Raw genomic sequence first — 113,384 nt, 5'->3', positions numbered from 1 at the left:
ACTCCAGCTGGTCCTGCAGATACACCCCGACCTGATTCAGCGTCTTCAAATCGCTGGAAGCCAGCGCCAGCGTGCTGCCATCGATGCTGGGGCGAACCGGGTTGGCCCAGTCGATCGGGTAGTCGTTGCCGCGATCGCGGTACATTTTATAATCGCTATGGCTGTAGCGGTAATCCAGCCCGCCCAGCACCGTGTGCTTCACCTCGCCGGTGTCGAACAACCCCTTAAGCTGGTTATCCACGCCAAACTCGTTGGTCATCTGCGTTTCATGCTGCGCCATGCGGGTGACGGTATGGTCGTTGACCTTCGAGTTTACGTTATAAACCAGATATTTATAGTCTTCATCGCGGTGGGTGAAGCGCAGGTTCTGGGTGAACGACAGCGCATCGCTGAAGTTATGCTCGAGGCTGTAGCCGATCGACGCCTGCTCGCGCCGCGACTTGTTGAAGCTGGGTTCGCTGATGTTGAAGTCGTAAGGCACATAGCCCGCGCTGGTCGGGAACAGCGTGCCGGCGCGCGGCAGGAAGTTGCGCGATCCGGCTTTCGGATCGTTCTGGTAGCTGGTCAGCAGCGTAAAACTGGTGTCTTCGTTCGGCAGCCAGGTGAAGGCCGGCGCGATGGCCACCCGTTGCTGCTTGCTGTCTTTGACAAACTCATGTTCGGTTCTGGCGATGCCGTTCAGGCGGTAGAACAGGGTATTGTCGTCGTTGAGCTTGCCGCCGAAATCGAACGCCGTTTCCGCCAGATGGCGGTTGCCGGTGCTGAATTTGACTTCGTGAATGCTCTGGGCGGTAGGGCGTTTACTGGTCATCACCACCACGCCGCCGGGGCTGACCTGGCCGTACAGCACGCCGGCCGGGCCGTGCACCATCTCCACGCGCTCCAGCAACCAGGGATCGATCTGCCCGGCGCCGCCGTTTTGGCTCGAAAGGCCAAAGTGCAGACCGTCGAGCAGCTTGGGCGCATAGCGGAAGCCGCGGCTGATCACTTCGTCATTGCGGTTGGAGTTGCCGCGGTAGGTGGTGATCACCCCGCTGGTGTAGTTCAGCGCGTCGGCAACCGACGCCGGCTCCTGATCGTTCATCTGCTCGCGCGTGACCACCGAGATGGACTGCGGCGTCTTGCGCAGAGGGGTGGCGGTTTTGGTGCCGGCAGCGCTCTCTTTGGCGACGATCCCTTTAACCGGTGCGGTCACGCTGTTTTGCGCGTCGGCGGTCACCAAAATCGTTTCGTCCGCTGCCGCAGACGCGTGTTGCGCCAAGGGCAATAAGGCCAGCGCCGATCCCAGCAACAGACGCTTGGCGGACATCGCCTCCGCACTTCCGTTTGCTATCCCTTTGTTTTTAATCTTCATTATCTCTCCTGAATACCTGCTTTTGTGTGTCATGCCACCCTGATAAACCCCGAAATGCCGGCAAGCGGTCTTCACCCGTCGGCGCGGAGACGTCGTGTTTGCACGACGGTAAAAATCCGACAAATAGTATTGAAAATGATAATGAGTATCAATACGATTGTCAGGTTTTGTAAAAGACATTCTTGTTATGTAAGGGGCGCTATGGAGTTTTTGCCGGAAAAGAGGCCAGACAACGACCGTGAGGGATTGGCGGCGCAATGGCTGCGTGAAGAGACGGCGGGGCAATCCGCGTGGTGGCAGAAGGTTGCCGCTCACGGCACACCCGTGGTCGAACCGCACGATGACAGCCACGTCAAAATGACCTGGCTGTGGCGCGATCCCGCCGGCGATGAACGGCACTCGCCGATATGCCGCGTTTACGCCGATATCAACGGCATTACCGATCACCACAGCACGTCCCCCAGCAGCCTGACCCGGCTCCCCGGCACCGACGTTTGGTACGGCGCGGCCGTTATCGATCGCCGCTGGCGCGGCAGCTACAGCCTGATCCCCATTACCGACCGGGATCTTCCCCCCGTCTTCAGCGGCGACGAAACGTTGCGCGATCGCCAACAGCGTACCTGGTGGGTATCGCTGTTCCCGTTGGCCATCGCCGATCCGCTGAATCGTATATCGCTGGGGCCGTCTCATCGCCCGCGGCCCATCTCTCTGGCGCAAGGGCCGGATGCTGACGATCAAAGCGCCTGGCAGGCCGCCGATCGGCCGCTGGAGGAGGCGCGGCTGCAGCTTTTCCAGTGGCAGAGCGAACGGCTCGGCACGCAGCGGCGCGTCTGGCTGTATGCCAGCGGCGACGCGGGGGTGAAAGCGAATCGCCCGCTGGTGCTGCTGCTCGATGGCCAAAACTGGGTCGAAAGGCACGCGCTGTTGCCGGTGATCGAGCACGAAACCGCAAAAGGGCGGCTGCCGCCTGCGTGCTGGCTGCTGATCGATGCGATCGACGGTGAACACCGGGAAAACGAGCTGCCCTGCAACGCCGCCTTCTGGCAGGCAATCATCGAAGAGCTGCTGCCGCAGGCGCAGAAGCGCGAAGCGTTCAGTGAGGAAGGGGCGCGCACCGTCGTCGCCGGCCAAAGCTACGGCGGGCTGGCGGCGTTATATGCCGGTGTGCACTGGCCGGAACGCTTCGGCCGCGTGCTGAGCCAGTCCGGCTCCTTCTGGTGGCCCACGGTGCAATTCGTTACCCAGTTCGAAAAACGCCACGAACTGGAGGAAGGCTGGCTGATACGCCAGGTTCGGCAACGCGACGCGGCGGCGCCCACGCTCACCGTGATTCAGCAAGCCGGCGATCGGGAGGCGGACATCGAATTCGTCAATCGCCAGATGCATCAGGCGCTGACGGCGGCCGGGCACCGCGTCGATTACCGCGTGTTTTCCGGCGGGCACGATGCGCTCTGCTGGCGCGGCGGTCTGGTGGACGGCGTGCGCCAACTGCTTTCCGGGATGGAATAACCCACACATTTTGACAGACAGGTAAGGCAAATGACTCAGGAACAACAAAACCCGTTCGATGACGAAAATCTCCGTTTCTCCGTATTGGTCAACGAGCAGCAACAGTATTCGCTGTGGCCGCAGTTTGCCGATACGCCGCCGGGATGGCGCGTGTTGATGGGGCCGGCGTCGCGCGGTGAATGCATCGACTACATCGAAACGCACTGGCAGGACATGCGGCCGGCGGCGCTGAAAGCGGCGGATGCGGCGCGTTAATCGCCAGGCAGCCACATCGATACATTCCGTTTGAGGAAAAGGACAGACACCATGTCAGAAACGCTTTCTTTGCCGGATACTCAGGTCGAGTATCGGGAATATCCGCTGGTTGCGGCGCAACCGGGGATCTGGATTGCCGACCAAATCGCGCTGCGCCGCAACAGCTTCGCCGTGGCGCACTACACCGAATTGCACGGCGCTATCGATCGTTCGGCGCTGGAGCGCGCGATTCGCCAGGGGCTGGCGGAAGCGGATACGGTTCAGGCGCGGTTTTTTGAGGCGCAGGACGGCCAGCCAATGCAACGTTTACCGCTTAATGCGGACCCCGCACGCGTACAGGCGCCGGAATGGTTTGATTTCAGCGCGCGCCCAGATGCCGAACAGGCGGCGCTGGCGCTGATGAATGACGATCTGGCGCAGGATCTGCCCGCGGACGGCGAGCGGCCGCTCTATCGGCATGTGATGATCCGTGTCGGTGCCGATCGCTGGTTCTGGTACCAGCGCTTTCATCATCTGATCCTGGACGGCTTCAGTTTCGAGGCCATCACCCGCCGGATCGCCGATATCTATCGCGCGCTGCGCCACGGGCTGTCGCCCGCGGCTTCGCCGTTTACCCCGTTCGGCAAGGTGGTGGAAGAGTTTCAGCAATGGCAAACGTCCGCCGCACGCCAGCGGGCGGCCGAATTCTGGCGCCAGCATCTGCACGAACTGCCGTCGCCGCTGTCATTATCGACGGAAAGCCGGGAGGTTGAACCGGGCGCCCGGCCGCTCAAACAGGTGCTGGTGCTGCCGGAGTCACTGTTTGACGAAGCGCTGCGCGACGACGTGCTGCAGGCGCTGCAACCGGCCGACATCGTCACGGCGGCGCTGGCGATGTATCTGGCGCGCATGAGCGGTGAAACCCGTTTTTCAGTCGGTTTTCCTTTCATGCGCCGGATGGGGTCGCAGGCGCTGGCGGCGGTCGGCCCGGTGGTCAACGTGCTGCCGCTGCTGCTGAACGTGACGCCGGAACTGTCGCTGGCGGACGTCTGCCAGGCCGTCGTGGCGGAGATCAAGCAGGCGCGCCGCCATCAACGCTATGAGGCGGAGCAGATCAAACGCGATCTCGGCCTGGTCGGCGGTCATCAGGAACTCTATGGCCCAGTGGTCAACGTCAAGGTCTACCACAGCGCCTTGTCGTTCGACGGCCAGGCGGCCGTTACCCATACGCTGGCGATGGGGCCGGTTGATGACCTGGAGTTTGAGATCGGTTTTCGAAGCGGCGTGCTGACGCTGTCTTTGGTGGCCAACCCGGCCAAATACTCGCCGCGCAGCTTGCATCATCACGCGGAGCGCATCGGCCATTGGCTGCAGCAGTTGGCGCGACAGCCACACCAGCCGAACGGTCAACTGGCGCTGATCGGCGAAGGGGAGCTAAAGCAACTCGCGGCCTGGGGACGCGGCGCCGATCTGACGCCGCCAACGGGCATGGTGTCAATCATGGACGCGTTCCAGCGCCAGGTTGAGCACCAGCCCGAGGCGTTAGCGGTGGCCTGCGGCGATGTGCGTCTCAGCTACCGGCAGCTCTCCGAACGGGTGATGCAGCTGGGGCGAGTGCTGATCGACAGCGGCATCGGCGCCGAAGACGTGGTGGCCATCGGCATTCCGCGCTCGGTGGACACGCTGGTCGCGCTGTTCGGCGTTCTGGCCAGCGGCGCGGCCTATATGCCGCTCGATCTGGACTATCCGCGTGAACGTTTGGCGCTGATGTGCGACGACGCGCGGCCGGTAATGTTGCTGACCCACCGCGCCACGCTGACCAACATGCCGGACCTGCCACAGGTATTGTGCCTGGACGACGCAGCGTGCCTGGCGCGCTGCGCGGCTGCCGAGGCCACGCCGATAACGGACGACGAGCGGCGCATGCCGCTGAGCGAGGCGCATCTCGCCTACATGATTTACACCTCCGGCTCGACCGGCAAACCCAAGGGCGTCATGTCCACGCATCGCGGGCTGCTGAACCTGTTCCTGTCGCACCAGGCCTCTCTGTTCGGCCCGGCGATCGAAAAATTCCAGGCTCGCCACGCGCGCCGCTTGCGCGCCGGCCATACCGCCTCGTTTTCTTTCGACTCCTCCTGGGAACCGCTGTTCTGCATGATGATGGGCAGCGAACTGGTTATCTTCGACGAGGAGCTGCGCCGCGACCCCTGGGCGCTGCTGGAACAAACCCAACAGACGCCGATCGATCTGCTGGACATCACGCCGTCATTCTTCTCGCAACTAGTGGACTGCGGCCTGCTGAAGGGGCAGTTCCCGCTGCCGGCGTTTGTGATGATCGGCGGTGAGGCGGCGACGCCGACGCTGTGGAACCTGATGCAGCAGCATCCGGAGGTGGAGATCCACAACTATTACGGCCCGTCCGAATATACCGTCGATACCCTGGGCGCGCCGGTCACGGCCGCCGATCAGCCGGTGATCGGTCGCCCCCTCGCCAATACCGCCGTCTGGCTGCTCGACAGCCGCCTGCAGCCGGTGCCGATCGGCGCGGCGGGCGAGCTGTACATTTCCGGCAAAGGCATCGCGCGCGGTTACCTGCGGCGCCCGGATCTGACGGCGGCGCGCTTTGTCGCCAACCCGTTCGCCGAAGGCGAGGTGATGTACCGCAGCGGCGATCTGATGCGCTGGAGCGCTGAGGGTCAGCTGGTATTCATTGGCCGTACCGATCACCAAATCAAGGTGCGCGGCTTCCGCGTCGAGCTGGGTGAGGTGGAAAGCGCCTTGGCCGCCTTGCCGGACGTGGGGCGGGCGGTGGTGATCGCCGAGCCGATCGGCGCCACCTATCGTTTGATCGGTTACTGCTCGGTGCAGGATGACGCGCGTCGCGCTTCGCCAACGTTGCAAAGCGAGCTGCTGGGGCAATTGGCGCAGCGTCTGCCGGATTATATGGTGCCGGCGATCCTGGTGGTGATGCCGGAGCTGCCGCTTAACGTCAACGGCAAGATTGACCGTCAGGCGCTGCCCAAACCGCAGGAAACGCTGGCGCAAAGCATTCGCGAGCCGGCCACCGAACAGGAAAGGCTGATTTGCGGCGCCATGGCGCAGCTGCTGGGGATGGAGCGCGTCGGCGCCGACGACGATTTCTTCGCGCTCGGCGGCGACAGCATCTCGGCGATGGGGTTGGGCACCGCCCTGCGGCGCAAAGGCTATCTGCTGCGGCCGCGCGAGATCTTCGCGCTGCACACCCCCGCACGCATGGCGCAGGCGATGCAGCCGCTGGTCGTAGACTCTCAGGCTGCACGCAGCGTGCAGCAAGGCCCGATCGACGGGCTGCCGATCCTGCACTGGTTTGCCGATACGGGCGATATGCATCGCCGCTTCGCGCACGGCGTTTTCCTGCGCGTACCTGCCGAGCTGCAGCCGCAACAGCTGCGTGATGCGTTGGAACAACTGCGCACGGCACACCCGGCGTTGGGCGCGCGGATCCGCGACGGTCAGTTGGTGGTTGAAACTGCCGCCGCCGGTGAACTGATGCAGGTTAATACCGTGTCCGGTGAGCTGGAATTAGCGGCGGAACAGGCATTTGATGCCGCACTTGACCTTCTCGATCCGGCGGCCGGCACCATGATGCAGGCCATCCTGTTGCAGCGTGACGGGCAGAGCCTGGGGCTGGTGCTGGCGATCCACCACCTGGTGGTCGACGGCGTTTCCTGGCGCATCCTGCTCGACGAACTGCGTCAAGTGGCCGACGGCGCCATGCAGGGGCAGCCGATCACGCTGCCGCCGGAAGAAACCTCGCTCTATGAGTGGTCCGCGCGTTTACGGGCCGACGTCGAACGCCGCGAAGCCGAGCTGCCGTTCTGGCGGCAGATGCTGGCGGACGAGGTGCCGCGTTTGGGGCGGCGCGCGCTGGATCCGCAGACCGATCGCATCGCCTCGGTGAGCGAACGGCGCACGCTGATCGACAGCCGGCTGACCGCCGCGCTGCTCGGCACCTTGCCGCAGGGATACCGCGCGCAGGTTGAAGAGATCATGCTGTGCGCGCTGGCTCAGGCCTGCCGCCGCCGTTTCCAGGCCGCCTCGCTGCGTTTCTCTCTGGAGTCGCACGGCCGCGCCGAACTGGACGACGGCCTCGATCTGGCCCGCACCGTCGGCTGGCTGACGGCGGAGTATCCGCTGTGCATCGAACTGCATGACGCCGAACACAATGAGGCCGTGCGTGCGGTGAAACGGGCGACGCGTGCGGTGGCCGATCGCGGCGTCGGTTACGGCCAGCTGCGTTATCTGCACCCGCAGCGTGACGAACTGGCGGCGCTGGCGCAGCGCAATGCGCCGGAGATCTTGTTCAACTACCTCGGGCGCTTCAGCCAGGACGAGGGGAACTGGGTGCCGCAACGCAGCCAAACCCGCTTCCGCGACGCCTTCGCCGTGGCGCAGGATGCACAGCAGGCGCTGTCGTATGGCCTGGAGGTGAATATCTTTGTCGAAGAGCGGCGCGACGGCGCGTGCCTGGCGATCAACTGGAGCTGGCTGGAGGGGATTTTCAGCGAGAGCGACATTGCGCAGCTGCACAGCGGCATCGAGCAAGCGGTGCGTGCACTGTGCGAATTTGCCGAACGGCATCCCGATCGCGCGGCGGCGACGTTGGTAGCGGCCGAGATCGCCCAGCCGAACGTTGACGATGAGACGGTGCGCGCCTGGGAACGGGCGTATGGGCCGTTAACCGCAGCCCTGCCGCTGTTGCCGTTGCAACACGGCCTGCTGTTCCATGCACAGACGGCGCAGCAGGGCGGCAGCTATAACTCGCTGACGCGCCTGAGTCTCTGCGGAGAATTGGACGCGCATCACCTTCAGCAGGCGCTGGATGCGGTGATCCGCCGCCATCCGCAGCTGGCCGCCCGATTCAACCGCGAAGGCGAACCGCTGCAGCTGATACCGCAGGAAAGCCATTGGCCGCTGGACAGCCACAGGCTGCCGCCGCTGTCCGCCGAACAAGAAGCGCAGGCGCTGAATCAATTGGAGCAGCAGGAACTGCAGCGCGATCTGTTCAACCAGCCGGGCGCAATGTTGCATGCGCTGCGGGTCAAACACGGCGATAGCGAACGCTACACGTTGTTCCTTAACGCGCACCACCTGATCGTCGACGGCTGGTCGACGCCGGTGGTGCTCAACGATCTGATGCTGGCCTTGCGTGAAGGCGAGCAGGCGCTGCCGCCGCTGCGTTCGAACTACGCCGATATCGTGTGCCGCCTGGCCGCGCGCGATGCCGAAGCCTCACGCCGCCTCTGGCGCGAGACGCTGCAGGATGTGCGCCCGACGTTGCTGTTCGGTGAAACGCAGGACGATCGCGTGCATGAGCTGGAAATGACGCTGCCGCCGGCCGAGGAGAAGCGTTTGCTGACCCTGTGCCGCGAACGCGGGTTGACGCTCAATACCGTGATGCAGGGCATTTGGGCGCTGCAGCTGGCCAGCTGTTGCGGCCATCAGGACGTGGTGTTCGGCTCGCCGGTTTCCGGCCGCTTTGGCCAGATAGAAGGGGTTGAGGAGCATGTTGGCCTGTTCAGCAACACGCTGCCGGTGCGGGTTCGTCTGCAGCATGACCGTTCGTTGACGGATCAGTTGACCGAACTGCAGCACCGGCAGATTGAACTGCTGGAGCACGACGATTTGGGGTTGGGGGAGATCCAGCACCTGGCCGGGGCGGGCACGCTGTTCGATACGTTGTTGGTGGTAGAAAACTACCCGGACAACGACGCCCTGCTGGGCGGCGCAGGGGCGCTGCGCTGCGACGCCATCCGCAACAAAGGCTATACCCACTATCCGCTGACGCTGCTGGTGCTGCCGGGCGAACGTCTGCGTCTGCTGATGGAGTACCGCGCCTCGGTGCCGCAGCCTGAGCGCTTCGCCGCGCGGCTGATGGCGCTGCTGCAACAGTGGATCGCCCAGCCGGATCTGCCGCTGCCGCGCTGGCAGTTGCAAACCCCGCAGGAGCAGGCGCTGATCGCGGCGGTCAACCGCACCGGGCAGGCGGTGGCGGACACCACCTTGCATCAGGCGATCGCCGATCAAGCGCGGCGCACGCCGGAACGCATCGCGCTGCAGGATGCCGGGCACAGCCTCAGCTACCGTGACATGCAGCGCCAGGCCGCGCTGTTGGCCGAGCGGCTGACGGCGGCCGGCATTCAGCCAGGCGATATCGTCGCGGTGGCGTTGCCACGCTCCGTGCGCCTCAGCCTGGCGCTGACGGCGATTGTGCAGACCGGCGCCGCCTGGTTGCCGCTGGACACCGGCTACCCGGACGAGCGGCTGGGCTACATGGTGGAGGACGCCAAGCCGCGGCTGATTATCACCGAAAGCGCGTTGGACGCCCGCTTCGCCGCGCTGGCGCCGACGCTGCTGTTCGATGCGCTGGATGACAGCGGGCGCGAACCGGCGCCGCGCCCACCGGCGGGGAACGGCGATTATCCCGCCTATGTGCTGTATACCTCAGGCTCTACCGGGCGGCCGAAAGGCGTGGTGGTGAACCACCGGGCGATCGTCAACCGCCTGTTCTGGATGCAGCACGAGTATGCGCTCGATGCGCAGGACGTGGTATTGCAGAAAACGCCGTGCAGCTTCGACGTTTCCGTCTGGGAATTCTTCTGGCCGCTGATGGTCGGCGCGCGCCTGGTGATGGCGCCGCCGGAGGCGCACCGCGATCCGCAGGCGCTGACGACGTTGATCGACGACTATGGCGTGACCACGCTGCATTTCGTTCCGTCCATGTTGGCTATCTGGGTAGAGGCCTTGAACGAACGGGCGCCACAGCGCGCCGCCGCCAGCCTGAAACGCGTGTTCTGCAGCGGCGAAGCGCTGTCGTGCGAACTGGCTTCCCGCTATCAGGCGTTGGTCACGGCGCCGCTGCATAACCTGTATGGCCCGACGGAGGCGGCGGTCGATGTCACCTATCAACCGGCGTCCGGCGCGGCATTGGCGGCGGTGAACGGCGCCGGCGTGCCGATCGGCAAACCGGTCTGGAACACCCAACTGAGCATTCTCGACGCCATGCTGCGGCCGGTACCCGTCGGCTGCGCCGGCGATCTCTACCTGCGCGGCATTCAGCTGGCCGATGGCTATCTGCATCGGCCGGGGTTGACGGCGCAGCGGTTTGTCGCCGATCCCGCCGGCAACGGGGCGCGCATGTATCGCACCGGCGATATCGCCCGCTGGCTGGAAGACGGCAGCGTCGAGTATTTGGGACGCAGCGACGATCAGCTGAAGATCCGTGGCCAGCGTATCGAGCTGGGCGAAATCGAACAGGCGCTGCTGGCACAGCCGGGAGTAGCGCAAGCGGCGGTGCACGCCATCGAACTGGGCGAGGGCGCGACGGGGCTGGGCGGCGCCGATATGCGGCAGCTGGTCGCCTGGCTGATCGCCCAACCGGGCGTGACGCTGGATACCGCCGTGCTGCATCAGGCGCTGGAGGCACGTTTGCCGGCGCACATGATGCCGGTCAGCTATGTCATGACCGACAGCTTCCCGCTCAGCGCCAGCGGCAAACTGGATCGCAAAGCGTTGCCACGGCCGCAGCTGGCCCTGCAAGCCGGGCGTGCGCCGCAGAGCGACAGCGAGCGCCTACTGGCGGCGCTGTTCGGGGAACTGCTGGGGCGCGAGACGGTGTATGCCGACGACGACTTCTTCGCGCTGGGCGGCCATTCGCTGCTGGCGATGCGTCTGGCGGCAGAGCTGCGCCGGCGCGTCCCGCGGCCGTTGAGCGTCGGGCAGATCATGTTCGCCCGCAGCCTGGAGAAGATGGCGCACCTGCTCGATGACGCGCAGGCCGCCAACTCGGCCGAGAGCCGTGGCGTCGGCGAATGCCTGCAGCTGCGGGCCGGTCAAGGCCCGGCGCTGTTCTGCCTGCATCCGGCTTCCGGTTTCGCCTGGCAGTACTCGGGGCTGAGCCGTTATCTGCCGGGGAACTACCCGATCATCGGCCTGCAGTCGCCAAGACCGGATGGCGCTATCGCCACCTGCGAGGATATCGAGCAGATGGTCGATCGTCATCTCGCCCATCTGCGCCGCCTGCAGCCGCAGGGGCCTTACTACCTGCTCGGCTACTCGCTCGGCGGCACGCTGGCGCACTCGATGGCCGCGCGCCTGCAGCAGCAGGGCGAAGAGGTGGCATTCCTCGGCATGCTGGATACCTATCCGCCGGAAGGTCAGGATTGGACCGGCCCCAGCGAGGAAGACGCGCAGAAAGAGGTGGCGCAGGAACAGGCCGAGTTTATGGCGGAAGATCATGGCGATCCGGCGCTGATGGCGGAGAAGGCGGCGATGTTCGACAGCATCGTCGCCAACTACCGCGATGCGGTGCGCATTCTGTCCCAGGCGCGCAGCCGGCGTTTCCACGGCACGGCGACGCTGTTTGTCGCCGACCAGACGCTGCCGCCGGAGATGGACATCAACGCCGTGTGGGCGCCGTATCTGGATGGGTTGATCTGCCATCATCAGCGCTGCGAACACGCGGACATTCTGTCGCCGGCCTCGCTGGAGACGCTTGGGCCGCTGTTGCATTCGCTGCTGACGCGGCAATACGGCTTGGTATAACGCAACCGGGCCGGGGGGCGTGCGTCCCGGCCCGCACTAAAACATGACATGCAGGACACTATGGCCAGACCTTCTTTTTTTCTTGATTTCAGTTTGCTGAGAAGCAATGCACATTTCCGCGCGATTTTCTGCGCCCGCATGCTGTCGGTGTTTTCCCTCGGCATGTTGGCGGTAGGGGTGCCAATTCAGATCCAGGCGATGACTGGCTCCACCTTGCAGGTGGGCGTGGCGGTGGCGCTGGACGGGGTGGGCATGTTTATCGGCCTGATGCTGGGCGGGGTGCTTGCCGATCGCTACGATCGCCGCAAGCTGATCCTGTTTGCGCGCGGCACCTGCGGGCTGGGCTTTGTCGCCCTGAGTCTGAACGCCTTCGCCCCGGCACCATCGTTGTGGGCGCTCTACCTGCTGGCGGCCTGGGACGGCTTTTTCGGCGCGCTGGGCATGACGGCGCTGATGGCGGTGATCCCGCTGCTGGTCGGGCGTGAAAACCTGGCGGCGGCGGGGGCCTTGAGCATGGTGACGGTGCGCATCGGCGCGATCCTCGCGCCGGCGCTGGGCGGGATTATCATCGTGTTCGGCGGCGTGGGGCTGGCGTTTGCCGTCGCGGCGGCAGGGACGCTGGGCACCCTGGTCCCGCTGGTGCGCTTGCCGACGCTGTTGCCGCAGCAGCAGGAGCCGGAACATCCGCTGCGCGCGCTCGCCAGCGGCTTCCAGTTTGTCTGGCGCAATAAAGTGGTGGGTTCGGTGGTGCTGCTGGGGATGCTGATGAGCATCGTCGGCGCCGTCAGGGTGTTGTTTCCGGCGCTGGCGCAGGACGCTTACCACGTCGGCGCGTCCTCAATTGGCCTGATGTACTCCGCGGTGCCGCTCGGTGCGATGCTGGGCGCGTTGACCAGCGGCTGGGTGGGGCGTTTCTCTCGACCCGGCGTGCTGATCCTGGTCGCCGCTATCGTCGCGTTCACCGCCATCGCGTCACTGGGGCTGTTCAGCCACCTGGCGCCGGCGCTGCTGGCGCTGGTGTGCTACGGCTACGCCAACGCTATCGCCTCACTTCTGCAGTTCATGCTGATCCAGAGCAACACGCCGGATCATCTGCTGGGGCGGGTGAACAGCCTGGGTACCGCGCAGGACGTGACCGGTGATTCGATCGGCGCGCTGGGGCTCGGGGTGCTGGGCAGGGTATTTACACCGTTGATGAGCGTGCTGTCGTTTGGCGCGTTCGCCGCCTTGTTGGGCGTGCTGGTGGCCTTCAGCGTACGGACGCTGCGCCAGTGCCGGCCGGCGGACACGTTGGTCGAGCACGATGATCCCGCTCCGGCAACCTCAGCGGCGGCGGACAACTAACCCCTCAGGGCACCGGCTGCTCCGGCCGGTGCTGTTCTCCCCAGTTACACATCATGTCGATCACCGGGATCAGCGAACGTCCGCGCTCGGACAGGCTGTACTCCACCTTGGGTGGGATCTGCGGATACTCCTTTCTCACCACCAGGCGGTCTTTTTCCAGCTCTTTCAGCGTCGAACTCAGCGTTTTGTACGAAATGATGCCGATGCAACGCTGCAGTTCGTTGAACCGCAATACCGGCTTATACAGCGCCAGCCAGTAGAGAATAATCATTTTATATTTGCCGTTGATCACCGACAGGGTGTAGCCATATCCGGTGTCTTCGAGGCTGATGCCCGTTGGGCTGCAGCGGGATTCGGCGGTCATTTTATACTTTCTCCGGGGTAAGTATGTGTCGTGAGTGTGCGTATTTTACATTCTTCCAGCATACCCTAAGATGCGTCGAAACACCTGACTGGAGAAATCAGTATGAAAACCTTGGTGGTCGTGGCCCATCCCGATATGGCGAACTCGGTGGTCAACAAACGTTGGCTGGAGGAACTGCGGCGCTATCCGGAGCGGTATACGGTGCATGAATTGCATCAGGCCTATCCGGACTGGCGGATCGACGTCGCGAGGGAACAACAGCTGATTGAAGCGCATGACAACATCGTGCTGCAATTCCCGATTTTCTGGTTCAGCAGCCCGCCGCTGCTGAAAAAATGGCTGGATGACGTGCTCACCTACGGCTGGGCCTACGGTTCCCGCAGCGGCTACAAGATGCAAAACAAGAAGCTGGCGCTGGCGGTGACGGCGGGGGTGCGTGCAGAAGACTATGCGCGCGACGGGCGCTATCGCTACTCGCTGGAGGAAATCTTCCGGCCGTTTGAAGTCACCGCCGGCTACGTGCGGGCCGACTATGCCTCGTTCTTCGCCTTTTACGGCAAGGAGGCCGCGTCGGACGGGACGGTGGAACCGCTGCAATCCCACGAGTTGGATCGCAGCGCGCAAGGCTACCAGGCATTTCTCGCCGCCCTGAATTAAGGGCACGCCCCGGATGCGCCAGAGCGTGCGCATCCGGCTACTCGATGTGAACGCCGAAACCGTCTTGCCCCGGCGCGAGATGCGCTTTCAGCGTCAGCTGCGGGATCAGATAGTCACCGGCGTTCTGCCGCCGAAAGCGGATTGGCTCGGCGTTCCACAGATTATCCAGCCGCTGCCCGAGCTGTTCGCACAGGGCGGCAAAGCGTGCTTCATCGGTTTTGCCGGCGCGGTAGGTGACGAACGGCGGCAGCACCTCGAAGCCTGGGTAGTGCAGCATGCCGTGCTGGATCGGGAACAGGATATCGTCGATCGGCCCGTTGATGCCGCGCGGGGCGTAATGAGACTCCCAGCCGCCGGCGGTGACGATCAGCATCGCCCGTTTGCCCGCCAGCGTCCCCTCGCCGTAACGGTCACCCCAATGGGTGTCGGAATGCTCACCCACGCCGTAGGCAAAACCATAGGCATAGACACGCTCTACCCAGCCTTTGAGGATCGCCGGCATCGAGAACCACCACAGCGGAAACTGCAGCAGCACCGCGTCCGCCCAGCGCAATTTTTGCTGCTCCCGTTCGATATCGGCGCTCTGTCTGCCGTTGGCGAACGCGCGCTGCGAATCCAGCGAAGGATCGAAACGAGCCGTTGCCGGGCCTTCCAGACTGTCGTCAGCGTCGAGCGCCGCTTTCCACTTCATGGCGTACAGGTCGGACACCTGTACCTGATGGCCGGCCTGCGTCAGGCGTTCAACGGCGAAGTTTTTCAGTGAGCCGGTCAGCGACAGCGGCTCCGGGTGGGCGTAAACAATCAGCACATTCATAACAGCTCTCCTTGGTGTGAGAGCTGCAGGTTAGGGTGTTAGTCGGTATATTAGAAATGAATTACCGTTATCCCAGGTATAACTATGAATAATTTAAGGCGGCTGGATCTCAACCTGCTGGTGACGCTCGACGCGCTGCTGGCAGAGCACAACGTCACGCGCGCGGCACAGCGGCTCAATTTCTCCCAGCCGGCGGTCAGCGTGCATCTCGCCAAACTGCGGGCGATCTTTGACGATCCGCTGCTGTTGCCCGGCCCGCGCGGCATGCGTCCGACCGCCAGAGCGGAACAGCTGCGGGAACCGTTACGTCAGGCATTGGCAGCGCTCGAGTTGGCGGTGACGCCGGCGACGCCGTTCGATCCCGCCGTGGCGACCGATACCTGGCGCGTGGCCGCCTTTGACTACGGCGAATCCACCATCGTGCTGCCGGCGCTGAACGGTTTACGCACGGCGGCGCCCGGCACCCGGCTGGCGGTGTTGGAGATCGCCCCGGCGCGCCTCGCCAAACGGGCGGAGCAAGGGGAAATCGACCTGGCGTTTCATACCCGAGAAGGTGCGCCATCCGGCCTGCGGCAGCGCACGCTGTTTAGCGAACGCTATGTGCTGGTGGGCCGGGTCGGCCACCCCAAGCTGCATGCCAGGCTGACGCCGGCGCAATTTTGCCAATTGGAGCAGGTGATGGTCTCGCCGGACGGCGGCGGGTTCTATGGCATGACCGACAGGGCGTTGGCGGACGTGGGGCTGACGCGGCGGGTGGTGCTTTCCGTGCCACATTTTCTGTTCGTTATCTCGGTGCTGACGCAGTCCGATTTGGTGGCGATGCTGCCGGAGCGGCTGGTGCGCAACCAGCCTTTATTACAACGGCTCGAGCCGCCGCTGGCGGTGCCGGGCTTTGAAATGACCATGCTGTGGCACGAACGATCGCACCGGGATCCCGCTCACCGGTGGCTGCGCGAACATATCGTGCGTTCAGTGTGAGCGGGTTGGCGGGTTAAAGGGAGAAGCGTTTTTTGATTCTGTCGATCGGCGTGCCATCGCTGAGCGGCACCTGCGGCAAACGCTCGTAATCGCGAAAGCCCATTTTGTGGTAGTAGGCGAGGCCGCCGACGTTATCCGCCCGAATGGTGGCGTTGATGTGCTTGAAACCGTGCGACTTCGCCGCCGCTAATGTGGCAGGGAACAGCGCACTGCCGACGCCACGCACCTTCGGCGACAGGCGGGAAAAGGTGGCAATATCTGCGGTATCGGGCGGCAGGGCATCATCTGCGCTCAGCGCCTGGAAGCCCACCAACAGCCCATCCACCTCCGCGACCTGGCAGCTCAGCGCATTGCTGCCGCTGATGAACCATTCGCTGAATTCGGCGGGGGTGAGGGGCGTTTCTATCGCCGTCGTGCCGCCGGCGCCGATCACGTCATTCAATAACTGCGTCAGGGCTTCAGCGTCTTGCGAGGTTACCGTTCTGATCTTCATTGCGTTGCTATCTCCTATGATGAATCGGCTGGAACCATCGAAAGAAGATAGACGCAGGCGTCCGATAATGAAATACCGGAACGTGCCGGACAAAAAGACAGTGGGGGGAATTACATGAACAGGAAGCGGTCGGCCAGCGGAACTCCGCGTTCGAGGCGTGGTGGCAACGCGTCGTCGCGATCGTCAGGCTGAGCAGCCTGCGGCGCGGCGTCTTCGGCTTTTTCAATCATCAGCTCGCCGAGCAGGGCCAGAAAACGAGTGAGCTTTTGCATATTCCCTCCGGATCCTTGATTACATTGAGAGTGATACTAATCGCCGCTCAACCGAATGGGAAAAACTTAAAACTCATATCCTAAGAACCGGATCGCATATCGCCTGACCGGGCGACGGTTGCCCATCGCCCGGTGGACGGTTTAGAAGGTGACGTTAACCTTGGCCCACAGTGTGCGGCCCGGTTCATTCACCGCGCTGTTGGCCGAATACCCGAAGGCGCTGTTGCCCGCCAGGTTGAGGTGCTCGCTGTAGGTCTTGTTCAGGATGTTATCCAGACCGGCGCTCAGCTTGACGTTTTTATTCACCTTGTAGGCAGCGTTGGCGGAGAGCACGCCGAAGCCGGCGCTTTCGGCAAAGTCTTTGCCTACCACGTTGCCTTCGTTGATCGCCACGCGGTGTTGGCTGCTGACCAAACGCCACAGCCCGGTGCCGCTCCAGTCGCCGTACTCATAGGTGAGCCCCAGACGCGCCTCCAGCGGTGGGATCTGCGGCAGCGGCCGGCCGTCGCTGGTGTTTTTGCCCCAGGAGTAGGCCAGGCTGGCGTCGGTTTTCCAGTGCTCGCTCAGCTGGTAACCCATGCCCATTTCACCGCCCATGATGTTGGCGTTGACGTTATCGGCCTGGCTGAGGCGCGCATTGTGCGGATCGTATTTGAACAGGATGAAATCATCGACGCGGCCCACATAAGCGGAGACCCAGCCGTTGAAGCGCTTGCCGTTGTACTGCGCGCCGATGTCGAGCTGCGTGGTTTTCTCGCTCTTGACGCTGGAGAACGGATCCTTGCTGCCGTTCGGGCCTAGCTTCGGCGAGAACAACTCCCAATAATCCGGGAAGCGCTCGGTATAACCGACGCCGGCATACAGCATCAGCGGCAGGTCGGCCAGCGTATGCTCAAGACGCATAAAGCCGCTCGGCAGGGTGTCTGAACGCTCCCCATCGCTGCCGCTGCGGAAATTCTCCACCAGGGTGCGATCGAGACGCGCGCCGCCGATCAGTTTATCCTGCTCGCTGGTGGACCAGGTTAGCTCACTGAAGGCACCGTAGCTGTTGAACTGGGCGTCTTTTTCCCAGCTGCCGCGGCTCATGCTGCGGTGAGTGTTGGTTTGGGTGTCTAGGCCGCTTTCAAGCTTCACGTCCTGCCACTGCCAGGTGCCCATCACGCGGCCGCCGACGGTGCGGCGATCGAGCTGCATCGTCATGCCGGAGGACATCATATGCCCGCCGTGGCCGCCCATGCTCATACCGCCATGGCCACCGTGGCCACCCATGCCACCGCTGCCCGGCGAGCGCAGGGTGACGTTGTCCATCACGTGGTTGGCGTAGTTGTAGTAGACCTGCGCTTCCAGCTTATCCAGCACCTCGCCGATATTGGATTTTTCCACCCGCATGCCCAGGCTTTCGCGCTTGAACTGCGAACCGTCCATGCTGCGGCCGGCATAGCGCGCTTCGCCGTTGCCGCGGCCCATGGTCACTTCCAGCAGCGTGTCGTTGTCCGGCGTCCAGCCGAGCGCCAGGTCGCCATTCCACTTGTCCCAGCGTGACGGCACGCGCGTATTCGTTCCGTCCTGATAGTCGTTGGAGCGGGATTTGTTGGCCATCACCCGCAAGTAGCCTTGTTCGGCACCGAGGCTGGCGTCGATATTCTCGTCCCAGCGGCCGTTGGAGCCGGTCAGTACGCTGGCGCTGCCCTTGATGCCCGGCTTGTCGAAGCGCGGGCGTTCACGCTCGAAACGCACCGTGCCCGCCGACGATCCCGGCCCCCACAGCACCGTCTGCGGCCCCTTGGTGATGGTCAACAGATCGAAGCTTTCCGGCGAGATGTAAGAGGTCGGCGCATCCATCCGCGCTGGGCAGGCGCCCAGCATTTCCGAACCGTCGGTGAGGATCTTCAACCGCGAACCGAACATGCCGCGGAACACCGGATCGCCGTTGGTGCCGCCGTTGCGGATCTGTGAAAAGCCGGGGATGGTTTTCAGGTAGTCCGAACCGTCGCTGGCCGGCACCGGCTGGCGTGGGGTTTTCGGCGAGGTGACGATGGTCAACGGAGAGTAGAGCGGCGCGGTGACGGTGATCACGTCGCCATCATTAACCTGTGCGTCGGTAGGGTGCTGATGCGCCTGTGCCGCGTGGCCGGCCAGCAGGAACAGCGGCATGGCGGCGGTGATGGCGCGGGTAACGGCGTTCTTTTTATAAGTCGGTTTAAACATCATCTTTCCTTAAGCTAACTCTTTTCCGTTCTTGGCCGAGGGATTATTCAGGCGTGGGGCGGCCTGGCGAAAATCACCATCGGAAAATACGGGGGTTAATTCCATCAGCGTGGAAATAACCGGATTAATAATGTCGTCTCGGTGATTAATCGTTGGGCGAATTAATTCCGCCGGGTTGAAGCAATCAACGGCAATACAGAGAACGGCAATGGGCTTATTGTTAAATCAGAGGAAAGAGACGGGGGGCGCGCGCGGCTGTAATTCTGTGTGAACGACGTGGGCAAACAGGGGAACGAGATAGTGAATCGGCGGCGGGCGTGAAGCCAGCGACTGAGACCAGAACAGCGGGGCGTGGCTCACGTCCAGCAGCGGCGCGTGCAGCAACAGCACGCAGTAGCCGCAGGCGCTGTCGTCCATCATCATCGCCATGTTGTGGTGGCCGCCGCCGTGCTGCATCAGCGGCTGTGAGGCTTTTTCAGGCTCAGGCGGCGGCGAGTGCATCCCGTGATGCATCGGCATCGGCATGCCGCAATCCGCCATGGCGGTCGTTCCAGCACTTCCGGCGCGTACATGCTCCAGGGATCGCGAGACCACCGGCGCAATGAACAACATCAGAATGGCAAACATCCCTAACCAGGCGGCAGCCCGATGTCGCGATGCAGAGCGCTGAATTAACGACACAATCAACCTAAAAAAAGGGTTAACACAGGGTAGGGAATTGTACTGGTTTATGTCGAAATGTTAAAACCTTTTATTTCTGGTCAACGGTCTGTTGATGAATATATTATCGGATAAGCGCTTTAATTCTGACCAAGGGCTATTTTTTTTTGCGCCAATAACGTGACGGGGACAATATTAATGACGGAAAAACTGGCGAGCACCATTATCCCGCTTTATGACGAACATGCCGCCACCTGGGAGCGTCTCAGACCCACCACGCTGTTTGAACGGCCGTGGCTCGACCGCTTTTTGCGGCTCACCCCGGCCAATGCGCGGCTGCTGGATCTTGGCTGCGGCAATGGCGTGCCGATTGCCGCCTATTTTATCGAACAGGGGCATAGGGTGACCGGCATCGACGGTGCGCAGGCGATGATCGCGCGCTGCCGGCAGCGTTTTCCGCAGCAGGAATGGCGGCAAATGGATATGCGCCAGCTGGATTTAGCGGCGAAGTTCGACGGCCTGCTGGCCTGGGACAGCTTCTTCCATCTTGCGCGCGACGATCAATGCCGCATGTTTCCGCTGTTCAGACGTCATGCCGGGCAGCATGCCGCACTGATGTTCACCAGCGGCCCTGCAGACGGCGTGGCGATTGGCAGCTTTGAAGGCCAGCCGCTGTTTCACGCCAGCCTGGCGCCGGAGGAGTACACGCGCTTGCTGCAGGAGAATGGCTTCCGCGTGGTGGATCATGTGGTGGAAGATCCCGCCTGCGGGGGAAGAACGGTCTGGCTGGCGCAAGCCGTTGAGTGACAATGTCACGAGCAGGTTCATCGGAACCTGCCCGTTAACGTTATTTAGCGCTGACGCGCCAAACGGTGTTACCCACGTCATCCGCAATCAGCAGGGCGCCGGACGTGTCAATCGCTAACCCTACCGGTGCGCCATAGAGTTCTTTCTCGTCGTCGGAGACAAATCCGGTCACCACCGCTTTCAGTTTGCCGACCGGCTTGCCTTGCTCGAACGCCACGTAGCTGACCCGGTAGCCGTTCAGCGGCGAGCGATCCCAGCTGCCGTGTTCGCTGACAAAGGCGCCGCCGCGATACTCGGCCGGCAGTGCGCTTGCGGTATAGAACAGCAGCCCCAGCGGCGCGACGTGGGAGCTCAGGGCGTAGTCCGGCTTGATGGCTTTCGCCACCCGATCCGGCCGCGCTGGCTGCACCCGACGATCGACGTGCTGGCCGAAATAGCTGTAAGGCCAGCCGTAGAAGCCGCCGTCCTGCACCGAGGTCAGATAGTCAGGCACCAGATCGGCGCCGATCTCGTCACGCTCGTTGACGATGGCCCACAGCTTGCCGCTGTGCGGTTCCCACTGCAGCCCGGTCGGATTACGCAGGCCGCTGGCGAAGATGCGGCTGGCACCAGAGGCGGTGTCCACTTCCAGTACCGCGGCGCGCCGGTACTCTACGGCCAGGCCATTCTCGGTGATGTTGCTGTTGGAGCCGACGCCGACATACAGCTTTTTGCCGTCCGGGCTAGCCAGCAGGGCCTTGGTCCAGTGGTGGTTGATGGTGTCCGGCAGATCGGCCAGCTCTTTACCCGGATCGCTGATGCGCGTTTCGCCCGGCTGATAGGCGTACTGCATGATATTGCCGGTGTTGGCCACGTACAGGGTGTTGCCAATCAACTGGACGCCGAACGGGGAATCGAGCCCCTCGAGGAAGATATGCTTTTCCCAGCCGCCGTCGGCAGTTGGGCGCAGCAGGGTGATGCGGTTGCCGCCTTTGCCGCCTTTACCGGATTGGCCTTTCACCAGCCCGGCGATCAGCTGCTTGGTCGTGCTGACCGCTTCGGTGCCCGGGCCGTTGGCTTCCACCACCAACACATCGCCGTTGGGCAGGGTAAGCAGCTGGCGCGGATGCAGCAAACCGTCCGCCACCTTGTCGATTTTCAATCCTTCGGCCACTTTCGGCATCTGGTTCTGTTGCCAACCCACGCCCTTAGGCACCTGCATCGGCGGGATCAGAAAGTTTTGCGCCGGCGGTAATGTCGGATCCGGGCCCATTTGTTGTTCCGGCGAAATGACGGCGCTGTTATCGCAGCCGGCCACCGCCAAAACGGCAGCAAGAGTGAGCGCCAGGGATGATAGCTTCATGAAAACCTCCTTATTTTGCACGGGTGGCAAGGGCCAGCAGAACATTAGCCACGCTCAGCAGCGCGACCACGATGGCAGATAGCACCAGGCCTTCCGGCACCACGGCGTACGCATCCCGGCTATGCACGAAAGCGTTGATGATGGCGAAAACGATGGCGATCAGATTCAACCAGAAATGGAGTTTGACCGATGAACCCTGCCGCCGGCCGCTGCCGAACCACACCTGCACCAGGTTAATCAGCCGGGGAATAATGGCAAAAACCAGGCCAATGGCGATCAGCCAGCCGGCACCATTGACCCACTGAATGTTCGCCGTGCAGGCATAGATGATGTCGAAGATCAGCGCCGCGGTGAAAAATCCATAGGGTATCGGGTTGAGCCATTCATAGACGGCCACTGCGGCCGCCGAGGGCCTTGCTGTCGTTTGCGTGGTCATGCAGGTATCTCCATGAAAAATGATAGGTAAAAAGGGCATTGGCCCCTTAAAGCTTTGTTCAGATTTACCGATTTGAACAATTTTGATTCTCATTTTTAGCATGCGATGTTAAAACCTGAACCCTCACTGCGGCATTATCAATGGCTTAGCAACATCGGGAGAAAGGGCATGAGTATAGAGCGCGTTCAGCGATTTCTGGCCGAGCACGCCCCGGAAACGGCGGTGACGGTGCTGACAAAGAATACCGCCACGGTGGCGCTGGCGGCGGAAGCCTTTGGCGTGGAGAGCGGGCAGATCGCCAAGACGCTGTCGTTTCGCGTGAACGATGGCGTGGTGCTGTTGGTGATGGCGGGAACCGCCAGAATCGACAACAAGAAGTACAAACAATTCTTCGGCGTAAAGGCGCGCATGCTGCCGACGGAGGAGGTGGAGGCGCTGACCGGCTATCCGCCCGGCGGCGTTTGCCCCTTTGCCGCACCGGCAGCGGTGAGAATTTACTGCGATCGCAGCCTGTGCAGCTACGGTGAAGTGCTTCCGGCAGGTGGCAGCGATAACTCAGGCGTGAGAATTGCGCCACAGCGGCTGGCCAGCATCACCGGAGCAGAGTGGATTGACGTGACGGGGTAACGTTAAGTGACGTCGTCACAACTGCGTTATGTTAAATCAAATGCATTGCCTCGTGATTAATCTACTGTTTTAACAGGAAAAATCATTAGCTCATCGGGTTATGGCAAACCGCTTCGATATTATGGCCATCCGGGGCGATCACAAATGCCGCATAGTAGTGGGCATGGTAATTGGGCCGTAAACCGGGCGCGCCATTGTCTATGCCGCCGGCATTTAGCGCAGCGTGGTAGAACGCATCGACCTGTTCACGGCTGCCTGCAGCAAATGCCAGGTGCAGGTGTGCCGGCTTTTCATCGGTTTGAAACAGGCACAATGACACGTTACCCCGATCGGGACAAAGTTCGACGCCATAGCCGGGCTCGCCTTCGGCAACGATCTTTACGCCCAGCGGCGCCAGCGCATTGAGGAAAAACGCTTTGCTAAGGGCGAAGTCGCTGACGCCAAATTTCACATGGTCAAACATGGGGAGGCTCCTGGAGCGTGGAAGAATGTTCCCATTCAGTATAGCCAACGCCGTGGTGGGCGCCGAAAGCGATGCAAACGCACGCCAATGCGCATTTAGCATACAAAAAGTGCCCGTTAAGTGACGCGTTTGGGTGAAATCTGCAGTACCGTAGCCGCCACGTTTTATCAGATTTCACGTAGCGCGATCAAAAAAGCAGGGGATTTCTGGCCAATATCGGCAGGTATGCGCCTTAGAAAATCATATCCGGTCATCATTACTGAAGCGGGAAATGGCAGCACGCAGCATCACGTTCGAGGGTTATGAGACGCAGTGGCTGGAACGTTATCAAGATGAAGCGCTGAAACTACGCGAGATATTGGCTGGTGTGTTAACGGCAATTCATCATATCGGTAGTACAGCTGTGCCAAACCAACGATTGATATCTTGCTGGAGATTGAAAGCCTGGCGGCGTTGGATGGTGTGAATGACAAGATGCATGATATGAGATCTACGCCGCGTGGCGAGAATGGCATTACCGGCAGGCGTTGCTGCAGCAAGTGAACAGAGTTGGCGTTCAGAGATTTACTGCGCAAGCATCATGGTATTGCTGAGCAACACAAACACCAGGCTGCAGAAGACCGCCGGCAAAATCCAGCGGCTTATGGCCGGTTGAAAAACGAATTAGTTCAGCGGCATGAGCAGCCGGCGCCGGCATGGTTGGCCGCAGGAGAAAGCCCATGAATCAGGCCTGGACGGCAGAATCCACATATCACTACCAAGGTGCGCATAATGTATATTATGTTAAATTGAACGTGATGAATGCTAACCGCCATGGCGTGGAGCTTTCCTGAGTACGTAACTCTCTGCTGCTTATCGGGGCTCTTCCATAGAACCCCTAACCTCTTACTACTATCCTCTTAGTGGCTAAGGTAATAGTAAATATAGCGTGAGTTAAATGACTCCATTCGATCAGCTTTTTAAACTCAGCTCAATCCTCTGCCGGCGTACCTTGATGAAAGCGCATCTGCCAACCCGCCTTTTCCGTCAGCAGCCAAATCGATGAGCGTTCAGTGCAACGAACGGCGCGGCCCTGCGCATCACGCTGAAAACTTTTGTACGTCAGCAACACGGCGCCTTCACTGATTTTCGCCAGCTTAAAACCTTCGGCGAAAATTGGCGGATAATCCGTTTCCATCTCCAGCGCCGCAACGGTTTGGCATTTGTCATAACGTAGGCCTGAACGACCAATCTCTTCAAAGTCTTCATGCAACAATGCCGCGACATGTTTCGGATCGCAGCGCGTTGTTGGCTGGTGCAGTTCAACCTCAAGCGCCTGAATTTGGCTAAGCCACTGTGCAAAATGGGTCAAAATGCCCTCCTTTTTGATCGCGCTACGTGAAATCTGGCAAACTTCGGCAGTCAATCTACATCTGAATGACACTCGTGAAACCTGACTATTCCCAGGATTCCTTCTCATAGGGTTTTTGCCAGTTTTTTTCCGTGACGGGCACCAGTTCCCCGTTGAACGTATAGGTACAACAGCGGCATCTCACCGGCACATCTTCTGCGGTGAATGCCGGGTTCACTTTCTGCAGTATCCCGTGCTCATCTATGCATAGCCCGCTGTAATAGCTCGACTCACCACAGCAGACATAGCTCTGCCAGTTTTTACGGTGCAGCGCCACCAGGTAAAAAATAGGTGCTTCTTTATCCAACCGACTAACCGCTTCGCTGTGCACTTCACTCCAGGGTTGGCCCACTTTACTGAGCAAAAATTGAAATAGCGGCGTGTAATCCATGCCATGTTGTATCCGCCCATGCATGCTTTCACGCAGCGGCAACTGCTCATCATCCAGCTGTTTGCTATGCCGTTCCCAGCGGTACTCACCACCGCTGGCTATGGGCCCTCTGGATGTCACGCTTTCTCTTCTATAGAGTTTTTTCTTTCTATCTCGATGTGCTCTCATCAAGCCTCAATAGTGACATTGTCACACAAAAAGAAATCCTTACGCCGGTTTCCCAGCCAAATGCGACCGCCGAACCCGCAACTCTCCGTGTCGCCAGGCGCCGTCTGCCGTGGCGCGATTGTCGATCAGGCGATTCAAAGCCTCCTCGACCAGCCGGTCGATGCGTTGGCTGTAGCTGGTCAGCGCCCAATTGGCTGAGCCGGCTTCATCGATATCGTCGAAACCGACCACGGCCATCGCGGACGACGGCGCCGTTTGCCTGAGCGCTTCGAGCGCCCCCAGCGCCAACACGTCGTTCTCGCAGAACAGCGCCTCAACCCGCTCGCTTTCCGTCGTTGCCTGCAGGTATTCGCTCATCAGCTGGAAACCGCGTTGGCGATCGTAGTGGCCGGCGGTGAGCACCCGATCCAACTGAAAGCCGACGGCCATCAGTTTGTCGCGGTAGCCTTCCATGCGCAGCAAATGGCTGCTTTGCGTGTCCGGCCCCTTCATGTAGCCAAAGCGCCGATGCCCTTGTTCTATCAGCAACTCAGCGATCTCTTCGCCGGCGCGGTAACCGTCGATATTGACCACATCAATGTGTTCACTTTCCGTATTGCGGCACACCTGCACCAGCGGGATCTGATGCAGGTCTTGCGCGATCGCCGCCCACTCTTGGGTTAACACCGTCGCCAGGAACAAAATGCCATCGACCTGCAGCTGATCGGCCATCGCCATCACCGCCCGGTAGTTTTCCCCGGCGGTGATGTTCAGCAGCAGCGCCATATAGCCGCGGGTTTGCAGCTGTTTGGTGACCATATCGAGCATCATCATCGAATGCGGGTTCTTCATCTCGTCGATGGCCACGCCGATGATGTGCGTGCGTTTTTGCGACAGGCTGCGCGCCAGCAGGTTTGGCCGATAGCCCAGCTCGGCTGCCGCCGCCAGTACGCTTTCACGCGCGCTGTCCGAGATCGACGCGCCGGGCGTAAAGGCGCGCGATACCGTCCATTTAGAGACGCCGGCCTTTTCGGCGACGTCGCTGGCGGTGGCTTTGTGGTGTTTTATCATGGTTGCGTCGATCCCGGCTTCGATGAAGTCAAACTATACCCTGCTCGCTCAGATCCCCTAAGCGCCCGTCGGCATTCCTGCTGCAATTATGTCCCGTTTTTGCACCCGATTGCAATTTGTTGTGCAACCGGGTGCAAAAGGTAAAGAGTTTGTGATCGTCCACGCTGTTTTCACCTTTCCCCAGTTGACCGAATTTTATCCATAGCCGACATTCACGGTGGCATTCAGAGACTCATCGCCGTCTTGTCTCTTGTTTTGCACCCGGTTGCAAATACACTGCTTTAACACAACACCTCTCATCTCGACAGGATACCGTAATGAAAAAAACCAGACTGCTGTTGATGTTAGCCTGCTCGCTGTTTGTCGTGACCGCCCAGGCCAAGACCTACCAGGTCGGCGTGGCGCTGGCCAACTTCGATCTCAACTTCGTCTCCATCCTGCGCAACCAAATGGCACGAGAACTGGCTGCGCAGCAGCTGCAAGGCCAGTTCGTCGATGCCAAGGGCGATGTCGCCCTGCAGGTGCAGCAGGTAGACGATCTGATTAATCAGGGCGTGGACGCCATTATCCTCAACCCGGTCGATACGCAAGGCGTCCAGCCGATGATAACGGCTGCCCAACGCGCCGCGATCCCCCTCATCTTCGTCAACCGCAAGCCCGAAGTGCCGCTTAGCGGCGCGACGGCCTACGTCGGCTCCGATTCGGCGCTCAGCGGCCGCCTGCAGATGGAGGCCCTGGCGAAAAAAATGAATTACCGCGGCAACGTGGCGATCCTGATGGGTGCCCTCTCCAACGAAGAAACCCGCGAACGCACCCGTGCGGTAGAAGCGGTAATCGCCACACACAAAGACATGAAAGTGGTAGAGAAACAGACTGCAAAATGGCAGCGCAATGAAGCGGTCGACGTGGTTTCCGGCTGGTTGCTGAACGGCACGCCGATCGATGCGATCGCCGCCAACAACGATGAGATGGCCATCGGCGCGATCATGGCGCTGAAGCAGGCCAAAAAGAATGGCGTGCTGGTCGCCGGTATCGACGGCACGCCAGACGGCCTGCAATTTATCAAAAGCGGCGACCTGGCGGTGACCATTTTCCAGGATGCCAAAGCCCAGGCGATCGGCGCGGTGCAGGTGACCCGAGCGATGTTGGATCACACTAAAACCGAGCCTTACAACTGGGTGCCTTATGCCACCGTGACGCGAGAAAACTACCCGCAATTTGCACAGATGAACCAGAAACAAACCGTTGCCACTCTCTTTTTCAACCCATCTTGCACCCGAGTGCAAAACCACAGTATCAGGAGTCAGCATGTTAAATGGTGAAAGAAGCATCCCTCGTCCGCTGCGTTGGGCGATGATCGGCGGCGGCCGCCTCAGCCAGGTGGGCTACAAGCACCGTTCCGGCGCACTGCGCGACAACACCGCTTATCGGCTGGTTGCCGGCGCTTTTGATATCGACGCGGCGCGCGGACGTGAGTTTGGCGTCAACCTCGGCGTGCCCGCCGAACGCTGCTATGACAACTATCAACAGCTGCTGGATCAAGAAGCCGACCGCGAAGATGGCGTTGAGGTGGTGACCATCGCCACCCCCAACGGCACCCATTATGCAATCACGCGCGCCGCGCTGAATGCCGGCCTGCATGTCATCTGCGAAAAGCCGCTGTTCTTCACCACGGCGGAGGCGAGAGAAATCAAGGCGCTGGCGGCGGAGAAAGGCCTGATCGTCGGCGTAACCTACGGCTTCTCCGGCCATCCGCTGCTGATGCAGATGCGCGCCATGATCGCGAACGGCGACATCGGCGAAATACGCATGGTCGAATTGCAATACACCCACGGTTTCAATGCCAACGAAAGCGCGGACACGTTCGAGGCGCAAAAGTGGCGCGTCGATCCGAAAATCGCCGGCCCCTCTTTTGTGCTGGGCGACATCTCCACCCATACCTTCTACATCTCGCAGCTGGTGATGCCCGATATGAAGATTGCCTCCCTGCTGTGCGATCGCCAGAGCTTTATTCCTTCTCGCGCCCCGCTGGAAGACAACGCCATGGTGCTGATGCACTACGAAAACGGCGCCGTCGGCCGCATGTGGGCCTCCGCCGTCAATGCAGGCGCAATGGACAGCCAAAGCATCCGCGTGGTGGGCTCGCTCGCCAGCCTGCAGTGGAGCGACGCTGCCCCCGGCGAATTGCGCCATGAGATCCAGGGGCGGCCCAACCAAACGCTGCACCACGGCATGCCCTATCTGGACGACAGCGCCCTGGCCGAAGAGCGGCTCGGTGCGCTGCATACCGAAGGGCTGGCCGAATCCTGGGCCAATATCTACCTCAAGTTCGCCATCGCCATCAGCGCCAGCCAGCGCGGCGATCGGCAGACGCTGGCCGCGCTGATCTATCCGGATATCGACGCCGGATTGGAAGGCGTGCGCTGGATTGAAAACTGCGTTCGTTCCGCCGACAACGGCGCCACCTGGGTTAATTACCAATAAGGAAAGCACCATGAAACTTTCATTCTGTACCGACAGCCTGGGTCATTTACCCTTCGAGCAAATGCTGGATCGGCTGCTGGAGCTGGGGGTGCGCGGCGTGGAAATGACCACCGGCGGCTGGTCTCCGGCGCCCCATCTGGATACCGACGATCTGCTGGCTAACCCCGCCAAACGCCGGCAGCTGCAGCAGGCGCTGGCCAGCCGCGGCATGGAGATCGCCGCGCTCAACGTCTCCGGCAATCCGCTCGATCCCGGCGAACTGGGGCAACGCCATCAGCGCCAAACCGACAATACGCTGGAGCTGGCCGGGCTGCTGGGGGTGAAAAAGATCGTTATGATGAGCGGCCTGCCCCCGGCCAGCCCGCATGACACCATTCCCAACTGGATCACCTATACCGTCAGCTGGCCGCCGACGGTGAAAAACTGTCTGGACTATCAATGGAATGAAGTGGCAATCCCCTATTGGCAGACGCTGGTCGCCCGGGCCAAAGCGTGCGGCGTCGAGCGCTTTGCGCTGGAAAACTTCAGCGCCATGCTGGTGTGGAACCCGGAAACGCTGTTCCGGCTGCGCGAGGCCGTTGGCCCGATGGTGGGTCTGAACCTCGATCCCAGCCACCTGATCTGGATGGGTGCGGATCCCATCGCGGTGGCCCGCGCCCTCGGCCCCGCCATTCACCATGTACACGGCAAAGACGTGCGCCTTGAGCGCGGCGTCGTTGAGGTTAACGGACTGCTGGAGACCAAACCGATCGACGACGTGGCCCGCCGCGCCTGGAACTATGTCGCCGTCGGCTGCGGCCGGGATCTGCAGTGGTGGAAGGCGTTCTTCTCGGTGGTGCGCATGATGGGCTACAACGACTGGGTGTCGCTGGAAATGGAAGACCTGACCATGTCGGTCGATGCCGGCATCGTTTCCTCCGTTCAGGCGCTGCAGCAGACGATCAGCCAATAACCCCCTGCGCGGCGGCCACGGCCGCTGCGCAGGCCCGTGCATCGCCAACAGCTTACAAACACCATACTGGCCGGGCGCCGACCGTAGCACTAGCGTGCCCCGCACCATGGCTCAGGCACAGCGTCCTCAGTCCGGCGGCGGCGCCGGAATACCAGGCGCCGCCGCGCATCAGAATGCGTTCACCGTAATTACGCAGATAAACCTGATCGCCGTCCGCACACCGGTGATGAGGGACAATGCCAAGAATTTTCAACACATCCGGTAACGGTGCCCCGCTTGCCATGCGAATACGATCGAACGCATCGTCCATCAATCCAGGCGGATATCCGTTATCCTGCGGATCGCCGTTAAAATGCTGAATAGAGTCGGTAATAAGCGGCGCGCCGGCATTGCCTGTACGAATGGGTGAGACTGCATCGAATTTAGCCGTCCCTCCACTGCCGGGCAGCACCCATGCCCCTGTCGCCAGGTCGACCGCGCGCCAGCGTTCGTCTTCATCGTCGGTCATTGGCATTGCGGCGTCATTATCCGGCAAGAGCAGAATTTCCCCCGCGACCAATTTCAGCCCGTGCTGCCATTCCCACAAATTACCGCACAGATCGCCGATGCCGTACGGCGTACCGTCGTGATACCAGGCTCCCGGGCCGGATGCGGTAAAGGTTGTCGGATCGCCCTGTTCATCGCCCACGGCACCGCCGTCGCATCGTTTACCATACTGACGGCGATCGTGATGCGACCGGCCACTCTCGGTATTGCCCAACTCCGGCCATCCTTGATGGCGGCACCAGAACATCAGCGCGGCCCATTCCGCATTGGTGCCAATATGCCATCCGGCGCCGTTGCGCGCCACCGCCCGACGAAATGTGGCCAGATCGTGCCAGCTCGCCGGAGCCGTATCGGGTTGGCTGACCAGTTCTCCATCGACCAGAGTTCCTGGATAACAGCCATAAAAAAAGGCGTCTTTAAGCTGGCCGTTGACGATAAAGGCAGGATGAACCGCCTCTCCTAACCCTGATGTGACCTCTTGCAGCGTAAAGCGAGAGATCACATGCATATAACTGGGTTGACCACTTGCTGTATACAGCACGGTGCGGTGCCCCTGTGACTCGGTTTCCACTTTGCTCCGCAAAGCGTCTTTTACGATGATCATGAATTTATGCCCGTTAAACAGCTAAGGCCGGGAAAGCGCAGGCTTCCCGGCCCATTGTTACGCCACCATGGCGGCGGATTTGATCGGTTGCAACAATTGCCCGACATCGCAATTGAGCAGTTGAGCACGCTGCAGCAACTCCTCGGTCTTGGCGCCAATCACGGAATGCACATAGGCATTGACCTGTTCCTGATTCATTTGGTTATACCGGTCGGTGAACGCCATTTCGATGCTGTCGCAGATCACCGCGCCGGCATTACTGACATAGTCCGGCAGATAGTGGATGCCGCGCGCCAGCAGCCGCTGTTCTGCCTGCGGCGTACTGAACGGCGAATTGGCGCTGCTAATCACCCAACGCGTATTCAGTTGTTCAACGTTCTGCGCATTTAATATGTTGGACAAGGACGCGATGCAAAGCACCTCGCTGGGTTGCGCCCAGAGTTCGTCTTCACTGACGCGGCGGACCCCAGGCGGGAACTGCGCCGCAGGATTGATGTCATACGCCGTCACTTCGCAACCGAACAGCAGGCTTTGTTTCGCCACTTCCGCCCCGACTTTACCCATGCCGTGAATAGCAATGCGGGCCCGCGGCAAATGATTGAGCCGCAGCGTCAACACCTTTTTCATCGAGCTCCAGACGCCGTAGCCCGTCGCCACCGACGTGTCGACTTGCGGGCTGTCCATGGCATTCAGGATCCATGGCGTAAACTGCCGCAAATAGTCCATCTCTCGATTGCCAGTATTGATATCGCATCCCGTAAACATGGTGCCGCCATAGCGATTGAGCAGGTCGCCGATCGCTTCAAGCACCGCCGGTTGTTCTTGGGGAGAACGCTTGCTGTTCACCACGATTTTGCCACCGCTGAAACCGGTATTGTACAATCCATGCTTCAGCGACATGCGCTGCGCCAGCATGATCGCCTCTTCTTCCTGCTGCTGGCGGGACGCATAGTTGCGCCAGCGGATCCCGCCATTGGCCGGCAGCAGCTTGATCTGCGACGAGTAAGCCAGAGTGAATGACGTGTCGTCATCGATTACGATCGTTTCTACCTGATATTGGTTGTGCGTATTCAGCAATTCATTGTTAACTGACATAATTTGCCATCCTGTTTTAATGGGATTCTTGCTCGAATGCTCCAGCCTGGTCTAACTGTTGTTTTATGCCCCACGGCGTTGGCCGCTTAAGGAAATCGGCCATGCCTACCGACCGGCCAAACTCTTGTTCCAACAAGGCCATCAGCCGCAATGCCATCAGCGATTGCCCGCCGGCGTCAAAAAAGTCGCAGTGGTTGGAATCAGGGTTCACGCCGGTCACGTCGCCCCAAATGCGCCAGATGCGCGCCATCTGCGGATCGGGTTTATCCGCCGTCGTCGATGTTCGCCCGGCTTCCGGCCCCTGCATATCTCGCTCGCCCAACCACCATTGCGCCGGATCGAAGGGATACATTGGCAATGCAATGCGGGAAGGAGGCTGTTGCCACAGGCGGCGCCAGTTAACGTTGACGCTGGCACGCCAGATTTTTTGCAACGCCTGGATCCACACGGCGGTTTCGCTCTGGGCTTCGTCGCGGCGCGGCAAGGTGCGCACCGCCGTTACGGTGCCGGCGGATTTTAGCTGCGCGACCAGCGCCGTGAGTGTCGATCCCGGCCCTACTTCGATGAAAAGCGTTTTTCCGCGCCGCGGTAGGTGTTGCAAGGCGCGGTGATAATCCACCGGTTCACGGGCATGGCGTGACCAATAGCGGGCATCGAGCGCCGCGGGAGCGACTTCGGTCGCCAGCAATGCGGAGACGTAGCGGACGCTCGACGTCGATTCACGCGGCGGCGGCGCAATGCTGGCCAGTTCATCAAGAATGGGATCCATCAACGCCGAGTGGAACGCGTGCGAAACGCTCAGCACCTTGCAACGTACTCCCCTGTCCCGCATCTGTCCTTCGCAGGCGCGAATCGCCGCCACCGGGCCAGAAAGCACGCAGCCGTTCTCACTGTTTTCCGCCGCCAGAGACAGCCGATCGCCAAGCCAGGGTTGGGCTTGCTGAGCGCTCAGTTCTACCGCCAGCATCGCACCAGGCTGCAGCCCGGCCATCAGATGCCCGCGCCGGGCGGCGAACACCAACGCGTCTTGCGCCGAGAACACACCGGCGGCCCAGGCGGCGGCAATCTCACCCAAACTGTGCCCCACGACCCAATCCGGCTCGACGCCGTAATGTTTCAACAGTTCGGCCACGGCGATCTCGACGGCGATCAGGGCCGGCTGCGTCAAGGCCGTGTTGTTAATTGTTTCGGGGGCCGCCTGGCCGGTAAACAACGGGGAGAGATCCAGTGCAGCCTGTGTTTGCAATATCTGCAGCTTGTCATTCATCAGCGTTTTGAATGTCGCATCCTGCGCCATCAGTTCGCTGGCCATACCGATAAACTGGCTTCCCTGCCCGGGAAATTGGAAAACCACCGACAAACGCCCTTTTCCCGTATCCACCATGCTTTCTTTCATGCTCAACACGCCCTGCTCGCCGATATGCAGAGTGCCGCGATAACGCAGCGACTTTCTTCCACTTTGTGCGCTCCAGGCCAGGCGTTCGTCATTCTCGCCGCATGGCCGCTTTTGGTAACGTTTGACCAAGCGATGCCAGGCCTGCTCCGATTGCGCGCTGATCGGCACGACAGTCGCCAACGGCGCTATCGCCGCCCGCATTTGAGGCGTTTTCGGCGGCCTTGCCAGCACGACATGCGCATTGGTACCGCCGATGCCGAAGGCGCTAACGCCGATGGCGTTGCGTGGATCGTCGCGATCCCAACGTTGAGCGGAACAGAGAAACTCAAACGGGCTATCCGCCAACGCCATTTCCGGGTTCGGCGAGTCAAAGTTGATCTGTGGCGTGAGCCAACCGTGTTTGATTTGCAGCGCGGCCTTGATCAGTCCCGCCATGCCGGCGCAGGTTTCCAGGTGCCCGACGTTAGCCTTGACGGCACCGATGGCGCAGAAAGCCCGGTGCGTCGTCCGCTCGCGGAAAACGCCGTTCAGCGCCTCAAATTCGATGGGATCCCCGGCCAACGTTCCCGTGCCGTGCGCTTCGACGGCGCGAAAATCTTCCGGTGCCAGGCGGGCATCGTCCATAGCTTGGCGCAGCAGGCGTTGCTGGCCGTGCAAACTGGTGGTGGTAAAACTGACTTTGCGCGCGCCGTCATTGTTCATCGCTACGCCTTTGATCACCGCAATGATGTCGTCACCGGCCGCCTGTGCGTCAGACAGCCGTTTCAGCACGACAATGCCGACGCCGCTGCCGAACACCGTGCCGCTGGCATCTGCAGAAAACGGTCGACAGTGCCCATCGGTGGAAAACACCATGCCTTGCTGCGCGAAATATCCTTCATGTTGCGGGAGCCTGAGGGTACAAGCGCCGGCCATAGCCATATTGCAACGGCCACTGCGCAACGCGTGAACCGCTTCGTAAACCGCCACCAGCGAAGTGGCACAAGCGGCCTGTACATTACACACCGGCCCCCCGATGCCCAGGTGCCAGGCCACTCGGCTGGTGAGGTAATCTTTGTCGCTCGCGATTTGCCGCTCGAACGGCGAAGGGTTGAGTTTGTCGAGCAACGCAGAGCCCTGTGCCTGATGCAAATAATCGGAACTGCTACAGCCGGCAAACAAGCCCGTATCGTCAAGCTCACCCGGCGTTACCCCGGCGTTTTCCAGAGCGTGCCAGGCGCACTCTAAAAAGAGCCGATGCTGGGGATCCATCAGCAGCGCTTCGCGCGCACTCAGGCCGAAGAATCCCGCGTCGAAGCGGGATATGTCGCCGGCTACCGGTGCGGCGACGGGAATATAGCCCCCGTCGGCCGAGTCAACTTGTTCGTTGTCGACGCGAACCAGCGATTCGACGCCGTTGATCAAGTTATGCCACCAGCTTTCCACGTCCTCGGCGCCCGGGAAGCGGCAGGCCATGCCCACCAAGGCGATATCCCGGTCATTGCTGTTCACCTGCTGCATAGAGGTTCTCCGATTAGAAGCGCAATGCGCTGATGTCCCAACGCGGTTCTCGTTCCGCCAGCAGATCGGCGCAAATTTGCCCCATCAGAGGGGTAAACTTGAATGCCCATCCGCCTGCCGACACCACCAGATGCTCGCCGCCGTGGCAGCGGCCCTTGGCGCTGTCGAGATAGAATTGACGCGCCGGATCGGTAGGCAACACCGCCAGACAGCTCGCGGCGGAATGTTGTTTGTCCGGCTTGAGGAACGGCATATGCCGCCGGGCAAACTCCAGCGCTCGCTCAACGTGTTGCGGGTTGGCCCGATAGCTCGGCACATTGGCTTCGGTGATCGGATCCACTTCAAAATCGGTCCCCAGTCGGTCAAATCCATTGACTGACCACGGATTGGGCGGGAAACCGTAAAACAGGTTACTGTCGCTCTCCACCGGCGGTTGGAAAGCAAACCAGAAGGGATCGTTGGCCCCCAGACGCTGACTGCGCAGCATGCTGATGCAAGCCATCTCATAGGTGGAAAGCGCAAGATCGATATCCAGCTGGCGCAGCAGCTTCTTGCTGCCCGGCCCGCCAGCGACCAGCACCTTACGGGCGCGATAGCGATGCTGCGCCGTCAGCACCGTTGCCCCCCGCGCATCCGGCTCCACGGCCTTCACGCATTGTTGGAACTGGAATTCCACGCCGGCCTCGCTAGCCAGAGAATAAAGCGACGTCAGGGTACCTTTAACATCGATTACCCCGCCGTCTTGCTGCAAGAACCCTTCATAGTTGCTGTCCAGCCCGGTAAAACCGTAGCGCCGTTCGATTTCGCGCATCGTCAGACGTTCATAGGGCAATCTCATCTCATCCATCGACAGCATGGTTTGACGGATCTGCCCCTCATTGGTCCAGACATCCGCATCGCCGAACCACAGGCTGCCAATACGGTGGATCAGTTTTCTGTCCGCCTGTTGTTCCAACTGCCGCCATAATTTGTCGGCTTCCAGGGTAAGGCGGAATATTTCCAATTCCGAGTATTGCAAACGCCAATGGCGTTCCTCCCCGCTGGTACCCGCTAATTGCGTAAATAGCGCATATTGCTCCAGCACCAAAATTTTATGATCCTGATGTTCACGCGCATAATTCCACGCGGCGGCCAGCCCTATGGGGCCGGCACCGATAATAATGACATCCCAGTGTACTGACGTGTGCATACCTATCCCTCGCAATGGATATTGTGTGTGTTTGGTAGAATTATTTTTTAATTAAGCTTTTAATCTGATCCAACGGCAACAGAACGATCAGCGTCAGATATTTTTCTCTCGGAATATCCTGATAAAGCTGACGAACGCCGATTTTCCCCATGACATCCCCGCTAACGCCGGCAGCGAACAGCGATTGCCATTGTCCTGCCCAAATGGCGCTGGAGTTCCAAATGCCGGCGGTTTCGATCCGTCCCAGCGGCGTTTCAGCGGCTTCGTGATACCAGGAAATCACGCTGTCGTCAGACAGTGACGCGATTTTCCACCCCTGGCCCTTCATCGTGCCGATATCACGCCCTTGCTGATCCACCAGCAGGTCAGTGTGTGAATTGGCATCACCCACGTTAGGCGCATTGTTCGTTTTCGCGTTGAAGGTAATATTGGCCATTTCTATAACGGAAAGGATCGTGACATTTTTATAGCCGTCTTTCGATGCCAGAACACGTTCAATTTCCGCAGTGCTTTTGCCGGAACCGATTAATTCCCGAACATAATCGCCAAGCGTAATTAACTCAGACAATACATTATTATTGCCCTGTATAATTTCCATAAAATATTCCTTTGAGGTGTTGTTAAACCGATAAGGCTTCAGATTGTTTGAACCACTCACGCCCTTTTTCTCGGTCGATATCGGAACCCGCGTCGGCAAAAAGCGTGACAATGCGTTGATCTGCACTCAACGTTTCAGCCAGCTTACAGGCCGTTTTCCAGTTGGCGGCGGAGGAGGCACCGATTTTGACGCCGGTCAGTTGATGGAACTCATGCATCGCACTGAGTGCTTCCCGATAAGAAACCGGATTGAAAGGCGGTTCTTGCTGCATCAGCTTACTGATGAAAGGCTGGCGAAAACCAAATCCCAACCCGCCGGCACCGGCGAACTTCGGTTCTCCGTTCGGGGCGGACAACGTACCGTAAGGCAGTTCGCGCGGCGTGCTGCCCCACACGATCAGCTGTGGGTTATCCTGACGTAGCGCCGCCGCAACGCCAGACAGTGTGCCTCCAGTCCCTACCGCGGACACCCAACCATCGACACGCTCGCCGTTCAACTGCCGACGGATCTCCGCGCCCGTCGCATGCTGATGTACGGCGGTATTAACCAGGTTGAGATGCTGGGATAACAGCGTCCAACTCCCATCTTCATGCGCAATCTGCTGGCTGCGTGCAATGACGCCGAGCAGGAACTGATTGCGATCGACCAGGGTAACGACGGCGTTGTCCCCCTTCAGCGTGTCGATCAACGGTTGCGGGGATGAATCCGGGATCACCACCTGCACCGCTATCCCGCACATGTTGCCGAGCTTAGCCAGCGCTTTCGCCATATTGCCCCCCGAGGAATCGAGCAATTTCAATTCGCCGGCGGCGAAATCGTGTTGATTGATGGCATCGCAAAACAGGCCGAATGCGGTGCGATCCTTCACCGAGCCAAACGGATTTTCAAACTCGAACTTGGCGTAAATCGACGCCTTCCCCTTTGGCGAGGGCACTTCAACCAGCGGGGTGTTACCTAACGCAGCATAGAATTTTTTCAACTGGGGGAACAGAGTAAAGGCTTTCTCCGTATCCGGTGCGCAATCCTGTGGGTTAAACAGCTCAAAATTCATCAGAGGTTCCTTTAAAGCCATAGGTTGACAAATAAGCCAGCGTTACTGAAGCAGCCGGCGGAGAAATGCAGCGGTATCCTGCATGAAATAAAAGTGATCGCCCGTAAGGAGTTGAACCTGGCTGCCAGGGAGTTCTTTTTTCCACTGCGACAGCGCGGAGCGGCTAACCAACGGGTCGTCGTCGCCGCCCCAAATGCGCGGCTGCAGGCCGGGCAACGGTTCTGCGCTGAGTTCGCCCAGCAGCCGTAGGTCTTGCTGTATCAATCGGGTGACAAGCGGGCGAGTGAGCGCATCCAGCGTCAACGCGCCGCTGCTTTCACTGAATGCCAGGATGTGGTCCAACACTTCTTGTCGCTGGCTTTCCTGCTGGAGTAATTTCAGTTCTGACGGCGCGCGCTGGGCCGACAAAACGGTGTCGATGCGAAAGCGCGACGTTTGCAGCGCCGCGGCAACCTGCAGGGCAAGCAGCGTGCCCATGCTGTGACCGAAAATCACCGCCGGTGCGATGCCCAGCGAGGCATGCAGCGCATCGACGCAGCGCGCAATGGCGTACTGAGCCGTTTCCCAGGCCGGCGCGTCTTGCGCTTCTTCCCGGCCGGGATATTGCATGATGAACAGATCCACCTCGTCCGGCAGCAGCTCTCGCCAGTGCTGGTAGAACGCAACGCCGCCGCCGGCATGCGGAAAGACCACCAATTGTTTGGTGACCGGCGAACTGCGCGGGCGGCTGAGTCTCACCGCGCAGCCGAGAGAAGTGCGCAATTGCGTCATGAGTTCAACCCCGCCGTGTTTCTGACGGACTGCTCCTGGCGCAGCATATCGCGCAGCGTCAGGCGATCTATCTTGCCGATGCCTTTCATGGGGATGGCGTCGATGACGATCAATTTTTCCGGTGCCTTGAACGCCGCCAGCCCTTCTTTCTCAAAGAAACGGCGCAATGCGCTGAGGGTCAGCGTGTCATCCGTACTGGTGACAAACAGACACGGTACCTCACCGTACAGATCGTCCGCCATGCCCACGCAAGCGGCTCGCACCACGGCAGGATGTTGTTCTGCCAGTTCTTCTATCTCGTTCGGACTGAATTTTTCTCCCCCGCGGTTAATCGAATCGTTGACGCGCCCATCGATGAAAATATTGCCTGCGGCATCGACATGCGCCAGATCGCCGGTGCGGTAAAAACCGTCAGCGGTAAATGCGGCAAGATTCGCCTGGGGATTTTGGTAGTATTCGGTGAGCGTATAAGGGCCGCGGGTGATCAGTTCACCTGATTTACCCACGGGCAAAGAACAGCCATTTTCATCGACGATCAGCACTTCATCATAGGGACTCAAAGGCCGACCCTGAGAGCTGAACCGCACCGCATCGTCATCGTCAACCGCGTTAAAACACAGTAGCCCTTCGCTCATGCCATAACATTGCTGCAGGGTAATGCCGAGACTGCGGGACGAGGAGGCCGCCAGCTCTGGCGTCACTCTGGCCCCTCCCACCTGGACATGCCACAACGTTGCCAGGTTGCGCGGCGTTTTTTGCTGCAGTTCGCTCCATTGCGACAGCAGCGCAGGCACCAGCGTGGTATGCGTCACGCCGCATCGCTCGATCGCGTCCAACGCCGTTTCCGCCGAGGGCGCATCGGCGAGCGCCACAGCGCCGCCGCGAGAAAGCGTACCCAGTATGCCGGGGCAATTGATGACGAATCCATGTGAAACCGGCATCGCAGCGAAATAGACCGACTGGCTGTCCAGAGCAAACACGTCACAGCCGCATTCGATCATATAACTGTAACCGCCATTCTTGCGGGCGATCGCCTTGGGCAAACCGGTGGTGCCGCTCGAAAGCAACATGACGGCGGTATCCGACGGCGTCATGGTGACGGCGTGAAGTGGCGGCGAAGGCACCAGGGGTGAACAGAACTGTTGTAAGTTCAGGTAGCGAGTATCGTGCCCGGCGTCGTCGTAATCTTCGACCAGTATCACATCGATATTGAGACCTTCCGTCAACAGCGTCTGCAGAGCGGCAAGTGGGTTATAGCGACGGGAACCGCGCTGCAAGGCAAATACTTTCGGCGCGGTCAGATGCAGAATGTGCCTTAGCTCTTTTTCACGATAAGAAGGTAATATCGGCACCGGGATCGCACCGAGCATCAACGAAGAGAGCATGACGACAACCGCTTCACGGGTATTGCGCAATTGATACGCGATCCGATCGCCTTTTTGCACGCCTAATTGGCGCAACTTCAAGGCGGCTGAAGCGACCGCACCGTTCAGCCAGTCGTAACTGTAAATCTCCCCGCGTTCAAAAAGCGCCGGGCGCTGTCCATGTTGTTGAAGGGCCTTTAATAAACGTTGATTGATTGAATCCCCAACACTAACCATAGCGACTCCATAATGAGTTAACTCACTGTTTGACTGTTATCTTTCTCAATCACAATTCGTTAAACAAACAGCTTTCGGCACCTCGGTCAGGCGGCGCCGTTACTTCTGTATTGGCTCACAATGAAAAGCAAAATGGACTCAAAAACACTTCATTTTCTGGTCGCCATCAAACACTACGACCGACCGTCAGTCAATTACTTTGGGGTTAATTATTTGTATATCTTATGTTTCATGCGGGCCATTTTGTCGTAAATTTGTTTTTAAACATAAGGTTATAAACAATGTTTTTTTCATAGTTGCTTATAACATTTCAGAAATAAGCTGATCTAATGAATAGTCTTGTCCTCCCCACAGCGAGGGCGCATCGACGCGGCGGGCCTTCAACAGAGCCTGCAACGCCACGGTTTCCGCCGAACTGAGCGCTAAATCCTGGCGCAGTTGCCAGCTGCCATCCGCCGCTTGCAGTACGTCTTCAGGTACACCCACCTCCGCTAACAGCGCCAATAAATCATCCAGAGTCTTCATAATGTTATCCAATCGTTAAATGGTATTGATAATTATTCATATTGACCGTCAGTCGGTCAATGGGTATTTTAACGCTTGCCTGAGATGGCCAGGCTCCCGCCCCACAGCGAGACTCTTACTTGAAGAGGGATTATTTTTGAATAAATTCAACGAATTTCATTTGCGGCACGCTTATCTTTGCCCGTTTTTTTTGGGCATGGTGCCTTGCCTGACTCTGGCGGCAGGCGAAGAGTCGATATGGGTGGTAGCTGACGGTTCGTCCTCGGGCAACGTTCCACAGGGCTACGCGGCCCAACAAGCGGAGGTGGCAACCAAAACCCGTTCGCCGCTTGTCGACGTGCCGCAATTCGTCTCGGTGGTTAATCGACAGCAAATGGACGTGCAATCAGCCGATACGGTCAGTCAGGCGCTGCGCTACAGCGCCGGCGTTGCCGTAGAACGCTTCGGTGCATTTTCCAGCGGCGTGGACTTCGCCAGAATGCGCGGCTTTGAGGCGGACTACTATCTGGATGGTTTACGCGTCATCGGCAATACCGGCATTTGGGGGCCACAGATTGAAACCTGGGGGTTGCAAAGCGTCGAAGTCTTGCATGGCCCCTCCTCCTCGTTATACGGCCAGGGCGGTGCCGGAGGCGTAATCAATATGATTTCCCGGCGGCCTTCCGCTACCGAGTCGAATCAGCTTAAATTGGATGTCGGCAACGACCGTACGCGTTCCCTCAGTCTCGATGCCACCGGCGCACTGACCGATGACGAACAGTGGTTGTATCGTTTCGATGGCCTGGCAGCCACGCGCGGCTCGCAGATAGAAGATACCCGGCAGAAGCGTCTCTATCTGGCCCCCGCCATCACCTGGCAGCCCAACGAACGCACGCGCTGGACCGTGCTGACTCACTATTTGCGTGAACCCGAGTCGGGCTATTACAACACCTTGCCCGCCCAGGTTCTGGGGCTGTTGCCCAACGCGCGCGGCAAGATAGATACCGATAAAAATTACAGCGATCCGGCGCACGAGAACTCAAGCCGCACGCAATATGATGTGACCTCACTGTTTGAAGTGCAGTTGAACGATCGCTGGCGATTAAAGCAAAACCTACGCTATTCCCATGTAGACTCTGCGGTGCGACGCGATTTTACCCGCGCCATCACGCCGGACAACCGCCTTTTGACGGCGGTCTACCAAGATTCCCCGAGTCAGGCGGACAGCATCGTGATGGATAACCAGGCCGAGGTGAAATTCGCTACCGGCGCCATCGCCCACCAAGGGTTGGTCGGCATCGACTACCAGACCGGTAAACTGGATAAAGACTGGTGGGGATCGCAAACCGTGACGTTCGATCCTTGGTCCGGTCAATACCGCCCTTCATTCGATCCTGTTACGGTTTCACGCACGTCGACAACGCAACGTTTTCACCGCACCGGTTTATACGGGCAGGACGAAGCCAGCTGGCGCGGATGGCATTTGCTGTTGGGCGGCCGTCATGACTGGTCGCGTATGCGTACCAGTGACAATCTGGTCCATACCCAAACGCAAACCAATGACGCCGCCTGGAGCTATCGTGCCGGATTGAGCCACCCGTTCGACAGCGGCCTGGCGCCGTGGGCCAGCGTCTCTACCGCCTTCGATCCGCTGACCGGCACCGACGCTCAGGGCTCACCGTTCAAACCCACCCATTCCACTCAGTATGAGATGGGATTGAAACTGCAGCCGCCCGGCAGCGCAATGATGACCAGCCTGGCGGTCTACCAACTAACGCAGCGCGATGTGAACACCATCGATCCCCTCAATCCCAGCTATTACACCCAGACTGGTGAAGTACGTTCTCGCGGCGTGGAGCTGGAATCGCGTGCGGCGCTGACCGATAGCCTTAACCTGATGCTGTCCTATGCCTGGGTCAACAACGTCGTGACTCAAGCCAACGATAACACCCTGGGGCGACATCCGGTTGGTGTTCCGGCGCAAACCGGCTCAATGTGGCTGGACTATCGCTTTACTAAAGGGCTGCTGATCGGCGGCGGCGCTCGCTACCTGGGGGCCAGCTGGGGAGATGGCGCCAACACCTTTAAAGTGCCTGCCGTTTGGCTCGGCGATATGACCGTTCGCTATACGCCGGGTGCCTGGGATCCGCGTCTGTATAACCTCGAATTGGGGTTGACCATCAACAACCTGACCAACAAATCTTATGTCGCCAGTTGCACCAGTGCGCCTTACTGCAGCATCGGCATCGAACGCAGCGTCACCGGTTCGATAAGTTGGTATTTCTGATGCGCAGACGGCGTTTTCTGCAGGTCGCCACTTTGCTGACGCTTTCCTCGCCGTTGCGATCTCTGCGCGCGCAGGCCGATACGCAGACCGTGACCGATATCGTCGGGCGAACGGTGACCTTACGTTATCCCCTGCGGCGTATTTTCCTGGCGGAAGGCAATCTGTTTTATACCGTTGCGGCGCTTAATCCCCGCGCGCCGATGGAAAGACTTGTGGGCTGGAGAGACAATTTTCGCACCGCCGACCTGGATAGCTATCGGCTGTATCTGCGTCATTTTCCAGAGTTGGCGCAGTTGCCGACCTTCGCCGGGGTGCAGCAGATGCAATTCGATCTGGAAAGGTTGATCGCCTTGCGGCCCGAAGTCATGTTGCTCAATGCGAATACTCGCTCGGCGCTGGAAGCGAGCGGTTTGATGGCTAAGCTCACGGCGGCCAATATCCCCGTGGTATTTGTCGATATGAGCATCGGCCTGATGAACAACAGCGCCAGAAGCATCGCCATCATGGGACAGCTGTTTGATAATCCGCAAAGCGCAGACAGCTTGATTCGCTTCCGTCAGCGACATCTCGATACGATCCTCGATACGCTGGCAAAACGGTCTCCGCCGCGCCCACGCGTAATGATGGAGCGCGCCGCCGGGTTGTACGACGATTGTTGTCTGTCTTGGGGAAATGGCAACTACGGTGAAATGGTGAATATCGCAGGCGGATTCAACTTGGCCCAGAGGCATATCCACGGCGTTTACGGTTCACTGAGCCAGGAAACGGTGATCGCTTCCCGGCCCGATAAAATCGTCGTGACCGGCAGCAACTGGAGTCATTATTCACCTGGCGGTGACTGGGTCAACCTTGGCCCCGGCGCAGATTTGGCGCTGGCAAAAACGCGCCTGGAAAAATTGATGCGACGCCCGGCTTATCGCACCCTGGCCGCGGCAAAGAGCGGAAAAGCGTATGCCATCTGGCACCCGTTTTACGATCATCCCTTTAATTTCGTCGCTATCGAGCGGCTGGCCACCTGGTTTCATCCGTCGCTGTTCGCCGGCGTCGATCCCGAAGCGACATTTGCGGAGCTTTTCGCGCGTTTTCTTCCCATTCCGTATCAGCCCGGTTACTGGGTATCGCTCGATGCGGAGCCGTGAACGATCAGCGGCACCCCAGCAAACGCATGAACTCCTGCGCCAGCGCCGCCCCCAGTCCTTGACGATCGGCGTTGGGATTGACCATGACGTCATCCACGGCGCCGTGCATGCCGTGATACATCAGGATCGCGGTCAAGTGCGGATTATCCAGACTCCAGGCGCCCGCCGCGGCGCCATCGTTTAAAATCGTCAGAATCTGTTCCAGCACGGCATCACGATCCTGATTGCCCCGGGTATGATAATGATGATCGTGATACAGCGCATCGTGCAATTCCATCCCTTCAAAATAGGTCGCCACGCCGGCATCACACCAGGCTCTTAGGCGCGCCAACCAGTCATCTTGCTCACACTCATCGATAGCCAGCTGAATTTTCTCGATAAAGTGATTAGTGAACCGTATACGTAAAGCGGACAACATTTCGTTTTTGGACGGAAAATAGTGGTAGAACGTCCCTTTAGCGACGTTGGCGTCACGGACAATATCGCTGATGGTGGTCGCTTCAAATCCTTTTTCGATAAACAGCTTCTGTGCCGCATCCATCAATTCATCCAGGCGCACTTCTGCCGGTTTGGTTCGAGGCTGTGTTTCTTTCATCTTTTCTTTTGTCTTCATATCAACGTCCAGTGTGGATCCAGCGGCCATCGTAACCAATGTTGTTGCCATTGACCAGCCGACCTAGCGCAGTGAAATCAATATTCACACTCCATTGACCGACGGTCAGTCATAATATAAGGTGAGAATAGTTTTCACTATCACCCTCTCTCAATAAGGAGCCCCTTTATGTCCGGTATGCGCAGGATTTCGCTCGTTGCCGCCATCTGTCTGGGTACATTTATGGCGTCGCTCGATATCAGCATCGTCAATGTGGCACTGCCCACGATGCTGGAATCACTGCAAACCGACATGTCGGGCTTGCAGTGGGTCGTTGACGCTTATGCCCTATGTCTCTCCGCGTTAATCCTTTCGTCCGGCCCGCTGGGCGACAGGTTTGGCCGTAAACGCATTTGGCTCTTCGGCGTCGCCCTGTTTACCGTTGGTTCGATCGTTTGCGCATTCGCGACCAGCCTCGGCATGCTGCTGACCGGTCGCGTGATCCAGGGTATCGCCGGTGCAGCCGTCATCCCGGGTGCGCTATCCCTGCTGACCCACGCGTTTCCGGAAGAACAGCTGCGGACCCGCGCGATCGGCATTTGGTCCTCGGTTAATGCGCTTTCGTTGGTGATCGGCCCGGTTTTGGGCGGCCTGCTGGTACACACCACTGGTTGGCCTGGCATTTTCTGGATCAACATTCCGGTCGGGATCGTCGCGCTGGTATTGGGCGGTTGGGGATTGAGAGAGAGCTCGCATCCGGAACACGCTGCGCTCGATCCGCTAGGGCAAGGGCTGAGCATCTTGTGGCTCGGCGCGCTGACCTATGGGCTGATTGCCGCCGGTGAGTTCGGCTGGCACAGCGTGCAGTCGCGCCTTCCGCTGTACGCCGCCCTGGTGCTGTTTGCGCTGTTTCTCTGGGTGGAAACCCGGGTCAAACGCCCCTTGCTGCAACTGAGTCTATTTCGTCACGCCGACTTTACCGGCTACAACTTCGCCTCTTTCGTGCTTGGATTCTCCGCTTACAGCAGCGTCTTCTTCGTCTCGTTATTTCTGCAACAGGCTCAGGGTTGGAGCCCCGCGGACACCGGTTGGCGCATGGCACCGGAGTTTCTCGCCATGGCGCTGGCCGCTTCGGGTTTTGGCCGCCTGTCCGCCAAACTGAGTGTGAACTCGCTGATGATCGCCGGCTATGGTCTGATGGGCATTGCCCTGCTGTTGCTGACGCAGCTGCACGCCGACTCGTCTTACCCCCTGGTGGCGCTGTATTTGGCGCTACTCGGCTTCGGCATGGGGTTGTCGATGCCGGCGACCAGCGCGCTGGTGATGCGCACCGTCGCGCCGCAACGATCTGGGATGGCATCGGCAACGATGAACGCGCTGCGACAAACCGGCATGACGCTGGGCATCGCGCTGCTGGGCACATTGATGAGCATGCAAGCGGTCACGACTTTAACAGCGGCGTTGCACACTCAGGGGGTGGAACAGGCTGCCGAAATCGCCCGGGTAGCGGTGATAGAGCAACAGCAGACGGCCGTGGACGCGATGGGCGCGAATCGCCTGCAAGATCTGACGCACAGCGCCTTCGCCGACGGTTTCGGGATCGCTATGTTTTGGGCCGGATTGCTCAGCATCGCGATGACCGTATGGCTGCTGATCATGCTGCATCCGCGTTTCCGTCTGCATTCACAGGCTGAAAACGCCCTGCTGAGCAAGTCCGCTGAACGACTGAACGAGGAATAAACATGACAAAATTATCGGTCGACCCGATCGAGGAATTGATCGCTTTCGCCTCACAGATAGATGCGTGCATGGTTCCCCCCGCTGTCCTGGCATTCCAATGCAAACGACTGATGGATAATCTTGGCTGTCTCGCCGCAGGTTATGACCAAAGCGGCGTCGACGCGGCGCTCTCGCTGGCCAGACGCTGGAGCGGCAACGCCGAGGCCAGCATTATCGGCAGTGAAGAACGCCTCGCCGCGCCGCAGGCGGCGTTCGTCAACGCCGTGCGAGCCCGCGCGCTCGACTATTGCGACGTTCTCTCCCCCGGCTGGCATCCCAGCTCTTCGGATATTCCAGTCGCGCTGGCTGCGGCGGAACTGTCGGGCGCTTCCGGATTGGATATGTTGGCGGCATTGGCCGTCGGCCAGGACTTCGCACAACGCATCAACCTTGCTGCGCAGGCGAACGGCTTTTTCTACCGCGGATTCGACTCAAATATCCTTGGCCTGTTTTCAGGCGCAGCGATCGCCGCCCGCTTGCTGCGCCTGGATCAACAAGCTTTCGCCGACGCCATAGGTCTGGCGTTCGATTTCGGCATCGGCACCTTCCAACACTATCAGGACAAGACGCTGGCGGTGCGCATCAGCCAGGGATTGGTGGCGCGCCATGCGCTGGAAGCCGTTTTGATGGCTCAGGCGGGGATAAGCGGCCCCAAACGCGTCCTGAGCGGCGAGAACGGTTTTTTCAATCTCTATGCGCCGGGCGAACCCGATCTGGGGATGCTGACCCACCAATTGGGCATTGCCTTTCTGGGGGAAGAAGCGACCTGCTTCAAGCTATACCCACATTGCAGCATTCTGCTGGCGTTGACAGAAACGCTCTTGAACGACGGGCCACACCGGCAATTGCCCGATCCCGAACGAGCGAAGATCACGCTGCATGCATCACCGACCATGCGCATGGTGTGCGGTGCGCCATACGAGCCGCAGAAAACGGCCGAAATCGATGCGCAATTCAGCGCGCGTTACATCATCGCTAACGCGCTGCTGCGCGGCCAAGCCAGCGCTCTCGAATTCAGTGCGGCCTTCGCGACAGAACCTACGGTCGTTGCGCTAGCGCAGCGTATCGAGGTTCATGAACAACACGCCTTTGAACGGTTTGACCGCTTCGAACTTCATATCACGCCGGAACAAGGTGATACGCTGCGGCTCGAAGCCGAATTCGGCCGCGGCTGGCCGGAGAACCCGGCGGATATGCAGGATATTCGGGATAAATTTCTTCGCTGTTGTGAGCAGTCGCCGAATCATGGATTGAGGAATAACGCGCGACGGCTGATGGCCTGTATCGAGAATCTGATCGAAGCGCCCTCGTTACAAGCCTTGTTAGCCGCAACTCGGGAGGGGCGCTAGTCAGGCTTAGCCACCGCATATCGCCGGAGTTAACGTGGCGGGGTCCGTCCTGTCACTTCGGCGTGTAAATCTCTCCGAGCGTGGCGATCACTTTCGCCACGTTTGGGTTATCGAGTGGCGGCGGCATTCGCCGGCGTTACAGCATCCATTCGATAGGCAGCCAGCCGGCCACGGTGAGAACGATGCGTTTTACCCAGCCGGCGCCGGGTTCCTGCTGGTGCACCTCGGTGTGACCGTCTTCGAAGGCTTCGTTCCATACCATGTTGCCTTCGGGTGTCAGTACCGGCCGATAGGCGGCGTATTCGAGCGGGCCATCAAACAGTTGACGGGTGTCGGCCGCCAGCGTCGGGCTGTCGATCAAGAAGCCCATTTCGCAGTTCAGGTGCGCCGAGCGCGGATCGAAATTGAACGACCCGATAAATACCCGCTTATCGTCGATAGCGAAGGTTTTCGCGTGCAGCGCCGCGCCGGACAGTCCCAGCGGCTTGAGTTCCTTGCGCCCGGTCGGTTGACCGGCGCGCAGCTTCAACTCGAACAGCTCGACGCCCGCCTGCAGCAGCTCACGCCGGTATTTGGCGTAGCCCGCATGCACCACCAGCACGTCGGTGGTGTTCATCGCATTGGTCAGCACGCGAATGGACTTCCCCTGTTTGGCAAGCGATTCAAAGAAAGTCGCCCCTTCTCGCCCCGGCACGAAATAAGCGGAGACCAGATCCAATTGCCGGCTAACGCCGCCGATGATCTTGCCCAGCTGCGTCACCATCAAACGATCGCGCGAAGCCTTGCCCAGTCCTTTCGCCGGATCGTCGGCCACCAGCTCTACCTGGGTGAATTCCGGTTGCACGGCGCCATCGCGAAAGCGCACCGCGCTGGTTTCCAGCTGTACCGCCAGTTTGCGAGCCCGATCGCTGCTTTCGGTGGCGGTGGCCTGCGTCAGGAAGGCGGAAAGATGGCCTTTGCCCCGGATAATCTGCTCAACGCCGAACACCGAGGCGCTGTTCCAGTAGCGATCGAAGACCTCGGCGGTCTCCGCCACCACGTTGCCGACGCTCAGCACGTCGAGATCGAGGAAATAGTTTTCATCGCCGACCTGGAAATATTCGTCGCCAATGTTGCGGCCGCCGATGATCGCCACGGCGCCGTCGACGATGTAAGACTTGTTATGCATGCGCCGGTTCATGCGCATAAAGTCAAAGGCGTAGCCGGCCAGCTTCGGCGTACGCACGGTTGACGGGTTGAACAGACGGATCTCGACGTTTTCCTGGGCGTTCAGCGCCGCCAGCGTCTCATCCATGGCGACGCCGTTATCGTCCAGCAGCAGCCGCACGCGCACCCCACGTTGCGCCGCATCATACAGGGTTTTCAGCAGGATCTGCCCGGAGGTGTCGTTATGCCAGATATAGTACTGGGCATCGATCGACCTTTCCGCCATCCGCGCCAGCGCCAGACGGCTGGCGAACGCATCGTGGCCGCTGACCAGCGGCACCACGCCGCTCAGGCCGGGATGTGCCGCCATCTGTTCGGCGGCCCGCGCCGGTAATAGCGCGGTAGGATCCGCCGGCAATGCCGCCTGCGGCAGACGCTGCGAAATATCCGGCAAACGAAAGATGACTCTTGCCGCAATAATGGCGATCGTCACGGCGATAATCAGATACACGACAATTTTTATCACGGGAAGCGGCCTCGGAGGTTGACTGCTTTGCTTTATACGTCATTAGGTTGCTTCAATCTATAGGAGAAGCGCGCTATGCAATAAGGCTATAGCGTAAAGCGCGAAGGCGAAACACCAAACAGTTTTTTGAACGCCACCGAATAGGCGCTGTGGCTCTCATAACCGCTTTCGAAGGCGGCGTGAATGATCGAGTTGCCCGCCAGCAGCAGCGGGATGGACGACAACAGCCGTAGACGCTGTTTCCACTGACCGAAGGTGATGCCGGTTTGTTGAGTGAAATGACGCTGGAAGGTTTTCGCGCTGATCGACAGTGAATCGGCCCAGGCCTCAATGCCGCGATCGTCGGCCGGCGTGATGACCAACAGCCGGCAAATCTCGGCCATTCTCGCCTCTGCCGGCCAAGGCAAATGCAGCGCCAGCTGCGGCTGCAGGCTCAGCTCCTCAAGGAACAACGCTCTGAGCAGCGTATTGCGTTTGGTCTCCACCCCTTCGGGCGCCAGCGTCGCCAGCTGAGCGATCAGTTCTCGCAGCAGCGGTGAGACCTGCAATACGCCGTCGCGCAGCGGCAAACGCGCGGCGGTGACTTCATCAACCAAAATCCCGTAAACGCAAATGTTGCTCTGCATGACCAGCTGATGTTCTACCCCCGGCCGCAGCCAGACCGCGGTGGTGGGCGGCACGATCCAGCGCCCGCTGCTCGCCTCGACCGCCATAATGCCCTGCTGCGAATAGAGCAAATGGCAGCGTTTATGCGAGTGGTAAGGAATGACAAAGCCCGCCGGATAGTGTTTCACCAGCCCCGTCACCTCGAACGAGGAGTTTTCGTGGCTGCTGAGGTCGATGCGTTTCGTTTCGGCGTTGTCGACTTCGAATCCCATGGTCGTTTGTCCCTTTTGATAACGCGAATGTCTTTTATTTGATAGAGGCGCCGCATGATCCTCCATATAGTGACGTTCTCGCAAGCCACACCAGGGGCCTTATGCGAAGAAACTCACTATTTACACCAAAATTTCATCGTTCTGCATAAAACCAAGGCGATGACGTTGCGCATGCGCTGCGCGATGGCGGCTCGTTGCGGGGGCGACGTGGCCGAAAGTGATGGAAAGGGAAAGCGCGGTGGCTTAAATCAGGAGGTATACGCATCAATCAGCAGGTAGCTCAGCCTGGGGGGCGGCTTAATGCTGCAGGGATAGGGAGAGCGCCTAGGCTCTCCTCTATCCATTCGTATTATCACCTCAACGGGCCAACTCGGCGCCGTCCAGTTCGGAAATCGCCAGACAAATCACTTCAGTAATGGCCTGTACCGTATAGGCGGTATTGGCAGGGATGATTAACATCTCATGGGGTTGCAACGTCTGATCGTCAACCTTCAGTTCACCGCTCAGCACCATCAGTTTCACCCACCCCGGATGAAAACGCGCCGGTTGTCGGCTGCCCGCATCCAACTTCAGCAACGCCGTATGGCCAGGCGTCTCCCGTTTCAAAATATGAAAACGCACCCCATCGTAAGGCATGTTTTCGTAATGCAGTGACGCCAGTGTTCTCTTATGCATGGTAAGTGTCCTCGTGACCTGTGAGTAGCTGCTCCGCCTTCGGTCGCCATAAAAACGATTGGCGGCTGTCCCTACCGAAAGCACAGGCTCGCAGCCTCTTGGCGAACGGATTTAACTGTCGTACTTGCAGCGGCCCGACCGACCGCCGTTTCATGCCCAACCTGCCTCAGGCATGCTACTAAATATATAAGAGCCTCGCCGACGGCGCAAAAAACCGCTGCCAGGTTGAGCGTATATTCATTTCCCGTCGTCAAATCGCTCGGGGCGATAAGCGCGCGGAATGGCAGGATTGACGCCATACAGCAGCTCGTCGCTGACCAGCCGGCCAAGCGTTGGCGCGCACATCACTGCCGGGTGCATCACCGCCACATAGAGCCGGGTAGCGCCCAGTGGCCCGATGATGGGATAACCGTCGCGCGGCCGGGGCCGCATCCCCACCGAACACGCCTGCAGTTGCAAGGGTGCCGTATCCGGCAGGCGGTTTTTAATCGCCGATTGCGCGTCGTTTTCCACCCGTTTAACGTCCCCCTCCGGCGGGTAATCCTCCGCCGCCAGCAGATCGCCGTTTTGCGTATGGCGCACTTCAACGTCATCGCCCGCAATCAGCGTGTTCACTGCCAGCGCCGCCGCACGATAGCGTAACAGAATCGCCGGCGACGCCTCGATCGGCAGCGAGAACCCGCTGCCATCCAGCAGCGCGGAGATTCCCGTGCCGCAGGCGAGCACCACCCGATCAGCGGCAATCGCACCTTCCTCGGTAACGATGCCGATTATCTGCCCCTCTTCACGCAAAAATCCGGTGACGGTTCGCCCCAGGAGCAACTCCCCGCCCCACGCGCTAACGCACTCGAGCAACCGCTGTGTCACTTCTTGCGGATCGACGGCGCCGTCACGCGCCGCAAAATAGGCTTGGCTATCGGGCTGCCTGAGCCCCGGTTCCAGCGCGTTCACCTCGGCGGAGGGCAAAAGCCGATTGTCGGGGTTTTGCGTCGCCGGCGCCTGGCCATAGCTGAGCGCGCCGGACCAATTCACCCAGAGATCCGGGATCTCCTGCGCCAGGCGCATCCAGTCAGCGACGATCTCGCGCCGCAGAAACGCGTCGGGAGCGCCCTCAGGCACGCCTTCGCTGATCCAGCCAAACGAGCTGCCTGTGGCCCCCGCCGCGGGATGCGCCTGCTCAACGACGACAACGTGCTGCCCCTGGCGCGCGAGATGATAGGCGACCGATGCCCCGACAATCCCGGCGCCCACGATAACCATGCGTGATGATGTTCCATTCATTTAATGATGTCCGTACCTCATTTCAAGTGCTGCCGCCAAAGCAGGCAGGCCGCCAGACAGGCTACTCCACCGCCGCAGGCCAATACGGCATAAGATGTGCCCCAGCTCTGGGTGGTATCCATCACGACGCCAAAGGATAAAGGGGCGAACGAACCGATGCCGAACCCCAGCAGCGATCGCCAGCCCATCACGCCGCCGAGCTGTTGCGGCGGCACGTTGTCCGCCATCGCGGCCGACAGCACGCCGGAGTCGCCGAGGATGAAGAAACTGCCGATGCTGACGGCCAGCAGCGTCCAGCCCGGCCCCCAGTTCGCCGACCACCCCATCAGCAGCGATCCCAACGCGCCGGCGGCGCCCATAAACATCAGCACCGATGCACGGTTAAAATAGTCGGAAACGGTGCCGACAATCAGCGTGGCAACCATGCCGGCCAGGTGGATCACCGCCGCGACGATCAATCCGGCGCTGAGCGGATCCAGAGAGAAACCGCTCAACGCCTCGCTGACCAGGCTGGGCGCCCAGGCCCAGTTACCGAGCAGTTCCCAGCTGTGGGCGATATACCCGACCAGCAACAGCAGCGTCGCATAGGTGATAGCATAACTTTCACGTTTCGTCTGCCTCCCCAGCGTACGCGGCTGCGGTTCCCGATAACCGACCAGGGCCAACGAACCGGCCAGCGCCCCCAGCAACGCACCGGCGGCACACAGGGAGAACGCCACGCCGGCCCCCCAGCGCATGGCACTCCAACCGGCGATGAAAACCGACAGAAAATACCCCAACGAACTGGCCGCCAGCATCATGCCGATGGCGTAACCGCGCCGCGCCGGGCCGTTCATCCCCATCGCCAGCAGCAGCGCCGGCGTATAGGCGCCGCCCTGCGTCAGGCCGACGAAGGCCATCAACACCAGCGCGCCGGCATAAGAATGGGCAAACACGGCGAACAGCATCAGCGCAGCGGCGCCCAGCCAGGAAAACAGCAGGTAAACCCGGCGCGCGCCCAGCGAATCACACCACCAGGAAGCCACCAGCAGCGCCAGCGCGTTAGTCAGGCTAAACACCGTTTGCACCGTACCGGCGGAGGCGGCGTCGAGCTGCCACTCGCTTCTGATGGTCGGCAGTGCACCGGCGAACATCATGGTGCCCAGGCAGAGGCCGGTCCGGCTCACGCAAAGCAGAAAGAAAGCTCGCATCTCAGCGCCGTCTCTCTGCCCATCGAGGGCTGAGGATAATTCGACTAATACGAACGACAGACGAGGAAAATCGCTGCATGGCACGCTCGGCAAACCGGGAAAGATGCGTGATAATAGTGAGAAAAATCAACGGCTGACAAACGATCTTTCCTCGCTCATTTGGTTGAGCTAGACTCAACCAATGAAAAAAATTCACTCCCTGCCGCACCTGTCCGCTTTCGAAGCCGCCGCCCGCCTTGGCAGCTTCAGCGCCGCTGCGGATGAGCTGTTTCTCACCACCGGCGCGGTCAGCCGCCACATTCGCAGCCTGGAAGAACAGCTGGGGATCACACTGTTTTATCGCGGACACAAGTCCGTGCGGCTGACGCAGGCCGGCGAGAATTTTTCCCGCACCGCGTCCCGGGTGATAAGCGAACTGTATGCTGCGGAAAGCGCACTGAAAGCGAGCGCCGGCCGGCAGCGGCTGGTGGTGCACAGCCTACCGACGTTCACCATGCACTGGCTGATGCCGAAGCTAGCGGCGTTCAATGAGATTCATCCGGAGGTCGCGATTGATATCACCACCAGCACAGGGGCCGTCGATCGCAATACGCCGTTTGATCTGGCGATCCGGCGCGATCCCGCGCACTTCTCCGGGCTGAAAGCGATCCCTTTTCTGCAGGAAGAGAGCCTGTTGGTCTGCAGCCAGAGCTACTTGCGCGCCATGCCGGTCAGTGCGCCCGGCACGCTGGCCGGGCATACCGCCATCCGCATCCGCGCCCGTGAGGATTTATGGCACAGCTGGCTGAATACCTACCCGACGGCGTTGGACGCCTCGCCGCCGCCGCTCACGCTCGACCATACCTTCGCCGCCATTCAGGCGGCCGAGGACGGTCTGGGGCTGGCCGTCGTGCCTTACCTGTTCTGCGCCAAGCATCTGTCGTCCGGCCGACTGGTGTCGCCTTTCCCGGCGTTGACTATCCGAACCGGCGTTTATTCCCTGCTGCTGCGCGATCGGGACGATGAGGTCGTGAGAAAATTTGCCGCCTGGCTGCAGGCGTTTCAGGCATAAGCGCCGGATCGGGAACGCGTCAGCCCTCCCGGACATGCGCGAGCGTTTCGTGCGTCCACTCGGTAAACCAGGCAAAAACGTGGTCGACATGAGCGATGCAACGTCGCCTGATGCCATCCGTCAATGGGATCGCCGCCAGTTCCGCATGATCCTGCAACTGGGCATGCCCGCTCTCCAGCGCCAGATGAAACTCACCGCAGTAGCGCAGTTCGACGCCGGTCGCCTGATGAATGCGCGTGGCCAGCGGCGCCGTCAGCCCAAACAGCACGTTGCCGGTAGCTTCGATGGCCTCGATCACCACGATCCGTTCCAGGCCGCCGAGGCCGCTTACCCGCGCGCACAGCCGATAGGTCAATAACCGATTCGCCTGAGTGCTGTCGCTCCACAGCGTTTCCAGATGCGCCACCGTGTCGACGCAGCGGTTGTAACCGAGTTTATCCAAATCCTCGAGATACCACGGCCAATGATGGTCATCTTCATGGGTATGCGCATTGACTTTCCGTTGGTAAATATCGGCCGCCGGTGTTTCATTACGCAGCATCAGCTTATTCACATCGGCGAAAGCCATAATAAAAAACGCGATATGGGGCAGAAACGCCAGCCGCTCCTGTGGCGTGCGATTTTCATCGCGCAGGAACTCAAACAGCGGAAGCTGGGCGTAACGTGCTTTATTGACCAAAATATGCTGCAGGACGGTTTTCATAAAAACCCCCTTGATATTGAAGTGATTTGATAGATTGCGTATCAGGCTGAACGGCTTGCGAGCCAAAAAGAAACGTTGGAGAAGTCTCCTACAGTATAGCTGCTTTCGTTTTATGCACACTGAAGGATAAATAAGGCATTTAATATGAGTTAAATAATCATGTCGTTGATTATTTAACTCAGCTTCAAACTCCTTAACGCTTATTTCGAGGCAAAAAAAACATCGCGCTAACGGTATTCTCAGCCGTGAAGCGCCAGGCCTTTTATCGCCTTATCCACCGCTTTTTTCGGTCCGCGCAGCGCCAGACCGACCAAATCCAGATTGTCCGCGTCTTCAGCGAGAAAAACCTGCCGATTGGCTTCATCGTGCCCGGTCGAGAACATGGCGTGCACATAGGGGATCAACGTCAATTCCCGCTCCAACCCTTTGCGATGCACATTTTGCAGGCCCGGCAAATCTGCGGCGAAAATCAGCATCGGCTGCCCGGAAATACCGCCGTAGCGTCTGCCCTGCGCATCCACGTAACACTCGCCGATGATTTCCGGGGCGGCGGCGGCGATGCCCGTCGCCAGAAAGGCCACCACGTTCAGCCGCTGCCAGGTCTGCAGATCGTCGCGTACGATAAACGCTATCTTGGTATCAAACATCTTTCGCTCTACTCCGTAGTGCTGTTAAAAGCACATCATCGGAAATGGCAAATCAGCGGTATAGAACGTTTGTGCACTGGCGTTGATAGGCCGCCGGTGATAAACGGTAGGCACGCTGGAACCAGCGACCCAAATGGCTCTGATCGGCAAAGCCCACCTGCATGGCGACCTGCGCCGGTTCTTGCCCCTGCGCCAACAACAAGCGTGCGGCCCGCAGCCTCAACCGAACCAAATACGCATGCGGCGACTGGCCAAAAGCCCGAGTGAATTGGCGAGTCAGGCGGAAACGGTCCAGACCACACTGAAGCGCCAGGTCATCCAGACTGGGGTTATCCGCCATATGTGCATGCAGATAGTCCCGTAAGCGGTTCATCTTAACCAAAGCGTCGTCGTGTTGGGAATCCGGCCTGGCACGGATGTGCCGTGACAATAGCGTCAGCAGATGGTCCAGGCTTTGATCGCGCGCCAGTCGCCCCTCTCTATGATGCAACGAGAAAAAGGCCTGCTGTATCGCGGCCGCCAGCATAGGATCGTCGGTCAACGTGCTGTGGAAGGCACCTTCCAGCACGGAGGCGTCCCCCATTCCACGGCGGTGCATAGCGGCGGATACCCAATGCTGGGGCAAATAGAGCATCGCATAGGTAAATCCCTCGGCCTGCGGCGCATGGCCATCATGCACCGCACCCGGTTCGATCAGCATGGCGCGTCCCGGCCGGCTGGTATGCAATGAGCGGTGGCAGTTGAAACGCTGTAAACCCTGCTGCGTGACACCCACCAGCATTTCATCATGATCGTGAGGATCGTAGGCATGCCCCTGAAAGTGGGCATTGACGCTCTCAATACCGGTTTCCTCATCGCGTCGCAGTTCAAGCCAATCTTTATGTTGATGATTTGACGCCATGCAATAAATCCGGAGTTCTGCTCACAGGAAAAGAAAAACAGCTTACCCTGAGACCGCCACCGTTGCACGCTCACAGCTCGCAGATGGCATAAGTGCCCTTTCCGGCCGATTTCGCCTGATACATCGCGCCGTCGGCGCGGGTCAGCAGCATTTCCTCCGTCACATCGCCGCGTGGGGAAATGGCCGCGCCGATGCTGGCGGAAAGCCGTACCTTCTGCGGCCCGATCTGCGTAATTTTGGCCAGATGCGCCAACACGTTTTCGCAAAACTCGCTGACTTCGCGCCGCGGATCCGTCAACGGCCACAGGATCACCGTGAACTCGTCACCGGCCAGACGCGAGACGCTGTGGCGCTCGCCGGCGCAGGCGCTGAGCAATGTGGCGAACGTCTTCAGGATCGCGTCGCCGAAGTCATGGCCATAGCTGTCGTTAAGGGTTTTGAACCCGTCGAGATCGATAAACAGCAGCGCCATCTGCCGCTGATGGCAACAGGCCTGCAGCGTGCCCGACAACCGGCGTAGAAACGCGCGGCGATTGGTCAATCCGGTCAACATGTCGTGGGTTGCGTCATATTCCAGCCGCTGCTGCAGCCGCTTCAGTTCGGTGATGTCCATGGCGAGAATGTAAAAGCCCTGCGCTTCGCACGGCACCAGCGTGGTGTGGATCATCAGAAGCCCTTGCCGGGTCTGCAGCTCATTCTCAAAACTCACCATTTCGCCCGCGAGGGCCCGCTCGATCATCGGTTTTGCTATTCGATAAACGCTTTCCCCCATGAAATCGCGCACCGTCATCCCCCTGAGGCTGGACTCCTCCAGACCGAACCAGGTTTTGTAGGCGCTGTTGGCGAACAGGTAGCGTTCATTGCCGTCGATCTGGCTGATTAAGGCCGGCATATTGTCGGTAATGGCGCGCAGACGCTCCTTCTCCGCACTGAGCTGATATTCGGCGAGCACCCGGGTCTCAATCTCTTCGTTGAGCTTTTTAACCACCACGTTCAGCTCCCGCGTGCGAATTTCGACGCGTTGTTCCAGCTCGTGTTGCAGAGCGAACAGATCGGCCTCGGCCGCTTTACGCTCGCTGATATCGACGATAACCGAGATGAAATGGTCCGGCTTGCCGTTCGGCAAACGATTGAGCGCCACCGTCAGCTGCACCCAAACGATCGAGCCGTCGGCGCGGAAATAGCGTTTTTCCATCGAATAGGTACTGATTTCATTTTTCAGCAGCTGCTGCAGCTTTTCCAGATCGGTGTTGAGATCGAGCGGATAGGTGATGTCCTGGAAGGTACGATCCATCAGCTCGCGCTCGGAGTACTGAAGCATTTCGCAGATGCGCGGATTCACCCGCAGCCAATATCCTTGCAGCGAGACCAGCGCCATCCCTACCGCCGCCTGGGAGAAGGTTTGTTCGAACAGCGCCTCCGTGCGCTGCAGGTCGGATTTCAGGTTTTCGGTATAGACGAGGCGTTCAATGCTCTGCAGATATTCCTCCACCACGGCGGCGAAATCGTGCAGATCGGCCAGTTGAGCAGGAGAAAACGGCTGCGGGTGGCTGTCGATAATGCACAGCGTGCCTAGCGGCAAGCCATCGAGCGACAGCAGCGGCTGCCCGACGTAAAAACCGATCCTCGGCCCGCCGATCACCAGCGGATTATCGAAAAAGCGCGGATCCTTGGCGGTATCGGGCACCACCAGCGCTTCGCGTTGCAAGATGGCATGGCCGCAAAACGAGATATTGCGCGGCGTTTCTCGGGCATCCAGACCGTAGCGCGATAAAAACCATTGGCGATCCCGGTCGATCAGCGACACCAGCGCAATGGTCACGCCGAAGTATTTCGCCGCCAACCGCGTGATGCGATCCAGTTTTTCCACCGAGTTCGAATCCAGCACGTTCAGTGAGTTCAATACCGACAGGCGTTCGGCTTCGTTTTCGGGGAAGCAGGGTTCGAGCATGTTGTCTCCCATTGTGTCACCCACGGACCCGGCATAGCCGGCGTGAGTCCGTTCAGCCTATCCGTCGGTTAGCGGCAAATAATATCCTTGTCCATCATAGACTCACTCACAGTATCAATCCGATTATGTATTCTCGCCAACTTTGCCGGGCGTTGCGTTTCCCCCCACGCTGCGCTACAGTCGTTCACAAGGTGATGGTGTTCCACCTTTCCCAACCGCCGCGTTCACTCGAACCGGATGATGACGCCTGATATACAACTTCGCTTTATTTTTTAGGCAGGTATGTCAGGAGTCGCTATGAATGAAATCTCAGGTTTTACCTCTTTTCCACTCCAGCCCGATGCCGTCGCGCGGGAAATGCCCCTGTGCGTTTTTGGCCATAAAAATCCCGACAGCGACAGCATCTGCAGTGCGCTGGTGGTCGCGGACTGGCTCAATCACCTCGGCAAACCGGCCGTGGCTTTCCGCCTTGGCGAGCTGACGCCGGAAACCCGCTACATACTGGCTGCCGCCGGCATACAGGCGCCTGCGCTGCTGACAGACGATCTCCGTGACCGCAAAGTCTGGCTGGTCGACTTTACCGATATCGAACAAGGCCCGGCCTCATTGCCCGACAGCGACGTGGTCGGCGTTATCGACCATCACCGGCTGGGCACGTTAGTCACCCGCAACCCGCCCGATGTCTGGGTGCGCGCCGTCGGCTGTTGCGCCACCGTGATCCTGCAAATCCTGACGGCAGAAAAGCCAATGCCACTTAACGCCGCGCAGGCCACGCTGCTGCTGGGCGCCATCTTGAGCGACACCGTCGCGCTCAGTGCGCCGACCACCACGGAACAGGATCGGCTGGCGGTCACCCGGTTGCGCGCAATCTCTCACGTCGACTATGACGCCTTCATCGCCGGGCTGCTGGCCGCCAAAACCGATCTCTCCGGGCAATCCGCCCCGCAGTTGCTGCAGCGCGACGCCAAGAATTACCGCATCCATACCGTTTCGCTGCTGCTGTCGCAGATAGAAGTGCGGGCCATGAGCGACATCGATCCGCTGTTGCCCGCGCTGCAACAGGCGCTCGAGCAGGCGAAACAGGAGGCCGGGTTGGAGATGACCGCGCTGTTGGTTACCGATATCACCTACCGCCGTTCCACCCTGTATTTCTCGTCGAACCGGGTGCTCGCCATTCGGCAAGTGTCGCTGCCCGGTATGACGAGCCGAAAAAAAGAGGTTTTACCGTGGTTAACCCTACAGATTGCTCACGCAGGGAGATAAGACATGCCGATCTACCAACACGCTTTACTGCTGGTACAGGATGAACGCGACGGCCGGCTGCTGTTGCGCCATGCCGAACGCCTCAATCAGCAGATGAATACGCGCATTACCGTGGCGCACATCAGCGCCGACTATGCCGAGCTGGACTACCTCAGCGATGCGCAAACCAAAGATCGCCAGTCCAGCGAGGTGATCGCCGCCAAAGCCATGCTCAGCCGCCTGGTGGACGACTGCTCAATCCCCCTGGAGGTGCGCGCAATGGTCAGCATCCATCGCTTCAAAGACGTCGAAGCTCTGATTGCCCGTGAAGGCGTCGATCTTTTGTTGCTCGGCCATCAGAACCGTCCGTTTGGCGTCTATGCCTCCTTCGGCTTCGAATTCATCAACCATTTATCCATCGATGTGCTGATAAAGCACGTTCCCACTCCCTAGAACGAGGTGACTACCCATGAGCTATGAGATTGAAAGCGTAACCGCCAGAGAGATCCTGGATTCGCGCGGCAACCCGACCGTCGAAGTCGAAATGAGCGCGGCGGGCGTCGTGGCCCGGGCTTCGGTGCCTTCGGGAGCCAGCACCGGGTCGCGCGAGGCGGTGGAGCACCGCGACGGCGATCCGCACCGTTTCGGCGGCAAAGGCGTACTGGAGGCGGTGCACAGCGTCAAAACGGCGATCAACGAGGCGCTGCGCGGAGTGGATGTGCGCCAACAAGAGGAGATAGACCGCCGGCTGATCGCGCTGGACGGCAGCGAGAACAAGAGCCGATTGGGGGCCAACGCCCTGCTCGGCGTTTCTCTGGCCGCCGCCCGCCTCGCGGCGCAATTGTCGCAGCTGCCGCTGTATCGTTATCTGGGCGGCATCGGCGCCAACCTGCTGCCGGTGCCCTGCATGAATATCATCAACGGCGGCGTGCACGCCCGGTGGCAAGGGGCGGACTTTCAGGAGTTTATGATAGCTCCCCTGGGCGCGCCGTCGCTGCGCGAGGCCGTGCGCTGGGGCAGTGAAGTTTATCAGACGCTGCGCCAAATCCTGTTGGAAAAAGGCCTGTCGGTCGGCGTCGGTGACGAAGGCGGTTTCGCGCCGGCGGTCGCCTCAAACCGCCAGCCGCTCGAGCTGATTGTGCAGGCGATAGAGAAAGCCGGCTACCGGCCGGGAGAAGATATCGCGATCTGCATGGATCCGGCCTCGAGCGAATTCTATGCCGACGGCAAGTACCGCCTGCGCAGCGAGAATCTCGAGTTGGACGCAGCCCAGATGACGGCCTATTACCAACGGCTGGTGCAGGACTTCCCCATCGTGCTGATTGAAGACGGCTTGGCCGAGGACGACTGGGCCGGCTGGCGTATTCTGAGCGACGCCCTGGGCGACCAGGTGGAGCTGGTCGGCGACGATCTGTTCGTCACCAACGTGAAATACATCCAGCGCGGGATTGATGAACGGTTGGCCAATGCGGCGCTGATCAAGCTGAACCAGATCGGCACGCTGAGCGAAACCTTCGCCGCCGTACAGCTCTGCCAGGCGAACGGCTGGGGCACCTTTATCTCGCACCGCAGCGGTGAAACCGTCGACAGCTTTATCGCCGACATGACGGTCGCGATGCGAGCCGGCCATCTGAAAACCGGTGCGCCGAGCCGCGGCGAGCGGATCGAAAAATACAATCAGCTGATGCGCATCGAAGACCAGTTGGGCGCCGCGGCGGTGTATGCCGGGCGTTCCGCCTTTAAACGCCGCTAAGCTTTGCCGGCCGGGCCGGCGATGCGTCGGCCTGTTTTTCGCCCTTGGCTTGGCACAGCCCGGCGACACCGGACTCCAATAAGGTCAGCCGGGTCGTCAACAAGGTTTCTCGTTGTTCATTCAGCGTGGCCATCATCAGCTCGATCTCCGCCAGCCGTTCATCGACGCCGCGTATCAACCCATCCTCATAAGCGCTGCCCTGCAGCGCCAGCACGCGTTGGATCGCCTGCAGCGAAAACCCCAGATTTTGGCCGATTTGGATCAGGTGCAATCGCTCCAGCGCACTATCGCTGTAGACCCGATAGCCGTTGACGCCGCGCACCGGTTTCGGCAGCAACCCCAGCTGCTCGTAGTAGCGTATCGCCGAGGCGGCCACGCCGGCGCGCTGCGCCAATTCTCCGATCTTCATGCCCTATTGACCTTAAAGTTAACTTTAAACCTAGTATAGCGCCATTCCCCTTACGACAGGAGCGCAAAACCGATGTTTACCCCACTGACGCTGCCCAACGGCAGCCGCCTGACCAACCGTCTGGCCAAGGCGGCGATGGAAGAAAATCTGGCCGCCCCGGGCCAACTGCCCGGCCCGGCGCTGTGGCGCTTATACCGCTATTGGGCCGAAGGCGGCGCCGGCTTGATCATCACCGGCAACGTGATGATCGACGGCCGCGCCATGACCGGCCCCGGCGGCGTGGTGCTGGAACAAGACACGCCGCTCGCCGCGTTCGAAACCTGGGCCAAGGCCGCGCGCCAGGGCGGCGCGCAGGTGTGGATGCAGCTTAACCACCCGGGCCGGCAGGTGATGGCGAACATGGGCGGCAACGCATGGGCGCCCTCCGCCATCCCGCTGGCGATGGGCAAGCACAGCAAGCTGTTTGCCCAGCCGCAGGCGATGGATGAAGCGCAGATCGCCGAGGTTATCGCGCGCTTCGCCGCCAGCGCGCACGCTGCCGAACGGGCCGGTTTTACCGGCGTGGAGATCCACGCGGCGCACGGCTATCTGATTTCCCAGTTTATCTCGCCGCTGACCAACCAGCGCAACGATCGCTGGGGCGGCGAGTTGGCGAACCGCGCCCGCCTGCTGCTGGAGGTGGTGCGTGCGGTGCGCGAGCGCGTCTCGCCGGGCTTTTGCGTGGCGGTCAAACTCAACTCCGCCGATTTTCAGCGCGGCGGTTTTTCTTCGGACGATGCGCGCCAGGTGGTGCTGATGCTGAACGATCTGCCGGTCGATCTGATCGAACTGTCGGGCGGCAGCTACGAAAGCCCGGCGATGCAAGGCGAAACGGCGGACGGCCGCACCCTGGCGCGAGAAGCCTATTTTCTGTCCTTCGCCCGCGATCTTGCCGCGGTGGCCCGCATGCCGGTGATGACCACCGGCGGCATCGCCCGTCCTTCAGTGGCGCAGCAGGTGCTGGACAGCGGCGTCGCGATTGCCGGCATCGCCACTGCCATGGCGGAAGTGCCCGATCTGCCGCGACGCTGGCAAACCGGGGCGGCCCCCCATGCGCTGCCTGCCCCGGTCACCTGGCGCAGCAAAGCGATGGCGTCGCTCGCCCGCATGGCGTTGGTCAAGCGCCGGATGCGAGCGCTGAGTGACAATCGGCCACGCAGCGTGCGCTACTCCCCGCTGTTCACGCTGCTCGTCGATCAGTGGCGTACCCGCCGCATCCTGCAGCGCTACCACGCCTGGTTACGGCAACGTTAACGGCAACAGCGCCGGCGCACCGGCCGGCGCTGCGTAAAAATCGCGCTTTTTTGATCGCGCTACGTGAAATCTGAGAGAAATCACCGATCTGGATGCTGCGCTTTTAACGGTTGGCCATTTATATTCATCACAAATTTTGTGTATATAAACGCTATAGGACTTAAGGTGGTGAATAGATAAAAATAAGCCGTTAATTCCTATTTATGTTATTAAACGGAAATTCACCTTATTAATAAGCGTATTAAAGCCGCCTGCAGGTTGGCGACGGAAAGGATTTTTGTGCCATGTTAACGATATGTTGTTTTTTACCGGCAAAACCAACGGTCAATAAATCAACAACATATTGATGAGCCTAAGAAAAAACTAAACAATTCAAAACAAAATCGGCTATTGAGTCCCAGGCGAAAAAGCCATATATTGGTCGCGCTTTTCACAAGGCAGTTACTTTTCTAATTCATTAATTCAATCGGAGCGTGTTGAGACCTTCGGTTGTAGGAGAGATATGATGACGGATAAAGTCCGTATTGATACTTTAGTTGCAAACTCATTAAACGGAAACAATGAAACCTATTTGGCGCGCCAAGCCGAATTTGAGTCGAATGTTAGGAGTTATCCGCGCAAATTGCCGTTGGCAATTGCGAAAGCCCAGGGCGTTTGGATCACTGATGTTGAGAATAATCAATATCTTGATTGCCTGGCCGGGGCGGGAACGTTGGCTCTTGGACATAATCACCCCGACGTCCTGCAAAGCATCCAAAATGTCATTACCAGCGGCTTGCCGTTACATACTCTCGATCTCACGACCCCGTTAAAAGATCGTTTCTCCGATTACCTGCTCTCTCTGTTGCCGGGCGAAGGCAAAGCCTATTGCCTGCAGTTCTGCGGCCCGTCCGGTGCCGATGCGGTGGAAGCCGCGCTGAAGCTGGCGAAAAAGCACACCGGCCGTTCCGGCGTGATCAGCTTCTCCGGCGGTTATCACGGCATGACCCACGGCGCGCTGTCGGTCACCGGCAACCTGTCGCCGAAGGCGGCGATCAACGGCATGATGCCAGAAGTGCAGTTCATGCCTTATCCGCATGAATACCGCTGCCCGCTGGGCATCGGCGGCGAAGCCGGCGTCAAGGCGCTGACCTACTACTTCGACAACCTGATCAACGACGTGGAAAGCGGCGTGCGTAAACCGGCGGCGGTGATCCTGGAAGCCGTTCAGGGCGAAGGCGGCGTTAACCCGGCACCGGCCGAGTGGCTGCAGCGCATCCGCAAAGTGACGCAGGAGCATGGCATTCTGCTGATCATCGACGAAGTTCAGGCCGGTTTCGCCCGTACGGGCAAGCTGTTCGCCTTCGAACACGCAGGCATCGAGCCGGACATCATCGTGATGTCGAAAGCGGTCGGCGGCGGCTTGCCGCTCGCGGTACTGGGCATCAAGAAAGAGTTTGACGCCTGGGAACCGGGTCACCACACCGGCACCTTCCGCGGCAACCAGCTGGCGATGGCCACCGGCCTGACCACCCTGCAATACCTGAAAGAGCACAAGGTCGCCGACAAAGTGGCCGCTCAGGGCGAATGGCTGAAAGGCAAACTGGCCGAGCTGCAGAAACGTTATCCGGTGATCGGTCACGTCCGCGGTCTGGGCCTGATGATCGGCATCGAGATCGTCAAGCCGAACGAAGCGCAGGATCACATGGGCTGCTACCCGGCCGATGGCGAACTGTCTGCGCTGCTGCAGAAGAAATGCTTCGAATCCGGCCTGATCCTGGAGCGCGGCGGGCGCAACGGCTGCGTACTGCGCCTGTTGCCTTCGCTGCTGATCACCAACGATGAGCTGGGTATTTTCCTGGATAAATTTGAGCAGGCGCTGTTGGCCGCCGGCGTCAAGCCAGTCTGATTGGAGCGAATGACCGCGATGTCCAAGTTAAACCCGATTCTGGCTTCCTCGGCGCACAGCGCCGAGGCTTACCGCCAGGCGATCGCGCAGAGCAGTGAAGCCGTCGTGCAGTGGCTGCAACAGCCCGAGATGTATCAGGGCAAAAGCGTGGCCGAACTGCGTGAGCGCATCAAGCTCGACTTCACCCCGCAAGGCCTGGGCAACCAGGCGGCGATCGATCGCGCCATCGAGTACTTTTTGAAAGACAGCCTGTCGGTGCACCACCCGCAGTGCGTGGCGCACCTGCACTGCCCGAGCCTGGTGATTAGCCAGGCCGCCGAAGTGCTGATCAACGCCACCAACCAGAGCATGGATTCCTGGGATCAAAGCCCGTCGGCCACGCTGATCGAAATGAAGCTGATCGAGTGGCTGCGTGCCCAGGTCGGTTACCAGCCCGGCGACGCCGGGGTGTTCACCAGCGGCGGCACCCAGAGCAACCTGATGGGGCTGATGCTGGCGCGCGATGCGTTCTTCGCGCGTCAGGGCCACTCCGTGCAGCAGGACGGCCTGGTGGGCGATCTGCGCAAGCTGAAGGTGTTCTGTTCTGAAAACGCCCACTTCTCGGTGCAGAAGAACATGGCGCTGATGGGCCTCGGCTATCAGTCCGTCACCCTGGTGAAAACCGATCGCTTCGCCCGTATGGACGTGAACGACCTGGTGGAAAAACTGGCACAGGCCAAGGCCAACGGCGAGCAGGTGATGGCGATTGTCGCCACCGCCGGCACCACCGACGCCGGTGCCATTGACCCGCTGCGCGACATCGCGCGGCTGGCGGCGGAGCAGCAGATTTGGGTACACGTTGATGCGGCCTGGGGCGGCGCGCTGCTGCTTTCCGAGCAGTACCGCGACTACCTGGACGGCCTGGACCTGGTGGACTCCATTACCCTGGACTTCCACAAGCAGTTCTTCCAGACCATCAGCTGCGGTGCTTTCTTGCTGAAAGACGAGCGCCACTATGAGCTGATGCGCTATCAGGCGGCCTACCTGAACTCCGAGTTCGACGAAGCGCAAGGCGTGCCGAACCTGGTGTCCAAATCGCTGCAGACCACTCGCCGCTTCGATGCGTTGAAGCTGTGGATGGGGCTGGAAGCGCTGGGGCAGAAGCAATACGCCGAGATCATCGATCATGGCGTGACGCTGGCGCAACAGGTGGCGCGTTACATCACCGATCAGGAATCGCTGGAACTGGTGATGCAGCCGCAGCTGGCCAGCGTGCTGTTCCGCTACCGTCCGGCGCAGCTGGCGGCGAACGGCGACGCGGCCGTCGCCCTGTTCAACCAGCGTATCGGTGACGCCCTGCTGGAGTCAGGCCGCGCCAACGTCGGCGTGACCGAGTTCGATGGCGTGACCTGCCTGAAGATGACATTGCTGAACCCGATCGTGACGCTGGAAGACATCAAGCTGTTGCTGGCGCTGGTCGAGAAAACCGCCCAGCAGCTGCCGGCCTAACGCCGCCCAGCCTGCCACCCAAGCCGATAACCTCCGTTATCGGCTTTTTTATTGCTCATCAATCGCAGGAGACGCAGCGTTTACGCTGATATACTGCAGCAAACGCCTTCCCCCCATTTCCAGCACAACAGGACACCCAATCAATCATGACCGATCCGGATTTCAACCTGTTGATCGCACTCGACGCGCTGCTGACGGCGGGCAGCGTCGTCGGCGCCGCACGGCGTCTCGGTTTAAGCGCCTCGGCGATGAGCCGCACCCTCAGCCGGCTGCGCGCGGCCACCGGCGATCCCCTGTTGGTGCGCGCCGGCCGCCATATGGTGCTGACGCCCTATGCCGAAACGCTGCGCGAGCGGGCGCGGCACGCGGCGTTCGAAGCGCGCGCGGTGTTGCGCCCGGCGCAGGGGGCATTGGATCCCGCCGTGCTGGATCGGACCTTTACGCTGCGCGCCAACGACGGCTTCGTCGAAGCCTTCGGCCCGGCGCTGATCGCCGCCGCGGCCGAACAGGCGCCGCGGGTGCGACTGCGCTTTGCGCCCAAGCCGGAGAAAAGCGACCGCCCCCTGCGTGAAGGGCTGGTCGATCTGGAGATTGGCGTGCTGGGTGACATGGGCCCGGAAATCCGCCTGCAGGCGCTGTTCCGCGATCGCTTCGTCGGCGTGATGAGAACCTCACACCCGCTGGCGCAGCAGCCGGCGATCGGCGCCGCCGACTACGCCGCCTGCGGCCACGTGGTGGCCTCGCGCAGCGGGCGCATCCTCGGGCCGGTAGACGCCGCGCTGGCGGAGCTGGGGCTGGCACGCCATATCGCCGCCGTGGTGCCGAGCTTTCCGGCCGCGCTGGCGGTTGCGCAAGCCTCGAACCTGCTGGCGTTGCTGCCCGCCTCGTTCCTGCATGCGCAACCGGCGGGCGGCCCGCTGCGCGTCTTCGAGCTGCCGGTGAAAACGCCGCCCATCACCGTGTCGCAAATGTGGCATCCGCGCCTGGACGCCGAGGCCGATCACCGCTGGCTACGCCAGCTACTGCTGACGGTCTGCCGCCAACGCGTGCAGGAACCGTTTCGCGCAGAGTGACAATGTCACTAAATTTTGCCTTGCTGACGGCGAGTGATCCCGCCGACGGCAAAGCCCCCATAGCCTGAGGGTTGTTCCCCCTTGCTCTATGGGTGAACATAGCGTTCACGATGCCTGACTCAGTGAAACGCCCATGACGCTTCCCCCTCTCTGGCCGGTGTTCGACGGCCATAATGATCTGCTGCTCAATCTGTGGCTGCAGCACGATGACGATCCGGCCACCGCCTTCTATTCCCGCGTCACGCCGGGCCACCTCGATTTCGCCCGCATGCGGCGCGGCGGATTTTTCGGTGGACTGTTCGCGGTATTTATTCCCCCGGTCAGCTATATCGCCCAGATGCGCCACCAAACGCAGGACGAGGCGCAGGCCACCTTCGATCCGCTGGCGATCGCCGAACGGCAAATCGCCATCCTGCAGCAGCTGGAGCAGGCTTCTCAGGGGCGGCTGCGCATCTGTCGCACCGCCACCGAGATAGAACAGTGTCGTCTCAACCGGCAAATCGCCGCGGTACTGCATATTGAAGGCGCCGGCATGATCGATGCGGAGCTGACGCAGCTGGAGGCCCTCTACCGGCTGGGCGTGCGCAGTATCGGGCCATTCTGGAATCTGCCGAACGCCTTCGGCACCGGCGTCAGCGGGCCGTTCCCCGGCTCACCCGATACCGGCCCCGGCCTGACGCCGGCCGGCGAGGCGCTGATCCGCGCCTGTAACCGCCGCCGCATCATGATCGACGTCTCGCACATGAACGAGAAAACCTTCTGGCAAACCGTCGCGCTGAGCCGCGCGCCGCTGGTCGCCACCCACTCCAACGCCCACGCCCTCTGCCGACAGCCGCGCAACCTGACCGACGCGCAGCTGGACGCCATCGCCCAGAGCGGCGGGATGGTCGGCGTCAATTTCGGTACCGCCTTCCTGCGCGCGGACGGCAAACGTGACAGTGCAACAACCGGCTTAACAGAAATTGTTAAACACGTTGAGTATTTGATCGCTAAACTTGGTGAAGACCGCGTGGGATTTGGTTCTGATTTTGACGGGGTCAACGTACCGCAACCGTTGGCGGATGTCGGCGGCCTGCCGCTGCTGACGCAGGCGCTGGCACAGGCCGGGTTCGATAACCGGCTGCTGGAGAAGCTGACCTGGCGCAACTGGCTGAACGTGCTCGCCACCACCTGGGGCGAATAACCCGGTTACGCTTTAAAGGTTGCGATCTCCGTCACATTTCGCCAACATTGGGCCGGCCGAATGCGAATGTTTCTCATTGGGCTCGAACTATTACGATGCATGCTAAGGAGCACCGCTATGACTACCTGGACTAAACCTGAATTTGTTGACCTGCGTCTGGGTCTGGAAGTGACGCTGTACATTTCCAACCGTTAATCGCCCGTCTGCCCGCCTTTCGCGCGGGCATTTCTTTCCCTCTCTTTCTGGTTTAGACATGCAGATAAAAGTTCTCGGCTCAGCAGCAGGCGGCGGCTTTCCCCAGTGGAATTGCAACTGCGACAACTGCCGGGGCGTTCGCGACCACAGCATCAACGCCACGCGCCGCACCCAGTCTTCCATCGCCGTCAGCGACGACGGTAAAAACTGGGTACTGTGCAACGTTTCCCCGGACATTTGCCATCAGCTGCTGGCCTCGCCCGAATTGAATAATCCCGATGTGCTGCGCGGCACCGGTATCGGCGCGATCGTGTTGACCGACAGCCAGATCGATCACAGCGCGGGCTTGCTCAATTTGCGCGAGGGCTGCCCGCATCACGTCTGGTGCACGCCTGAAGTGCATGACGATCTCAGCACCGGCTTCCCGGTGTTTCCCATGCTCTCCCACTGGAACGGTGGGCTGATTCACCACCCGGTGACGCCTGAGGAACCGTTCCACACGGCGGTCTGCCCGACCGTGCGCTTTACCGCCATTCCGCTACTCAGCAACGCGCCGCCCTATTCGCCGTACCGCGATCGCCCGCTGCCGGGCCACAACGTGGCGCTGTTTATCGAAGATACCGCGCGCGGGGTCGGGCTGCTGTACGCACCGGGCCTGGGTGAGCCGGACGAGGCGCTGATGCCGTGGCTGCGCCGCGCGGACTGCCTGCTGATCGACGGCACGCTGTGGCGCGACAACGAGCTGGCCAACGCCGGCGTGGGCCGCAATACCGGCAAAGACATGGGGCATCTGGCGCTGGCGGAAGAACACGGGCTGGCGGCCCTGCTCGCCACCTTGCCCGCCAGGCGCAAAATCCTGATCCACATTAACAATACCAACCCAATCCTCAATGAAGACTCGGCAGAGCGGCAAAGCCTGACCGCCGCCGGCATTGAAGTGAGCTGGGACGGCATGAATATCGAACTGTAGGGAACCGCCATGACGCAACCACTGCCCCTGACTCCGCCGGCATTTGAAGCGGCGCTGCGCGCCAAAGGCGCTTATTACCATATCCACCACCCGTACCACATCGCGATGCACAACGGTGAAGCAACCCGCGAGCAGATCCAGGGCTGGGTGGCCAACCGGTTCTACTACCAGACCAGCATTCCGATCAAAGACGCGGCGATCATGGCTAACTGCCCGCAGCCGGAAACCCGCCGCAAATGGGTGCAGCGCATCCTGGATCACGATGGCTACGGCGGCAGCGAAGGCGGCATCGAAGCCTGGCTGCGCCTGGGCGAAGCCGTCGGGCTGCAGCGCGACACCCTGCTCTCTGAAGCGTTGGTGCTGCCGGGCGTGCGCTTTGCGGTGGACGCCTACGTCAATTTCGCGCGCCGCGCCTGCTGGCAAGAAGCGGCCTGCAGCTCGCTGACCGAACTGTTCGCGCCGCAAATCCACCAGTCGCGCCTCGACAGCTGGCCGCAGCACTATCCGTGGATCGACGCCGCCGGCTACGACTATTTCCGCAGCCGCCTCGGCCAGGCCAACCGCGATGTGGAGCACGGCCTGGCGTTGGCGCTGGACTATTGCGACACCGTTGAAAAGCAGCAGCGCATGCTGGAGATCCTGCAGTTCAAACTGGATATTCTGTGGAGCATGCTGGACGCCATGAGCATGGCCTATACCCTGAACCGCCCGCCTTTTCACAGCGTGACCGCCGCGCGGGTATGGCACAACCAGAGGCTGGTGTAATGACGCTGAACCCTGAACACACCCCGGTCTTCCGCCGCGGCTACCGCCTGCAATGGGAGCAAGTGCAAAATAGCCACGTGATCCTCTACCCGGAAGGCATGGCCAAGCTGAACGACAGCGCCGCCGCCATCTTGCAGCTGGTCGACGGCCACACCACGCTGAACGGCATCATCGCGCAGCTGAACGCCCGCTTTCCCGGCGCCGAGGGGTTGGCGGATGACGTGCTGGAGTTTTTCCAGCGCGCCTACGAACAAAAATGGGTGACCTTCCGTGACTGAAGCACGCGCGCCGGCGGTGAACCCGCCGCTCTGGCTGCTGGCGGAGCTGACCTACCGCTGCCCGCTGCAGTGCCCCTATTGCTCCAACCCGCTCGATTTTGCCGCGCAGGAAAAAGAGCTGACCACCGCGCAGTGGATTGAGGTGTTTCGCCAGGCGCGGGCGATGGGCAGCGTGCAGCTCGGTTTTTCCGGCGGCGAGCCGCTGGTGCGTAAAGACCTGCCCGAGCTGATCGCCGCCGCGCGCGATCTCGGCTTTTACACCAACCTGATCACTTCCGGCATCGGCCTGACCGAGAAGAAGCTGCAGACCTTCGCCGACGCCGGGCTGGACCATATCCAGATCAGTTTTCAGGCCAGCGACGAAACGCTGAACGCCGCACTGGCGGGCTCCGCCAAGGCGTTTCAGCAGAAGCTGGCCATGGCCAGGGCGGTCAAGGCGCTCGGCTATCCGATGGTGCTCAACTTCGTGTTGCATCGCCACAATATCGGTCAGATCGACCGCATTATCGAACTGGCGATCCAGCTGGACGCCGACGACGTCGAGCTGGCGACCTGCCAGTTCTACGGCTGGGCACACCTCAACCGCGAGGGCCTGCTGCCGACCCACGAGCAGATCGCCGACGCGGAAGCGGTGGTAAAACGCTACCGCGAACGCATGGCCGCCGACGGCAAGCTGGCCAACCTGCTGTTCGTCACGCCGGATTACTACGAGGAGCGCCCCAAAGGCTGCATGGGCGGCTGGGGTGCGATCTTCATGAGCGTAACGCCGGAAGGCATGGCGTTACCCTGTCATAGCGCCCGTCAGTTGCCGATCGCCTTCCCGTCGGTGCTGGAGCACGATCTGCAGCATATCTGGTACCACTCGTTCGGTTTTAACCGCTATCGCGGCTATGACTGGATGCCGGAGCCCTGCCGTTCCTGCTCGGAGAAAGAGAAAGACTACGGTGGCTGCCGCTGCCAGGCGTTCATGCTGACCGGCAACGCCGACAACGCCGACCCGGTATGCGGCAAATCGCCGCACCACGGCACCATTCTGGCGGCGCGGGAAGCGGCGAATCGTTCGCAGATCGGTATCGATCAGCTGCGTTTTCGCAATCAAACCAACTCCCGTCTGATTTTCAAGGGTTGACGATGGTACTCGCCGGCGCCTCCTGGCAGCTCGACAACGGTTTGGCCGTCAAGGCGATAAGCGATCCTGCCGCCGCTAGCGCCGCCGCGCTGGTGCGCATTGAAGCGGGCAGTTTTCAGGCGCCCACAGCCTGGCCGGGCCTGGCGCATCTGCTGGAGCATATGTTGTTTCGCGGCAGCGCGAACTTCAGCGCGCAAGATAGTCTGATGGGCTGGGTACCGTCGGTGGGCGGCCGCCTGAATGCCACCACTCAGGCCACGCAAACCGCGTTTTTCTTCGAGGTGGGCGCCGATCATTTGGCGCAGGGGCTGGCGCGGCTGAGCGATATGCTCGCCGCCCCACAGCTGGCGGCCGAGGCGATCGCACAGGAGGTTGAGGTCATCGACGCCGAATACCGCCTGCTGCGCGCCGAGGTGGAAACCCGCTGCGAAGCCGCACAGCGGCAGATGTTCGCCGGCCTGGACGCCATGCACCGCTTTCATATCGGCAGCCGCGCCGCTTTCGGCAACGACATTTCCGCCCTGCAGCAGGCGCTGCGGCAGTTTCACCGGCGCTATTTTCGCGCGCCAAACCTGACGCTGTGGCTGCAAGGCCCACAATCGCTGGCGCAGCTGCATGCGCTGGCCCAGCGTTACGGCAGCCGCTTGCCATCGGGCAGCGCTATACCGCACAAAGCCTCACCGCCGCTGACCGCTGCGAAAGATTACACCCTGTCTCTTCCCGGCACGCCGCAGCTGAGACTGGTGTTTGCCCTGTCGCGCTCCCATTCGCGCGGTTGGCTGCGGCGGCTGGAGCGCCTGCTGCTGGACGAAGCCCCCGGCGGGCTGCTGGCGCGGCTGCGCGCTCAGGCGTGGTGCGATGCGGTTCGGCTTGATTATTCGCGCTGCAGCGAGAACAACGCGCTACTGAGTTTTATCTTTACCGTCAATCACGGTTCAGCCGCTGAAGCTGCCCACATCGAAAGCGCGTTGCTGGCGTGGCTGCAGGCGCTGCAGGTGCTGGCACCGGCTCAGCTTGCGCATTACGAACGGCTGGCCAATCGCGATCTCCACCGTTTGGCGCCGCTCGATCAGCTGCGCGCCAGAGCGTTTGGGTTGCCGCCGGCGGAGCCGAACGACGAGTGGCCACGGCATATTGCGGCGCTGATTAGCGCGCCGCGCCGCCGCCTGGCCGTGCGGCCCGATGGCGGCGGCGAAACCCGTGAAATTCAAGGGTTGCCGCTGGCACTTGGCCCCTTCGTTGGCGCCGCGCTGACGCCCGCAGCGGAACCTTTTCGCTTTTTCACCGCCTCGGCGGCGCTGCAGAGTCCGACCTTGCCTTCCGGCCTGGCGCCGCTGCGGCATCTGCTCCCTGGCGAAGCGCAGCCGGTGCTGTTGCTGCGGCCGGCGCCGTCCAGCCCCTTCAGCGATGAACAGGCCTGCGGCATACAGGCGGCGCTGCGCGCCGAGGCGGCCGAACTGGCGCATCGGGAGGGACATTTAAGCTTCGAACGCCACCAGGGCGTGTGGCTGCTGCAGTTGGCGGGCAGCCACGCGCTGATCTGCCATGGACTGAGCGTCGTAAACCGCGCGCTGGCGGTGTTGTCGCCGGCCGTGCTCAACGAGGCGGCGAGAAACCTGCGCCATACGCAGCGGAAAGCGCAAAACGATATCGCCATTCGCCGTCTGTTAGCCCAATTGCCGGCGGCGCTCAGCGCGCCAACCGCAGCGGCGCAATGGCATGCCACCTTGATCGGCGGCGATGGCGAGTTAAAACGGCAGCTGTCGCACCTGCTGTACGGCTTCCCCTATTCCGTGGCCGCGGAGCCGCCGCTGCCGACACATCACCATCATCGCCCCGTCACGCTGACGGAAAGCGGCGCCGAAAGCGCCTTACTGCAGTTTTACCCGCTGCCGAACGGCGAAGCCGAAGGCCGTTGGGCGCTGCGCGTGCTGGCTCAGCTTTACGCCCCGCGTTATTTGCAGCGGTTGCGCGTGGATCGCAACGTGGGCTATGTGGTGCAATGCGCCTTCCACCGCTGTGCCGATGCCGAGGGCCTGCTGTTCGCGCTGCAATCCCCGACGTTCAACGTTGAACAGCTGCGGCAGTTAACCGACGAATTCTTGCTGCAGATGCACCATGAGCTGGCGCACGTTGGCGCTGGCGAGCTGGCGCAAATACAACAGGCGCTGCGGCAAAGCCTGCAGCGCCTCAGCACCGAATCGTTACAGCGCGCCCGAGAAATTGCCTTGGAAAATCGCGCACTCATTGCCACCAAGCCGATGACACTGACGCAACTGACGGATTGGCAGCAGCGGCTGTTCCCCGCAGGCTGATGAAGACTAACAATCATCAGGAAAAGATATGTCTCAGAAAATCATGTTATCCCTGTAAAGCTTGCTCCGGAAAATTATTTAAATAAGAGCATGTTGATAAATCGCTTAACCGACTTCTTCCTTTTCCTTTTATGCCAGGCATATATTCTTCGCTTTTTCATTCTTCTAAACTCATAAGCTAGAGATATATAAAACACCATGAGCAGCAACATTAATATAACAATCATAAGTTAGCCCAAATCCATTTAGCCATTTCATATGATTATTATCTAATTTAATAAATTAAAAAATTAGAAATCTCCTGTTCTAAATATTACTTTGTCACATCCCTCAAACCGGCCTTTTATGCTGGCCGGCGAGGCTCGAGAGTTATAATTGCACTGCCCAGTTAGCCCGTCGTGAACAACACAGTGGGTAAGCGATGCCGGTCAGCACCATGCTGATCACCCAGGAAATGTCTGCGCCCGGGATCAGATTGGCGTAAGGGCCGGAGAAGAACGCGTTCTCAACAAAAGGCACCTGCACCGCAATACCGCCGAAATAAACGCCGAGCGCGCGGGTGTTAAGCAGGCCGTAGCGCCCGCCGTCGGCGCTGAAAATGGCCGAAATGTCATAGCGTTGGCGGTTAAGCAGGTAAAAATCGATCAGGTTGATCATGCACCACGGGATCAGCACTGAGATCAAGGCAAAGATCAGGTTCAGGAACAGATGTACAAAGTTGGCCGAGGCAACCAACGCCACCCATACCGATCCCAGCAAAATCAATGCCGAGAACAGCGTACGTATCCGCGCATTAGGCATCCACTGCGGCAAGAAGGTTTGTACGGCGGTAATCAACGAGAGCACCGCACCGTACAAATTCATCGAGTTATGGCAGATGATGTTGATCAGAAACAGCACCATCAGCACCGGCCCCAACCCTCCCGTCGCCTGGCGTACCGCCTCCATGGCATCGTCGCTGCCGGCGACCAGATTGACCGCCACCATACCGAACACGAAGGCTAAAATGGTACCGCTGCAGGCGCCCAGATAGGTATACAGGAAGGGTTTGGCAATGCCGACTTCCGCCGGCAGGTAACGCGAATAGTCTGACGTGTAGGGCGAGAAACTGATTTGCCAGACGGCGCCGATGCAGAATGTGGCGAACCAACCGGCAATGCTGAACGATCCCCGCTGCCAAAAATCCGCCGGCAGCGGTTGAGAAAACATCAATACCAACCCGAGAATCAGCGCGCTGCCCATCACCCAGGCGCCGATTTTGTTGATCTTGTGGATGAAACGGTAGCCCACCACCCCGATCAGCGTCGCCAGCACCGCGCCAATCACCGTCGCCACGCCCATGCTCAATGACGGGATGACGTTATGGATGACCTTGCCAGAAAGCGTGATGTTGGAAATAAAGAACCCCAGATAGATCACCGTGGTGAACACGATCACCAACAGCGAACCATAGCGGCCGAACTGCGCCCGGCTCTGCACCATTTGCGGTATCCCGACCTGCGGCCCCTGGGCCGAGGTCAGCGCCAGAAAAATGCCCCCGAACAGGTGGCCGGCGACAATCGCGCTCAGCGCCGAGAGAATATCGAGATGAAACGTCTGCGTGGAGATGGCCCCGGTCACCACCGCCAGCGGCGCAATGTTGGTGCAAAACCACAGGGTAAACAGGCTGCGGGCATGGCCGTGACGCTCCGCGGCGGGAACAAAATCGATCGACTTGTCTTCAATAAACGCGGTCTGCTCTGGCTGAGAATTCATATATCCCCCGGTTAACGTGGATTCTTATTTTTTTACAGCGTGTAGGGTGCGAATACGTCGAAAAAAGCGTGCGTTTGCCCCGGCGACATTGCGGTCGCCTGTATCAACGCGATGAAAACAGAGCTGCCGGCGCGACCTGAGATCGCGCCTGATTACGCTGACTCAGCGCATGACGAAGGGATCGTCTATCGGATCGTCACTGGTGCGCAGCCACACCGTCTTGCTGGTGGTGTATTCCAGCGCGGCGTCAATCCCGCCCTCGCGGCCAAACCCCGACTTGCCGTAACCGCCGAACGGCGCCAGCGGCGATACCGCCCGATAGGTATTCAGCCACACCACGCCCACCCGCAGGCGTCGGGTCACCCGATGCGCACGCGTCAGGTTCTGCGTGAAAATGCCGGCCGCCAGGCCATAGGCTGAATCATTGGCAAGCTGAATCGCCTCCGCTTCGTCCCTGAAGGTCAACACCGACAGCACCGGGCCGAACAGCTCTTGCTTTACGCACTCGGCGTCGGGTTGCGCACTGCAGTCGACGATCGTCGGCGGGTAATAAAAGCCCGGTGAATCGATCGCCGCGTGGCCAACCACCAGTTTCGCCCCCTGCTCCAGCGAGCGGCTGACGATGGCGGCGATCCGCTCTTGCTGCTGCCGGGTACAAAGCGGCCCGAACTGGGTGTCCGGGCGATCCGGCGGCCCGATGCGAATACTGCGCACCTTCTCCGTCAGCCGGGCCAAAAACGCGTCTTTGATGCTTTCTGCCACCAACAGGCGCGAACCGGCTACGCAGCTCTGGCCCGACGCGGCGAAAATGGCCGCCACCTGCGCATTCGCTGCGCTGGTCAGATCCGCATCGTCGAAGACGATAAACGGCGATTTCCCGCCCAGCTCCAGCGAGGTGCTGGCGAGGTTTTCCGCACTGCCGCGAACGATGTGCTTTGCGGTTTCCGCGCCGCCGGTAAAGGCGATGTGGTCTACCTGCGGATGCGCCGTCAGCACCGCGCCGCAGTCGGCGGCAAAGCCGGTGATCACATTGCATACGCCGCGTGGAAAACCGGCCTCGTCTATCAGCCTGGCGAACGCCAGCAGCGGCGCCGGCGCGGTTTCCGCCGCTTTGACCACCAGCGTGCAGCCGGCGGCGATCGCCGGGCCGATTTTCACCGCCGCAAGAAACAGCTGGCTATTCCAGGGCACGATCGCCGCCACCACCCCGATCGGTTCGCGACGCACCCAGGTTTCCATGTCAGGTTTGTCGATCGCCAGCACGCTGCCTTCCATCTTGTCGGCCAGGCCGGCGTAGTATCGGTAGTATTCCGCCACATAAGCGATCTGCGCCTGGGTTTCACGGATGATCTTGCCGGTATCCAGCGTCTCCAGCCGCGCCAGCTCGGGAGCGTGTTGCTCCAGCAAATCGGCCAGCCGCAACAACAGCTTGCCGCGCGCGCCGGCGGTCATGTCGCGCCATTCGGCTCCCTGAAACGCCCGATGCGCCGCCGCAACGGCGCGATCCACATCCTGGGCTCGGGCTTCCGCCACCTGCGCCCAGGGTTCACCGGTCGCCGGGTTGAGCGAGGCGAAGGTCGCCGAACCGGCGTCAAACCGGCCGTCGATGTAGAGTTTGAATGATTCCATCAGCGCCTCCGTCAGTGAAATTCCGGCATCACGCAGCGAATGAACCGCTCCAGAGAGGCCTTTTTACGTGCAAAGCTCATGCCGCTGTCGATCCACAACGCAAACTCGTCATAACCCAGCGCCTCATATTTTTTCAGCCGCGTAATGACCTCATTGGCGGTACCGATAGCCAGGTTAGTGCGCATCATCTCGGCGGAATAATAGGTATTGGCGGCGATCTCTTCATCGCTCAGCGGCTGAATCAGCCCTTGCCGCACCGGCCGCTGGTTCTTGAACCAGGCGCCGAAGTAGTGGTAGAAACGGTTGAGCTCTTCCGCCGCCAGGCGGGCGTCCGCCTCGTCTTCCGCCACATAGCCATGCTGCAACAGCATGATCTTCAGCGGCTGCTCGGCGGCGAAGCGTGCACGCGCCTCGTTGAAACAGGTCACCAGCCGCACGATCTCCTCTTCCCCCTGATGCAGCGGCGTCACCTGAACGTTGCAGCCGTTTTGCACCGCAAATTCGTGGCTGTTGGGATCGCGCGCCGCCACCCAAATCGGCGGATGCGGCTGCTGTTTCGGCAGCGGCGAGGAGGTGGTCGCCGGGAACGACCAGTATTCCCCCTGATGGGCATAGTCGCCCTGCCAGAGTTTTTTTACCGCCGGGATCAGCTCGCGCATGCGCTGCCCCGCATCCCAGGCGGTCAAACCGGGCATCAGCCGTTCGTATTCATAGGAATAGGCGCCACGCGCGATACCCAGCTCCAGCCTGCCGCCGGTGATGATGTCGGTCATCGCCGCCTCGCCCGCCAGACGGATCGGGTGGTTGAACGGCGCAATGATGGTGCCGGTGCCGAGCCGCACCCTGGAGGTGCGCCGGGCAATGTCCGCCAAATTGATGAATGGATTCGGCGCGATGGTGAAATTCATGCCGTGGTGCTCACCGGTCCAGATGGCGTGCATGCCGCCGCGATCGGCGATTTCGCAGAGTTCGATCATCTCCTGGTAGAGCTTTTCCTGCGACTCTTCGGGTAACGTTCGTTCCATATGCACGAATAAAGACAGTTTCATCACACTCTCCCGTTCAGCCTCAACCGGCGAATTGCTTGATGGCACCGCTGTGCTCATCGCCATAATAGATACCGTAATTGCCCACGGCGTTTTCTTTGACGAACCGGCCCAGCATCGACCGCAGCGCCGGATCCTTGATCGGCAGCCGCGCCAGCGTCGGCATATCGAACCATTCCGCCGCGCTCAGCTGCGGCGTCAGGCTGCCGGCATAGGTCGGCAGCGCACACAGAAAAACGATGTGCTGCTGGTGCTTCTGCCGGTCGTCATAGACGGAATAGACGAAACCCGGATGGGCGTTGATGCCCAACTGCTGCAGTAAATCTCCCAACGTTTCGCTGACGCTGCGTTTCTCCACCGCGCTGGACGGCAGCTGATAGCCGCCGTCGTTTTGTCGTACCATCACGGCATGCCCTTCAAACTCGATCAGCGCGCTCACCACCACCTGCGGCCCGCCAATCAGCGACTGCGCGTTTTGATAAGGCGTGAAATAGGCGCCGCGGTAATACCCCAGACCGGCGGTGGCGTTGGACTCGAACCCTTCGACCTGGCCGATCAGAATGGCATGGTCGCCGGCATCCACCACCTGATGCAGCGAGCAGTCGAACCACGCCGAACTGTTCTCGATCAGCGGCACCCGCGACGCGCTCCAGCGCCAATCGATCAGCGCAAAGCGGTCTTCGTTCTTTTGCGCAAAAATGGTTGAAGCCTCTTTTTGCTGTTCCGCCAGAATATTGATGGCGAAGTGGCTGCACTGGGTGAAGTGTTCCAGGTTTGCCGAACGTTTATCGATGCTCACCAACAGCAGCGCCGGATCCAGCGACACCGAAGAAAACGAATTGGCGGTGAAGCCAATCGGCCGCCCCTGCTTGTCCACCGAGGTCACAATGGTGACGCCGGTCATAAAGGCGCCGAAAGCGTCGCGCAACTGCCTGCGTTTATCCGCGTCCATTTGCCGCTCCTAAAGTCAAAGGTTGCTCTGCGGTCAGAAAATCGAGCATCAGCGCGTTGACGCGTTGCGCATCGGTCAGACTGACCATGTGTTTGGCGTTCTCAATGATCACCGCGCGCCCGTTCGGTGCGGCCTGCGCCATTTGCCGCGCCATCTCCGGGCTGGAGTTGGCGTCGTGCTCGCCGGTCAATACCAACACCGGGCAGCGGATAAGGTGCCAACGCTGGGCATACACCCGATCGCCGGTAGCAAACGCCTGATACGCGCGGGCGTAGCCCGTGACGTCCACCTGTTGCAACCAGCCACCCACCTGCTGGCGCAGACGCTGTTCGGCGGGATCGGCGCCAAACCACCGGCTCAGCGGCGAGTCGATCTGCGTCTGGCCGCTGGCCAACGCGCTGGCGCGTTGCGCAACCGCGGCACTGGCCTGGGCCGAGCGCTGGAACACGCCGCTCATCACCACGGCGCGTTTGACCCGTTCCGGATAATCGATCGCCAAACCGGCGGTGATCAACGCCCCCATCGAGTGCCCCGCCACCGCAACGCTCGGCGTATCCAGGGTGTTTAAGAAGGCCGCCATCCAGCGCACGTAATCCTCCAGCGTCGCGGCGTGGGCGAAGCCTTCGCTTTCGCCGTGGCCCGGCATATCGACGGCGATGACCCGAAAGTGCGCGCTAAGCGCATCGAGCTGGGGATACCAGGCCTCCGCGTTCATGCCTACACCGTGGATCAACACCAGCGGCTCGCCACGCCCGGCCTCCAGATACCCTACCCGCAGAGCGGGCTCAGACAGCTGCCGGATTGTTCTGATCATGGCCCAGCTCTTTCAGATCCAAATAACGGTTGCCGATACGGTGATGCGGCCGCCCCCCCAGCGCCGCGCCCAATGCGATGACGATTTCGTCGTCGAAAGGCGCGTCGTTGATGTTGAACTGGAATGTCAGGTAGTGCTCGCGGCTGCCTTCGTCGTTTTTCCCCATCATCGGGATCAGGATCGGCGCGTTGGCCGGCCCGCGGGTATTGTTGAACGCCAGATAGCTTTTACCGTTGACCGCCGAGCGGTAGTGGTTGCCGAAATGCAGCGTGTGAATCAGCGCCGAGGCGTGTTCCAACTCACCGCCCAGCCCCACCACCGCGCTTTTGCCGAAGGCTTCCACCCGCTCGCCAGAGCCGGCCTCTTTGAGGATCAAACCGGTCAGCAGCTCACCCAGCACAGGCGCCATTTCTCGAATCTTTGGCGCCAGATCCTCAACAAAGCCTTGACCGGCCCAGGGGTTTTTAATCACCGCCGCCGCCGCGATCATCACCAGCGGTTTGCCCGCCGATTTGCCACCGTCGGCGTAGAGGGTTTCTGTGGAAACCAGAGTCTTACGGATGTCTTGATGCATAAGGGACCTCGAAAAGTAAATCAAATGTTAATCAGATGTCACGAGTCGAGGGTATAACATCGGGCAGATTGGTATGTCAAAATTTGGTATACCATAATACGGTATTCTTATTTTCATCTAAGAGTAAAGGGAAATTGAAAATAACCGATATTAATCAAAATATTAATAAATCTGCGTGGACTTTGGCCGGGGGCGAAACGCCGGCCACGACCGCTTCCGCTCAGCGGCCGGTGCCCGTGCCGAACCCGTTGAGCCAGCGGGTATCGGCAACGAAAAGCGTTTTTTTTAGGCTATCTTTCGATTTTGTGAGCTGCTGCAACATTCGCCGTTTTAGCGATGCGGCGCGAAATCGGCCGCCGTTGCTTTGCAGGTTGGAAAGATGTTAATAGTACCGGGCAAACGGGAATACGCGTCGTTATCCGGATTAATGATGATCCACAAAAAATAGAGACAATTATGGTTCAGGCGTCATTGAAGATTGAGAATGCACCGGTCACCTTGCGCGAATTGGCATTGGCGAAAATTAGGCAGGCGATTATCTCAGGGTATTTTCAGGCCGGCGATCGTTTGGTGGAACGCAGCCTGTGCGAGGAGCTGGGCGTCAGCCGCAGCGTGGTGCGCGAGGTGATCCGTTATCTCGAAGCGGAGGGGCTCATTGAAACACTCGGCAAGAAAGGGCCGATTGTCGCTATTCTGACCTGGGAAATTGCCGAGCAGATTTATACTATTCGTCTGCTGCTTGAACAGGATGCCGCTCACGACTGCGCTTTGAAAGCCGGGCCGGAAGATAAAAAGAAACTGCATGAAAAATTAATTGCGATTAATCAGGCTTCGGCCGGGCAGGACGATATTCAGCGCGTTGAGGCGTCGCAGGCCTTTTATGAAACCATTTTCCAGGTGGCCCATCACGCCATCGCCTGGGAAATCGTTCAACGCCTGAATAGCCGCATCAGCCGCCTGCGCGCCCTGACCCTGAAAACCCCGGAGCGCCAGCTGGCCGGTTTCGAGCGCATGACGCGGATCTATCACGCCATCGAACAAAACAATCCGACACAGGCCAGGCAAGAAGTCATCGATCACCTGACCGAGGCCGCCGCGCTGGCCAAGCGCATTCTGCAACAGGAGCCCTGAGATGCCCGCTTACTGGATTGCCCATGTCACCGTGAAAGATCCGCAGCAATATCAGCATTATATGGATTTGGCGCCTCAGGCGTTTCGCCAGTTCAACGCCCGTTTTCTCGCCCGCGGCGAACAGGCGCAAACGCTGGAAGGCCCGGCGTTTGTGAAACATGTGCTGATCGAATTCGACGACTACGCCACCGCCCTGGCCTGCTACCATTCACCGGCCTATCAGCTGGCGAAACAACAGCGGCGCCACGTAGCGGAAGCCATGATTACCATCGTCGACGGCTTGCCGACCTCCCCATAAAAGCCCCCCACCGTTACGGCGGAGGCTGGGTGGCGTGAGGTGGGATAACCGCCGGGTCAGGCCGGCGTTTTCCGCTAGTTATTTCTCTTCAGGATCTTTCCCGTCTCGGCCCAGATTTGACTGCGGTAATGATCGTCTTCCTGAGAGAAGAAAAGTACAGTCAGCCCTTCCTTGTCTAACAATGCAATGCCATCGGGTGCAGGACGCCACGCCACTGGCTCTTGCGGCAAGACGTCGGGCGTGCAATCAGACAAAAATTTTAGGCTATAGCCGCCGGCCGATTCCACACCCTCCGTGTTGAGCTGTACAACACAGGACTTTGATTTATCGCTGACCGTCCACTGCCCGGATAGCGTTTCGGCAGAAGGTAAAACCAGACTGCTTGCCATAGAGGCTCCTGAAAACAAGAATATTATTCCGACAAGAATAGATTTACACATAGCTGGCCCATGCAAAACGGTGGGCATCATCGCCCACCGTTGCCGTTTTATACGATAAAGTCAACAGCGACGTCAGCCTGCCCGACGATGTGCACCAGGAAGTCTGGATTTGCACCGCCATGGATGTTGAAGGCCAGTTCGCTCAGATTGCTTTGGGTATCATAGGACACCAGCGCCTCACCGGCCTGCCCGCTGAAATGATCGACAAACTGAATAAAATCACTGCCTTTATCGCCTTGGTTGAAGAAGGACAGATCGATCTTGTCCTTGCCTGACTCAAAGTCCCAAATTGTATCAGGAGCCCGAACAGGCGAGTCATTCAGGTCAGAGAAGACAAAAATGTCGTTACCTTGCCCTCCCCACAATTGATCCTGGCCCGCCCCACCGTAAATAACATCGTTACCGGCGCCGCCTTTGAGCACATTGTCTGCGTGATTTCCAACAATGACGTCATTACCTGCTCCCCCTATCGCGTTTTCGATGGTGGCGCCGGCAGCGATGGAAACATTCCCTTTTAATCCACCGACGTCGGAGAAAGCGCCTTCGTTCAAATTGATACGTTGATTTTGGCTATACCCCGAAAAATCGAGGGTATCATTGCCACCTGCATCCCAAACAGACATCACCAGCTTGTCGTGGCTGTCCTTGAGCGTATAGAAGTCTCGGCCTGTATTTGAATTAAACCCGTAAACGGTGTCGCCGGTTCGGGTAGTCATGTTGGCGCCGTAAAGATGCTGGATGGCCGCGATATCATCAACCAGCGGTGCAGCAGCATAGTAATGGCCATGATCCGCGTTGGTAATGGATTCATTCCAGTAACTCATTACGCTAAACTGCCGGGTATCTTCGGCGTAAACTGCCTTAGTATAATTTGGGCTGCCTTGCCCCGCATTATAAGTGCCCGGGTGATCTAACCCGAGAGTATGGCCAACTTCATGGGTAATGGTTAAGCGGCCGTAATTACCTAGCTCAGGATGCAAATTTTCGGAGTGATTCTTAATGTTGTACCAACTTTGCCCATCAGAATTGTACCCTCTGTAATCATTGCCATTATATGAGTAAGGTTTCAAGGCATACGCTTGTCCCGTCCCCTCATAATTCCCAAAGGTAATATTGGAAGGTTGACCTGAAGCAACTTCGACAAATTTGATGTTGGCAACATCGGCCCAGGATTGTAAAGACAGCTTCGCCTGTTCTTGCTGCTGTTGCGTGAACGCACTCAGCCCCGTATCACGTTCCGGGGAGCGGTGGCCCAGGTTCAGTTCGTTATAATCCCAATCCGGGAAGGAATAGGTCACCGTCGCCTCTTTTCCCGTGACGTGAACGCCATTCCAGGTTTTATCGCCGCGCGCTATCTGCAACCCCGCCTCATTTATGTCATAAGACGGTTTGTTATTTATCGTCAGGCCATTCCCGCGTTCATGGTAGTGAATAAGATCGTTAACACTGTCCCAACCCGTTTCGTTTCCATTCATGGTATTACCCATAACTTTCTCCACAAAGTAGCTAGTATTAATATGACATCCGAAATGTCTCTTAGGGATAATCAAAATCCGGAGAATAGCGATAACCCGATACGCCCACTCTTTTTCCTATCCCTTTACACCCAGAGAGTAAATTTACTTTTAACTACCCGAGCCTCCTTACCCATGATTGATAACTGATGCAACTGCATGAGATCGCGATGTGTCCGTGCAAAATGCGCGAAAGTAACAGGCCGCATTGATCCGGCAAGGGTGTGATTCCAGTGTCTGCGCGTTGAGGCTAAGTTGAGATGTCGCTCAAGAGGTCTAATGACAACGGCCGTCCGATGCATTGCCTCGTTGCCAGAGACCACATCAGACAGGCTCTTGTGCTGTGAATCTGGTCTGTTATCCGAACGGTTACCCGGAGATAATTGCGTGAATGCATTTGCGCCACCATCCAGTTTTGCTAATGATTATCATTCGCGAGGCTATCTCACGCGTAAGCAAAGTGTCAACAGATGAAACAAAACATTTCTTGATTTGCATCATGATTTTTCCGCTAAGCCCCAGTAAACGGGCGCTGCAGAGTGCATAAAATGGCGTTCACCCCCGGCTGGACTGCGGTTTTTGTCAGTATTACCGCATAGAGCGGGCAGAATAGCGCCAGGGAGTACATCATGGCGACTGAACATTTAGCCCTATAGAAACATCAAGAATGGTTAATTTTCACGACAACAACACACCGTGGTCCGATCACTTATTTTTCGCTGCAATATAAGGGGGGCTTATAAATAACAGGAGTATTCCTAATGCGTTCACGCTGGATGTATTCCATGCTAGCGGGCTTATTTTTAGCCGCACCCGCTGGCTATTCCCAATTTCATTGGCAAGACTATATTGAAAGAAGCTCTGCTATAGAGCGAGAATATGGGTAATTTTCCGAGGAAAGGCCGCATGACCCTGTTGCCCAAGCAAACCAATAACAAAAATCCGATTACTCTCTATAGCGAAATCGTAGACGACTTGCCCGGTCTGATTTGCTTCGGCAACCGCCTTGGCGGCTACTTTAATAAACAGTGGCGCGACTATACCGGCGCAATGACCGGTGAGCACGGCGCCGCTGACTGGCTCGATGCCCTTCACCCCGACGATCGCGAGCGGCTGGCGGCACAATGGCGCCAGGCGATCGTGGCCCTCTCCTCGTTCGCCGGCGAGGCACGCCTGCGCGATCGCAGCGGCACCTACCGTTGGTTTATGCTGGCGTTTAACGCCCGGCAGGACGGCATGGCGCTGGAGCCCAGCTGGTACCTCACGGCGACCGACATCCATCCGCAAATGCTGCAGCGCCAGAAAAATGTTCAGACGCTCTCTATCCAGCAAGACATGCTGGACGCCAGTGTCGACTGCATCAAAGTGATCAATCACGACGGCACGCTGCGCCACATGAACCGTTCCGGCAGCCTGGCGCTCGGTCTTGATCCGGCGCAAAAAGAGTTTGGCATGCCCTGGCTGGGCCTGCTGTCACCCGAGATCCGGCGCCGCGGCCGCAAGGCGCTGCGCAGCGTCAGATCAGGAAAAAATGCGCGCTTCACGGGATTGAGCGTGACGCCGCAGGGTAAAAAACAGCATTGGGACAACATTCTCACGCCGGTCAGCGACGAACGCGGTACCGTGGCCGAGATCTTGTGCGTCTCGCGTGACGTGACTTCGCAACGCGTGATGGAACAACGTCTGTTGCTCGCCAGCGAATATGACGAATTGACCGGCCTGCCCAATCGGCGCTTATTCAAGAAGAAACTGAAGCAAGAGATGAAGCGCGCCCTGCACGGCAACAAGTCGCTCGGGCTGATGCTGCTGGATCTTGACCACTTCAAGCTGGTGAACGACACGCTGGGCCACGCGGCGGGCGATCATCTGCTGCGGGTTTTGGGCAAAAGGCTCAGCATCTGCATGAATACGCACTCGTTCGTCTCTCGCCTCGGCGGCGATGAGTTCGCCGTCGTGATCAGCGACGTCGAAAACGAGCAGGATATTTTCCGCATCGCCAACAAGTTTCTGCTGCAGCTGGAGACGCCGATCACTCACGGCGGCAAGACGCTGCATTGCGGCATGAGCATCGGTGGCGCCATCTATCCCAAAGACGCCCGCGACGCTTCGGAACTGATGAAATGCGCCGATACCGCGCTGTATGAGCTGAAAGACGGCGGCCGCGGCGGCATCTATATGTTCGACCGTAAGATGATGGACAAGGCGCGCGCCCGCGCCAGCCAGCTCAACTACGCGCGCCAGATCGTGCGCGACAACTGCATCCGCCCCAGCTACCAACCGAAGGTCAGCCTCATCGACGGCAGCATCGTCGGCTTTGAAGCCTTACTGCGCTGGCACTGCCCGATCAACGGCGTGCAGCTGCCGGCGACGGTGAGCGAGGCGTTCAACGACTACGAGCTGGCGACCAAAATCAGCGAAGCCATGCAGCTGAAGGTCTTCGCCGATATCGCCCGCTGGCGCGCGGCCGGCGTGGCGGTGCGGCCCATCTCGCTGAACGTGTCGCCGATCGAGTTTTTACGCGACAACTACGCCGAAACTTTCCTGCAGCGCCTGCTGAAATTCAGCATTCCCCACCACCTGATCGAACTGGAAGTGACCGAGCACGCGTTCAACAAACACGGCTCGAAGTACGTGCTGCGCGCGTTGCAAATGCTCAAGGAGATGGGCATCCGCATCGCGCTGGACGACTTCGGCACCGGCCACTCCTCGTTCAGCCATATCATGGATTATCCGCTGGACTGCATTAAGCTGGACTGCGACTTCGTTCAACGTATGAATACCGAACCGGCGATCCTGGCGATCGTGGAAAGCATCGGCATCCTCGGTCAAAAGCTGTCGATCGATATCATCGCCGAGGGCGTGGAAACCGAGCAACAGCGGCAAACGCTGTGCGAAGCCGGTTTCCATATTGGCCAGGGTTTTCTGTTCAGCCGGGCGGTGGAATCCCAGCGAGTGCCCGAGCTGCTGCAGGCGATGCCGCAATCTGTCGAGGGCCGTTAAGCGCCCTGCCGTTCGCTGAACGGCGCCAGCTGCATGCCGGCAAGCGTCACCACGCAGACGACCGCGCCGGCGTAAAAGGTGGAGGCGGAACCGAACAACTCCCACAGGGTTCCGGCCCCGAGACTCGCCAGCAGCAGCGCCACGCCGCTGACCAGGTTGAACATGCCGAACGCGGTGCCGCGCAGGTGCGCCGGCGCGGTGTGCGCCACCATCGCCGCCAACAGCCCCTGCGTCATCCCCATGTGCACGCCCCACAGCGCCACGCCAAACAGCACGCCCGCCCAATGATCGCTCAGCGCCAACACCACATCGGCGGCGATCAGCACCAGCAAACCGGTCTTTAACATCCCTTCATGACTCATACGATCGGACAGTTTACCGAACGGATAAGCCGAGCAGGCGTAGACCAGGTTCATGGCGACCATCACCAGCGGGATCAACGCCAGCGGCGTGCCGCCCTGCTGCGCCTTCAGCACCAGAAACGCCTCACTGAAGCGCGCCAACGTGAAGACGGCGCCGATGCCCACCACCCACCAATAGCCGCGCCCCAGCAGCCGCAGATTGGCGCGGGTAATCGGGTGGGTTCGTTTGTCGGTTATCGCGGCGGCCAGCTCTTTCAGGCCGAAGAACAGCAGCGCGATGGCCAGCGCCGCCGGGATCGCCGCCACCCAGAAGATGGCGCGAAAATCGTTGTGCCACAGCAGCATCAGGCCGACGGCCAGCAGTGGCCCTAAAAAGGCACCGACGGTATCCAGCGACTGGCGCAGCCCAAAGGCCGCGCCGCGAATTTCCGGCGGCGTCACGTCGGCCACCAGGGCGTCGCGCGGCGCCCCGCGGATGCCTTTGCCCACGCGATCCAGCAGGCGTGCGCTCATCACCATGCCGGACGACGAGGCGATGGCGAAAAACGGTTTGCTGATGGCGCCCAGCCCGTAGCCGAGCAGAGCCAGCCCTTTACGCTTGCCGAGGTAATCGCTGAGCACGCCTGAGAACACCTTGACGATCAATGCCGTCGCCTCCGCCAGCCCTTCTATCAACCCGATGACGATCACGCTGACGCCGAGCGTCGTCGCCATAAACAGCGGCAGCAGGCTGTGGATCATTTCCGAGGAAACATCCATCAGCAGGCTCACGCCGCCCAAGACCCATACGCCGCGCGGTATGCGGCCCAACGTAGCGAAACGCGACAGCATGGTTCATCCTCGGTGTCTCAGCGCCGGCGGCGCATCATGATTTTTCCAAGATTGGTTAGTGAATTTTGTTCGTTCACAGACCTGTGGCCTTCAGAGATAGTGCAACGACCCTGTGACAATCCTAATAATGAAGGTAATTAACATAATGATAGATAGCAAAAAGATGATAGTGATGGTGGCGCTGCTGAGTTTTTCCGCCGCTGCCGCGCCAGGGGTGGATATCGTCGCCAACGAAACCCCGATCCATACGGTGAAGAACGCCGAGGCTGTCGCCAAAATCCCCGCCGGTTTCAAGTTCGTGGAGCCCGGTACGCTGACGGTGGCCATTTCCCTGCTGGGCAGCGGCCCACCGTTCGGCCTGTACGCGCGCGACAATAAAACGGTGATCGGCAGCGAGGCGGACATCGCACGCCTGGTGGCCGACGGTTTGGGGTTGAAACTCAAGCTGGTGCCCACCTCGTGGGAAGACTGGCCGCTGGGGGTGGCCTCCGGCAAATATGACGCCGCGGTGTACAACATCACCGTGACCAACGAACGCAAGACCAAATTCGATTTCGCCACCTATCGCCAGGATACGCTGGGGTTCTACGTCAAATCCGACAGTAAAATCACCCAGATCAACACCGCGCCGGATATCGCCGGCAAAAAGATCATCGTCGATTCCGGCACCAATCAGGAAGCGGTGCTGCTGGCCTGGGACAAGGAGAACCGCGCCAAGGGACTGGCGCCGCTGCAACCGGTGTACGTCACCGACAAGGCCGCCTCCACGCTGGCCATTCAGTCCGGCCGCGCCGACGCCACCTTCGGGCCCAACGTCTCCGGCGCTTACCAGGCGCGGCTGACCGGCAAAACCCGGCTGGTAGGCATCGTGCCCGGCGGTTGGCCGAAAACCGCCAACATCGCCGTCACGCTGAAGAAAGGCAACGGCCTGGTGGACGCGGTGCAGGCATCGCTCAACAGCGCCATCGCCAACGGCAGCTATCTGCAGGTGCTGGATCGCTGGGCGGAGAGCGACGAGAAGATCGCCCATTCCGAGATTAACCCGCCGGGACTGGGGGATTGAGAGAGCAACAGGCCCCGTACTGCGGGGCTTTGATGAACCGCTCGATACTATGCCTGTCGAATATTCCCAGATAGCCCTCTATTTGTTTTGTTTGTCTTGCCTGCTACCTAAAACTTTTTCCTGTTAATCGCTACCGATCCTCCACCTTCCATTACCGTTAATTTTCAGACAGTTTTGTGCCAAAAACAACACAAATGATAATTATTATCAATTATTGAGTTCTGACCTAGCCGCATGTAGATTCCCATTTACTGTTTATTAATACAGTATTTTATTGCTAACATCTAAGGAATCAACATGAAGAAACACAGTTCAACTATCAATTATGATCCCTACCGTTACAACGGTGGCATAGCGCCTGAAGCGGGTCTGGTCTGGAGCGGTGAAAGTTGGGGATGGCCGACTACCGGCATCAGCATTGGTGGTGCGGAAGAAACTCTGGTTGTCTGGCCAACAGGTGACACATCACTTTCCGAAGAAACCAAAGATCTGTTGGATAACGACATTTGCTTGGTTTGTGGTAAGAAAAACTGTCCCTATATCAAAACGGAAAAGTCATACCAATTGTTGCGCGATGCGATAAGAGCCGGTGATATGAAGACTGCAAAAAAAATCCACATGACCAAATTCGCGCAATTTAGCGGTATGAATCGAGCAAATTTCGCCGATGCGTTGAAAAAAAAGCGAGAAGCCCAAGAGAAAAGAGACAAAGAGTTTTTGTTATCTGCATCGGCTATCGTTGCCGACTCAGCCAAAGAAATCGCTCAGCATCTCGGCAATCGCTATCAAAACTTCGCCAATGAGATCGCGAGCGATATTAAAAACTTCCAGGGCAAGAGAATACGCACCCTTGATGACGCAATGAAATCACTAGAAAAAGTGCTGGCTAATCCCAACATGAAGGTTAAACCTGCAGATAAAGAAGCGTTGCTCAATGCCTGGCGAAATATTAATGCCAATGACATGGCAAGCAAGCTGAGTAACGTTGGCAAGTTTTTCAAAGTGGCAGATGCAGCAATGAAAGTAGAGAAAATTCGGGAGAAAAGCCTGGCAGGTTATGCCACGGGCGACTGGAAGCCCCTGTTGCTTGAAGTTGAATCCATGGCCATTAGTGGACTGGCTTCTGGTGTCGCGTTAGGGATATTGGCCACGACTCTCTCTTTATTTTCTTTGTCAGGATTAGTGCTGACAGCGCTCACCTTTGCCGGCATCATCGCGATTAGCCTGTTAAGTTCGCTCATCGACGACAAGTTGGTGGATAAACTTAATCGCGAGCTCATTCCTTCGGCTTATTAAGCACATCAGGCGGCAATTGCCGCCTTTTTCTTTGGTTTCATTCCGCCGCCGCTTTCTGCCTTCCCAGCTTGCGGTACAGCGTGCTGCGCGAAACGCCGAGCGCCTTCGCCGCCCGGCTGAGATTGCCGCCCGCCGTGTCGATCGCCGCCTGCAGATCCTCCTGGCCGGTATCGGCGCTCTCCTGGCGCGGCGCCAGCACCGCGATGGACTGCGGCAGATCGTCCAGAGTGAGCACCGCATGATCGTCCGCCAGCGCCAGCAGCACCTTGAGCGTACTCAACAGCTGCCGCACATTGCCGGGCCACGGGTAGCGCGCCAGCATCGCCAGCGCCTCCGGCAGCAGGCGAATGTCGCGCCGCTCGCCGCCCAGCTCTCGCCACAGCTGCAAAATGAAGGCTTCCAGCTGCGCCCGCTCTCTGAGCGGCGGAATGCGCAGGCTGTATTCCTGTATGCGGTACAGCAAATCCTCGCGAAATGCCCCCGCCTGTACCTGCCGATGCAGATCGTGGTGTGTGGCGCAGACCAGCGCGAAATCGACCGGATAAGCGCTGCGGCTGCCGAGCGGCGTGACCGTTTTTTCCTGTAACACCCGCAGCAGCCGCGTCTGCAGGCCCGCCGGCATGTCGCCGATTTCATCGAGGAACAGCACGCCGCCGTCCGCCTCGCGGATCTTGCCGATATAGCCTTTCGGGTTGGCGCCGGTAAACGCCCCCGGGGCATAGCCGAACAGCTCGGACTCGATCAGCGGCTCAGGCAGCGCCGCGCAGTTGATCGCCACGAAGTTGCCGTTACGCCAGCGGCTCTCTTGAAACAGGTGTCGGCTGAAGTGCTCCTTGCCGCAGCCGGTTTCACCGGTCACGCACAGGGAAAGGCCGGCGTTGAGAATGCGCAGCGCTTTCTGATGCTGCTCGTCATGCCTTTGCGCCGGCGGTGCAGAACGCAGGGCGCTGACGCGGCGCTGCGGCGCCTCAAGCAGCGAATAATAATGCCGTTGATTGCCGGCCAGCGTCTGGTGCGGTGCGCCGGAGGGATGTCGCAGCAGGTCGGGGAACAGCTGGGCGAACTCAACCGCGCCGAATGCGACCGGTGAAAGCTGGAACTCCAGCATCGCCAGCCGATTGGCGGCGACCAGCACTTCGTCGTGAAACACCAGCAGCAGCTCCTGCGCGCTGCCTAGGCTCCCGGCGTCGGCGTGCAGGCGCAGCGTCCAGTGACGATCGGCGATCGCACTTCTGACCCAGCGGTGTTCGATATGTCGCACCGCCTGCATGATCAGGTGCTGTGCATCGCGATACGGCTGCTGCGCGGGCGCGGAAAGATCCAATATCCCGGCAATGTGGCCATCCGGCCGGTAGATCGGCGCGGCGGTGCAGTTCAATCCGGCATTTTGGTTGAGATAATGCTGGTCGCCGCGCACTTCGCAGAACGCGCCCAGCGCCAGCGCGGTGCCGATGGCGTTGGTGCCCCGCTCCGCTTCTCCCCACGGGTTGCCCGGCGCCAGCGCAAAGCGCGATGCCTTATGCAGAAAATCGGTGTTGCCGCGGGTTTCCAGCACCAGCCCGTCGGCGTCGGCAATGACCACAATGGCGGGCTGGCGCGTAATTTGCGCGCCCAGCTGCTCGATCAGCGGCTGCACCCGTTGCGGCACCCAGTCGTTGCGGCTACGCCGCTCTTCGAGCAACCCGGCTTTGATGAACGAGATATGCTGGTCGGCGCGCGCCAGGCCGTAGCCCCGGCTGCGCTGCCAGGATTCCGCCAGCGGGTGGGTCAACAAACTGGCGCCCTCAGTGGGCAAGCGGTCGTCAGGCAACATGCGTTTCTCCCCCGTTCGCGAGTGTTGCAAATATGTATCACAGATGTGTATCAGGCGTTGCGACACGGGACACAAAAAATCATCGCCGGCGGCGGAACCGCTCGATTCGCCAAGTCACATCCGTTTTTAACATGCTAATAAATAAGATCTTTTAACGAGCATCTTCGCCATGCATCAATCTGGCACGGGGCGTGCTTCTCCCTGCTGCGGCGGCATGCCGCACTCACAGGCGCAGCGCAATAGCGCCGGTTATCATCTGCAGAGAGGTGCTTCACATGAAATATGTCCACCCCGGTTTGCCTGGCTCGCTGGTCTCGTTCCGCAAACGCTATGGCAACTACATTGGCGGCAAATTCGTCGAACCGGTATCCGGCAACTACTTCACCAACACCTCGCCGGTGACCGGCCAGCCGATCGCCGAATTCCCGCGTTCCGACGCCAAAGACATCGAACTGGCGCTCGACGCGGCGCATGCGGCGGCGGACGCCTGGGGCAAAACCAGCGTGCAGGAGCGCTCCAACGTGCTACTGGCGATCGCCGATCGCATCGAGTCGCGGCTGGAGATGCTGGCGCTGACCGAAACCTGGGACAACGGCAAACCGATCCGCGAAACCCTGAATGCCGATCTGCCGCTGGCGGTCGACCATTTCCGCTACTTCGCCGGTTGCCTGCGCGCGCAGGAAGGCACCGCGGCAGAGATCGACCAGAACACCGTGGCCTACCATATCTATGAGCCGTTGGGCGTAGTCGGCCAGATCATTCCGTGGAACTTCCCGCTGCTGATGGCCGCCTGGAAACTGGCGCCGGCGCTGGCGGGCGGTAACTGCGTGGTGCTGAAACCGGCGGAGCAGACCCCGCTCGGCATCAGCGTGCTGATGGAAGAGATTGGCGACCTGCTGCCACCGGGCGTGCTCAACGTGGTGCAAGGCTTCGGCGCCGAGGCCGGCGAAGCGCTGGCGCGCAGCAAACGCATCGAGAAGATCGCGTTCACCGGTTCCACACCGGTCGGCCGCCACATCCTCGCCTGTGCGGCAGAGAACATCATCCCCAGCACCGTCGAGCTGGGCGGAAAATCGCCGAACATCTATTTTGAAGACATCATGCAGGCGGAGCCGGAGTTTATCGACAAGGCGGTTGAGGGGCTGGTGCTCGGCTTCTTCAACCAGGGTGAGGTATGCACCTGCCCTTCACGCGCGTTGATCCAGGAATCCATCTACCCGCAGTTTATGGAGAAAGTGCTGGCACGCATCGCCACCATCCGCCAGGGCGATCCCTTCGATACCGAGACCATGATCGGTGCCCAGGCGTCAAAACAGCAGTATGACAAGATCCTGTCCTACATCGACATCGCTAAAAACGAGGGAGGAAAAATCGTGGTGGGTGGCGAACCCGCCCAGCGTGGCGACGAAGTGCAAAACGGGTTCTACCTGCAGCCGACGTTGATTACCGGCAATAACAGCATGCGTTTCTTCCGCGAGGAGATCTTCGGGCCGGTGATTGGCGTCACCACCTTCAAGGATGAGGCTGAGGCTCTGGCGCTGGCCAACGACACCGAGTTCGGGCTGGGCGCCGGGCTGTGGACCCGCGACATCAATCGCGCCTATCGCATGGGCCGCGCGATCAAAGCCGGGCGCGTGTGGACCAACTGCTATCACCTGTACCCGGCGCACGCCGCGTTCGGCGGCTACAAGAACTCCGGTATCGGGCGTGAAACCCACAAGGCGGCGCTGTCGCACTATCAGCAGGTGAAAAACCTGCTGGTCAGCTACGACGCCAAACCGCTGGGCCTGTTCTGAACCGGGCATAACAACAAGAAGGCCACCCGCGGGTGGCCTTTTTTGTTCGCGTGGCTTACTTCGCCATGCTGAGATCGATCACCATGCGACCGCGAATGGTGCCCGCCTTCATCTCGTCGAAGATGGCGTTGATATCGCCCAGTGGACGTTTGGTCACTTTCGGCGTCACTTTGCCTTCGGCGGCGAACTGGAACGCCTCCTTCAGATCTTCGCGCGTGCCCACCAGCGAACCCACCACCTGAATGCCGTCCAGCACCAGGCGCGGAATGCTCAGATCCATGCTCTCCGGCGGCAGCCCCACCGCCACCACTTTACCGCCGGCGCGCACCGCATTGACCGCCGAGTTGAAGGCGGCTTTCGCCACCGCCGTCACCACCGCCGCGTGAGCGCCGCCGGTTTGCTGCTGAATGATCTCCTCCGCATTTTGCGTTTTGGAGTTGATGGTCAGATCGGCGCCGATCTGTTTGGCGAATTCCAATTGGCCATCGTTGACGTCGATGGCGATCACTTTGGCGTTAAACACGTTCTTGGCGTACTGCAACGCCAGGTTGCCTAGACCGCCCAGACCATAGATGGCGATCCACTGCCCCGGCTTGATATCGGAAATTTTCACCGCCTTGTAGGTGGTAACCCCGGCGCAGGTGATGCTGCTGGCGGCGAAAGAATCGAGCCCGTCCGGCACTTTCACCGCGTAGTCCGCCACCACGATGCACTCTTCCGCCATGCCGCCGTCAACGCTGTAGCCGGCGTTCTTCACCGAACGGCACAGGGTTTCGTTGCCACTGACGCAGTATTCGCAATGGCCGCAACCCTGGTAAAACCAGGCGACGCTGGCGCGGTCACCCACTTTTAACGAGGTGACGCCCTCACCGACGGCGGAGACCACGCCGATACCCTCATGCCCCAACGTAATGCCCGGCACCTCGCCGAAATCGCCGTTTTTCACGTGCAAGTCGGTGTGGCACACCCCGCAACACTCCATCTTCAACGCCGCCTCGCCGTGCTTCAGCGGGCGCAGCACTTTATCCTGAATGTCTACGGTATGGTTTTTCGTCACTACGGCAGCTTTCATGGTGTTTTCCTTAGCAGAATGGGAAGTACAGTTGTTAATGTAGTGACTGTATTCAGTGAGGGCAAGCGCCGCGTGTTTTGTGTAAAAACAAATAATTAAATATGAATCAGCATGATTATTTCATAAAAAACAATTAACAGACGGCGCGATCTCATTCGGATTGACAGCCGCCCCGGCGGCGGCGGATGATAAAAAAAAGGGTCAGGTCGCCTACGTGTCATCAACGAGACACGATCGGACCACCAACGCAAAATGAAGGGGCAACTACACATGTTCTCCAAAATACAGTTCCGCTGGTGGAGCGCGCCACTGGCGGTGCTGCTTACCGTTGCGCTCTTTATGGCGCTGGATAGCTGGGGCCTACCCCTGGGGGGGAGTGGCTTGTTGCGTTCGTTGCTCGTGAGCGGCGTCTGCGTTATTTTGCTGTATGGCATCAACCGGATCGCCGCAAAACAAACATCCAACCGCTGACACCACGCCCCTGCTGCCGGCGCCGATGATTTCTGTCTATTCCGCCTGAAATTTTGCTGTTTGACTCATGCCTTGAATCGATTAACAGGAATTTTGAGGTAGTGCTGCCCGTCATCTTCGCAATCAGGCAGAACGCCGCCGCGAATATTGACCTGCAGCGCCATCAGCATGAGTTCCGGGTGAGGCAGCGTCGCGTCCCGCTGCTTTCTTTGCGCAATAAACCGGGATTTATCCATGTTGACCACCCAGGGATTGTTCTCGCGCTGCTCTCTCACGGTGCTTTCCCAGCGGGCCTCACGCCCCGCCGGGCGGTAATCATGGCCAGTAAACAGGCGGGTATCCGCCGGCAGGCTCAAGATCCGCTGCAATGAATCCCACAAGGCCTCCGCATTGCCGCCAGGGAAATCGGCCCTTGCCGTGCCGCTGTCCGGCATGAAAAACGTATCGTGGATAAACGCCGCATCCGCAATGTAGTAAGTGACGGACGCCAGCGTGTGTCCGGGAGACAGTAAGACTTCAGCGCGCAGGTTGCCGATGAAAAAGACGTCCCCATCTGCAAACAGCGCATCCCAGACGGTATTGGCGGCAGGCAGGTCTTTTAAATTATAGATCTCTTCCCATATCTCCCGCACGGCGGTAATTTTTTCACCGATGCCGATGAAGGCGCCGGTTTTCTGCGCCAGCCAGGTGGCGGCCGAAAAATGATCGGCGTGCGGGTGCGTATCCAACACCCAGGCCACACCCCACCCCCGCTGACGGATAAAATTCAGAATATCGTTGGCCTGTTGATGCGAGACCGTGCCCGATCGGCGGTCAAAATCCAGCACCGGGTCGATAATCGCACAGCGGCGCGCCTCGGGATCGGCAACCACATACTGCAGGCTGCCGCTTTCCGGCTCATAAAACGCGTGAACTTCCGCAGTGGCCCGCACGGACCGATGCTTGCCATACCAGCTGAGCACCTTATCGGCGTCCGCGCCGTATTCGTCGCATTGGCGGCGAAATTGCGCTTCATCTATCTGACCTTCGCGCAGCGCATACAGCAGGGAAAGGCCGGCAGAGCGAGCCCCGCTTCTGCAGTGCGCCAAAGTCTTCTCGCCTTGTCGCAGCAAAAACTGGAAGGTGTAAACGGTCTCCCAGGTCAGCGTATCGAACGTATAAGGAAGATAGACGTAACGCATCCCCTCTTGTTCAGCCAACGCTTTCTCTTGCTGATGGTCAAGATACTCCCCCGGTTCTTCGTCCGGCCGATTGTTGACGATAAGGCGGTAGCCCTGTTGAGACAGCGCCTTGAAATCACGCGTTTCAGGCGCGCCCGAAAAGGAGAGCTGAGGGTGGTAAGTGCGGATGTGCATGTTTTTTTCCTTCCGTTTCATAGGCTTTTAAATAACATATACAGGGCCAGCGCCAGGAGCATAAGGGCATAGAGCACATTGATGATGTCCTCGCGTTTTTTCAGGCGCTCGGCGAGCGCTACCCCCACCACGCCGCCCAGAACACCGCCGACGATGAGCCAGCACGTAATCGCGATCGAGACCTTTCCGGACATGGCGTAGCTGGCGCTGGTCGACAGCCCCATGGCCGCCACGACCACCAGTGAGGTTGCTACCGCTTCAACCATCGAGAAGCGGAAAAACCAGACCAGCGCCGGCACAACCAAAAATCCGCCGCCGATGCCCAGAAAGCCCGCCAGCCCGCCCAGGGCCAGGATGCTGGGCCATACGATGGCGGGATGAATGGCAACATGGGGGGACGGCAAGGGGGACCCTGCAAGGTGATTTCTTTTCAGCGTCAATCCGGCGACAACCAGCATCAACACGGAGAACGGCAGGGTTAAGTAGTGCCCGTCCGTGATTTTTCCCATCTGAGATCCCGCCAGCGCGCCCATGACAGCAACCAGCGAAACGACAAGCCCGGTCTGCCACCTGACGTTGCCTTTGGCAGCGTGCGCTGCCAGGTTGATCAGCGCGTTAATGGCTACCGACATGGCGCTGGTTCCTATAATCAAATGCGTATCCGGCACTTTCACCATATACAGCAATAACGGCACGCAGACGATTGATCCGCCGCCGCCGGTCAGGGCCAGGAGGAATCCCACAATTCCCCCGGTGACCACTAACAGCATCACGATATAAAAACTGAAATGGAAAAAATCCACTGCGCTAATCCCTTAATGATGCTCATGCCATTTATTAACGATCAGTTACCCAGCAATGTCAAATAACTTATTTCTATTTGTTATTACATATAGCAAAATGGAATATGTGATTTTTTATATAACCACAAGTTCTATGAATTCGCTTTTAATCTGGGCGACAACCCCCTACTTTCTTATGAAAGGAGGCCTGCATGAAACCAGAAAAAATAAATACCCAGAAAAGCGTCGTTGTTATTGGCGGCGGCTCATCCGGAATAGGTATCGCGGCAAGCATAAGGAAGCGAGTTAAAGGCATCGATATAACGGTCGTGGAGCCCAACGACTGTCATTATTATCAACCGGCGTGGACCCTGGTGGGCGGCGGGCTCTTTGATATCAATAAAACGCGGCGTTCCCTGCGCGCTGTCCTGCCCTCAGGAACCGCATGGGTACAGGATAGCGTTGTCAGGGTTGAACCCAGTCAAAAATACGTCGAGACCCGCCAAGGACAGAAAATAAACTATGATTTTCTTATTGTTGCGTGTGGCCTCATTCTACGCTGGGATAAAATAGAGGGGCTTGAAGAAACCCTGGGATTAAACTGCGTCACCTCTAATTATCGCTTTGACCTTGCCGAATATACCTGGCAACTGGTCCGGGAAATGAAAGGCGGCCAGGCGATATTTTCTCAACCGACGCCACCCATAAAATGCGCCGGCGCACCGCAAAAAGCCTTGTATTTGTCATGCGATCACTGGCGCCGCCAAGGCATCCTGAATAATATTAACGTCAATTTCTGCCTTGCGGGCACGGCGGTTTTCGGCATTCCACAATTTATCCCCCCGTTGACCGAGTATTTGGGAAAATACCGTGCACAGGTCAATTTCAATCATAATTTAATCCGCGTTGATGGCAAGAATCGGCAAGCGACATTTGCCGTAGAGACAAATGAAGAAGGAAAACGCGAGTTAACCCTGCCCTTCGATATGCTCCACGTCGTACCGCCGCAATCGGCCCCGGCGTTTATTTCTCAAAGCGGGCTCGCGGAAGGATCCGGCTGGTGCGATGTGGATAAATTGACGCTGCAGCATAAGCATTGGCCGGATATTTTTGCGGTAGGCGACTGTTGCTCAACGCCAAACGCCAAAACCCTGGCGGCAGCCAGAAAGCAGGTGGTGGTGGTGGCGGAAAACGTCGCGGCGCTGATTCATGGCGCGCCTCTCACTGCCCATTATGATGGTTATGGCTCCTGTCCATTGACGGTTGAGAAAGGCAAAGTTGTGCTGGCGGAGTTTGGCTATGACGGTAAATTGCTGCCCACGTTTCCCCTGCTCGACGCAACCCAGCCCAGCCGTCTGGCCTGGTGGCTGAAAGCCTGGTTTTTACCCCGGTTTTATTGGGCGGGCATGCTGCGTGGGGTTGAATGGTTTGCCGGAAGCAAGCGGCCGTGACGCGCACTCGGCCCCCTCGTCGCTCTGGCCTCAGCAGACGCTTGACTATTTGGCGAGACAACGCCACCATCGCTTGCAGGTCCATCAGGCTGATTGCGAGCCGTTACCACTACCGGTCGATCATCGATGAAAAATGCCCCCGCAGTGACGATCCACTACTGTTCACAATGCAACTGGCTGCTGCGCGCCGGCTGGATGGCGCAAGAGCTGCTCAATACCTTCGGCGACGATCTCGCCTCCGTCACCCTGATGCCGGGCACCGGCGGGGTCTATCAAATCAGCGTCGATGGCGTGATGATTTGGGATCGCAAAATTGACGGCGGCTTCCCCGATGCGGCGCAACTGAAGCAGCGGCTGCGCGATCACAGCTTCCCCGATCGCTCTCTCGGCCACAGCGAAGGTAAAAAAGCCAAGCACTGAACATCCGGCGGCAAGCACAGCTTCAATTTAACGCATAGCTGGCCGCCATCACGACGCCATTCATGGTCATATGCAGCCCAATGGGCAAATAGATCCCTTTGGATCTCACCCTGGCGGCCGTTAACACCAACGAGATGAGCACCAGGGCTGCTAATGTGCGCCAATCGGTGTACTGGGTATGCAAAACGGCAAAGATGACAGACACCGTTAACGCGGCCCAAAGCACCTTATCGTTAAACCAATACATCAGTGCGTTAAACAAACAGCCGCGAAATACGATCTCTTCATAGACGGGGACGACGAAAACCAACAAAGCGGCATTGAGCGCCAAAATCTCGCCGGGCAATGCCACCTGCTCCATCACCCAGGTTTCCGTTTTTTCCACGCCCATCAAACGCGGGAAAATAAACTGAATCACCAACAGCGCGAACAGCAGCAGCGCAAAATCGTTGCGTTTAACCTCGCCTTTGCCCAATCCTTCTCTACGGCGGAAAAAAAGCAGGTATAACGAAAAGATAGCGACAAATTCTATTCCGTACAGCAACGGCAGCAATAGCCCTTGTCGCATCAAGGCGGCTCTGTTCTCTATGAACAACGGAATAAATGTAATCAGGAACATCAGCAAAAACATGGAAAAGCAGCCATTAACGGCTCGCGTTCTCGTGATAAACGCATTGTCGACCATATAACCATCCTTAGTTTTGAGCAGCGATTGACCAAACGGTAGCAAGGCAAGAGACCGCGGCAGTTTATCCCCATGCGATATCATTGTCATGAACCCGTTCGAAGCGAACGTCCATTCGCAAATTTCTCCAAGCCATTGGCAAGCGGTTGATTTCGCCTGGGCTACCTGCGTTATACTGATCGCCCTTTTGGTCACGCATTTACAACAATTTTATGATGGAACGCTTGCTAGAAAACGCGATGTACGCCTCCCGCTGGTTGCTCGCACCGGTTTATTTCGGCCTTTCACTGGCCCTGGTCGCCCTGTCTATTAAATTTTTTCAGGAGATCCTGCACGTCCTGCCCAACATTTTTTCTGTCGCGGAAGCCGATCTGATCCTGACCCTGCTGTCGCTGGTCGATATGGCGCTGGTAGGCGGTCTGTTGGTGATGGTGATGTTCTCCGGGTATGAAAACTTCGTCTCGCAGCTGGATATCACCGAAGGGAAAGAAAAACTGAGCTGGCTGGGCAAAATGGACGCCACCTCGCTGAAAAACAAAGTCGCCGCGTCTATCGTCGCCATTTCCTCCATTCACCTGCTGCGGGTGTTTATGGACGCCAAGAACGTCCCGGACAACAAGCTGATGTGGTATGTGATCATCCATCTCACCTTCGTGCTGTCCGCATTCGTGATGGGCTATCTGGACAAGGTCACCCGTTCCAAGCACTAACAGCGCGCTACCACACCCGATCGCCAGGATCGGGTGCCTCCCTTTCCCCCATTCCTCGCCTGTTTCTCCGCCGTCATGTCTTTCATCTGGCACATCTGATGATAATTTTATTATAATGTTATTACACTCACCATGGACTGAACGCCGGCCATCGCACCGGTTTCGCCGCAGACAGGATCACGCGCCCCCATGCCACTGAATGGTCACCCCCTGCAATTCAACGATATTCAGGCGATTTTGCCTCATCGTTATCCCTGCCTGTTGGTCGATCGCGTGCTGCCCGCCGGCACCTGCATTGCCGAAGGGCGGCTGAGCGCCATCAAGAACATCACCGCCAATGAGCCGACGTTCTGGAGCGGCCACGCTCACTTCGCCGGTTTTCCCGGCGTGCTGCTGGTAGAAGCCCTGGCGCAAAGTACCGGCCTGCTGGCCCATTACTATCTCGGGGCGCTGAACGAAGGGGAACATTACTATTTCGCCGCCATCCAGCGGGCGCGGTTTTATCGCGCCGCCCGCCCCGGCGACCAGGTGCTGATGGAGGTCGCCTTTGTGCGCCGGCGCGGGGCGATCGCCCGCTTTACTGGCCGTGCCAGCATCGACGGCCAACGCATTTGCACCGCCGATTTCATGTGCGCCCGTAAATAGGCCGCTTGCCAAAGGAGCCCTGCGAATACCATGTCTCTGGTTGACAGCTTACTCAGAACCCTCGATTTCTCTCCGCGCGGCCAGGTGATCGCCCGCGAAGCCGACGCCTGGGGCGAAATCATCGTTTCCGATCACAAGGACTACCGCACGCTGCGGTTTGACGGCATCTGCGAGCAGAGCAAGATGAGCCTCAGCAACCCCGCGCAGCCGATCCACAACTACATCAAAGCGATGCTGATGGCGGTGGCCTGGCAGCCGCCGACGTCTGCGCTGATCCTGGGACTGGGTGGCGGCAGCCTGCTGCGTGCGCTGCACGCCCTCGATCCGGCGATGCGCCTGGACGTGGTCGAGCTGCGCGCTGCGGTGATCGCCGTCGCACGCCGTTATTTTACGCTGCCGGCCACCGACACCATCAGCCTGCGCACCGCCGATGCCATGGACTTCGTGCGCCCGCCTGCCGAGACGCGCTACGATCTGATCTTCTCCGATCTCTATTCGGCATTTGCCATGGATCCGCAACAAGGCAGCCAGACCTTCCTGGAAAACTGCGCCGCGCGGCTGAACGACGGGGGCTGGCTGGTGCTGAATTACCACGATCTGCCCGACGAAAACAGCCTGCTGTACCATAGCCTGCACCGGGTATTCAACACCGTGCTGTTTTGCGTCGCGCCCAGCGGCAACGTGATTATTTACGCCACGCGAGCCCAGGTGACGTTGCCGCTGAGCGCGCTGCGCAATCTGGCCGCCGGCAGCGGTGAACTGTTCCACTGCGAACTCGGCTACCTGTCACGCAAAATAGAGCGGCTGCATTTCCGCTAAAGACGAGCGGCGACGCGGTCTGGCTGGCCGCTTCGCCCACGTGGTATTATCATTCAGTTATCATTCTCTGGAGGATCCTGATGGAAAAGAAAACGGCGCGGCTAACGGTGCTGATTGACCCGGACAAGAAAAAAGCCCTGGAAGACCTGTGCCTGCAGCAGGACGTTACCCCTTCCCAGGTGGTACGCCAGCTGATTCGCGATTACCTGCATAAGCATCAAGTGGACTATCCCAGCCAGCCGACTCACGCCAACCCGCGCGTAGAGAGCAATTGAGCGGCGGCCTGCCCCGCACACCGTGAAGCGCGCGATCCCCCTGCGCGCGTCCTTAATCCGAATCCTCCGTTGCGCTCTGTCCATTCAGCCCCATCGCTGCTACTGTTTTATGCTTTCATCTCTCTTCGGAAAGGAAGCGTCATGTTCAGCCATATTACCGTCGGCGTCAGCGATCTGGACGCCGCCGCCGCCTTCTACGACGCCATTTTGTTGCCGTTGGGATTACAGCGGCGGGAAGTGACGCCGGACGGCGGCCCCGCTGCCCGTTGCTGGGTGCGGCCGGGCCAAACGCTGCCGCGTTTCTATGCCTACCAACCCTTCGACAGGCAGCCCGCCAGCGCCGGCAACGGCAGCATGCTGGCCTTTCTCGCCGCCGATGAGCTGGAGGTCAAGCGCGCCTACGCCGCCGGCCTGCTGGCGGGCGGCAGCAGTGAAGGCGAACCCGGCGAACGCGCGCACTACGGCAAAGGCTATTTCGGCGCTTACCTGCGCGATCCTGACGGCAACAAGGTGCATGTGGTTTACCGGGGAGATCTCGCCTGATGAAATGTTCGGTTTACATCGCCACCAGCGTAGACGGATTCACCGCCGGCCCGGACGGCGACATCGACTGGCTGCTGCGCCCCGAGTATGCGGTGTCGTTGCTCAACGGGCTTAGCTATGAGGCGTTTATCGCCGATATCGACGCATTGGTGATGGGGCGCCATACCTACGAGAAAGTTCGCGCCTTTCCCGAGTGGCCCTATGGCGAACTGCCGGTGGTGGTGCTGTCGACGCAGCCGCCCGCACAACAGGATTCCGGGCACGTTCGCTGGATGACTGGCGAACCGGCGGCCATCGTGGCGCAGCTGGCCGAGCAAGGCTGCCGTCACCTGTATATCGACGGCGGCCAGACCGTCCAGCGCTTCCTGCAGGCCGGGTTGATCGACGAACTGACGATTACCCGCGTGCCGCTGCTGTTGGGCGCCGGCATTCCCTTGTTCGGCGCCGATGCCCCGGAGCAGCGCCTGCGCCTGCTCGCCGTCACTCAATCAGACAACGGTTTCGTGCAAGAACGTTACGCGGTTCAACGCGCGTCGTAACGCAGCATCAGTCGGCGGCCGCCGAAGGTGATGAGCAACGCCGCCAACGCCAACAGCGCCGCCGTCCCGTAGGCCACGCGCATACCGTAAGCCGCGGCGGCGGCGGTTCCCACCACCCGCTGCGAGGCCAGATAGAACAGCGCCCCCATCGCCGAGGCGCCGGTGATCGCCCCAAGATTGCGCGCCAGATTGACCATTCCGGCGATCAAACCGCGCCGTTCGGGAAACAGATCCTTCATCAACGCCGTGTTGTTGGCAACCTGGAACAATGCATAGCCGGCGGTCAACAGTGCGATGGGCGCCACATAGCCGAGCACGCCGGCGCGGCTGAGCAGCGACAGCAATGCCGCCCCGGCCGCCACCGCCGTCAGCCCAAGCTGGGCGATGCGCTGCGATCCAAAACGATCCACCAGATAGCCGGCCGGAATGCCGGTCAGGATAGCCACCGCCGGCCCCGCCGACATCACCAGCCCAACCTGCGCGGCGCTTAACCCCAGCGCACGCGACAGATAGAACGGCCCGACCACCAGCGTGGCGGTCATCACCGTCATCACCAGCGCACTGGCCACCAGCCCCGCCGTCAGGGCCGGATGACGGAACATCGCCGGCGCCAACAGCGGCGCGGCGGCGCGACGCTCGGTGCGGATAAACATTGCCCCCGCCAACAAAGCACCCAGCATCAATACCAGATTGAGCACGCCGAAATCGCCGCGCCCGAGGGTCATCGCCAGCGAATAGCAGAGCAATGCGCCGCCCAGCAACAGCGTGCCGGCACGGTCGAACGGTTCCCGGCGAGTTGCCGCACGCGGCCCATTCGGCAAGCATCGCCAGGCGAGCCACAGCGCCAACAGACCCAGCGGCAGGTTGATTAGAAATATCGTCCGCCAGCCGAAGCCGGCGATCAGCGCGCCGCCCAAGGACGGGCCCAGCGCGGTGCCCACCGCCGACATGGTGCCGAGCAGCCCCATCGCGCGGCCGATTTTTTCCGTCCCCAGCACCTCGCCCGCCAGCGCCATGGCGATCGACATCATGACCGCGCCCCCCAGCCCCTGCACCAGACGCGCCGCCAGCAACAGCCAAAGCTGCGGAGCCAGCGCGCAAGCCAGCGAAGCGACGGTAAACAGCGCGATGCCCGCCAACAGCAGCCGGCGGCGATTAAGGCTGTCGCCCAAACGGCCGATGCCGATGATGCAGGTGGTGACGGCCAGCAAATAACAAAGCAGCACCCACTGCACCGCCTGGAACGAGGCATGGAATGCGGTGGCGAGCACCGGCAGCCCGACATTGGCGATGCTGATGCCGAGCGATGACAGCAGCATGCTCAAAGACAGTGCGGCCAGTATGCCGCGGACGCCCTGCGGCGAAGGATGGGATAACATGATAAACACTCCTGACATAGACTGAGGATTAGCCTATGTCAGGGGGTAGGATGGCGGAAGACGCACGGTGTGCACTGTATCCATGCGCCTGACGCCTTATCTGACGCGAGTCGTTACCAGGCGGCGATTTCCGCCTCGGTAAGCGGCAACGGCTGAGTCACACCGGTTTCCGCCGCCAGCGTGGCCGCCTCCAGCACCGCCATCACCGCCAGCGCCTGCGAAGCGGTAACCGGATTACTGCCGGTGCCGTGCAGCGCATCGCGCACCTGGACGTAATATTGACGCTGATCGCCATCCGGCGTCGGCAGCGTGCGCACCGGTTCCGTGCCGATAAACAGACTCATCGCGTCGTCGTCTTTGCCCCACTCCGCCGAGCCCGGCGTCACGCCCGCCAGCAGCTGGCTCTCCTGCCCGTCGGCGCGCGCTTTGACCACGCTGCCTTTCTCGCCGTGCACGGTAAAGCGTGAGACGCCGCCCGCCACCAGCATGCTGCCGTGCAGGATCACGCGGTGCGTCGGGTAGTTCAGCACCACATGGGCCCAGTCGTTAATCTGCGCGTTGGGGCGCAGCGTGGCGATGTTGGCCTGCACGCTGTGTGGCAAGCCGAACAGCTGCAGCGCCTGATCGACCATGTGCGGCCCCAGATCGAACCACAGCCCGCTGCCCGGCAGGTTCTGCTCGCGCCAGCGCACCCGCACTTCTGGGCGGTAACGATCGATGTGCGACTCAAAGTGCGTCACCTTGCCGATCAGCCCCTGTTCGATCACCTGCTTCACGCCCAGGAAATCGCTGTCCCAGCGGCGGTTCTGGAATACCGACAGCAGACGGCCGTGTTTTTCCGCCGCCGCAATCAGCGTGCGCGCCTGCGCCAAATCCAGCGTAAACGGCTTATCCACCACCACGTGCTTGCCCGCCTCCAACGCGGCCAGCGCCAGCGGCGCATGGGTGTCGTTCGGCGAGGCGATCACCACCAAATCCACCTCCGGCCGGCGGATGGCCTCCAGCGGATCGGCGATCACCTGCACGTGCGGCAGATCGGCATGCACCTTGGCGGCATCGCGCGAAGCCACCACGCTCAGTTCCAGCCCCGGCACCGCGTTAATCAGCGGCGCGTGAAACGCCTTGCCGACAAAGCCGTAGCCAATCAGCGCCACCTGCAACGGTTGTGCGGTATCGTTCATCAGTGTTCTCCTCTAGCGGTCGTCGGCGACGACACAAAGTTCAATCAATGATTGTTCGTCCAGGTTGTCCCACGGGCGATCGGTAAACAGACGTTGGATCTGCGCCAGGTCCGCAACGTGATGCGGTTCGCAGCGGTCCAGTTTCATATGGTCAGCCACCAGCCAGCGCTCGCCGCTGTTGGCCAGCATGGCGCGTTTGACCTCTGCATCGGCCTCTTCGCCGGCGCTCAGTCCCAGCTGAGGATGCACCGCGCAGGCGCCCAGCAAGGCGATGTCTGCGCGGTAGCGCGCCAGCAACGCCAGGGTGGCGCTGCCGGCGAACAGCCGCTGGCGAGCATCCCATTGGCCGCCAAGCAGGATCAGGTTGATCTCCGGCCTGTCGCTCAAGCACTGCGCGATATCCAGTGAAGCGGTGATCACCGTCGCCGGGCCGCGCAACGCCTGCGCCACCGCCAACAGCGTACTGCCCGCGTCCAGCATCAGGGTGCTGCCGGGCGGGATCTGCGCGGCCACCGCGCGACCGAGCCGCTGCTTGATCTGCGGCAACAGCGCCGCGCGCGCCTGGCGTGGCATGCCGGACGGTTCGAGCGCGATCGCCCCGCCGTGATGTTTCTGCGCCAACCCTTGCCGCTCGAGGTCGGCCAGATCGCGGCGTACGGTATCGACCGAAACGCCGATGGCGCCGGCCAATTCCGCCACGGCCGCCTGCCCGCGTTCGCTGAGCAAATCCAGTAAATGGCGCTGTCGTGCCGCTTTGTGCATGGGCTTATTCCGCAGTAAAAAGCATAAAACAGCAATATACAGCAGATAACAGCAATGGAGAAGCCGCAATTGTGCGCACCGGAGATCAAACATCTTTTCGCCTGCGGGACGATGATGAAGGCATAACGCATAACAATCCGGAGAAACGCATGAACATCGATCTGACGTTTGAAGACCTGAGCGCACGCGCCGTGCAATACAACGCCCGCGCTTCGGTGGAGGATTTTGACGCCTGCATGGTGGAATACGCCGCGCTGGCCCAGCGCGCCAAGGCGCAGACGCCGGGCATTTACGATCTGCGCTACGGCATGAGCGCCGCCGAGCGCCTCGACCTGTTCCCGGCCAGCGCACAACCCGCCCCGCTGCTGATCTTTATCCATGGCGGCTATTGGCATTCACAGCGCAAAGAGGAAGCCTGTTCGATGGCCGCCACGTTTGCCCGCCGCGGCGTGGCGGTCGCCACGCTGGAATACACGCTGGCGCCGGAAGCGACGCTGGCGGAGATCGTGCACGAGGTGCGCAGTGCCGTCGCCTGGCTTTATCATCACGGGGCGCCTTTCGGCATCGATCCGGCACGCATTTTCGTCAGCGGCAGTTCGGCCGGCGGCCACCTGTGCGGCATGCTGATCGCCGACGGCTGGCAACCACGCTATCGCCTGCCGCCCAACGCGATCAAAGGCGCGTTGGCGCTGAGTGGCCTCTACGATCTGCGCCCGCTGTGCGATATCTACATCAACGACTGGCTGCACCTGACGCCCGAGCAGGCGCAAACCCTCAGCCCGCTGTTTTTACTGCCGGCGAAGGAACATGCGCCGCAGATATTGCTCGACGTCGGCCAGCGGGAAACCCAAGGGTTTAAAAACCAGACGCAGGCTTATTATGACGCCTGCCTGGCGCGCGGCCTCGACGTCCAGCTGCTGGCCGATCGCCACTGTAACCACTTTACACTGGTCAACGAACTGGCCGATGCGGAAAGCGCGATGTTTCGGCAGGTGATGGCGATGATTGACGCAACGCAAGCGTAGCCTGCCGTTGTAGCCACAGCCTGGCGGCGATCGCGATCGCCGCCAGTGCGGCAAACATGGCCCCACACAGCAGGCTGCCCTGTAGCCCCCAGGCAGCGATAAACCAACCGCCCACCAGCGACCTCACCGACACACCCAGGTTGATAAAGGCGATATACAGCCCGGTGGCGAACGCCGGCGCCTGCGGCGCTTCGGCGGTCAGCCAGACCTGCGTCACGATCAAACCGCTGGTGTGCGCCGCTCCCCAATACAGACAAAGTGCCGTCATCGAGCCGATATTCGCGCTGCCGTAGCGATACAACAGCGCATAAGCCGCAATCAAGGCTATCGGATGCAGCAGCACCGTCACTGCGCGATGGCGGCTCAACCCCTTGCCGGCCAACAGGTTGCCCGCGACGCCGCCCACACCGAACGCCACCAGAAGCCAGCCGATGGCGGCGTCGCCAATACCGGCTTCACGGCTGAGGTACTCGGCCGCGTAAGCGTAGACGGCAAACATGGCGGCAAAGATCAGCACGCAGGTAGTGATATTCAACCACAGCGTGCCGCTGCGCAGGATTGCCAACTGCTTGCCGTAGCTGAGACGCTGCACGGCCGCATCAGGCAAGCGCCACAGCAATCCCAACGCCGCCAGCAGGTTGACCAGCGCGCAAAATCGGAACGATGCCTCATAGCTGAACTGCCCGGCGATCCATTGCGTCAGCGGTATGCCCAATACCATCCCCATGCTGGTGCCGATAAACGCATAAGCGGTTGCTTTGGTGGCCAGATGCGGCGGATAAAGCGCCGCGGCCGCCACCATGGCCAGTGAAAAGTAGATCGGATGAAACAACGCCGGCAAAATACGCAGCAGCATCAGCATGGCAAAGCTGTCCGCCTGAGCGGCCAGTGCGCTGGCTGCCGCAAATACGGCCAACGCGATCAACAACATGCGTTTGCGATTGAACCGCGACGCCAGCAGCACCAACAGCGGCCCGAACAGCGCAATGGTCAGGGCGAAGACCCCGACCAGCCAGCCGGCCTGCGCCGTGGAGATGCCATAGCGCGCGATGATCTGCGGTAAAATACCCACCACGCCGAACTCGATGCAGTAAACGCCGAACAGCCCCAGCGCGATGAAGAAAATCGGTGGCATCAGGCCCATGACGGCACTCCCGTGGCGGCATAAACCGCCTGACAAATCTCGCCGACAAAGGTGCCGGACATTCCTTCCAGCGCCGTGTTGGTAAATGCCACCACGCTGAGCTGCCGGGCAGGATCGACGAACCACGAGTGGCCATAGGTGCCGCCCATCCGCCAGCTGCCCACAGACTCCGGCGTTTGCGCAGCGACGGGATCTTTCAGCACGGTGATGCCCAGGCCGAAGCCGCGCCCTGGCCAAAACGGCATCGGCAGATCGCCGATTTGGTTGGTGGTCAGCGCCGTCACCCAATCAGCCGGCAGCACCTGCCCGCCCCCCTGGCGCAACGTTTCCAGCAGGCGCAGGAAATCCGCCGCCGAACCGACCATGCCGGCGCCGCCGGAGGCGTACGCCTGCGGATCCAGCGCACGCGCCGGCGACAGATGAAAACCGGCGCTGCCGTCGATGAACGGTAAACGATCCGGCTGACGCAGGCGGCGCGGCTCGCCGGGATGGTCAGCGTAAGCGGCCGCCAGGCGCGCGGCGTCCACCGCCAGGAAATCGGTATCCGTCATCGCCAGCGGCCCGGTCACCCATTTTTTGACCGCCTGCGCCAGCGGCAGGCAGCTCGCCCGTTCAATAACCGCGCCCAACACATCGGTGGCGATGGAATAACGCCACTCCGCGCCGGGCGGTGCCAGCAACGGCGCGGAGGCAATGCGCCGCACATTTTCCGGCAGGCTGAGCGCCGCCTCATCCATCCCGTCGGAGACGCCCAATCGGGCGTAGCATCCGCCTTCCGGCTGAAAAAAACGGTAGCTTAACCCGGCGGTGTGGGTCATCAAATGGCGCAGCGTCAACAACGGGACGGTGCCGTCCGCCAGCCGCGGACGAAAATCCGGCAGCCAGCGGGTAACGGGATCGTCCAACCGCATGTCTCCTCGCGCCATCAGCGCCAGCGCCGCCGTGGACACGATCGGTTTGGACACCGAAGCTAACCTGAACAGCGTATTGCACGCCATCGGTTTGCCCGCTTCGCGATCTGCCATGCCCGCCGCACGTCGATAAACGATCTCACCGCCCTGCGCCACCAAAACGACCGCGCCAACCAATCGTTTTTCGCGCAAGGCTTTCTCTATCGCGCCGTCGATCGCGTTGGCGGAGGATCCGTATTCACTCATCTTTATTGCTCCAGGTAGTCAGCCCATGCTGTCGCCACCGAGCATAGAGCGTGGCGATTAACGGAAAAACAGGCTAGATTTCCTTTCATAGCGGACAATTTCGTCCGCAATGAGGCAAGCAATGGATAATCTGTCTGGGGTGAGCGTCTTTGTGCAGGCCGCGGAGACGCTGAGTTTCGTTGAGGCCGGCCGCGTGCTCGGCATTTCTGCCTCCGCGGTGGGGAAAAGCATCGCCCGCCTGGAAAATCGGCTGGGTGCACGCCTGTTCCACCGCAGCACGCGCAGCATGACGTTGACCGCCGAAGGCCGGCTGTTTCTGCTCCGCTGCCAGCGTATTCTCGGGGAATTAGCGGCGGCGGAACGGGAAATCAGCGATACGCACAGCGCGCCGCGCGGCAAGCTGCGCGTCAGTTTGCCGTTAGTGGGCGGCCTGTTGAATCCGGTGCTGGCGGAGTTCGTCCGGCGTTACCCGGAGATTGAGTTGGAAACCGATTTTTCCGACCGCCGGGTCGATGTCATCGAAGAAGGCTTTGATGCCGTGGTTCGCGTCGGCGAGACCGAGGACTCACGGCTGATGAGCCGCCAGCTGGGCACGTTTCATCTGCAGCTGGTGGCCTCGCCGGATTATTTGCGCCAGATGGGAATCCCGCATCAACCGGCGGAACTGCAAGGCCATGCCTGCCTGTTGTACAAATTTCCCTCGACCGGCAAAGTGGAACCCTGGCCGATCGCCGGATGGGAAAAGCTGCTCGCCGAGGGGATCAACACCCGGCTGGTCTGCAACACCGTCGATACCCTGATTTACCTGGCGGAAAGCGGCCAGGGCATCGCCTGTTTGCCGGATTTTGCCGTGAAGCGCGCACGGGAACAGGGGCGATTACAGCAGATATTGCGCGAGCATAGTCACCACAGCGGCAGCTTTAAAGTCCTGTGGCCTTCCAGCAAGCACCTGACGCCGAAACTCAGGGTGTTTATCGATACGCTGAGCGCCCAGCTTTTTCGGGAATAGAGGGGTATTTACGCTATGACGCAGGGAGGGTGCAGGATAATTCGGGGGGAGCCGGAGGACGAGAACCGCCCCCTGGCGTGCCATCAGCCGTTTTTGCGGCCGATAGCGGAAAAGACGTTGAACACTTCACCCAGGCCGTAAATCGCGCCGAGCAAGACGGCCACCATTACCGGCACCAGGACCACCACGGTGGCCAAGCTTTCAATCATTTCTAACATCGTTCTCTCCTGGTTTATAAGCACAGCGAATCTGCGCCGGAAGAAAAGGTTTCCGGCCAATCGGTTGAGTATCGTGGGGAGGCAGTCTAAAACGTGAGCTACATCACACTTGATGCGAGCTAATGTAACTTACACAATTACATTAAAGCAATGCAAAAAATGCTCTGCGCGTAGCGGGAATTGGCGTGGGTTTTTATTGCGTATCCGCTTGATATTGCGGTGAACAAGGGACAAAAGGATAGCCTGCGCGCCGCTCGACCTGCCCGGCCATTTCGGCGATGCTGGTTTGCGCCAGGCTGGCTTCCAGCGCATGACCGACGCGCGCGAACTCTTGCTCCAGCACCGGGGTAATCGCGTGGCCGATATAGCACGCATCGTTAGGCCGGGTACGGTGCAGCATGAAATACGGTTGATCCTCTACCGCGCGATACACGTCCAGCAGCGAGATCGCTTCCGCCGGCCGCGCCAGCAGCGCCCCGCCGCCTTGCCCCATCTGTGAATAGGTCAGCCCGGCCTCCGCCAGCGCGCCGAGGATGCGCCGCACCACCGTCGGGTTGGTGTTGACGCTGCGCGCGATATCTTCGGAACGCACCGTCTGGCCGCGACACAGCGTGATATTGGTCAGAATATGGATGGCAACGGCAAATCGCGTAGAGGTAGACACCTTGGCACCTGCTCAGAGTTTCGTTTATGTCGGATTAAAACATAAGGAAAGCGTATCAATTTCCGGTAATACACATAATGAGTAGGGACAATGAGAATGTCAACCTGCCCCCGCCCGATGGCGGCGGCGGCTCATGCTTCGGTGCGGATCTCCGTCACTTTATCGGGATAAAATGCCAGATGATCCTTGATTGCCACCACGGCGTTGTAGGGCATTTCATAACTCCAGGCCACATTGGCCTCCTGCTCGCCGT

The 113,384-nt window shown here is 59.8% G+C and carries 103 protein-coding genes and 1 riboswitch (2 of these 104 only partly in view); of the genes, 48 read left to right on the top strand and 55 right to left on the bottom strand.

The features are described from left to right. On the bottom strand, positions 1-1,354 hold the 5' portion of the coding sequence (locus tag ACJ8QI_RS08270) for a TonB-dependent siderophore receptor (protein WP_442532343.1). Its footprint begins 836 nt before the window's first position; the window shows 1,354 of its 2,190 coding nt (coding positions 1-1,354); it begins with the start codon at positions 1,352-1,354; its stop codon lies beyond the left edge, outside the window. Positions 1,355-1,555: 201 nt separating this feature from the next. Between ACJ8QI_RS08270 and fes the strand changes: the two genes are divergently transcribed. From fes to entS, 4 genes are read left to right on the top strand one after another with little or no spacing between them, the layout of a single operon-like run. Further along, positions 1,556-2,863 carry an enterochelin esterase gene (gene fes, locus ACJ8QI_RS08265; RefSeq protein WP_442532342.1) on the top strand — a complete coding sequence of 436 codons (1,308 nt, stop codon included), beginning with the start codon at positions 1,556-1,558 and terminating at the stop codon, positions 2,861-2,863. Between the two features lie 30 nt (positions 2,864-2,893). Further along, positions 2,894-3,118: an MbtH family protein gene (locus tag ACJ8QI_RS08260; protein WP_060447157.1), complete on the top strand. Its 225-nt coding sequence runs from the start codon at positions 2,894-2,896 to the stop codon at positions 3,116-3,118. A 51-nt stretch (positions 3,119-3,169) separates the two neighbouring features. Beyond that, complete coding sequence (locus ACJ8QI_RS08255; protein ID WP_442532341.1) at positions 3,170-11,680, top strand: amino acid adenylation domain-containing protein; 8,511 nt, start codon at positions 3,170-3,172, stop codon at positions 11,678-11,680. A gap of 60 nt (positions 11,681-11,740) precedes the next feature. Then, positions 11,741-13,024, top strand: a complete 1,284-nt coding sequence (entS, locus tag ACJ8QI_RS08250; RefSeq protein WP_197834188.1) for an enterobactin transporter EntS — start codon at positions 11,741-11,743, stop codon at positions 13,022-13,024. A 4-nt stretch (positions 13,025-13,028) separates the two neighbouring features. Here the strand turns inward: entS and ACJ8QI_RS08245 are convergent, their stop codons facing one another. Then, positions 13,029-13,388, bottom strand: coding sequence for a winged helix-turn-helix transcriptional regulator (locus ACJ8QI_RS08245; RefSeq protein WP_308381109.1), 360 nt, complete (start codon positions 13,386-13,388; stop codon positions 13,029-13,031). 102 nt (positions 13,389-13,490) lie between these two features. On the opposite strand from ACJ8QI_RS08245, the gene ACJ8QI_RS08240 reads away from it, so the two are divergent. Next, entirely contained in the window at positions 13,491-14,045 is a 555-nt protein-coding gene (locus ACJ8QI_RS08240; RefSeq protein ID WP_442532340.1) for an NAD(P)H-dependent oxidoreductase, read from the top strand. A 37-nt stretch (positions 14,046-14,082) separates the two neighbouring features. Here the strand turns inward: ACJ8QI_RS08240 and ACJ8QI_RS08235 are convergent, their stop codons facing one another. Continuing rightward, the gene (locus ACJ8QI_RS08235; protein ID WP_442532339.1) at positions 14,083-14,859 is read right to left on the bottom strand and encodes an NAD(P)H-dependent oxidoreductase; all 777 of its coding nucleotides are present in this window, start codon (positions 14,857-14,859) and stop codon (positions 14,083-14,085) included. 84 nt (positions 14,860-14,943) lie between these two features. On the opposite strand from ACJ8QI_RS08235, the gene ACJ8QI_RS08230 reads away from it, so the two are divergent. After that, positions 14,944-15,837, top strand: a complete 894-nt coding sequence (locus ACJ8QI_RS08230; protein ID WP_060418861.1) for a LysR family transcriptional regulator — start codon at positions 14,944-14,946, stop codon at positions 15,835-15,837. A 13-nt stretch (positions 15,838-15,850) separates the two neighbouring features. Here ACJ8QI_RS08230 and ACJ8QI_RS08225 read toward each other — a convergent pair whose 3' ends face one another. The 4 genes from ACJ8QI_RS08225 to ACJ8QI_RS08210 all read right to left on the bottom strand — a co-directional run bounded on the left by ACJ8QI_RS08225 (position 15,851) and on the right by ACJ8QI_RS08210 (position 19,437). Beyond that, positions 15,851-16,330 (bottom strand): GNAT family N-acetyltransferase, encoded by a 480-nt coding sequence (locus tag ACJ8QI_RS08225; RefSeq protein WP_442532338.1) that lies wholly within the window; start codon positions 16,328-16,330, stop codon positions 15,851-15,853. A gap of 110 nt (positions 16,331-16,440) precedes the next feature. Further along, positions 16,441-16,602, bottom strand: a complete 162-nt coding sequence (locus ACJ8QI_RS08220) for a hypothetical protein (RefSeq protein ID WP_162838235.1) — start codon at positions 16,600-16,602, stop codon at positions 16,441-16,443. Positions 16,603-16,743: 141 nt separating this feature from the next. After that, positions 16,744-18,810: a TonB-dependent copper receptor gene (locus ACJ8QI_RS08215; protein WP_442532337.1), complete on the bottom strand. Its 2,067-nt coding sequence runs from the start codon at positions 18,808-18,810 to the stop codon at positions 16,744-16,746. A 225-nt stretch (positions 18,811-19,035) separates the two neighbouring features. Further along, positions 19,036-19,437, bottom strand: coding sequence for a DUF2946 domain-containing protein (locus tag ACJ8QI_RS08210; RefSeq protein WP_442532336.1), 402 nt, complete (start codon positions 19,435-19,437; stop codon positions 19,036-19,038). Between the two features lie 231 nt (positions 19,438-19,668). On the opposite strand from ACJ8QI_RS08210, the gene ACJ8QI_RS08205 reads away from it, so the two are divergent. Then, the gene (locus tag ACJ8QI_RS08205) at positions 19,669-20,277 is read left to right on the top strand and encodes a class I SAM-dependent DNA methyltransferase (RefSeq protein ID WP_442532335.1); all 609 of its coding nucleotides are present in this window, start codon (positions 19,669-19,671) and stop codon (positions 20,275-20,277) included. A gap of 40 nt (positions 20,278-20,317) precedes the next feature. Here ACJ8QI_RS08205 and ACJ8QI_RS08200 read toward each other — a convergent pair whose 3' ends face one another. Both ACJ8QI_RS08200 and ACJ8QI_RS08195 read right to left on the bottom strand, forming a co-directional pair. Further along, positions 20,318-21,619: a PQQ-dependent sugar dehydrogenase gene (locus ACJ8QI_RS08200; RefSeq protein WP_230489820.1), complete on the bottom strand. Its 1,302-nt coding sequence runs from the start codon at positions 21,617-21,619 to the stop codon at positions 20,318-20,320. Between the two features lie 10 nt (positions 21,620-21,629). Then, on the bottom strand, positions 21,630-22,055 hold the full coding sequence (locus ACJ8QI_RS08195) for a DUF2231 domain-containing protein (RefSeq protein ID WP_060433083.1): 426 nt from the start codon (positions 22,053-22,055) through the stop codon (positions 21,630-21,632). Between the two features lie 168 nt (positions 22,056-22,223). Here ACJ8QI_RS08195 and ACJ8QI_RS08190 point away from each other — a divergent pair, with 168 nt between their 5' ends. Further along, complete coding sequence (locus ACJ8QI_RS08190; protein ID WP_336843521.1) at positions 22,224-22,682, top strand: YbaK/EbsC family protein; 459 nt, start codon at positions 22,224-22,226, stop codon at positions 22,680-22,682. Positions 22,683-22,767: 85 nt separating this feature from the next. On the opposite strand, the gene ACJ8QI_RS08185 is transcribed toward ACJ8QI_RS08190, so the two are convergent. Continuing rightward, positions 22,768-23,145: a VOC family protein gene (locus ACJ8QI_RS08185; RefSeq protein WP_141959227.1), complete on the bottom strand. Its 378-nt coding sequence runs from the start codon at positions 23,143-23,145 to the stop codon at positions 22,768-22,770. A gap of 271 nt (positions 23,146-23,416) precedes the next feature. On the opposite strand from ACJ8QI_RS08185, the gene ACJ8QI_RS08180 reads away from it, so the two are divergent. Further along, the gene (locus tag ACJ8QI_RS08180) at positions 23,417-23,611 is read left to right on the top strand and encodes a GrpB family protein (protein WP_442532334.1); all 195 of its coding nucleotides are present in this window, start codon (positions 23,417-23,419) and stop codon (positions 23,609-23,611) included. A gap of 504 nt (positions 23,612-24,115) precedes the next feature. On the opposite strand, the gene ACJ8QI_RS08175 is transcribed toward ACJ8QI_RS08180, so the two are convergent. The 3 genes from ACJ8QI_RS08175 to ACJ8QI_RS08165 form a co-directional block, all read right to left on the bottom strand. Further along, complete coding sequence (locus ACJ8QI_RS08175; RefSeq protein ID WP_070914325.1) at positions 24,116-24,496, bottom strand: nuclear transport factor 2 family protein; 381 nt, start codon at positions 24,494-24,496, stop codon at positions 24,116-24,118. Positions 24,497-24,581: 85 nt separating this feature from the next. Further along, positions 24,582-25,094 carry a hypothetical protein gene (locus tag ACJ8QI_RS08170; protein WP_060418879.1) on the bottom strand — a complete coding sequence of 171 codons (513 nt, stop codon included), beginning with the start codon at positions 25,092-25,094 and terminating at the stop codon, positions 24,582-24,584. A 39-nt stretch (positions 25,095-25,133) separates the two neighbouring features. Next, on the bottom strand, positions 25,134-26,144 hold the full coding sequence (locus ACJ8QI_RS08165; RefSeq protein ID WP_442532333.1) for a LacI family DNA-binding transcriptional regulator: 1,011 nt from the start codon (positions 26,142-26,144) through the stop codon (positions 25,134-25,136). Between the two features lie 317 nt (positions 26,145-26,461). On the opposite strand from ACJ8QI_RS08165, the gene ACJ8QI_RS08160 reads away from it, so the two are divergent. From ACJ8QI_RS08160 to ACJ8QI_RS08150, 3 genes are read left to right on the top strand one after another with little or no spacing between them, the layout of a single operon-like run. Further along, complete coding sequence (locus ACJ8QI_RS08160) at positions 26,462-27,466, top strand: substrate-binding domain-containing protein (protein WP_442532332.1); 1,005 nt, start codon at positions 26,462-26,464, stop codon at positions 27,464-27,466. Continuing rightward, a complete protein-coding gene (locus ACJ8QI_RS08155) occupies positions 27,453-28,628 on the top strand; it encodes a Gfo/Idh/MocA family protein (protein ID WP_442532331.1) in 1,176 nt (391 codons plus the stop codon). Before ACJ8QI_RS08160 ends, ACJ8QI_RS08155 begins: the two co-directional genes overlap by 14 nt. Positions 28,629-28,638: 10 nt before the next feature. Next, positions 28,639-29,580 carry a sugar phosphate isomerase/epimerase family protein gene (locus ACJ8QI_RS08150; protein WP_442532330.1) on the top strand — a complete coding sequence of 314 codons (942 nt, stop codon included), beginning with the start codon at positions 28,639-28,641 and terminating at the stop codon, positions 29,578-29,580. 52 nt (positions 29,581-29,632) lie between these two features. On the opposite strand, the gene ACJ8QI_RS08145 is transcribed toward ACJ8QI_RS08150, so the two are convergent. The 9 genes from ACJ8QI_RS08145 to ACJ8QI_RS08105 all read right to left on the bottom strand — a co-directional run bounded on the left by ACJ8QI_RS08145 (position 29,633) and on the right by ACJ8QI_RS08105 (position 40,456). After that, positions 29,633-30,730, bottom strand: coding sequence for a hypothetical protein (locus ACJ8QI_RS08145; protein ID WP_442532329.1), 1,098 nt, complete (start codon positions 30,728-30,730; stop codon positions 29,633-29,635). A gap of 57 nt (positions 30,731-30,787) precedes the next feature. Next, on the bottom strand, positions 30,788-31,825 hold the full coding sequence (locus ACJ8QI_RS08140) for a Glu/Leu/Phe/Val dehydrogenase dimerization domain-containing protein (RefSeq protein WP_141968831.1): 1,038 nt from the start codon (positions 31,823-31,825) through the stop codon (positions 30,788-30,790). A gap of 16 nt (positions 31,826-31,841) precedes the next feature. Then, on the bottom strand, positions 31,842-34,721 hold the full coding sequence (locus ACJ8QI_RS08135; protein WP_442532328.1) for a type I polyketide synthase: 2,880 nt from the start codon (positions 34,719-34,721) through the stop codon (positions 31,842-31,844). 13 nt (positions 34,722-34,734) lie between these two features. Further along, entirely contained in the window at positions 34,735-35,910 is a 1,176-nt protein-coding gene (locus ACJ8QI_RS08130; RefSeq protein WP_442532327.1) for an NAD(P)/FAD-dependent oxidoreductase, read from the bottom strand. Between the two features lie 40 nt (positions 35,911-35,950). Next, a complete protein-coding gene (locus ACJ8QI_RS08125) occupies positions 35,951-36,508 on the bottom strand; it encodes an allene oxide cyclase barrel-like domain-containing protein (protein WP_442532326.1) in 558 nt (185 codons plus the stop codon). Positions 36,509-36,530: 22 nt separating this feature from the next. Beyond that, entirely contained in the window at positions 36,531-37,559 is a 1,029-nt protein-coding gene (locus ACJ8QI_RS08120; RefSeq protein WP_060433071.1) for a PLP-dependent cysteine synthase family protein, read from the bottom strand. A gap of 42 nt (positions 37,560-37,601) precedes the next feature. Continuing rightward, positions 37,602-38,330, bottom strand: a complete 729-nt coding sequence (locus ACJ8QI_RS08115) for a thioesterase II family protein (RefSeq protein ID WP_141968842.1) — start codon at positions 38,328-38,330, stop codon at positions 37,602-37,604. Then, positions 38,327-39,931, bottom strand: coding sequence for an AMP-binding protein (locus ACJ8QI_RS08110; protein ID WP_060433069.1), 1,605 nt, complete (start codon positions 39,929-39,931; stop codon positions 38,327-38,329). Before ACJ8QI_RS08110 ends, ACJ8QI_RS08115 begins: the two co-directional genes overlap by 4 nt. A 300-nt stretch (positions 39,932-40,231) precedes the next feature. After that, positions 40,232-40,456 (bottom strand): hypothetical protein, encoded by a 225-nt coding sequence (locus ACJ8QI_RS08105; RefSeq protein ID WP_060433068.1) that lies wholly within the window; start codon positions 40,454-40,456, stop codon positions 40,232-40,234. Positions 40,457-40,592: 136 nt separating this feature from the next. Between ACJ8QI_RS08105 and ACJ8QI_RS08100 the strand changes: the two genes are divergently transcribed. Together ACJ8QI_RS08100 and ACJ8QI_RS08095 are read left to right on the top strand one after the other, a co-directional pair. Further along, entirely contained in the window at positions 40,593-42,722 is a 2,130-nt protein-coding gene (locus ACJ8QI_RS08100) for a TonB-dependent siderophore receptor (protein WP_288399992.1), read from the top strand. Beyond that, positions 42,722-43,861: an ABC transporter substrate-binding protein gene (locus tag ACJ8QI_RS08095; protein WP_442532325.1), complete on the top strand. Its 1,140-nt coding sequence runs from the start codon at positions 42,722-42,724 to the stop codon at positions 43,859-43,861. The genes ACJ8QI_RS08100 and ACJ8QI_RS08095 overlap by 1 nt, the downstream gene beginning before the upstream one ends. A gap of 4 nt (positions 43,862-43,865) precedes the next feature. Here the strand turns inward: ACJ8QI_RS08095 and ACJ8QI_RS08090 are convergent, their stop codons facing one another. Continuing rightward, the gene (locus tag ACJ8QI_RS08090) at positions 43,866-44,474 is read right to left on the bottom strand and encodes a TetR/AcrR family transcriptional regulator (RefSeq protein WP_197769612.1); all 609 of its coding nucleotides are present in this window, start codon (positions 44,472-44,474) and stop codon (positions 43,866-43,868) included. A gap of 168 nt (positions 44,475-44,642) precedes the next feature. On the opposite strand from ACJ8QI_RS08090, the gene ACJ8QI_RS08085 reads away from it, so the two are divergent. After that, complete coding sequence (locus ACJ8QI_RS08085; RefSeq protein ID WP_442532324.1) at positions 44,643-46,193, top strand: MFS transporter; 1,551 nt, start codon at positions 44,643-44,645, stop codon at positions 46,191-46,193. A 2-nt stretch (positions 46,194-46,195) separates the two neighbouring features. Further along, on the top strand, positions 46,196-47,581 hold the full coding sequence (locus ACJ8QI_RS08080; protein ID WP_060433064.1) for an MmgE/PrpD family protein: 1,386 nt from the start codon (positions 46,196-46,198) through the stop codon (positions 47,579-47,581). Positions 47,582-47,717: 136 nt separating this feature from the next. Here ACJ8QI_RS08080 and ACJ8QI_RS08075 read toward each other — a convergent pair whose 3' ends face one another. The 5 genes from ACJ8QI_RS08075 to ACJ8QI_RS08055 form a co-directional block, all read right to left on the bottom strand. Continuing rightward, on the bottom strand, positions 47,718-49,253 hold the full coding sequence (locus ACJ8QI_RS08075) for a phospholipase D family protein (RefSeq protein ID WP_141968853.1): 1,536 nt from the start codon (positions 49,251-49,253) through the stop codon (positions 47,718-47,720). Positions 49,254-49,339: 86 nt separating this feature from the next. Further along, complete coding sequence (locus tag ACJ8QI_RS08070; protein WP_442532323.1) at positions 49,340-50,131, bottom strand: AraC family transcriptional regulator; 792 nt, start codon at positions 50,129-50,131, stop codon at positions 49,340-49,342. 357 nt (positions 50,132-50,488) lie between these two features. Next, complete coding sequence (locus tag ACJ8QI_RS08065; RefSeq protein ID WP_038871643.1) at positions 50,489-50,806, bottom strand: cupin domain-containing protein; 318 nt, start codon at positions 50,804-50,806, stop codon at positions 50,489-50,491. Between the two features lie 237 nt (positions 50,807-51,043). Beyond that, the gene (locus ACJ8QI_RS08060; RefSeq protein ID WP_442532322.1) at positions 51,044-52,087 is read right to left on the bottom strand and encodes an NAD(P)/FAD-dependent oxidoreductase; all 1,044 of its coding nucleotides are present in this window, start codon (positions 52,085-52,087) and stop codon (positions 51,044-51,046) included. A 17-nt stretch (positions 52,088-52,104) separates the two neighbouring features. Beyond that, positions 52,105-53,277 (bottom strand): MFS transporter, encoded by a 1,173-nt coding sequence (locus ACJ8QI_RS08055; RefSeq protein WP_442532321.1) that lies wholly within the window; start codon positions 53,275-53,277, stop codon positions 52,105-52,107. Positions 53,278-53,458: 181 nt separating this feature from the next. Between ACJ8QI_RS08055 and ACJ8QI_RS08050 the strand changes: the two genes are divergently transcribed. Beyond that, positions 53,459-54,328, top strand: a complete 870-nt coding sequence (locus ACJ8QI_RS08050; RefSeq protein WP_060418903.1) for a LysR substrate-binding domain-containing protein — start codon at positions 53,459-53,461, stop codon at positions 54,326-54,328. 19 nt (positions 54,329-54,347) lie between these two features. On the opposite strand, the gene ACJ8QI_RS08045 is transcribed toward ACJ8QI_RS08050, so the two are convergent. The 4 genes from ACJ8QI_RS08045 to ACJ8QI_RS08030 form a co-directional block, all read right to left on the bottom strand. Continuing rightward, positions 54,348-55,031: a hypothetical protein gene (locus ACJ8QI_RS08045; RefSeq protein WP_087762876.1), complete on the bottom strand. Its 684-nt coding sequence runs from the start codon at positions 55,029-55,031 to the stop codon at positions 54,348-54,350. Positions 55,032-55,270: 239 nt separating this feature from the next. Further along, positions 55,271-55,678 (bottom strand): DUF2000 domain-containing protein, encoded by a 408-nt coding sequence (locus tag ACJ8QI_RS08040; protein WP_019455349.1) that lies wholly within the window; start codon positions 55,676-55,678, stop codon positions 55,271-55,273. A gap of 52 nt (positions 55,679-55,730) precedes the next feature. After that, positions 55,731-56,579: an AraC family transcriptional regulator gene (locus ACJ8QI_RS08035; RefSeq protein WP_336843506.1), complete on the bottom strand. Its 849-nt coding sequence runs from the start codon at positions 56,577-56,579 to the stop codon at positions 55,731-55,733. 70 nt (positions 56,580-56,649) lie between these two features. Then, positions 56,650-58,530 carry a diguanylate cyclase domain-containing protein gene (locus ACJ8QI_RS08030; protein WP_180548608.1) on the bottom strand — a complete coding sequence of 627 codons (1,881 nt, stop codon included), beginning with the start codon at positions 58,528-58,530 and terminating at the stop codon, positions 56,650-56,652. 181 nt (positions 58,531-58,711) lie between these two features. Further along, a riboswitch (Fluoride riboswitch) is annotated at positions 58,712-58,787 on the top strand. Positions 58,788-58,827: 40 nt separating this feature from the next. Here ACJ8QI_RS08030 and ACJ8QI_RS08025 point away from each other — a divergent pair. The 3 genes from ACJ8QI_RS08025 to eno are packed head-to-tail and all read left to right on the top strand — an operon-like array spanning position 58,828 to position 61,525. Beyond that, positions 58,828-59,793: a DHHA2 domain-containing protein gene (locus tag ACJ8QI_RS08025; protein WP_442532320.1), complete on the top strand. Its 966-nt coding sequence runs from the start codon at positions 58,828-58,830 to the stop codon at positions 59,791-59,793. Positions 59,794-59,796: 3 nt separating this feature from the next. Then, positions 59,797-60,225, top strand: a complete 429-nt coding sequence (locus ACJ8QI_RS08020) for a universal stress protein (protein ID WP_047730706.1) — start codon at positions 59,797-59,799, stop codon at positions 60,223-60,225. A 16-nt stretch (positions 60,226-60,241) separates the two neighbouring features. Further along, positions 60,242-61,525 carry a phosphopyruvate hydratase gene (gene eno, locus ACJ8QI_RS08015; protein WP_084827805.1) on the top strand — a complete coding sequence of 428 codons (1,284 nt, stop codon included), beginning with the start codon at positions 60,242-60,244 and terminating at the stop codon, positions 61,523-61,525. Here the strand turns inward: eno and ACJ8QI_RS08010 are convergent. Then, positions 61,512-61,934 (bottom strand): MerR family transcriptional regulator, encoded by a 423-nt coding sequence (locus tag ACJ8QI_RS08010; protein WP_060418915.1) that lies wholly within the window; start codon positions 61,932-61,934, stop codon positions 61,512-61,514. The genes eno and ACJ8QI_RS08010 overlap by 14 nt on opposite strands. A gap of 72 nt (positions 61,935-62,006) precedes the next feature. On the opposite strand from ACJ8QI_RS08010, the gene ACJ8QI_RS08005 reads away from it, so the two are divergent. From ACJ8QI_RS08005 to pqqF, 11 genes are all read left to right on the top strand, one after another. Further along, positions 62,007-63,227 (top strand): NADH:flavin oxidoreductase/NADH oxidase family protein, encoded by a 1,221-nt coding sequence (locus tag ACJ8QI_RS08005; protein WP_442532319.1) that lies wholly within the window; start codon positions 62,007-62,009, stop codon positions 63,225-63,227. A gap of 505 nt (positions 63,228-63,732) precedes the next feature. Next, positions 63,733-65,115, top strand: a complete 1,383-nt coding sequence (locus tag ACJ8QI_RS08000) for a diaminobutyrate--2-oxoglutarate transaminase (protein ID WP_071845411.1) — start codon at positions 63,733-63,735, stop codon at positions 65,113-65,115. A gap of 18 nt (positions 65,116-65,133) precedes the next feature. Beyond that, complete coding sequence (locus ACJ8QI_RS07995; RefSeq protein WP_442532318.1) at positions 65,134-66,603, top strand: pyridoxal phosphate-dependent decarboxylase family protein; 1,470 nt, start codon at positions 65,134-65,136, stop codon at positions 66,601-66,603. 146 nt (positions 66,604-66,749) lie between these two features. Next, a complete protein-coding gene (locus ACJ8QI_RS07990) occupies positions 66,750-67,676 on the top strand; it encodes a LysR family transcriptional regulator (RefSeq protein WP_060418919.1) in 927 nt (308 codons plus the stop codon). A 133-nt stretch (positions 67,677-67,809) separates the two neighbouring features. Continuing rightward, positions 67,810-68,859: a dipeptidase gene (locus ACJ8QI_RS07985; RefSeq protein ID WP_442532317.1), complete on the top strand. Its 1,050-nt coding sequence runs from the start codon at positions 67,810-67,812 to the stop codon at positions 68,857-68,859. A 117-nt stretch (positions 68,860-68,976) separates the two neighbouring features. Next, positions 68,977-69,054: a pyrroloquinoline quinone precursor peptide PqqA gene (gene pqqA / locus ACJ8QI_RS07980; protein ID WP_004937827.1), complete on the top strand. Its 78-nt coding sequence runs from the start codon at positions 68,977-68,979 to the stop codon at positions 69,052-69,054. Positions 69,055-69,112: 58 nt separating this feature from the next. Next, complete coding sequence (gene pqqB, locus ACJ8QI_RS07975; RefSeq protein WP_159318023.1) at positions 69,113-70,024, top strand: pyrroloquinoline quinone biosynthesis protein PqqB; 912 nt, start codon at positions 69,113-69,115, stop codon at positions 70,022-70,024. 9 nt (positions 70,025-70,033) lie between these two features. Next, on the top strand, positions 70,034-70,789 hold the full coding sequence (gene pqqC, locus ACJ8QI_RS07970) for a pyrroloquinoline-quinone synthase PqqC (RefSeq protein ID WP_060418926.1): 756 nt from the start codon (positions 70,034-70,036) through the stop codon (positions 70,787-70,789). Beyond that, positions 70,789-71,067, top strand: a complete 279-nt coding sequence (gene pqqD, locus ACJ8QI_RS07965) for a pyrroloquinoline quinone biosynthesis peptide chaperone PqqD (protein ID WP_016927749.1) — start codon at positions 70,789-70,791, stop codon at positions 71,065-71,067. Before pqqC ends, pqqD begins: the two co-directional genes overlap by 1 nt. Further along, positions 71,060-72,196, top strand: a complete 1,137-nt coding sequence (gene pqqE / locus ACJ8QI_RS07960) for a pyrroloquinoline quinone biosynthesis protein PqqE (protein ID WP_336843500.1) — start codon at positions 71,060-71,062, stop codon at positions 72,194-72,196. Before pqqD ends, pqqE begins: the two co-directional genes overlap by 8 nt. A 2-nt stretch (positions 72,197-72,198) precedes the next feature. Further along, on the top strand, positions 72,199-74,511 hold the full coding sequence (gene pqqF / locus ACJ8QI_RS07955) for a pyrroloquinoline quinone biosynthesis protein PqqF (protein ID WP_442532316.1): 2,313 nt from the start codon (positions 72,199-72,201) through the stop codon (positions 74,509-74,511). Between the two features lie 369 nt (positions 74,512-74,880). On the opposite strand, the gene ACJ8QI_RS07950 is transcribed toward pqqF, so the two are convergent. The 6 genes from ACJ8QI_RS07950 to ACJ8QI_RS07925 form a co-directional block, all read right to left on the bottom strand. Continuing rightward, positions 74,881-76,266: a purine-cytosine permease family protein gene (locus tag ACJ8QI_RS07950; protein ID WP_060418931.1), complete on the bottom strand. Its 1,386-nt coding sequence runs from the start codon at positions 76,264-76,266 to the stop codon at positions 74,881-74,883. A 162-nt stretch (positions 76,267-76,428) separates the two neighbouring features. Next, positions 76,429-77,895 (bottom strand): aldehyde dehydrogenase, encoded by a 1,467-nt coding sequence (locus tag ACJ8QI_RS07945; RefSeq protein ID WP_049199554.1) that lies wholly within the window; start codon positions 77,893-77,895, stop codon positions 76,429-76,431. Positions 77,896-77,906: 11 nt separating this feature from the next. Further along, positions 77,907-78,944, bottom strand: coding sequence for an LLM class flavin-dependent oxidoreductase (locus tag ACJ8QI_RS07940; protein WP_049199552.1), 1,038 nt, complete (start codon positions 78,942-78,944; stop codon positions 77,907-77,909). A 19-nt stretch (positions 78,945-78,963) separates the two neighbouring features. Continuing rightward, entirely contained in the window at positions 78,964-79,893 is a 930-nt protein-coding gene (locus ACJ8QI_RS07935; protein ID WP_442532315.1) for a flavin reductase, read from the bottom strand. Next, positions 79,880-80,707 (bottom strand): alpha/beta fold hydrolase, encoded by an 828-nt coding sequence (locus ACJ8QI_RS07930; RefSeq protein WP_342121313.1) that lies wholly within the window; start codon positions 80,705-80,707, stop codon positions 79,880-79,882. The genes ACJ8QI_RS07935 and ACJ8QI_RS07930 overlap by 14 nt, the downstream gene beginning before the upstream one ends. Next, on the bottom strand, positions 80,679-81,281 hold the full coding sequence (locus ACJ8QI_RS07925; protein ID WP_033648297.1) for an amino acid synthesis family protein: 603 nt from the start codon (positions 81,279-81,281) through the stop codon (positions 80,679-80,681). The genes ACJ8QI_RS07930 and ACJ8QI_RS07925 overlap by 29 nt, the downstream gene beginning before the upstream one ends. A gap of 336 nt (positions 81,282-81,617) precedes the next feature. Between ACJ8QI_RS07925 and ACJ8QI_RS07920 the strand changes: the two genes are divergently transcribed. Both ACJ8QI_RS07920 and ACJ8QI_RS07915 read left to right on the top strand, forming a co-directional pair. Further along, positions 81,618-82,412, top strand: a complete 795-nt coding sequence (locus ACJ8QI_RS07920; protein WP_204275777.1) for a GntR family transcriptional regulator — start codon at positions 81,618-81,620, stop codon at positions 82,410-82,412. Position 82,413: 1 nt separating this feature from the next. Continuing rightward, positions 82,414-82,710: a DUF1330 domain-containing protein gene (locus ACJ8QI_RS07915; RefSeq protein WP_060418938.1), complete on the top strand. Its 297-nt coding sequence runs from the start codon at positions 82,414-82,416 to the stop codon at positions 82,708-82,710. Between the two features lie 74 nt (positions 82,711-82,784). Here ACJ8QI_RS07915 and ACJ8QI_RS07910 read toward each other — a convergent pair whose 3' ends face one another. Together ACJ8QI_RS07910 and ACJ8QI_RS07905 are read right to left on the bottom strand one after the other, a co-directional pair. Beyond that, complete coding sequence (locus tag ACJ8QI_RS07910; protein WP_060418940.1) at positions 82,785-83,099, bottom strand: AprI/Inh family metalloprotease inhibitor; 315 nt, start codon at positions 83,097-83,099, stop codon at positions 82,785-82,787. 98 nt (positions 83,100-83,197) lie between these two features. Beyond that, entirely contained in the window at positions 83,198-84,637 is a 1,440-nt protein-coding gene (locus ACJ8QI_RS07905) for a serralysin family metalloprotease (protein ID WP_060439962.1), read from the bottom strand. Between the two features lie 933 nt (positions 84,638-85,570). Here ACJ8QI_RS07905 and ACJ8QI_RS07900 point away from each other — a divergent pair. Beyond that, on the top strand, positions 85,571-87,664 hold the full coding sequence (locus ACJ8QI_RS07900; protein ID WP_442532314.1) for a putative bifunctional diguanylate cyclase/phosphodiesterase: 2,094 nt from the start codon (positions 85,571-85,573) through the stop codon (positions 87,662-87,664). Here ACJ8QI_RS07900 and ACJ8QI_RS07895 read toward each other — a convergent pair. Then, positions 87,661-88,857, bottom strand: coding sequence for an MFS transporter (locus tag ACJ8QI_RS07895; RefSeq protein WP_442532313.1), 1,197 nt, complete (start codon positions 88,855-88,857; stop codon positions 87,661-87,663). The two genes, ACJ8QI_RS07900 and ACJ8QI_RS07895, sit on opposite strands and share 4 nt — an antisense overlap. Before the next feature lie 145 nt (positions 88,858-89,002). On the opposite strand from ACJ8QI_RS07895, the gene ACJ8QI_RS07890 reads away from it, so the two are divergent. Both ACJ8QI_RS07890 and ACJ8QI_RS07885 read left to right on the top strand, forming a co-directional pair. After that, a complete protein-coding gene (locus ACJ8QI_RS07890) occupies positions 89,003-89,920 on the top strand; it encodes an ABC transporter substrate-binding protein (RefSeq protein ID WP_399611346.1) in 918 nt (305 codons plus the stop codon). Positions 89,921-90,217: 297 nt separating this feature from the next. After that, positions 90,218-91,216 carry a colicin-like pore-forming protein gene (locus ACJ8QI_RS07885; protein WP_399611349.1) on the top strand — a complete coding sequence of 333 codons (999 nt, stop codon included), beginning with the start codon at positions 90,218-90,220 and terminating at the stop codon, positions 91,214-91,216. 37 nt (positions 91,217-91,253) lie between these two features. On the opposite strand, the gene ACJ8QI_RS07880 is transcribed toward ACJ8QI_RS07885, so the two are convergent. Further along, positions 91,254-93,029: a sigma-54-dependent Fis family transcriptional regulator gene (locus ACJ8QI_RS07880; RefSeq protein ID WP_442532312.1), complete on the bottom strand. Its 1,776-nt coding sequence runs from the start codon at positions 93,027-93,029 to the stop codon at positions 91,254-91,256. A gap of 275 nt (positions 93,030-93,304) precedes the next feature. On the opposite strand from ACJ8QI_RS07880, the gene exaC reads away from it, so the two are divergent. Continuing rightward, entirely contained in the window at positions 93,305-94,825 is a 1,521-nt protein-coding gene (exaC, locus tag ACJ8QI_RS07875; RefSeq protein ID WP_110157812.1) for an acetaldehyde dehydrogenase ExaC, read from the top strand. Between the two features lie 55 nt (positions 94,826-94,880). Here exaC and adhP read toward each other — a convergent pair whose 3' ends face one another. Then, a complete protein-coding gene (adhP, locus tag ACJ8QI_RS07870) occupies positions 94,881-95,897 on the bottom strand; it encodes an alcohol dehydrogenase AdhP (RefSeq protein ID WP_442532311.1) in 1,017 nt (338 codons plus the stop codon). Positions 95,898-96,167: 270 nt separating this feature from the next. On the opposite strand from adhP, the gene ACJ8QI_RS07865 reads away from it, so the two are divergent. Next, positions 96,168-96,368 (top strand): hypothetical protein, encoded by a 201-nt coding sequence (locus tag ACJ8QI_RS07865; RefSeq protein WP_141968931.1) that lies wholly within the window; start codon positions 96,168-96,170, stop codon positions 96,366-96,368. Positions 96,369-96,433: 65 nt separating this feature from the next. On the opposite strand, the gene blh is transcribed toward ACJ8QI_RS07865, so the two are convergent. Next, on the bottom strand, positions 96,434-97,723 hold the full coding sequence (gene blh / locus ACJ8QI_RS07860) for a bifunctional sulfur transferase/dioxygenase Blh (RefSeq protein WP_442532310.1): 1,290 nt from the start codon (positions 97,721-97,723) through the stop codon (positions 96,434-96,436). Positions 97,724-97,740: 17 nt separating this feature from the next. Then, positions 97,741-98,526 carry a sulfite exporter TauE/SafE family protein gene (locus ACJ8QI_RS07855; RefSeq protein ID WP_230489762.1) on the bottom strand — a complete coding sequence of 262 codons (786 nt, stop codon included), beginning with the start codon at positions 98,524-98,526 and terminating at the stop codon, positions 97,741-97,743. A gap of 191 nt (positions 98,527-98,717) precedes the next feature. Between ACJ8QI_RS07855 and ACJ8QI_RS07850 the strand changes: the two genes are divergently transcribed. After that, positions 98,718-99,956: an NAD(P)/FAD-dependent oxidoreductase gene (locus ACJ8QI_RS07850; RefSeq protein WP_442532309.1), complete on the top strand. Its 1,239-nt coding sequence runs from the start codon at positions 98,718-98,720 to the stop codon at positions 99,954-99,956. 126 nt (positions 99,957-100,082) lie between these two features. After that, positions 100,083-100,376, top strand: a complete 294-nt coding sequence (locus tag ACJ8QI_RS07845) for a SelT/SelW/SelH family protein (RefSeq protein ID WP_442532308.1) — start codon at positions 100,083-100,085, stop codon at positions 100,374-100,376. A gap of 22 nt (positions 100,377-100,398) precedes the next feature. Here the strand turns inward: ACJ8QI_RS07845 and ACJ8QI_RS07840 are convergent, their stop codons facing one another. After that, the gene (locus ACJ8QI_RS07840; RefSeq protein ID WP_442532307.1) at positions 100,399-101,061 is read right to left on the bottom strand and encodes a CPBP family intramembrane glutamic endopeptidase; all 663 of its coding nucleotides are present in this window, start codon (positions 101,059-101,061) and stop codon (positions 100,399-100,401) included. 215 nt (positions 101,062-101,276) lie between these two features. Between ACJ8QI_RS07840 and ACJ8QI_RS07835 the strand changes: the two genes are divergently transcribed. From ACJ8QI_RS07835 to ACJ8QI_RS07810, 6 genes are all read left to right on the top strand, one after another. Continuing rightward, positions 101,277-101,771 (top strand): TIGR00645 family protein, encoded by a 495-nt coding sequence (locus ACJ8QI_RS07835; protein ID WP_025302805.1) that lies wholly within the window; start codon positions 101,277-101,279, stop codon positions 101,769-101,771. A 189-nt stretch (positions 101,772-101,960) separates the two neighbouring features. Further along, positions 101,961-102,416 (top strand): 3-hydroxyacyl-ACP dehydratase FabZ, encoded by a 456-nt coding sequence (fabZ, locus tag ACJ8QI_RS07830; protein WP_038873003.1) that lies wholly within the window; start codon positions 101,961-101,963, stop codon positions 102,414-102,416. Positions 102,417-102,446: 30 nt separating this feature from the next. Beyond that, complete coding sequence (locus ACJ8QI_RS07825; RefSeq protein WP_442532306.1) at positions 102,447-103,235, top strand: spermidine synthase; 789 nt, start codon at positions 102,447-102,449, stop codon at positions 103,233-103,235. 80 nt (positions 103,236-103,315) lie between these two features. Then, complete coding sequence (locus ACJ8QI_RS07820) at positions 103,316-103,510, top strand: ribbon-helix-helix domain-containing protein (protein WP_038872997.1); 195 nt, start codon at positions 103,316-103,318, stop codon at positions 103,508-103,510. Positions 103,511-103,651: 141 nt separating this feature from the next. Beyond that, positions 103,652-104,053: a VOC family protein gene (locus ACJ8QI_RS07815; RefSeq protein ID WP_063989835.1), complete on the top strand. Its 402-nt coding sequence runs from the start codon at positions 103,652-103,654 to the stop codon at positions 104,051-104,053. Then, positions 104,053-104,592, top strand: a complete 540-nt coding sequence (locus ACJ8QI_RS07810; RefSeq protein ID WP_442532305.1) for a dihydrofolate reductase family protein — start codon at positions 104,053-104,055, stop codon at positions 104,590-104,592. The genes ACJ8QI_RS07815 and ACJ8QI_RS07810 overlap by 1 nt, the downstream gene beginning before the upstream one ends. Here ACJ8QI_RS07810 and ACJ8QI_RS07805 read toward each other — a convergent pair. From ACJ8QI_RS07805 to ACJ8QI_RS07795, 3 genes are all read right to left on the bottom strand, one after another. Continuing rightward, positions 104,577-105,971: an MFS transporter gene (locus ACJ8QI_RS07805; protein WP_442532304.1), complete on the bottom strand. Its 1,395-nt coding sequence runs from the start codon at positions 105,969-105,971 to the stop codon at positions 104,577-104,579. The genes ACJ8QI_RS07810 and ACJ8QI_RS07805 overlap by 16 nt on opposite strands. A gap of 113 nt (positions 105,972-106,084) precedes the next feature. Next, positions 106,085-107,152, bottom strand: a complete 1,068-nt coding sequence (locus ACJ8QI_RS07800) for an oxidoreductase (RefSeq protein WP_141968948.1) — start codon at positions 107,150-107,152, stop codon at positions 106,085-106,087. Between the two features lie 12 nt (positions 107,153-107,164). Further along, entirely contained in the window at positions 107,165-107,914 is a 750-nt protein-coding gene (locus tag ACJ8QI_RS07795) for a DeoR family transcriptional regulator (RefSeq protein ID WP_197834239.1), read from the bottom strand. A gap of 149 nt (positions 107,915-108,063) precedes the next feature. Between ACJ8QI_RS07795 and ACJ8QI_RS07790 the strand changes: the two genes are divergently transcribed. Further along, positions 108,064-108,939 (top strand): alpha/beta hydrolase, encoded by an 876-nt coding sequence (locus ACJ8QI_RS07790; RefSeq protein ID WP_442532303.1) that lies wholly within the window; start codon positions 108,064-108,066, stop codon positions 108,937-108,939. Here ACJ8QI_RS07790 and ACJ8QI_RS07785 read toward each other — a convergent pair. Next, a complete protein-coding gene (locus tag ACJ8QI_RS07785) occupies positions 108,866-110,083 on the bottom strand; it encodes an MFS transporter (protein ID WP_442532302.1) in 1,218 nt (405 codons plus the stop codon). The genes ACJ8QI_RS07790 and ACJ8QI_RS07785 overlap by 74 nt on opposite strands. Further along, positions 110,074-111,240, bottom strand: a complete 1,167-nt coding sequence (locus ACJ8QI_RS07780; protein WP_060439975.1) for a serine hydrolase domain-containing protein — start codon at positions 111,238-111,240, stop codon at positions 110,074-110,076. The genes ACJ8QI_RS07785 and ACJ8QI_RS07780 overlap by 10 nt, the downstream gene beginning before the upstream one ends. Positions 111,241-111,361: 121 nt before the next feature. Between ACJ8QI_RS07780 and ACJ8QI_RS07775 the strand changes: the two genes are divergently transcribed. Then, entirely contained in the window at positions 111,362-112,249 is an 888-nt protein-coding gene (locus ACJ8QI_RS07775) for a LysR family transcriptional regulator (protein WP_225528811.1), read from the top strand. Between the two features lie 83 nt (positions 112,250-112,332). On the opposite strand, the gene ACJ8QI_RS07770 is transcribed toward ACJ8QI_RS07775, so the two are convergent. From ACJ8QI_RS07770 to ACJ8QI_RS07760, 3 genes are all read right to left on the bottom strand, one after another. Beyond that, complete coding sequence (locus ACJ8QI_RS07770; protein ID WP_033643027.1) at positions 112,333-112,467, bottom strand: AcrZ family multidrug efflux pump-associated protein; 135 nt, start codon at positions 112,465-112,467, stop codon at positions 112,333-112,335. 193 nt (positions 112,468-112,660) lie between these two features. Continuing rightward, positions 112,661-113,131 (bottom strand): Rrf2 family transcriptional regulator, encoded by a 471-nt coding sequence (locus ACJ8QI_RS07765; RefSeq protein ID WP_048321542.1) that lies wholly within the window; start codon positions 113,129-113,131, stop codon positions 112,661-112,663. 131 nt (positions 113,132-113,262) lie between these two features. Beyond that, a protein-coding gene (locus ACJ8QI_RS07760; protein WP_060439978.1) for a DUF427 domain-containing protein crosses the window boundary here: on the bottom strand, positions 113,263-113,384 show its 3' portion. 274 nt of this gene lie beyond the right edge of the window; the window shows 122 of its 396 coding nt (coding positions 275-396); the start codon falls outside the window, past its right edge; the stop codon is at positions 113,263-113,265.

The organism is Serratia sp. CY84636, assembly GCF_052166245.1.
In the GTDB taxonomy this organism is placed as follows: domain Bacteria; phylum Pseudomonadota; class Gammaproteobacteria; order Enterobacterales; family Enterobacteriaceae; genus Serratia; species Serratia nevei.
Note: the sequence above shows the minus strand (reverse complement) of the source record. Positions and strands in the feature narration are given on the sequence as shown.

Excerpts from the sequence above, each read along its gene's own strand:
- pqqB (WP_159318023.1), top strand. The coding sequence starts at position 69,113 with ATGCAGATAAAAGTTCTCGGCTCAGCAGCAGGCGGCGGCTTTCCCCAG.
- ACJ8QI_RS08245 (WP_308381109.1), bottom strand. The coding sequence starts at position 13,388 with ATGACCGCCGAATCCCGCTGCAGCCCAACGGGCATCAGCCTCGAAGAC.
- ACJ8QI_RS07795 (WP_197834239.1), bottom strand. The coding sequence starts at position 107,914 with ATGCACAAAGCGGCACGACAGCGCCATTTACTGGATTTGCTCAGCGAA.
- ACJ8QI_RS08225 (WP_442532338.1), bottom strand. The coding sequence starts at position 16,330 with ATGAAGATCAGAACGGTAACCTCGCAAGACGCTGAAGCCCTGACGCAG.
- ACJ8QI_RS08105 (WP_060433068.1), bottom strand. The coding sequence starts at position 40,456 with ATGAAGACTCTGGATGATTTATTGGCGCTGTTAGCGGAGGTGGGTGTA.
- ACJ8QI_RS08135 (WP_442532328.1), bottom strand. The coding sequence starts at position 34,721 with ATGCAGCAGGTGAACAGCAATGACCGGGATATCGCCTTGGTGGGCATG.
- ACJ8QI_RS08140 (WP_141968831.1), bottom strand. The coding sequence starts at position 31,825 with ATGTCAGTTAACAATGAATTGCTGAATACGCACAACCAATATCAGGTA.
- ACJ8QI_RS08050 (WP_060418903.1), top strand. The coding sequence starts at position 53,459 with ATGAAAAAAATTCACTCCCTGCCGCACCTGTCCGCTTTCGAAGCCGCC.
- ACJ8QI_RS08080 (WP_060433064.1), top strand. The coding sequence starts at position 46,196 with ATGACAAAATTATCGGTCGACCCGATCGAGGAATTGATCGCTTTCGCC.
- ACJ8QI_RS07890 (WP_399611346.1), top strand. The coding sequence starts at position 89,003 with ATGATAGATAGCAAAAAGATGATAGTGATGGTGGCGCTGCTGAGTTTT.
- ACJ8QI_RS08235 (WP_442532339.1), bottom strand. The coding sequence starts at position 14,859 with ATGAATGTGCTGATTGTTTACGCCCACCCGGAGCCGCTGTCGCTGACC.
- ACJ8QI_RS08155 (WP_442532331.1), top strand. The coding sequence starts at position 27,453 with ATGTTAAATGGTGAAAGAAGCATCCCTCGTCCGCTGCGTTGGGCGATG.
- ACJ8QI_RS08040 (WP_019455349.1), bottom strand. The coding sequence starts at position 55,678 with ATGTTTGATACCAAGATAGCGTTTATCGTACGCGACGATCTGCAGACC.
- ACJ8QI_RS08125 (WP_442532326.1), bottom strand. The coding sequence starts at position 36,508 with ATGGAAATTATACAGGGCAATAATAATGTATTGTCTGAGTTAATTACG.
- ACJ8QI_RS07900 (WP_442532314.1), top strand. The coding sequence starts at position 85,571 with ATGACCCTGTTGCCCAAGCAAACCAATAACAAAAATCCGATTACTCTC.
- ACJ8QI_RS07770 (WP_033643027.1), bottom strand. The coding sequence starts at position 112,467 with ATGTTAGAAATGATTGAAAGCTTGGCCACCGTGGTGGTCCTGGTGCCG.
- ACJ8QI_RS08165 (WP_442532333.1), bottom strand. The coding sequence starts at position 26,144 with ATGATAAAACACCACAAAGCCACCGCCAGCGACGTCGCCGAAAAGGCC.
- ACJ8QI_RS07880 (WP_442532312.1), bottom strand. The coding sequence starts at position 93,029 with ATGTTGCCTGACGACCGCTTGCCCACTGAGGGCGCCAGTTTGTTGACC.
- ACJ8QI_RS07785 (WP_442532302.1), bottom strand. The coding sequence starts at position 110,083 with ATGGGCCTGATGCCACCGATTTTCTTCATCGCGCTGGGGCTGTTCGGC.
- ACJ8QI_RS08180 (WP_442532334.1), top strand. The coding sequence starts at position 23,417 with ATGGCAGCACGCAGCATCACGTTCGAGGGTTATGAGACGCAGTGGCTG.
- ACJ8QI_RS08230 (WP_060418861.1), top strand. The coding sequence starts at position 14,944 with ATGAATAATTTAAGGCGGCTGGATCTCAACCTGCTGGTGACGCTCGAC.
- ACJ8QI_RS08260 (WP_060447157.1), top strand. The coding sequence starts at position 2,894 with ATGACTCAGGAACAACAAAACCCGTTCGATGACGAAAATCTCCGTTTC.
- ACJ8QI_RS07810 (WP_442532305.1), top strand. The coding sequence starts at position 104,053 with ATGAAATGTTCGGTTTACATCGCCACCAGCGTAGACGGATTCACCGCC.
- ACJ8QI_RS07930 (WP_342121313.1), bottom strand. The coding sequence starts at position 80,707 with ATGATCAGAACAATCCGGCAGCTGTCTGAGCCCGCTCTGCGGGTAGGG.
- ACJ8QI_RS08095 (WP_442532325.1), top strand. The coding sequence starts at position 42,722 with ATGCGCAGACGGCGTTTTCTGCAGGTCGCCACTTTGCTGACGCTTTCC.
- ACJ8QI_RS08020 (WP_047730706.1), top strand. The coding sequence starts at position 59,797 with ATGCCGATCTACCAACACGCTTTACTGCTGGTACAGGATGAACGCGAC.
- ACJ8QI_RS07915 (WP_060418938.1), top strand. The coding sequence starts at position 82,414 with ATGCCCGCTTACTGGATTGCCCATGTCACCGTGAAAGATCCGCAGCAA.
- ACJ8QI_RS08190 (WP_336843521.1), top strand. The coding sequence starts at position 22,224 with ATGAGTATAGAGCGCGTTCAGCGATTTCTGGCCGAGCACGCCCCGGAA.
- pqqC (WP_060418926.1), top strand. The coding sequence starts at position 70,034 with ATGACGCAACCACTGCCCCTGACTCCGCCGGCATTTGAAGCGGCGCTG.
- blh (WP_442532310.1), bottom strand. The coding sequence starts at position 97,723 with ATGCACATCCGCACTTACCACCCTCAGCTCTCCTTTTCGGGCGCGCCT.
- entS (WP_197834188.1), top strand. The coding sequence starts at position 11,741 with ATGGCCAGACCTTCTTTTTTTCTTGATTTCAGTTTGCTGAGAAGCAAT.
- fes (WP_442532342.1), top strand. The coding sequence starts at position 1,556 with ATGGAGTTTTTGCCGGAAAAGAGGCCAGACAACGACCGTGAGGGATTG.
- ACJ8QI_RS08240 (WP_442532340.1), top strand. The coding sequence starts at position 13,491 with ATGAAAACCTTGGTGGTCGTGGCCCATCCCGATATGGCGAACTCGGTG.
- ACJ8QI_RS08090 (WP_197769612.1), bottom strand. The coding sequence starts at position 44,474 with ATGAAGACAAAAGAAAAGATGAAAGAAACACAGCCTCGAACCAAACCG.
- ACJ8QI_RS08065 (WP_038871643.1), bottom strand. The coding sequence starts at position 50,806 with ATGCATAAGAGAACACTGGCGTCACTGCATTACGAAAACATGCCTTAC.
- ACJ8QI_RS07865 (WP_141968931.1), top strand. The coding sequence starts at position 96,168 with ATGTTCTCCAAAATACAGTTCCGCTGGTGGAGCGCGCCACTGGCGGTG.
- ACJ8QI_RS08220 (WP_162838235.1), bottom strand. The coding sequence starts at position 16,602 with ATGCAAAAGCTCACTCGTTTTCTGGCCCTGCTCGGCGAGCTGATGATT.
- ACJ8QI_RS07945 (WP_049199554.1), bottom strand. The coding sequence starts at position 77,895 with ATGGAATCATTCAAACTCTACATCGACGGCCGGTTTGACGCCGGTTCG.
- ACJ8QI_RS07825 (WP_442532306.1), top strand. The coding sequence starts at position 102,447 with ATGTCTCTGGTTGACAGCTTACTCAGAACCCTCGATTTCTCTCCGCGC.
- ACJ8QI_RS07775 (WP_225528811.1), top strand. The coding sequence starts at position 111,362 with ATGGATAATCTGTCTGGGGTGAGCGTCTTTGTGCAGGCCGCGGAGACG.
- ACJ8QI_RS08010 (WP_060418915.1), bottom strand. The coding sequence starts at position 61,934 with ATGAAGATCGGAGAATTGGCGCAGCGCGCCGGCGTGGCCGCCTCGGCG.
- ACJ8QI_RS07940 (WP_049199552.1), bottom strand. The coding sequence starts at position 78,944 with ATGAAACTGTCTTTATTCGTGCATATGGAACGAACGTTACCCGAAGAG.
- fabZ (WP_038873003.1), top strand. The coding sequence starts at position 101,961 with ATGCCACTGAATGGTCACCCCCTGCAATTCAACGATATTCAGGCGATT.
- ACJ8QI_RS07885 (WP_399611349.1), top strand. The coding sequence starts at position 90,218 with ATGAAGAAACACAGTTCAACTATCAATTATGATCCCTACCGTTACAAC.
- ACJ8QI_RS08085 (WP_442532324.1), top strand. The coding sequence starts at position 44,643 with ATGTCCGGTATGCGCAGGATTTCGCTCGTTGCCGCCATCTGTCTGGGT.
- ACJ8QI_RS07985 (WP_442532317.1), top strand. The coding sequence starts at position 67,810 with ATGACGCTTCCCCCTCTCTGGCCGGTGTTCGACGGCCATAATGATCTG.
- ACJ8QI_RS08170 (WP_060418879.1), bottom strand. The coding sequence starts at position 25,094 with ATGAGAGCACATCGAGATAGAAAGAAAAAACTCTATAGAAGAGAAAGC.
- ACJ8QI_RS08145 (WP_442532329.1), bottom strand. The coding sequence starts at position 30,730 with ATGATCATCGTAAAAGACGCTTTGCGGAGCAAAGTGGAAACCGAGTCA.
- adhP (WP_442532311.1), bottom strand. The coding sequence starts at position 95,897 with ATGAAAGCTGCCGTAGTGACGAAAAACCATACCGTAGACATTCAGGAT.
- ACJ8QI_RS08025 (WP_442532320.1), top strand. The coding sequence starts at position 58,828 with ATGAATGAAATCTCAGGTTTTACCTCTTTTCCACTCCAGCCCGATGCC.
- ACJ8QI_RS07805 (WP_442532304.1), bottom strand. The coding sequence starts at position 105,971 with ATGTTATCCCATCCTTCGCCGCAGGGCGTCCGCGGCATACTGGCCGCA.
- ACJ8QI_RS08035 (WP_336843506.1), bottom strand. The coding sequence starts at position 56,579 with ATGGCGTCAAATCATCAACATAAAGATTGGCTTGAACTGCGACGCGAT.
- ACJ8QI_RS07935 (WP_442532315.1), bottom strand. The coding sequence starts at position 79,893 with ATGGACGCGGATAAACGCAGGCAGTTGCGCGACGCTTTCGGCGCCTTT.
- pqqA (WP_004937827.1), top strand. The coding sequence starts at position 68,977 with ATGACTACCTGGACTAAACCTGAATTTGTTGACCTGCGTCTGGGTCTG.
- ACJ8QI_RS08205 (WP_442532335.1), top strand. The coding sequence starts at position 19,669 with ATGACGGAAAAACTGGCGAGCACCATTATCCCGCTTTATGACGAACAT.
- ACJ8QI_RS07820 (WP_038872997.1), top strand. The coding sequence starts at position 103,316 with ATGGAAAAGAAAACGGCGCGGCTAACGGTGCTGATTGACCCGGACAAG.
- ACJ8QI_RS08055 (WP_442532321.1), bottom strand. The coding sequence starts at position 53,277 with ATGCGAGCTTTCTTTCTGCTTTGCGTGAGCCGGACCGGCCTCTGCCTG.
- exaC (WP_110157812.1), top strand. The coding sequence starts at position 93,305 with ATGAAATATGTCCACCCCGGTTTGCCTGGCTCGCTGGTCTCGTTCCGC.
- ACJ8QI_RS08110 (WP_060433069.1), bottom strand. The coding sequence starts at position 39,931 with ATGGTTAGTGTTGGGGATTCAATCAATCAACGTTTATTAAAGGCCCTT.
- ACJ8QI_RS07950 (WP_060418931.1), bottom strand. The coding sequence starts at position 76,266 with ATGAATTCTCAGCCAGAGCAGACCGCGTTTATTGAAGACAAGTCGATC.
- ACJ8QI_RS07995 (WP_442532318.1), top strand. The coding sequence starts at position 65,134 with ATGTCCAAGTTAAACCCGATTCTGGCTTCCTCGGCGCACAGCGCCGAG.
- ACJ8QI_RS07840 (WP_442532307.1), bottom strand. The coding sequence starts at position 101,061 with ATGGTCGACAATGCGTTTATCACGAGAACGCGAGCCGTTAATGGCTGC.
- eno (WP_084827805.1), top strand. The coding sequence starts at position 60,242 with ATGAGCTATGAGATTGAAAGCGTAACCGCCAGAGAGATCCTGGATTCG.
- ACJ8QI_RS07910 (WP_060418940.1), bottom strand. The coding sequence starts at position 83,099 with ATGGCAAGCAGTCTGGTTTTACCTTCTGCCGAAACGCTATCCGGGCAG.
- ACJ8QI_RS08070 (WP_442532323.1), bottom strand. The coding sequence starts at position 50,131 with ATGGGATTCGAAGTCGACAACGCCGAAACGAAACGCATCGACCTCAGC.
- ACJ8QI_RS07920 (WP_204275777.1), top strand. The coding sequence starts at position 81,618 with ATGCGGCGCGAAATCGGCCGCCGTTGCTTTGCAGGTTGGAAAGATGTT.
- ACJ8QI_RS07790 (WP_442532303.1), top strand. The coding sequence starts at position 108,064 with ATGAACATCGATCTGACGTTTGAAGACCTGAGCGCACGCGCCGTGCAA.
- ACJ8QI_RS08045 (WP_087762876.1), bottom strand. The coding sequence starts at position 55,031 with ATGAAAACCGTCCTGCAGCATATTTTGGTCAATAAAGCACGTTACGCC.
- ACJ8QI_RS08215 (WP_442532337.1), bottom strand. The coding sequence starts at position 18,810 with ATGTTTAAACCGACTTATAAAAAGAACGCCGTTACCCGCGCCATCACC.
- pqqF (WP_442532316.1), top strand. The coding sequence starts at position 72,199 with ATGGTACTCGCCGGCGCCTCCTGGCAGCTCGACAACGGTTTGGCCGTC.
- ACJ8QI_RS07990 (WP_060418919.1), top strand. The coding sequence starts at position 66,750 with ATGACCGATCCGGATTTCAACCTGTTGATCGCACTCGACGCGCTGCTG.
- ACJ8QI_RS07850 (WP_442532309.1), top strand. The coding sequence starts at position 98,718 with ATGAAACCAGAAAAAATAAATACCCAGAAAAGCGTCGTTGTTATTGGC.
- pqqD (WP_016927749.1), top strand. The coding sequence starts at position 70,789 with ATGACGCTGAACCCTGAACACACCCCGGTCTTCCGCCGCGGCTACCGC.
- ACJ8QI_RS07780 (WP_060439975.1), bottom strand. The coding sequence starts at position 111,240 with ATGAGTGAATACGGATCCTCCGCCAACGCGATCGACGGCGCGATAGAG.
- ACJ8QI_RS07925 (WP_033648297.1), bottom strand. The coding sequence starts at position 81,281 with ATGCATCAAGACATCCGTAAGACTCTGGTTTCCACAGAAACCCTCTAC.
- ACJ8QI_RS08210 (WP_442532336.1), bottom strand. The coding sequence starts at position 19,437 with ATGTTTGCCATTCTGATGTTGTTCATTGCGCCGGTGGTCTCGCGATCC.
- ACJ8QI_RS08130 (WP_442532327.1), bottom strand. The coding sequence starts at position 35,910 with ATGCACACGTCAGTACACTGGGATGTCATTATTATCGGTGCCGGCCCC.
- ACJ8QI_RS07815 (WP_063989835.1), top strand. The coding sequence starts at position 103,652 with ATGTTCAGCCATATTACCGTCGGCGTCAGCGATCTGGACGCCGCCGCC.
- ACJ8QI_RS08000 (WP_071845411.1), top strand. The coding sequence starts at position 63,733 with ATGACGGATAAAGTCCGTATTGATACTTTAGTTGCAAACTCATTAAAC.
- ACJ8QI_RS08185 (WP_141959227.1), bottom strand. The coding sequence starts at position 23,145 with ATGTTTGACCATGTGAAATTTGGCGTCAGCGACTTCGCCCTTAGCAAA.
- ACJ8QI_RS07845 (WP_442532308.1), top strand. The coding sequence starts at position 100,083 with ATGAAAAATGCCCCCGCAGTGACGATCCACTACTGTTCACAATGCAAC.
- ACJ8QI_RS07905 (WP_060439962.1), bottom strand. The coding sequence starts at position 84,637 with ATGGGTAATACCATGAATGGAAACGAAACGGGTTGGGACAGTGTTAAC.
- ACJ8QI_RS08060 (WP_442532322.1), bottom strand. The coding sequence starts at position 52,087 with ATGAATGGAACATCATCACGCATGGTTATCGTGGGCGCCGGGATTGTC.
- ACJ8QI_RS08160 (WP_442532332.1), top strand. The coding sequence starts at position 26,462 with ATGAAAAAAACCAGACTGCTGTTGATGTTAGCCTGCTCGCTGTTTGTC.
- ACJ8QI_RS08005 (WP_442532319.1), top strand. The coding sequence starts at position 62,007 with ATGTTTACCCCACTGACGCTGCCCAACGGCAGCCGCCTGACCAACCGT.
- ACJ8QI_RS08200 (WP_230489820.1), bottom strand. The coding sequence starts at position 21,619 with ATGAAGCTATCATCCCTGGCGCTCACTCTTGCTGCCGTTTTGGCGGTG.
- ACJ8QI_RS08030 (WP_180548608.1), bottom strand. The coding sequence starts at position 58,530 with ATGCTCGAACCCTGCTTCCCCGAAAACGAAGCCGAACGCCTGTCGGTA.
- ACJ8QI_RS08115 (WP_141968842.1), bottom strand. The coding sequence starts at position 38,330 with ATGACGCAATTGCGCACTTCTCTCGGCTGCGCGGTGAGACTCAGCCGC.
- ACJ8QI_RS08195 (WP_060433083.1), bottom strand. The coding sequence starts at position 22,055 with ATGACCACGCAAACGACAGCAAGGCCCTCGGCGGCCGCAGTGGCCGTC.
- ACJ8QI_RS07835 (WP_025302805.1), top strand. The coding sequence starts at position 101,277 with ATGGAACGCTTGCTAGAAAACGCGATGTACGCCTCCCGCTGGTTGCTC.
- ACJ8QI_RS08150 (WP_442532330.1), top strand. The coding sequence starts at position 28,639 with ATGAAACTTTCATTCTGTACCGACAGCCTGGGTCATTTACCCTTCGAG.
- ACJ8QI_RS08120 (WP_060433071.1), bottom strand. The coding sequence starts at position 37,559 with ATGAATTTTGAGCTGTTTAACCCACAGGATTGCGCACCGGATACGGAG.
- ACJ8QI_RS08255 (WP_442532341.1), top strand. The coding sequence starts at position 3,170 with ATGTCAGAAACGCTTTCTTTGCCGGATACTCAGGTCGAGTATCGGGAA.
- ACJ8QI_RS07800 (WP_141968948.1), bottom strand. The coding sequence starts at position 107,152 with ATGAACGATACCGCACAACCGTTGCAGGTGGCGCTGATTGGCTACGGC.
- ACJ8QI_RS07895 (WP_442532313.1), bottom strand. The coding sequence starts at position 88,857 with ATGCTGTCGCGTTTCGCTACGTTGGGCCGCATACCGCGCGGCGTATGG.